General features: G+C 49.4%; 115 protein-coding genes, 1 tRNA gene and 1 other RNA gene (2 of these 117 running past the window's edge). 68 read left to right on the forward strand and 49 right to left on the reverse strand.

What is annotated here, in order from left to right:
• From OIR97_RS15995 to OIR97_RS16015, 5 genes are all read left to right on the forward strand, one after another.
• On the forward strand, positions 1-867 hold the 3' portion of the coding sequence (locus tag OIR97_RS15995) for an MFS transporter (RefSeq protein ID WP_169543225.1). The gene continues 390 nt to the left of window position 1, outside the view; the window shows 867 of its 1257 coding nt (coding positions 391-1257); its start codon lies beyond the left edge, outside the window; the stop codon is at positions 865-867.
• 74 nt (positions 868-941) lie between these two features.
• A complete protein-coding gene (locus OIR97_RS16000) occupies positions 942-2129 on the forward strand; it encodes a pyridoxal-phosphate-dependent aminotransferase family protein (protein ID WP_169543226.1) in 1188 nt (395 codons plus the stop codon).
• An 11-nt stretch (positions 2130-2140) separates the two neighbouring features.
• Positions 2141-2626, forward strand: a complete 486-nt coding sequence (locus tag OIR97_RS16005; protein WP_169543227.1) for a methyltransferase family protein — start codon at positions 2141-2143, stop codon at positions 2624-2626.
• A gap of 50 nt (positions 2627-2676) precedes the next feature.
• Positions 2677-3024 carry a DUF4389 domain-containing protein gene (locus OIR97_RS16010; RefSeq protein ID WP_169543228.1) on the forward strand — a complete coding sequence of 116 codons (348 nt, stop codon included), beginning with the start codon at positions 2677-2679 and terminating at the stop codon, positions 3022-3024.
• A gap of 15 nt (positions 3025-3039) precedes the next feature.
• Positions 3040-3534, forward strand: a complete 495-nt coding sequence (locus OIR97_RS16015; RefSeq protein WP_169543229.1) for a DinB family protein — start codon at positions 3040-3042, stop codon at positions 3532-3534.
• A 10-nt stretch (positions 3535-3544) separates the two neighbouring features.
• Here the strand turns inward: OIR97_RS16015 and OIR97_RS16020 are convergent, their stop codons facing one another.
• From OIR97_RS16020 to OIR97_RS16030, 3 genes are all read right to left on the reverse strand, one after another.
• A complete protein-coding gene (locus OIR97_RS16020; protein WP_169543230.1) occupies positions 3545-4174 on the reverse strand; it encodes a glutathione S-transferase family protein in 630 nt (209 codons plus the stop codon).
• Positions 4175-4260: 86 nt separating this feature from the next.
• The gene (locus OIR97_RS16025) at positions 4261-4872 is read right to left on the reverse strand and encodes a hypothetical protein (RefSeq protein WP_169543231.1); all 612 of its coding nucleotides are present in this window, start codon (positions 4870-4872) and stop codon (positions 4261-4263) included.
• A gap of 88 nt (positions 4873-4960) precedes the next feature.
• Complete coding sequence (locus OIR97_RS16030; protein WP_169543232.1) at positions 4961-5812, reverse strand: MBL fold metallo-hydrolase; 852 nt, start codon at positions 5810-5812, stop codon at positions 4961-4963.
• A 157-nt stretch (positions 5813-5969) separates the two neighbouring features.
• Here OIR97_RS16030 and OIR97_RS16035 point away from each other — a divergent pair, with 157 nt between their 5' ends.
• The 6 genes from OIR97_RS16035 to OIR97_RS16060 all read left to right on the forward strand — a co-directional run bounded on the left by OIR97_RS16035 (position 5970) and on the right by OIR97_RS16060 (position 9892).
• The gene (locus tag OIR97_RS16035) at positions 5970-6656 is read left to right on the forward strand and encodes a fumarylacetoacetate hydrolase family protein (RefSeq protein ID WP_169543233.1); all 687 of its coding nucleotides are present in this window, start codon (positions 5970-5972) and stop codon (positions 6654-6656) included.
• 81 nt (positions 6657-6737) lie between these two features.
• A complete protein-coding gene (locus OIR97_RS16040) occupies positions 6738-7094 on the forward strand; it encodes a hypothetical protein (protein ID WP_169543234.1) in 357 nt (118 codons plus the stop codon).
• Positions 7095-7250: 156 nt separating this feature from the next.
• Positions 7251-8042 carry a hypothetical protein gene (locus OIR97_RS16045; protein WP_169543235.1) on the forward strand — a complete coding sequence of 264 codons (792 nt, stop codon included), beginning with the start codon at positions 7251-7253 and terminating at the stop codon, positions 8040-8042.
• Positions 8043-8186: 144 nt separating this feature from the next.
• Positions 8187-8810: a glutathione S-transferase gene (locus tag OIR97_RS16050; RefSeq protein WP_219821564.1), complete on the forward strand. Its 624-nt coding sequence runs from the start codon at positions 8187-8189 to the stop codon at positions 8808-8810.
• Positions 8810-9307: a DUF1643 domain-containing protein gene (locus OIR97_RS16055; protein ID WP_219821565.1), complete on the forward strand. Its 498-nt coding sequence runs from the start codon at positions 8810-8812 to the stop codon at positions 9305-9307. The genes OIR97_RS16050 and OIR97_RS16055 overlap by 1 nt, the downstream gene beginning before the upstream one ends.
• A gap of 3 nt (positions 9308-9310) precedes the next feature.
• On the forward strand, positions 9311-9892 hold the full coding sequence (locus OIR97_RS16060) for a thymidine kinase (protein WP_169543238.1): 582 nt from the start codon (positions 9311-9313) through the stop codon (positions 9890-9892).
• On the opposite strand, the gene OIR97_RS16065 is transcribed toward OIR97_RS16060, so the two are convergent.
• The 5 genes from OIR97_RS16065 to OIR97_RS16085 all read right to left on the reverse strand — a co-directional run bounded on the left by OIR97_RS16065 (position 9889) and on the right by OIR97_RS16085 (position 14984).
• Positions 9889-10272 carry a DUF423 domain-containing protein gene (locus OIR97_RS16065; protein WP_169543239.1) on the reverse strand — a complete coding sequence of 128 codons (384 nt, stop codon included), beginning with the start codon at positions 10270-10272 and terminating at the stop codon, positions 9889-9891. The two genes, OIR97_RS16060 and OIR97_RS16065, sit on opposite strands and share 4 nt — an antisense overlap.
• 59 nt (positions 10273-10331) lie before the next feature.
• Entirely contained in the window at positions 10332-11459 is a 1128-nt protein-coding gene (locus OIR97_RS16070) for an acyl-CoA dehydrogenase family protein (RefSeq protein ID WP_169543240.1), read from the reverse strand.
• A 12-nt stretch (positions 11460-11471) separates the two neighbouring features.
• Complete coding sequence (locus tag OIR97_RS16075; RefSeq protein ID WP_169543241.1) at positions 11472-12668, reverse strand: acyl-CoA dehydrogenase family protein; 1197 nt, start codon at positions 12666-12668, stop codon at positions 11472-11474.
• A gap of 151 nt (positions 12669-12819) precedes the next feature.
• Positions 12820-14406, reverse strand: coding sequence for a rhodanese-like domain-containing protein (locus OIR97_RS16080; protein WP_169543242.1), 1587 nt, complete (start codon positions 14404-14406; stop codon positions 12820-12822).
• Positions 14406-14984, reverse strand: coding sequence for a cysteine dioxygenase family protein (locus tag OIR97_RS16085; RefSeq protein WP_169543243.1), 579 nt, complete (start codon positions 14982-14984; stop codon positions 14406-14408). Before OIR97_RS16085 ends, OIR97_RS16080 begins: the two co-directional genes overlap by 1 nt.
• 210 nt (positions 14985-15194) lie before the next feature.
• Here OIR97_RS16085 and OIR97_RS16090 point away from each other — a divergent pair, with 210 nt between their 5' ends.
• The 3 genes from OIR97_RS16090 to OIR97_RS16100 all read left to right on the forward strand — a co-directional run bounded on the left by OIR97_RS16090 (position 15195) and on the right by OIR97_RS16100 (position 18869).
• Positions 15195-15812, forward strand: a complete 618-nt coding sequence (locus tag OIR97_RS16090) for a hypothetical protein (RefSeq protein ID WP_169543244.1) — start codon at positions 15195-15197, stop codon at positions 15810-15812.
• A 123-nt stretch (positions 15813-15935) separates the two neighbouring features.
• Positions 15936-17363 (forward strand): NAD-dependent succinate-semialdehyde dehydrogenase, encoded by a 1428-nt coding sequence (locus OIR97_RS16095; RefSeq protein WP_169543245.1) that lies wholly within the window; start codon positions 15936-15938, stop codon positions 17361-17363.
• Between the two features lie 45 nt (positions 17364-17408).
• On the forward strand, positions 17409-18869 hold the full coding sequence (locus tag OIR97_RS16100) for a M20 family peptidase (protein ID WP_169543246.1): 1461 nt from the start codon (positions 17409-17411) through the stop codon (positions 18867-18869).
• A gap of 7 nt (positions 18870-18876) precedes the next feature.
• Here OIR97_RS16100 and OIR97_RS16105 read toward each other — a convergent pair whose 3' ends face one another.
• Positions 18877-19296 (reverse strand): secondary thiamine-phosphate synthase enzyme YjbQ, encoded by a 420-nt coding sequence (locus OIR97_RS16105; protein ID WP_169543247.1) that lies wholly within the window; start codon positions 19294-19296, stop codon positions 18877-18879.
• Between the two features lie 104 nt (positions 19297-19400).
• Between OIR97_RS16105 and OIR97_RS16110 the strand changes: the two genes are divergently transcribed.
• Together OIR97_RS16110 and OIR97_RS16115 are read left to right on the forward strand one after the other, a co-directional pair.
• A complete protein-coding gene (locus tag OIR97_RS16110; RefSeq protein ID WP_169543248.1) occupies positions 19401-19577 on the forward strand; it encodes a YegP family protein in 177 nt (58 codons plus the stop codon).
• A gap of 98 nt (positions 19578-19675) precedes the next feature.
• Positions 19676-20089, forward strand: coding sequence for a PaaI family thioesterase (locus OIR97_RS16115; RefSeq protein ID WP_169543249.1), 414 nt, complete (start codon positions 19676-19678; stop codon positions 20087-20089).
• Between the two features lies 1 nt (position 20090).
• On the opposite strand, the gene OIR97_RS16120 is transcribed toward OIR97_RS16115, so the two are convergent.
• A complete protein-coding gene (locus tag OIR97_RS16120) occupies positions 20091-20942 on the reverse strand; it encodes a crotonase/enoyl-CoA hydratase family protein (protein WP_219821567.1) in 852 nt (283 codons plus the stop codon).
• Positions 20943-21070: 128 nt separating this feature from the next.
• On the opposite strand from OIR97_RS16120, the gene OIR97_RS16125 reads away from it, so the two are divergent.
• Positions 21071-22012 (forward strand): threonine ammonia-lyase, encoded by a 942-nt coding sequence (locus OIR97_RS16125; protein WP_169543250.1) that lies wholly within the window; start codon positions 21071-21073, stop codon positions 22010-22012.
• Between the two features lie 8 nt (positions 22013-22020).
• On the opposite strand, the gene OIR97_RS16130 is transcribed toward OIR97_RS16125, so the two are convergent.
• Complete coding sequence (locus tag OIR97_RS16130; protein ID WP_169542755.1) at positions 22021-22239, reverse strand: hypothetical protein; 219 nt, start codon at positions 22237-22239, stop codon at positions 22021-22023.
• A gap of 167 nt (positions 22240-22406) precedes the next feature.
• Here OIR97_RS16130 and OIR97_RS16135 point away from each other — a divergent pair, with 167 nt between their 5' ends.
• Together OIR97_RS16135 and OIR97_RS16140 are read left to right on the forward strand one after the other, a co-directional pair.
• Positions 22407-24128 carry a long-chain-fatty-acid--CoA ligase gene (locus OIR97_RS16135; protein WP_169543251.1) on the forward strand — a complete coding sequence of 574 codons (1722 nt, stop codon included), beginning with the start codon at positions 22407-22409 and terminating at the stop codon, positions 24126-24128.
• A 53-nt stretch (positions 24129-24181) separates the two neighbouring features.
• A complete protein-coding gene (locus OIR97_RS16140; RefSeq protein ID WP_169543252.1) occupies positions 24182-24730 on the forward strand; it encodes a 3'-5' exonuclease in 549 nt (182 codons plus the stop codon).
• A gap of 334 nt (positions 24731-25064) precedes the next feature.
• On the opposite strand, the gene OIR97_RS16145 is transcribed toward OIR97_RS16140, so the two are convergent.
• The gene (locus OIR97_RS16145) at positions 25065-25268 is read right to left on the reverse strand and encodes a hypothetical protein (RefSeq protein WP_169543253.1); all 204 of its coding nucleotides are present in this window, start codon (positions 25266-25268) and stop codon (positions 25065-25067) included.
• A 243-nt stretch (positions 25269-25511) separates the two neighbouring features.
• Positions 25512-25814, reverse strand: coding sequence for an SCP2 sterol-binding domain-containing protein (locus OIR97_RS16150; protein WP_169543254.1), 303 nt, complete (start codon positions 25812-25814; stop codon positions 25512-25514).
• Between the two features lie 197 nt (positions 25815-26011).
• On the opposite strand from OIR97_RS16150, the gene OIR97_RS16155 reads away from it, so the two are divergent.
• Genes OIR97_RS16155 through OIR97_RS16175 form a run of 5 tightly spaced genes read left to right on the forward strand, consistent with a single transcriptional unit; the run spans position 26012 to position 32843 of the window.
• Positions 26012-26878: an SDR family oxidoreductase gene (locus OIR97_RS16155; RefSeq protein WP_169543255.1), complete on the forward strand. Its 867-nt coding sequence runs from the start codon at positions 26012-26014 to the stop codon at positions 26876-26878.
• Positions 26879-26907: 29 nt separating this feature from the next.
• Positions 26908-28533, forward strand: a complete 1626-nt coding sequence (locus OIR97_RS16160; protein ID WP_169543256.1) for an acyl-CoA carboxylase subunit beta — start codon at positions 26908-26910, stop codon at positions 28531-28533.
• 17 nt (positions 28534-28550) lie between these two features.
• A complete protein-coding gene (locus tag OIR97_RS16165; RefSeq protein ID WP_169543257.1) occupies positions 28551-29711 on the forward strand; it encodes an acyl-CoA dehydrogenase family protein in 1161 nt (386 codons plus the stop codon).
• Between the two features lie 6 nt (positions 29712-29717).
• Complete coding sequence (locus OIR97_RS16170) at positions 29718-31688, forward strand: acetyl/propionyl/methylcrotonyl-CoA carboxylase subunit alpha (RefSeq protein WP_169543258.1); 1971 nt, start codon at positions 29718-29720, stop codon at positions 31686-31688.
• Positions 31689-32843, forward strand: coding sequence for an acyl-CoA dehydrogenase family protein (locus OIR97_RS16175; protein WP_169543259.1), 1155 nt, complete (start codon positions 31689-31691; stop codon positions 32841-32843).
• 48 nt (positions 32844-32891) lie between these two features.
• Here OIR97_RS16175 and OIR97_RS16180 read toward each other — a convergent pair whose 3' ends face one another.
• Complete coding sequence (locus OIR97_RS16180; protein ID WP_169543260.1) at positions 32892-33359, reverse strand: EF-hand domain-containing protein; 468 nt, start codon at positions 33357-33359, stop codon at positions 32892-32894.
• Positions 33360-33491: 132 nt separating this feature from the next.
• On the opposite strand from OIR97_RS16180, the gene OIR97_RS16185 reads away from it, so the two are divergent.
• From OIR97_RS16185 to OIR97_RS16210, 6 genes are all read left to right on the forward strand, one after another.
• Positions 33492-34328, forward strand: a complete 837-nt coding sequence (locus tag OIR97_RS16185) for a crotonase/enoyl-CoA hydratase family protein (RefSeq protein ID WP_169543261.1) — start codon at positions 33492-33494, stop codon at positions 34326-34328.
• Positions 34325-34969 carry a TetR/AcrR family transcriptional regulator gene (locus OIR97_RS16190; RefSeq protein ID WP_169543262.1) on the forward strand — a complete coding sequence of 215 codons (645 nt, stop codon included), beginning with the start codon at positions 34325-34327 and terminating at the stop codon, positions 34967-34969. The genes OIR97_RS16185 and OIR97_RS16190 overlap by 4 nt, the downstream gene beginning before the upstream one ends.
• 23 nt (positions 34970-34992) lie before the next feature.
• A complete protein-coding gene (locus tag OIR97_RS16195) occupies positions 34993-35427 on the forward strand; it encodes an acyl-CoA thioesterase (RefSeq protein WP_169543263.1) in 435 nt (144 codons plus the stop codon).
• Positions 35424-36341: an acyl-CoA thioesterase gene (locus OIR97_RS16200; protein WP_169543264.1), complete on the forward strand. Its 918-nt coding sequence runs from the start codon at positions 35424-35426 to the stop codon at positions 36339-36341. The genes OIR97_RS16195 and OIR97_RS16200 overlap by 4 nt, the downstream gene beginning before the upstream one ends.
• A 20-nt stretch (positions 36342-36361) precedes the next feature.
• The gene (fbaA, locus tag OIR97_RS16205) at positions 36362-37438 is read left to right on the forward strand and encodes a class II fructose-bisphosphate aldolase (protein WP_169543265.1); all 1077 of its coding nucleotides are present in this window, start codon (positions 36362-36364) and stop codon (positions 37436-37438) included.
• A gap of 70 nt (positions 37439-37508) precedes the next feature.
• Positions 37509-37814 carry a hypothetical protein gene (locus OIR97_RS16210; protein ID WP_169543266.1) on the forward strand — a complete coding sequence of 102 codons (306 nt, stop codon included), beginning with the start codon at positions 37509-37511 and terminating at the stop codon, positions 37812-37814.
• A gap of 9 nt (positions 37815-37823) precedes the next feature.
• On the opposite strand, the gene OIR97_RS16215 is transcribed toward OIR97_RS16210, so the two are convergent.
• The 8 genes from OIR97_RS16215 to OIR97_RS16250 all read right to left on the reverse strand — a co-directional run bounded on the left by OIR97_RS16215 (position 37824) and on the right by OIR97_RS16250 (position 48951).
• Positions 37824-38357 carry a GNAT family N-acetyltransferase gene (locus tag OIR97_RS16215; RefSeq protein ID WP_169543267.1) on the reverse strand — a complete coding sequence of 178 codons (534 nt, stop codon included), beginning with the start codon at positions 38355-38357 and terminating at the stop codon, positions 37824-37826.
• Positions 38358-38448: 91 nt separating this feature from the next.
• Positions 38449-40584: a 3-hydroxyacyl-CoA dehydrogenase NAD-binding domain-containing protein gene (locus OIR97_RS16220; RefSeq protein ID WP_169543268.1), complete on the reverse strand. Its 2136-nt coding sequence runs from the start codon at positions 40582-40584 to the stop codon at positions 38449-38451.
• Positions 40585-40599: 15 nt separating this feature from the next.
• Positions 40600-41808, reverse strand: a complete 1209-nt coding sequence (locus tag OIR97_RS16225) for an acetyl-CoA C-acetyltransferase (RefSeq protein ID WP_219821568.1) — start codon at positions 41806-41808, stop codon at positions 40600-40602.
• Positions 41809-41829: 21 nt separating this feature from the next.
• Positions 41830-42966 (reverse strand): acyl-CoA dehydrogenase family protein, encoded by a 1137-nt coding sequence (locus OIR97_RS16230; protein ID WP_219821569.1) that lies wholly within the window; start codon positions 42964-42966, stop codon positions 41830-41832.
• A gap of 146 nt (positions 42967-43112) precedes the next feature.
• Positions 43113-44903, reverse strand: a complete 1791-nt coding sequence (locus OIR97_RS16235) for an acyl-CoA dehydrogenase C-terminal domain-containing protein (RefSeq protein WP_169543269.1) — start codon at positions 44901-44903, stop codon at positions 43113-43115.
• 12 nt (positions 44904-44915) lie between these two features.
• A complete protein-coding gene (locus OIR97_RS16240) occupies positions 44916-47249 on the reverse strand; it encodes a 3-hydroxyacyl-CoA dehydrogenase/enoyl-CoA hydratase family protein (RefSeq protein ID WP_169543270.1) in 2334 nt (777 codons plus the stop codon).
• Positions 47250-47251: 2 nt separating this feature from the next.
• Complete coding sequence (locus OIR97_RS16245; RefSeq protein WP_169543271.1) at positions 47252-48388, reverse strand: thiolase family protein; 1137 nt, start codon at positions 48386-48388, stop codon at positions 47252-47254.
• A 149-nt stretch (positions 48389-48537) separates the two neighbouring features.
• Positions 48538-48951 carry a MerR family transcriptional regulator gene (locus OIR97_RS16250; protein WP_169543272.1) on the reverse strand — a complete coding sequence of 138 codons (414 nt, stop codon included), beginning with the start codon at positions 48949-48951 and terminating at the stop codon, positions 48538-48540.
• Positions 48952-49343: 392 nt separating this feature from the next.
• On the opposite strand from OIR97_RS16250, the gene OIR97_RS16255 reads away from it, so the two are divergent.
• From OIR97_RS16255 to OIR97_RS16300, 10 genes are all read left to right on the forward strand, one after another.
• Entirely contained in the window at positions 49344-49664 is a 321-nt protein-coding gene (locus OIR97_RS16255; protein ID WP_169543273.1) for an ArsR/SmtB family transcription factor, read from the forward strand.
• 112 nt (positions 49665-49776) lie between these two features.
• Entirely contained in the window at positions 49777-50700 is a 924-nt protein-coding gene (locus OIR97_RS16260) for a sulfite exporter TauE/SafE family protein (RefSeq protein WP_169543274.1), read from the forward strand.
• Entirely contained in the window at positions 50697-51482 is a 786-nt protein-coding gene (locus OIR97_RS16265) for a TIGR02186 family protein (RefSeq protein ID WP_169543275.1), read from the forward strand. Before OIR97_RS16260 ends, OIR97_RS16265 begins: the two co-directional genes overlap by 4 nt.
• Before the next feature lie 112 nt (positions 51483-51594).
• Positions 51595-52833, forward strand: a complete 1239-nt coding sequence (locus tag OIR97_RS16270) for an MFS transporter (RefSeq protein ID WP_169543276.1) — start codon at positions 51595-51597, stop codon at positions 52831-52833.
• Between the two features lie 23 nt (positions 52834-52856).
• Positions 52857-53669, forward strand: a complete 813-nt coding sequence (locus tag OIR97_RS16275; protein ID WP_169543277.1) for a CoA transferase subunit A — start codon at positions 52857-52859, stop codon at positions 53667-53669.
• Entirely contained in the window at positions 53666-54403 is a 738-nt protein-coding gene (locus OIR97_RS16280) for a CoA-transferase (RefSeq protein ID WP_169543278.1), read from the forward strand. The genes OIR97_RS16275 and OIR97_RS16280 overlap by 4 nt, the downstream gene beginning before the upstream one ends.
• Before the next feature lie 49 nt (positions 54404-54452).
• On the forward strand, positions 54453-55649 hold the full coding sequence (locus tag OIR97_RS16285; RefSeq protein ID WP_169543279.1) for a CaiB/BaiF CoA transferase family protein: 1197 nt from the start codon (positions 54453-54455) through the stop codon (positions 55647-55649).
• Positions 55650-55745: 96 nt separating this feature from the next.
• Positions 55746-58076, forward strand: a complete 2331-nt coding sequence (locus tag OIR97_RS16290; protein ID WP_267177737.1) for a xanthine dehydrogenase family protein molybdopterin-binding subunit — start codon at positions 55746-55748, stop codon at positions 58074-58076.
• Positions 58077-58232: 156 nt separating this feature from the next.
• Positions 58233-58679 carry a nuclear transport factor 2 family protein gene (locus OIR97_RS16295; RefSeq protein WP_169543280.1) on the forward strand — a complete coding sequence of 149 codons (447 nt, stop codon included), beginning with the start codon at positions 58233-58235 and terminating at the stop codon, positions 58677-58679.
• Positions 58680-58885: 206 nt separating this feature from the next.
• Entirely contained in the window at positions 58886-59644 is a 759-nt protein-coding gene (locus tag OIR97_RS16300; RefSeq protein WP_169543281.1) for an SDR family NAD(P)-dependent oxidoreductase, read from the forward strand.
• A 93-nt stretch (positions 59645-59737) separates the two neighbouring features.
• Here OIR97_RS16300 and OIR97_RS16305 read toward each other — a convergent pair.
• Positions 59738-59814 (reverse strand) — tRNA-Arg (locus OIR97_RS16305).
• A 271-nt stretch (positions 59815-60085) separates the two neighbouring features.
• Here OIR97_RS16305 and OIR97_RS16310 point away from each other — a divergent pair.
• Positions 60086-61267, forward strand: a complete 1182-nt coding sequence (locus tag OIR97_RS16310) for a hypothetical protein (protein WP_169543282.1) — start codon at positions 60086-60088, stop codon at positions 61265-61267.
• A gap of 347 nt (positions 61268-61614) precedes the next feature.
• Here OIR97_RS16310 and OIR97_RS16315 read toward each other — a convergent pair whose 3' ends face one another.
• The 3 genes from OIR97_RS16315 to OIR97_RS16325 form a co-directional block, all read right to left on the reverse strand.
• Positions 61615-63141 (reverse strand): TRAP transporter large permease, encoded by a 1527-nt coding sequence (locus OIR97_RS16315; RefSeq protein ID WP_169544313.1) that lies wholly within the window; start codon positions 63139-63141, stop codon positions 61615-61617.
• Positions 63142-63161: 20 nt separating this feature from the next.
• The gene (locus OIR97_RS16320; RefSeq protein WP_169543283.1) at positions 63162-63665 is read right to left on the reverse strand and encodes a TRAP transporter small permease subunit; all 504 of its coding nucleotides are present in this window, start codon (positions 63663-63665) and stop codon (positions 63162-63164) included.
• 65 nt (positions 63666-63730) lie between these two features.
• On the reverse strand, positions 63731-64816 hold the full coding sequence (locus tag OIR97_RS16325; protein ID WP_169544314.1) for a twin-arginine translocation signal domain-containing protein: 1086 nt from the start codon (positions 64814-64816) through the stop codon (positions 63731-63733).
• A gap of 178 nt (positions 64817-64994) precedes the next feature.
• On the opposite strand from OIR97_RS16325, the gene OIR97_RS16330 reads away from it, so the two are divergent.
• On the forward strand, positions 64995-65687 hold the full coding sequence (locus tag OIR97_RS16330) for a UTRA domain-containing protein (RefSeq protein WP_169543284.1): 693 nt from the start codon (positions 64995-64997) through the stop codon (positions 65685-65687).
• 146 nt (positions 65688-65833) lie between these two features.
• On the forward strand, positions 65834-66565 hold the full coding sequence (locus OIR97_RS16335) for a glutathione peroxidase (RefSeq protein WP_169543285.1): 732 nt from the start codon (positions 65834-65836) through the stop codon (positions 66563-66565).
• A 97-nt stretch (positions 66566-66662) separates the two neighbouring features.
• Here the strand turns inward: OIR97_RS16335 and OIR97_RS16340 are convergent, their stop codons facing one another.
• The 8 genes from OIR97_RS16340 to OIR97_RS16375 all read right to left on the reverse strand — a co-directional run bounded on the left by OIR97_RS16340 (position 66663) and on the right by OIR97_RS16375 (position 75204).
• Positions 66663-68141 carry an ABC transporter substrate-binding protein gene (locus OIR97_RS16340; RefSeq protein ID WP_169543286.1) on the reverse strand — a complete coding sequence of 493 codons (1479 nt, stop codon included), beginning with the start codon at positions 68139-68141 and terminating at the stop codon, positions 66663-66665.
• Positions 68142-68156: 15 nt separating this feature from the next.
• The gene (locus OIR97_RS16345) at positions 68157-69164 is read right to left on the reverse strand and encodes a P1 family peptidase (protein WP_169543287.1); all 1008 of its coding nucleotides are present in this window, start codon (positions 69162-69164) and stop codon (positions 68157-68159) included.
• Positions 69165-69394: 230 nt separating this feature from the next.
• Positions 69395-70123, reverse strand: coding sequence for an SAM hydrolase/SAM-dependent halogenase family protein (locus tag OIR97_RS16350; protein WP_169543288.1), 729 nt, complete (start codon positions 70121-70123; stop codon positions 69395-69397).
• 6 nt (positions 70124-70129) lie between these two features.
• Complete coding sequence (locus OIR97_RS16355; RefSeq protein WP_169543289.1) at positions 70130-70903, reverse strand: methyltransferase domain-containing protein; 774 nt, start codon at positions 70901-70903, stop codon at positions 70130-70132.
• A 119-nt stretch (positions 70904-71022) separates the two neighbouring features.
• Complete coding sequence (locus OIR97_RS16360; protein WP_169543290.1) at positions 71023-71421, reverse strand: hypothetical protein; 399 nt, start codon at positions 71419-71421, stop codon at positions 71023-71025.
• Between the two features lie 70 nt (positions 71422-71491).
• On the reverse strand, positions 71492-72937 hold the full coding sequence (locus OIR97_RS16365) for a sensor histidine kinase (RefSeq protein ID WP_169543291.1): 1446 nt from the start codon (positions 72935-72937) through the stop codon (positions 71492-71494).
• 39 nt (positions 72938-72976) lie between these two features.
• Complete coding sequence (locus tag OIR97_RS16370; RefSeq protein WP_169543292.1) at positions 72977-74407, reverse strand: dihydrolipoyl dehydrogenase family protein; 1431 nt, start codon at positions 74405-74407, stop codon at positions 72977-72979.
• Between the two features lie 23 nt (positions 74408-74430).
• On the reverse strand, positions 74431-75204 hold the full coding sequence (locus OIR97_RS16375; protein WP_219821572.1) for a TVP38/TMEM64 family protein: 774 nt from the start codon (positions 75202-75204) through the stop codon (positions 74431-74433).
• A gap of 430 nt (positions 75205-75634) precedes the next feature.
• On the opposite strand from OIR97_RS16375, the gene rpmH reads away from it, so the two are divergent.
• From rpmH to argB, 6 genes are read left to right on the forward strand one after another with little or no spacing between them, the layout of a single operon-like run.
• Entirely contained in the window at positions 75635-75769 is a 135-nt protein-coding gene (gene rpmH, locus OIR97_RS16380) for a 50S ribosomal protein L34 (RefSeq protein ID WP_169543294.1), read from the forward strand.
• 25 nt (positions 75770-75794) lie between these two features.
• Positions 75795-76145: a ribonuclease P protein component gene (rnpA, locus tag OIR97_RS16385; RefSeq protein WP_219821573.1), complete on the forward strand. Its 351-nt coding sequence runs from the start codon at positions 75795-75797 to the stop codon at positions 76143-76145.
• Complete coding sequence (gene yidD, locus OIR97_RS16390) at positions 76138-76419, forward strand: membrane protein insertion efficiency factor YidD (protein WP_169543296.1); 282 nt, start codon at positions 76138-76140, stop codon at positions 76417-76419. Before rnpA ends, yidD begins: the two co-directional genes overlap by 8 nt.
• An 18-nt stretch (positions 76420-76437) precedes the next feature.
• Positions 76438-78186: a membrane protein insertase YidC gene (gene yidC / locus OIR97_RS16395; protein ID WP_169543297.1), complete on the forward strand. Its 1749-nt coding sequence runs from the start codon at positions 76438-76440 to the stop codon at positions 78184-78186.
• Between the two features lie 6 nt (positions 78187-78192).
• The gene (yihA, locus tag OIR97_RS16400; RefSeq protein ID WP_219821574.1) at positions 78193-78843 is read left to right on the forward strand and encodes a ribosome biogenesis GTP-binding protein YihA/YsxC; all 651 of its coding nucleotides are present in this window, start codon (positions 78193-78195) and stop codon (positions 78841-78843) included.
• Positions 78844-78858: 15 nt separating this feature from the next.
• Positions 78859-79764, forward strand: coding sequence for an acetylglutamate kinase (gene argB, locus OIR97_RS16405; protein WP_181017834.1), 906 nt, complete (start codon positions 78859-78861; stop codon positions 79762-79764).
• Between the two features lie 36 nt (positions 79765-79800).
• Here argB and OIR97_RS16410 read toward each other — a convergent pair whose 3' ends face one another.
• Both OIR97_RS16410 and OIR97_RS16415 read right to left on the reverse strand, forming a co-directional pair.
• Positions 79801-81051 (reverse strand): DUF2336 domain-containing protein, encoded by a 1251-nt coding sequence (locus tag OIR97_RS16410; protein ID WP_169543298.1) that lies wholly within the window; start codon positions 81049-81051, stop codon positions 79801-79803.
• A complete protein-coding gene (locus OIR97_RS16415; protein WP_169543299.1) occupies positions 81044-82780 on the reverse strand; it encodes a sensor domain-containing diguanylate cyclase in 1737 nt (578 codons plus the stop codon). Before OIR97_RS16415 ends, OIR97_RS16410 begins: the two co-directional genes overlap by 8 nt.
• A 144-nt stretch (positions 82781-82924) precedes the next feature.
• Between OIR97_RS16415 and OIR97_RS16420 the strand changes: the two genes are divergently transcribed.
• Positions 82925-83611 carry a pyrimidine 5'-nucleotidase gene (locus OIR97_RS16420; protein ID WP_169543300.1) on the forward strand — a complete coding sequence of 229 codons (687 nt, stop codon included), beginning with the start codon at positions 82925-82927 and terminating at the stop codon, positions 83609-83611.
• Between the two features lie 71 nt (positions 83612-83682).
• Complete coding sequence (dapD, locus tag OIR97_RS16425) at positions 83683-84528, forward strand: 2,3,4,5-tetrahydropyridine-2,6-dicarboxylate N-succinyltransferase (protein WP_169543301.1); 846 nt, start codon at positions 83683-83685, stop codon at positions 84526-84528.
• A gap of 31 nt (positions 84529-84559) precedes the next feature.
• Here dapD and OIR97_RS16430 read toward each other — a convergent pair whose 3' ends face one another.
• A complete protein-coding gene (locus OIR97_RS16430; protein WP_169543302.1) occupies positions 84560-85447 on the reverse strand; it encodes a DMT family transporter in 888 nt (295 codons plus the stop codon).
• 109 nt (positions 85448-85556) lie between these two features.
• On the opposite strand from OIR97_RS16430, the gene dapE reads away from it, so the two are divergent.
• The gene (gene dapE / locus OIR97_RS16435; protein ID WP_219821575.1) at positions 85557-86726 is read left to right on the forward strand and encodes a succinyl-diaminopimelate desuccinylase; all 1170 of its coding nucleotides are present in this window, start codon (positions 85557-85559) and stop codon (positions 86724-86726) included.
• A 5-nt stretch (positions 86727-86731) separates the two neighbouring features.
• Positions 86732-87301 carry a hypothetical protein gene (locus OIR97_RS16440; protein ID WP_169543303.1) on the forward strand — a complete coding sequence of 190 codons (570 nt, stop codon included), beginning with the start codon at positions 86732-86734 and terminating at the stop codon, positions 87299-87301.
• Between the two features lie 3 nt (positions 87302-87304).
• On the opposite strand, the gene OIR97_RS16445 is transcribed toward OIR97_RS16440, so the two are convergent.
• Positions 87305-87799, reverse strand: coding sequence for an Lrp/AsnC family transcriptional regulator (locus OIR97_RS16445; RefSeq protein ID WP_181017835.1), 495 nt, complete (start codon positions 87797-87799; stop codon positions 87305-87307).
• 260 nt (positions 87800-88059) lie between these two features.
• On the opposite strand from OIR97_RS16445, the gene OIR97_RS16450 reads away from it, so the two are divergent.
• The 5 genes from OIR97_RS16450 to astB are packed head-to-tail and all read left to right on the forward strand — an operon-like array spanning position 88060 to position 94319.
• Positions 88060-89232 carry an aspartate aminotransferase family protein gene (locus tag OIR97_RS16450; protein WP_169543304.1) on the forward strand — a complete coding sequence of 391 codons (1173 nt, stop codon included), beginning with the start codon at positions 88060-88062 and terminating at the stop codon, positions 89230-89232.
• Between the two features lie 9 nt (positions 89233-89241).
• Positions 89242-90471 (forward strand): hydrolase, encoded by a 1230-nt coding sequence (locus OIR97_RS16455; protein ID WP_169543305.1) that lies wholly within the window; start codon positions 89242-89244, stop codon positions 90469-90471.
• Positions 90468-91487 (forward strand): arginine N-succinyltransferase, encoded by a 1020-nt coding sequence (locus OIR97_RS16460; RefSeq protein WP_169543306.1) that lies wholly within the window; start codon positions 90468-90470, stop codon positions 91485-91487. The genes OIR97_RS16455 and OIR97_RS16460 overlap by 4 nt, the downstream gene beginning before the upstream one ends.
• Before the next feature lie 16 nt (positions 91488-91503).
• Positions 91504-92973, forward strand: a complete 1470-nt coding sequence (astD, locus tag OIR97_RS16465) for a succinylglutamate-semialdehyde dehydrogenase (protein WP_169543307.1) — start codon at positions 91504-91506, stop codon at positions 92971-92973.
• Positions 92970-94319: an N-succinylarginine dihydrolase gene (astB, locus tag OIR97_RS16470; protein ID WP_169543308.1), complete on the forward strand. Its 1350-nt coding sequence runs from the start codon at positions 92970-92972 to the stop codon at positions 94317-94319. Before astD ends, astB begins: the two co-directional genes overlap by 4 nt.
• Here astB and truA read toward each other — a convergent pair.
• Genes truA through def form a run of 3 tightly spaced genes read right to left on the reverse strand, consistent with a single transcriptional unit; the run spans position 94307 to position 96505 of the window.
• Positions 94307-95050 (reverse strand): tRNA pseudouridine(38-40) synthase TruA, encoded by a 744-nt coding sequence (gene truA, locus OIR97_RS16475; protein ID WP_169543309.1) that lies wholly within the window; start codon positions 95048-95050, stop codon positions 94307-94309. The genes astB and truA overlap by 13 nt on opposite strands.
• Positions 95050-95964, reverse strand: a complete 915-nt coding sequence (gene fmt / locus OIR97_RS16480) for a methionyl-tRNA formyltransferase (protein WP_169544319.1) — start codon at positions 95962-95964, stop codon at positions 95050-95052. The genes truA and fmt overlap by 1 nt, the downstream gene beginning before the upstream one ends.
• A 19-nt stretch (positions 95965-95983) precedes the next feature.
• On the reverse strand, positions 95984-96505 hold the full coding sequence (gene def, locus OIR97_RS16485; RefSeq protein WP_169543310.1) for a peptide deformylase: 522 nt from the start codon (positions 96503-96505) through the stop codon (positions 95984-95986).
• A 122-nt stretch (positions 96506-96627) separates the two neighbouring features.
• Between def and OIR97_RS16490 the strand changes: the two genes are divergently transcribed.
• Positions 96628-97749 carry a DNA recombination protein RmuC gene (locus OIR97_RS16490; protein WP_219821577.1) on the forward strand — a complete coding sequence of 374 codons (1122 nt, stop codon included), beginning with the start codon at positions 96628-96630 and terminating at the stop codon, positions 97747-97749.
• Here the strand turns inward: OIR97_RS16490 and recR are convergent.
• The 4 genes from recR to ffs form a co-directional block, all read right to left on the reverse strand.
• Entirely contained in the window at positions 97746-98348 is a 603-nt protein-coding gene (gene recR / locus OIR97_RS16495; RefSeq protein ID WP_169543311.1) for a recombination mediator RecR, read from the reverse strand. The genes OIR97_RS16490 and recR overlap by 4 nt on opposite strands.
• A gap of 15 nt (positions 98349-98363) precedes the next feature.
• Positions 98364-98687: a YbaB/EbfC family nucleoid-associated protein gene (locus OIR97_RS16500; protein ID WP_169543312.1), complete on the reverse strand. Its 324-nt coding sequence runs from the start codon at positions 98685-98687 to the stop codon at positions 98364-98366.
• A gap of 12 nt (positions 98688-98699) precedes the next feature.
• Positions 98700-100538 (reverse strand): DNA polymerase III subunit gamma/tau, encoded by a 1839-nt coding sequence (locus OIR97_RS16505; protein ID WP_169543313.1) that lies wholly within the window; start codon positions 100536-100538, stop codon positions 98700-98702.
• A gap of 74 nt (positions 100539-100612) precedes the next feature.
• Positions 100613-100708, reverse strand: an RNA gene (gene ffs, locus OIR97_RS16510) — signal recognition particle sRNA small type.
• A 149-nt stretch (positions 100709-100857) separates the two neighbouring features.
• On the opposite strand from ffs, the gene nudC reads away from it, so the two are divergent.
• Complete coding sequence (nudC, locus tag OIR97_RS16515; RefSeq protein WP_169543314.1) at positions 100858-101781, forward strand: NAD(+) diphosphatase; 924 nt, start codon at positions 100858-100860, stop codon at positions 101779-101781.
• 402 nt (positions 101782-102183) lie between these two features.
• Here nudC and OIR97_RS16520 read toward each other — a convergent pair whose 3' ends face one another.
• The 3 genes from OIR97_RS16520 to OIR97_RS16530 form a co-directional block, all read right to left on the reverse strand.
• A complete protein-coding gene (locus OIR97_RS16520; protein WP_219821578.1) occupies positions 102184-102744 on the reverse strand; it encodes a queuosine precursor transporter in 561 nt (186 codons plus the stop codon).
• 101 nt (positions 102745-102845) lie between these two features.
• The gene (locus OIR97_RS16525) at positions 102846-103712 is read right to left on the reverse strand and encodes a prephenate dehydratase (protein WP_169543315.1); all 867 of its coding nucleotides are present in this window, start codon (positions 103710-103712) and stop codon (positions 102846-102848) included.
• A gap of 53 nt (positions 103713-103765) precedes the next feature.
• The gene (locus OIR97_RS16530; RefSeq protein ID WP_169543316.1) at positions 103766-104521 is read right to left on the reverse strand and encodes a 3-deoxy-manno-octulosonate cytidylyltransferase; all 756 of its coding nucleotides are present in this window, start codon (positions 104519-104521) and stop codon (positions 103766-103768) included.
• 184 nt (positions 104522-104705) lie between these two features.
• Between OIR97_RS16530 and OIR97_RS16535 the strand changes: the two genes are divergently transcribed.
• From OIR97_RS16535 to OIR97_RS16570, 8 genes are all read left to right on the forward strand, one after another.
• Entirely contained in the window at positions 104706-105254 is a 549-nt protein-coding gene (locus OIR97_RS16535; RefSeq protein ID WP_169543317.1) for a c-type cytochrome, read from the forward strand.
• 23 nt (positions 105255-105277) lie between these two features.
• Positions 105278-106060, forward strand: a complete 783-nt coding sequence (locus OIR97_RS16540) for an inositol monophosphatase family protein (RefSeq protein WP_169543318.1) — start codon at positions 105278-105280, stop codon at positions 106058-106060.
• Positions 106061-106148: 88 nt separating this feature from the next.
• Positions 106149-108005: an extracellular solute-binding protein gene (locus OIR97_RS16545; RefSeq protein WP_169543319.1), complete on the forward strand. Its 1857-nt coding sequence runs from the start codon at positions 106149-106151 to the stop codon at positions 108003-108005.
• Entirely contained in the window at positions 107992-109875 is a 1884-nt protein-coding gene (locus tag OIR97_RS16550) for an extracellular solute-binding protein (RefSeq protein ID WP_169543320.1), read from the forward strand. The genes OIR97_RS16545 and OIR97_RS16550 overlap by 14 nt, the downstream gene beginning before the upstream one ends.
• A gap of 9 nt (positions 109876-109884) precedes the next feature.
• The gene (locus OIR97_RS16555; RefSeq protein ID WP_169543321.1) at positions 109885-110994 is read left to right on the forward strand and encodes a microcin C ABC transporter permease YejB; all 1110 of its coding nucleotides are present in this window, start codon (positions 109885-109887) and stop codon (positions 110992-110994) included.
• Positions 110994-112025 (forward strand): ABC transporter permease, encoded by a 1032-nt coding sequence (locus OIR97_RS16560; RefSeq protein ID WP_169543322.1) that lies wholly within the window; start codon positions 110994-110996, stop codon positions 112023-112025. Before OIR97_RS16555 ends, OIR97_RS16560 begins: the two co-directional genes overlap by 1 nt.
• Positions 112025-113626 carry an ABC transporter ATP-binding protein gene (locus OIR97_RS16565; protein ID WP_169543323.1) on the forward strand — a complete coding sequence of 534 codons (1602 nt, stop codon included), beginning with the start codon at positions 112025-112027 and terminating at the stop codon, positions 113624-113626. The genes OIR97_RS16560 and OIR97_RS16565 overlap by 1 nt, the downstream gene beginning before the upstream one ends.
• 36 nt (positions 113627-113662) lie before the next feature.
• Positions 113663-114592, forward strand: a complete 930-nt coding sequence (locus OIR97_RS16570; RefSeq protein ID WP_169543324.1) for a 2-hydroxyacid dehydrogenase — start codon at positions 113663-113665, stop codon at positions 114590-114592.
• On the opposite strand, the gene chrA is transcribed toward OIR97_RS16570, so the two are convergent.
• Positions 114589-115343, reverse strand: the 3' portion of a protein-coding gene (chrA, locus tag OIR97_RS16575) for a chromate efflux transporter (RefSeq protein ID WP_169543325.1). 613 nt of this gene lie beyond the right edge of the window; the window shows 755 of its 1368 coding nt (coding positions 614-1368); its start codon lies off the right edge, out of view; it ends in the stop codon at positions 114589-114591. The two genes, OIR97_RS16570 and chrA, sit on opposite strands and share 4 nt — an antisense overlap.

The following is a 115343-nucleotide window of genomic DNA, read 5'->3' on the forward strand; positions in this document are numbered from 1 at the left end:
GTTTTATCCCTTTACATGATGACCAGTTATCTGGGCGGCGGATTGGGTCAGCTTATACTGCCTCTGGCGGATCCCGCTTCGTTTGAATTATTCTCCGTAGCCTCGATTATCTTTTCGATCGCCCTGGTGCCAATTCTGCTAACGCGATCCGCAGCTCCCAAACCCACAAAACCGGAACGTATGAGCCTAAAGGCCCTGTACAGCATTTCCCCGGTTGGTGTTATTGGAACCTTTACAGCCGGCCTTTCAAACAGTTCAATCAACAGTATGGGTCCGGTTTTTGCGAAATCGATCGATATGACGATTGCAGAAATCTCGTTTTTCATGGCCTCCATCCTGCTTGGCGGAATGCTCCTGCAATTTCCTGTCGGCCGTCTTTCAGATCTCTTCGATCGACGCACGGTCATGATTGTTGTCTCAATCCTGACAACAGTAGCAAGCCTTGCTATTGTTTGGGCAAGTGGTGAACAGAATATCACATTCCTCTACTTGACGGCTTTAATTTATGGGGGCGTTGCCTACACAATTTATCCCATGTCATCGGCACAAGCAAACGATCTGGTCGATAAAGAACGGCTTGTTCAGGTATCGGGCAGCCTTCTGTTCGCCTATGGCCTGGGGGCCAGCAGCGGTCCGATTATCACTTCTCAGTTTATGGCCTATTTCGGTCCAGAAACCCTGTTTCTCTGCATTGCAGGCGGCACTTCTTTCCTGACATTATTTGTCATGTTGCGTATCGTTCAACGTCCTGCCGGGACAAAGAAATCCCGGTTTCTACCGCTCGCTGGACTTGGCGCATCTAGTAAACAGCTTTACACAAGCGTGCAAAAAACATTTGTTAAAAAACGACCAAAAAAGAGTGAATAGCTTCACAAAAGTTGCCAATCAGGAAATGTTCAGTAAACTTACTTTTTAAATCATTCAAAATAAGGAAAACCCTTATGAGCGTGCGTACTGGTCGCGAATTCCTAAGCATCCCTGGACCAACAAATATTCCAGATTCCGTGCTCAGTGCAATGCACCAACCCGCCATTGATATTTACGAAAAAGACTTCCCTCCGCTTACAGACAGCCTTCTTACTGACTTGAAGCGACTGTTCAAAACAGCTGGAAAGACCTTTATTTATATCGCCAATGGTCATGGCGCATGGGAAGCAGCCCTAAGCAATGTTCTTAGTCGAGGCGACAAAGTGCTCGTTCTTGAAAGCGGGCAATTTGCGAACGGATGGGGCGCGACGGGGGGAACGCTTGGGCTGGATGTTGAGATCCTGCCCGGCTCCTGGAGGGAGGCGGTAAAACCAGACGCCGTTGCAGAACGCCTCAAGCAGGATACCCGCCATGAAATAAAGGCGATACTAATGGTGCAGGTTGATACGGCATCCAGTGTGGTCAATGATGTAGAAGCCGTTGGCAAAGCCATTCGTTCAACCGGGCATCCTGCCCTGTTTATGGTGGATACAATTGCCTCTCTTGGAACCATGGAATTCTCGATGGATGACTGGGGGGTCGATGTCGCGGTCGCAGCGGCCCAAAAAGGCCTGATGTCACCACCAGGGCTCAGTTTCAACGCCGCAAGTCCAAGGGCGATGGAACTTCACCAGAAAGCCAATCTCAGGACCGCTTACTGGGACTGGACGGCTCGGATGGGCAAAGTTCACTATCAGAAATATGCAGGCACACCGCCGGAACACCTTTTATTTGCCCTTCGCCAATCGATGAATCTGCTTTTTGAAGAAACACTGGAAGCCGCCATTCACCGACATTCCCTTCTCGCAGGAGCAACGGCCGCGGCTGTTTCCAAATGGTCTGAGCCCGGTGTTCTACAGTTTAATATTACCAATGCAGAAGAGCGCGCTTCCGCTGTCACAACGGTTTTATTCGAAAAAGGGTATTCGCCTGATCCCCTGCGCGAATATTGCGATAAAAAATGCGGTGTGGTTGTTGGTATCACCATCGGTGCGCTTGAGGGTCAGGGTATTCGTATTGCCCATATGGGATATGCCAATGCCCCGATGGTATTGGGCACCTTATCGGTTATAGAAATGGGACTGAAGGCCCTGAATATCCCTCACGGCGCAGGGGGTACGCAGGCCGCGATTGAATATCTTGCCTCAAATGTCCTCCCTTAGGGAACACTGGTTTGAACCAAATTAATGAAAACAAAGAGCAGAAAGATAATGCGGGTGTAAAAATTCCACCCCCCCTTTGTTTTTTGTTTTTTTTGGTCTTTGGCATCCTTTTCAACTCATACTGGATCAACGGAACCTTGGGGCCAGCACGACAGATCTTTATTGGATTTGGAATTGTAATAGTGGCTCTTGTTTTTGTGTTCATAATTGCACGTTCCCACCAAAAATCCGGCTCTAATGTAGAACCTTGGAAACCAACGACCGTTGTTTTAAAAAAAGGCTTTTACAGATTTTCCAGAAACCCGATTTATGTATTTATGACAGTTGGTTACGTCGGGTTTTCCATCGCTGCCGGATCATGGCTGGCCTTAGCTTTACTGCCCGGTGCCCTGCTGATAATTCGGTACCATGTGATTGCTCGTGAAGAAAGATATCTTGAAGAAAAGTTCGGGGATGAATATCTGTCGTACAAGGCTACTGTCAGGCGCTGGTTATAACCGGCGAGACTCACCCTGCTGAGCTCATCCTTATACCCGGGGAGGTAAAGATGGACGACAAGACTGAAAACAACCTGAAATCCAAAAAAACCTGGAAGAGGTTGATCTATATCATTCTCTATGCAATCTGTTTTAACGTTGCCGAAATTGTGCTCGCGGCCATTGCCGTTGTTCAATTTTTCAGCACTCTGTTCACAGGCGCGCCTCTCAACCAGCTACAACGATTTGGAACAGCGTTGGGTCAGTATATCCATGAGCTTGTTGATTTTCTCACTCAGGCGTCTGATGATAAACCCTTTCCGATTGGAAACTGGCCTGAAGAAAAAGTGGTACCCTCCACAAACGAGGACTCTGATGACGACAGTACGATCGTTGTCACGCCCGCCCCTCCCAAATAAGGCACGGAGCCGATTATGATTGGACATTACCGGGATTTATCCGGATATAATACATGGGCGAACCAACGCCTGTTTAATGCAATTCAGGCCCTGTCGGACGCCCAGCAAAACATGGATGTTGGTGGTTTCTTTGGGTCCCTCAATGGCACCTTAAATCATATTCTTGTGGGCGATCTTTTGTGGCTCGAACGCCTGGAAGGAAAGGGAGAAAAACCAGCCTCTCTGGATGCTGTCCTGCATGGACGGCTGGATGATCTGTGGCGCCATAGACGAAACGTCGATCATAGGCTAGAGCATTATTGTTCAGTCCTGACAGATGATAAACTGAACAGCTTTCTAGATTACAAGACGTCTGCAGGCATTCCCTGTCACGACAATGTTGCAAAGATATTGACCCATATCTTTAACCATCAGACCCATCACCGGGGGCAATGCCATCACATGCTTGGGCAGCTTGATATCGCACCGCCCCCTTTGGATATAATTTACTATTTCAGGGAAAATCCCTGAAGAGCGGTGGTCAGGCCTTGGCGCTTGGCCGGGCTGAGACGGATGCATACCACCGGAGCAGATCCTGATATTCTTCCGGCACTTCCTTACCCGCCATTTTTGCAAAATCAATAGCGATCATTGCGCTAATATCCGCAACAGTGAAAGTTGATCCTGCAATAAAATCGCGCCCCTTCAAGTGGGCATTCAAATCTTCAAAATAAAAGTCGATCCGTTTTTTGCCCCGCTCTGCCAATTCGGCTATTTGAGCGACATTTCGGGAACCGGTTATCGCCCGGTTTTCAAATCTTGGCACAGAATTCCGGACCACTTCAGCAACGGCACTAAAGCCGTCCAGATCAGTTATATGGAGCCAATTATTAACAACCGCCCGCTCTTCCGGAGACTGACCAAATAAAGGTTTTTCAGGAAATTTTTCTTCAAGATACCGGAGGATCGCATCCCCCTCCGTCAAAACCACGCCGTTATCCATCTCTAAAGCCGGAATTGTACAGCGAGGATTAATAGCTTGATATTCTGGTTTCAGATGCTCTCCCTCGCGCGTATCAATTGTCACGGTGTCAATCTCAACGCCTTTTTCAGCAAGAAAAATGCGAATGCGCCGCGGGCTCGGTGGGCCCACTAAATCGTAGAGTTTCATTATAGCCTCTCAAACAGGTTTTGCGCGCCTTGCCCTCGTATAACATACTAATAACAGGCCTGCGATACGAATAATATCGCTAACGGTTATTTGAAATCAGGCGGGTTCCAGCCAGCTTTCCATTGGCTCAAAGGGATAATATCCGCCCGTTGGCCGCTGTCCCTAAACCACGAGTCGACCGCATAGGTCATGTCTGTTTTCCTCTCGCGGATTGTCGATGAAAAATGCGGCCAGTCAAAGGCGCCGCCCCGACCCGCGGTTCCCTCCAGGTCATGAAAATCAAGCAGGCCTTCTGCCGATATCATCATAAGAAAAACAGTAGTGTTCAGGCTCTCATCAATACAGTCCAACTGTTGGCTATTGCGCATACCGGTTCTCGCGCGATCTGCAGAAGTGCCGGCCCGTTTTGCAACAACTCTTTCAAAATTGCCGACGCTGACCGCAAGCGCCTCTCTTTCCTTTGCAGCTGTCCCCGCCCCGCCCTTAAGGGGTGAAATAATGCCCTGCCATTCACGGCCGGATAAGGAAATGGATGTTTTGTTCAGGCAATCATGATCACTGCAATAAATAAATGCATCCGGAGCTGGAGGCGTAAGACCATATTGAGCAATGAAGGATCCGGGGTTTATTACCGGTTGGTTTCCTGCGCATCCCGACAGGGCCAACAGAAAAACCCCATATAGTCCAAACCAGCGCATAAAAGTTCCTTTAGACCTAAAGACCGGACGTAAAATACACGATGACGCCCCTGGATAGCAACCAAAGGAAACAAGCCAGCGCTACATTTTACACATCAAATCGGAAACGATCTTCACCATCCGCTTTAATATGTCCGGCGGTTGGCGTTGCAAAATGGGTTCCAATGACCAGCACATCCCTTTCAGACAACGCCTTCAACATTGCCAAGCGTGTTGAGCGCGCTTCCTCCGGATCGACATCAGCTGCACTCGACCAATCTGTTCTGGCCATTTGACAGGGATGATGAATGGAATCGCCTGTAATCCACGCTTCTTGGCCTTTCGACGTGATCTGCACACTTACATGCCCGGGGGTGTGCCCCGGCGTTGGTACCAGCGCAACGCCTTCGCAGACCTGTTCGTCCATATCCACGAACCGCGCCAATCCCGCTGCAATGATCGGCTCAACAGAATCTTCGATCACCGAGCCATAATGATCCTGATCTTCCTGCTGCCAATGTTCCCATTCACGACGCCCGAATAAATATTCAGCGTTCGGGAAAGTAGGAACCCACTGATCACCTTGAAGCATGGTGTTCCACCCCACATGATCAACATGCAAATGGGTACATAAAACCATGTCGATACTGTCGCGCGGATATCCAGCCAGTTCCAAATCTTCCAGAAACCGCGTCTGCAATTTGTTCCAGCTAGGCACGACCCTTTCTTTATCATTTCCAATACAGGTATCGACAATTATGCGGGTCGTTCCTGTATCAACAACCAACGCATGGATACTCATCGTCAGCTTGCCGTCTTCCGTCATGAAATGGGGGGCCAGCCAAGTGATCGGAAGGACATTTTCAGGTGTTGCATCCGGGAGAATAAAACGGGTTCCGCCAGAGGTTTCAATTTCCACAATCCGGGAGATCTTGATATCTCCAATTTGCCAAACATTCATATTGCACCTTTGTTTTTTCTTCTTATTGTGCCCGCAGACCAGAAAGGACCCACTATCTTAGGGATCTTTTCCACAAGAATGCAACTAAGCTGTTTGAAAGATCAATGGTCTGGGATTACTCTACCGGAAACTTCCTCCATCTTCTGGAATATCAATAATGCCCTATTTGTTTGAACCGGCCGCTGTCCCTGCTCTTCCCATCCTTGGTCAGGATACTCTTTTTCCTGTTCACAGAATTTATTGTGTGGGACGTAATTATGCGGAACACACGAAAGAAATGGGCGGGGACCCGACGCGGGAAGCTCCCTTTTTCTTTTCGAAACCGGCCGATGCGATTGTGCAAAACCGGTCAACAATTGACTATCCGGCCGCCACAGAAAATCTGCATTTCGAAATGGAACTTGTGCTGGCCATCGGAAAAAAGGGCCGGAATATCTCGGTGGACGCGGCGCCCGGTTTTATTCTCGGGTATGCCTGCGGTATAGATCTGACCCGCCGTGATCTTCAGGCAGCCGCCAAGCAAAAGGGGCGCCCATGGGATTGTGCCAAAGGGTTTGACCAATCCGCGCCCTGTAGCGCCATCCGCCTGAAATCGGAAACCAGCAATCTGGCATCTTCCAGAATATGGCTGGACGTCAATCAAAGCCGAAAGCAGGAAGCCCTTATCTCTGACATGATCTGGTCCCCCGCAGAAGTAACGGCTCATCTTTCCTGTTTCTACGAACTGGTGCCAGGCGACCTGATTTTTACGGGAACCCCTGCGGGTGTAGGAGCTATCAAATCTGGGGATCATATTGTTGGCGGCATCGAAGGGCTGGAAACCGTAGAGCTGAACATTCGATAACAGAAAATTCACGCGCCTGATTGACCAATTGAAACGCCGACATATCTAATAAGAATAGGCTGTTATAGTGAAAATCAGACCATGAACCGATATATCCGCCCTCTTTTTTTTGGTTATTTAGCCATTGCCAACCTTAATCTGGCAATGGCCGCATCCCTGCAATCAGAAATCGCTGCCTACACAGCAGAAGATTGCGCTCCAGTCGTGCAACAACACATGACCGAGGTCGGGATTGATCCCAAACATGTTGAAAAAATCGACTATCTTACGATCCATAAGAATCCAGGCGATAACGCAGGAGAGGATTATGAGTTCCAAAGCTGGATCAACTTTTCCAGTTGTCAGGGGAACTATGTGATCATGCTCGATCGAAGCTGCTTTATCCAGCAAAGCTACTTCTACGGCCGATGCACGCCAAAGCAGACAATGAAGCAATAAAAACGTTATAAAGGTTAATGAATAAGGTTAACGAAAAATAAATTCAATAAATCTTCATCCCAGTGTTTTCAACAAGATTAATCTGATTTACACTGCCCGCGACTTGCACCCAAAAAGGGTTAAGTCAGGGTTTTTGGGGGACACGTTACGCGACATATGAATTTCGTCAGCAAAAAATTGAAAAATCAATATTCTAACGTATCGGAACTGTCCGACCGCGAACGGAAGTTGCTTGCCGAAAATAAAAAGCTGAAGCGTAAAAACAAGCGATTAAGTACGGCTATGTTGTATTTGGTTGATCAGATTGAAACGCGCCTCCCCCTGTTTACTGCACAAAAACCACCAAAGGTGCTGCCAAAAAAAGAGCCAGATCCTATCCCTAGCCCCGCGAAGACCCGGCTTAAAAGAAATGTTTCTTCCATAACGTGGACACCTGAAAAACTGGACGACAGCCAGCGGCCTCAACGGCGGAGAACGCCACTAAGCATGCAACAGATCTTTGCATCAAAAAATAGTGAAAAATCGCTAACGCCTCCTGAACGCGCTGACGATCGGAAAACCGCTGAAAGCCCTCTAGCCAAAAAGACCCCTCTGGCAGAAAAACAGGCATCACTTGCTGCCAAGCTGAAACCAGAAGTGCCGGCAGAAACCATTCAAACGCCAGACCTTGCGCCCGAAGAAATGAGTTTGTTAGCCTCTCCAACCAAAGAACGGCCAAAGGATCTCACCAAAATACAACCCACTGAAGTATTTGTGAAATTGGAACAGAAAACAGTTAGTGCCCTTGAAGCCTCGCAATCCTACAGGGCCGTTTCAATTGCTTCTGCGCCTGTGCCGGATGTAAAAACGGCAGAAGATGAAGAGGACGAAGCTGAAAAGAAACTTCTCCGTCAGAACAATATGATGCGCGAGGCAATGTTAAGACGGGTCAATCGCCTTCGTTGGTAACCTGACAGGTCTTTACAGGCTCAGGGATTTGAATTAGGTGATACTTATCCCAAGTAACGAACTGATCAAATGGCTTCTTTGAAAAACAGCGAAAATACCTCAGAAATTCCTGTTTTATACAGTTTCCGGCGGTGTCCGTACGCCATGCGTGCGCGCATGGCAATTTTCTTTTCAGGCCAGACGGTCGAACTCCGGGATATCCTGCTGAAAAACAAACCACAGGAAATGCTGGATGCCAGTCCAAAAGCAACCGTCCCGGTTCTGATTCTGCAGGATGGAACGGTCCTTGAAGAAAGCAGAGACATTCTTTACTGGGCGCTTGAAACGTCTGATCCAAAAAATATTCATCCAGATGCCCCTGAACAGCAAGCAGAACTGGCGCAGTTGATTGACGAAACTGACGGGCCGTTCAAGTCTGCACTGGACAAGTACAAATACCATGTCCGTTTCCCTGAAAACAGCCGCGAGGCCTATCGAGAAGAAGGGGAGCGTTTCCTGCAAAAACTTGAAAATCGACTTTGTTCGCATTCTTTTTTGATGTCGGATCAGCCGTCATCTGCGGATATTGCAGTTTTCCCGTTCGTCCGGCAGTTTGCGAATAGTGACCGCAGCTGGTTTGATAATGCCCCGTACCCTGCCGTTCAGAAATGGCTGGAATACTGGGTCACATCGGCCCCGTTTAAAACCATTATGGCGAAACGCGCTGAATGGGTTCCAGGGGAACCCGGCCCGGTTTTTCCAGATTTTACTCAAAGGACATGCCTGTAATGGACGCCCGGTTTTTTAAAGAGAGTGGCGCGGATTTTAGCGACTGTGATACCTATCGTTATCGGCTCTGGCGGCGATGGGATGATGGACCAGCTGTTTCCTTTTTAATGCTGAACCCGTCAACCGCGGATGCATCGCGAAATGATCCAACGGTTGAGCGATGTCACCGCCGTGCCATATCCATGGGCTTTGGTGCGTTGGAAGTGATTAATATATTTGGCTTTCGCGCCACGGATCCTAAAGATCTGAAACGGGCGTCAGATCCTGTCGGCCCGGCAAATGATGACGTCCTCATTGAGAGCATTTCACGGGCGGACATGACCATCTGTGCGTGGGGCAGCCATGGGGATCATCAGGATCGGCATCTGGCGGTTCGTAAGATGCTCAGAGACAATGCCTTAAATGTACATGTCCTCGCGTTGACATCAAAGGGACAACCAAAACACCCCTTATACATACCGTATTCCGAAACACCGAAACCCTGGAACGACATCTAGATCATGGCGAAACTATATTTCTATTATTCAACAATGAACGCCGGAAAATCCACGACGTTGCTGCAATCCAGCTTCAACTATGAAGAGCGCGGAATGCAAACGCTGCTGCTGACCGCAGCATTTGACGACCGGTACGGCCAAGGAAAAATCACATCTCGTATTGGACTTGAAGCAGAAGCCAGCCTTTTTTCTGACGACACTGACTTGCTGGAACTGGTCACGAACACCCTCAAAGACAGGCAAATAGACTGTGTTATGGTGGACGAAAGCCAGTTTCTGTCCCGTGATCAGGTATTTCAACTCTCAGAGGTCGCTGACCAGCTCAAGATCCCGGTCCTCTGCTATGGACTTCGAACTGATTTTCAGGGCAATCTTTTTGAAGGCAGCCGCCATTTACTGGCCTGGGCCGACGAATTAAAGGAACTTAAAACCATCTGTTTTTGTGGCAGCAAGGCGACGATGGTGATCCGCGTCGACGAAAATGGCGACCCTATTCGGGAAGGGGCCCAAAAAGAAGTGGGCGGCAATGATCGTTACGTTGCCTTATGCCGCAAGCATTTCAAACAATATACCTACGGCGATTAATCTTTCCTGACGTTCAGAAAGCCGCCGATTGCAAGGAAAAGCCATCCCGCAATCATGAGGATACCGCCGGTTGGTGTTATATAAAAGCCAATGGCTTCCCCGGTGAAGGAACGCACATACAAGGAACCGGAGAAGAAAAGAACTCCAAGTGTCAGAAGGCTTGCGGACAGGTGAAAGTATCTGTGCCCTTTTGACACTTTTCCGGTCAGCAAACCGATTACCAATATTGGCGATATTGTCACCATATGAAACAGTAATGCCGTGTTGTGAAACCGCCCGACAACAACCTCTTCTGCGGGAAGATGGGCACCAAGCGCGCCCAGAATAATGGCAGCGGCGCCTAATATTGCGCCAACAGAAATCCAAGGGAAAGTCATCATTTCCTCACAAAAAAGCTGGAGAAAATCTCCAGCTTTATAATATGGGTGCCTTTAATCGTCTAAGACAAGTCTGAATAACGGCTCAGATGATAATCTGTGTTCCCGAAAAGCATTTCCAGTGTCGATAAACGCTTGAAGTAATGCCCGATAGAATATTCATCAGTCATCCCCATGCCACCATGAAGCTGCACAGATTGCTGACCAATAAACTTGGCCGCCTTACCGATTTGAGCTTTTGTCGCAGAAACAGCCTTCTTCGTATCCAGATCATATCCCAGATCCAGCTTCATCGCGACCATGTCTGACATGGACTTGGATTGCTCAGCTTCCATATACATATCCACCATGCGATGTTGAAGAACCTGAAACTTTCCAATTGGTGTTCCAAACTGCTTGCGTGTCTTCAAATACTCATTTGTAATCTCATTAGCTGCCGCCATGGCGCCAACAGCTTCGGCACATAAGGCACCGATTGCGCGATCTACAATCTTTTCAATTACCGGAAAGGCCTTGCCTTCTTCGCCCAAAAGCGCTTCGGCTTTCACGCCATCAAAGTGAACATCTGCCGCTCGAAGGCCATCTACGGTGCGATATCCCTGTATGTCCAGCCCTGCAGCTGCTTTATCTACAACAAACAGAGAAATACCGTCAGCGTCTCGTGAATCTCCGCTGGTTCGCGCCGAAACGATCAACTTATCGGCCGTCGCACCATGATAAACAACGGCTTTATGACCGTTCAGAACATATTCATTTCCGGATTTCGTCGCGGTTGTTTCAACATCATTGAGATTAAAACGGGATTGTTTTTCAGCATAGGCGAAGGCCAGCATCAACTCACCCTCGATTACCGATGGAATGATTGCCTCAATCTGTTCATTGCTTCCAGCTTCAACGACTAAGCCACCGCCCAAAATTACGGTTGAGAAGAAGGGCTCCAAAACCAGTCCGCTGCCCATGCTTTCCATCATGATCATGGTTTCAACGGCATTGCCACCAAATCCACCAACATCCTCAGAGAAAGGCATTCCCAACCAGCCGAGTTCCGCCATTGTCTTCCAGTGTTCGAGGCTGTACCCCAAATCCGTTTCTGCCAACTTCATTCTGGCTTCAGGAGAATAGTTATCCTGCACAAACCGATCGACGCTGTCTTTCAACAGGGATTGTTCGTCTGAAAGTTCAAAATCCATTTTTATTATTCCTTATAATCCCAGAACCATTTTAGAGATGATATTTCGTTGAATTTCGTTACTGCCACCGTAAATGGAAGCGGCTTTGAGGTAAAGATGTTCTGCCATCGGTCCGGTCGCATAATCCGGACCAATGGGCGCTTCATTAATACCAGCGTAATCGCGCTGCGCTTCGTAAGGCGCGCCATACATGCCCAAAGACTCGACCAGCAAGTCGGTCAGACGTTGCTGAATTTCAGTGCCTTTGATTTTCAGTAAGGACGGTTCTGCTGAGAGCTTTTTGCCACTTTCCAGCATGGAGATCATTCGAAGTTCCGTATATTCCAATGCCATCAGATCTATTTCGATCTGATTGAGCTTACGCATAAAGTCCCGGTCTTCTTCCAGATAACCGCCATTCACACGCTCATTTTTTGCAATTTGGCGTAACCGCGCAATTTTCCGTTTTGATTGGGCGACCCGGGCGATTGTTGTCCGTTCGTTGCCCAGCAGGAATTTAGCATAGGTCCAGCCCTTGTTTTCTTCTCCGATCCGGTTTTTCACAGGCACACGAACATCATCAAAAAAGACTTCGTTCAATGTATGCTCTTTATCCAGACCGATAATTGGCTTGAGCGTTATACCCGGCGTTTTCATGTCGATTAATAAAAAGGAAATACCTTCCTGTGCTTTTGCCGAGCTGTCGGTACGCACGAGACAGAAAATCATGTCTGCATATTGCGCGTGCGATGTCCATATTTTCTGGCCGTTGACAATATAGTCATCCCCGTCCCGAACAGCTTTCGTTTGCAACGAGGCCAGATCAGAACCCGATCCCGGCTCCGAATATCCCTGACACCACCAGTCATCAGAGTTCAAAATACGTGGGAGATAAAAATCTTTTTGCTCTTGATTACCAAAAGTGTAAATCACCGGACCGACCATACTGACACCAAATGGCATTGGCGCCGGGGCAGAAGCCGCCCCCATTTCCTGTGCGAATATATATTTCTGGGTCGTCGTCCAACCGGTGCCCCCATATTCAACCGGCCAATTTGGTGCCATCCAGCCCTTTTTATGCAGGATTTTCTGCCAACGTTGCTGCCCTTCTTTGGTAAAATGAAGTCCGCGATCACATCGATCTTTAACGTCCTCAGGTAGCTGGGTTGCAAAAAATTCTCTGACTTCCGCCTGAAAGGCTAAATCTTCATCACTGAACGACAAATCCATTGGGGTTCCTCCATTATAAAACAGGGCATCTCACGTGCCCATTTCAGCCTATGCTAGGCCGAGACGAAACTGAATGCAAGCCCACCTTAACTGCGGGAAACAAGAAAATTAAAAATACGATTTTCCGAACGAAATCAAACGACGCCTGCCCTTATTCCAGAACCGAAAATCTTGTATTTCCGTCCCGTTCGACCTGCGGGACCAACGCGACTTCCCAATCCAGATATTCCTGCATTCTTTGGCGAATCTTTTCCCGGTTGTCATAGGGCTTATACCACAGATCATCCTGTTTACTCAGCAGCCGCGTATCCCCTTCTTCCGTTGGCAGCCCCGCTTGCCGCCACCCTTCATTACCGCCCGTCAACACATGAACAATGGCAAGCGGCCTTGCCGCCTTCACATCTCTAACAGCCAAATGTGCCAACCGTTCATCGTCAGCGGTAATCACAATATATCCAACGAGAGGCAGGAAATTCAGATCCTCTGCAATCCGGGACCGAATAATCCAATAAGACCCCGGTATATGGGATTTTCGATAGGCAAGAGAATTCGCAAGGTCAAGAACCGCGGCGGCCTCACCAGATGCGTTGACAGCATCTAATTCCAACGGTGTTATATCCCCGCGCTGTGCCGTCTGGTCATCCCTGCCTGAGGCCAGTTCAAACCCCCTTAAATCGGTTAGAACAAAAACGTTCGACCATCCGATTTGTTTAAGCCAGGAAGCACTCATCCAGGCGCGTACTTCCCTGTCATCCACCAAGACCAAATGAGCGTTTTTAACGGCCACATATTCATCGGTCGCCTGAACAAGCTGACCGCCCGGCGAAAAGTGACTGCCAGGAATATGCCCCGCCGCAAAGTCCTCAATCGTCCGCACATCCAGCACAAACAGACTGATTTCCTCTGCTTGCCTTTGCAACGCTAAAAGGCCATCTTTTTCCAACAATTCAACGCCTGCCTTCACCCCGACGGTACGGGCGGCCCGCACGCTGCGGTCCAGATTTTCACGGGATGGTTCAGGGGCAATGGTGTTTGCATGATTGGCAAGGTTGTGGCCTGCCAGGTACCACCCCATTGTACCGTCTTTAAGCGCCATAACCGGATTTTTAATCCCGGCGTTAATCAAAGACTGCGCCCCAATAATACTGCGTGTCCTGCCCGCGCAATTAACAACAATAGTCGTCTTTTCGTCCGTTACCGTTTCAAAAACCCGGTGAACCAGTTCGGCGCCGGGCATATCAATCGCACCCGGAATGCTCATCCGGTGATATTCATCAAACGGACGACTATCAAACACGACGATATTTTCGTCCGCCTCCAATCGCTGTTTCAACTCATCGGCTGTAATATGCGGCGTTCCGCAGTGATGTTCGACAAATTCACCAAAGGCTTTGCTGGGAACATTCACACCCGAAAAAATTTCAAACCCTGCGCCATGCCAACCAAGAATGCCACCGTCCAGAATTGACAAACTGGTGAATCCCATTTCTGCCAACGTCTGGGCTGCCCGGACGGAAAGCCCGTCCCCATCCCCCTGATCAATCAAACAGATGTCTACAGATTTGCGAGGCAGCTTTCGTTCAGCCTCCAATTCAAGCCGGCTAAGCGGCATTGAGGTTGCCCATAAAGGGTGCCCCTGTGCATAAACGCCTTGTTCCCGGACATCCAAAAAAGCAACTTCCGCATCGGAGGCAAGCTTTTGCTGCATCTGGGCGGGGGAGATTGTCTCAAATGACACTATCGCGCCTCTCTTATGTCAGTATGTGCGGGAAAGACACGCCATTCAGCCGCGGGCTCACTCCAATAATTACGGTTCGGCAATTGCTCCAGCGCCAAACCGTACATATGAAAATTGAGAACAGGGTCACCGTCGGCAATATGAATGCTGTGCACATCCTCTGCATGAAACGTAACACCTGTTCCGGCTTCGACGATCTGGCGGTCTTTCAATTCAACACCATCTTCTCTTTTAAGGTAAAACCGGTTTTCCTCCTGACCAGTTATACCGACGATAACGGCCCAGGTCGTATGATCATGCGGTGGCGCGTTCACCTCTCCATTTGCAACATTCGCATATAGGGCAAAGCGATGATCCGGGTCTTCTGACAAACGATACAAACAGCTTCGTCTTTTACTGTCTGGTTCCGGTGGCGGAAAGGCCTCCAGATTGAAAAGGTCTGTTTCCGAGGCCAGTTCAATCAGTTCGTTTCGTATGAAATCCAGCTTTGCCTGATCCGGTATTGTGGTTCCGATCTTGTCTCTGATCGCGTCAACGCTGCGTTTTATTCTCGTTCTTCGTTGCTCTGTAGTTGCCACAGTCACCTCCCTTTTTTCTTCATTGTATCAAGCGTCTCGCCGAAGGAAAAGCGAGAACACTGGATCCGCAACATCACCCTGAAACCCTACGCTGAACATTAAAGCGATTTTGCAAATTAGATATTTTTAATGTATAGTGACGCCAATAAGAAAATAAGTGGATTGTCGCGTTTTTGATTGAGGGGAACAACCTGCAAAGGAGGATCCTTTATGGAAAATGCGCAAAAACACCCATCTCCCGCCGTCAGAGAAGCCGTTGGTGTTTTCGACGATATCGGCGCCATACATGATTGTGTCGACGAACTGCAAAGTCAGGGGTTTGATCGCTCTGACATTACAATGCTGGCGCGGGATCAGGTTGTCGGCAGCAAATCTTTGCTTCCCATTGAAGACACCCTTCAAACTGAAGACAGCCCCAGCGCATTGCGCGGTCCGGTTATCGAGCCTGAATCCGTTGGTGATGCCAAAGGCGCGCTGTTGGGAGCTCCCATTTATATCCTGACATTGGCCTGTGCAGGGGTTTCGGCCGCGTTTGGTTTGTCAACCGTTATGCTTCTTATCGTTTCGGCAATTGGCGGGTTGATAGGAGCTGGTATTGGCTTAATTCTTATGAACATTGTCGATAAACGGCAAACCGGATATTACGACCGGCAGCTGGAACACGGTGGCATCCCATTGTGGATTCACACCCGCGATCCGGATCACGAGCAGAGAGCGATTGACATTCTCATGCATAATCGGGCGCGGGATGTTCATATCCATGACCTTGATGGCTTACCCTATGAAGTACAGGATGGCAGGACAACCGTTTATAAGATAATCCATTAAAATCCACACCACCATTGTGGTCGGTTTTCACACACTCACGGCGTAAAATCAGACTTTACACGGCCGCAAAGGCACGCTATGGCCCATGCAATGAAAATCAAAAACTAAAGGATGCGTGCTAAAATGTATATTAACGGGCAATGGCAGGACGCTGAAGATGGATCAAAATTTGTTGTCACCAATCCAGCAAATGGTGACATTATTGATCACGTGCCAAATGGCGGTGAAACCGAGGTAAAGACTGCGATTGATGCCGCGGCTGAGGCCTTTAAATCCTGGTCGAAAACCAGTGCATATCAACGCTCGTCTTTTCTCTATCGTGCGCATGGGCTAATGCTGGAGAGAAAAGAAGAGCTTGCTCGTCTCATGACAACAGAGCAGGGAAAACCCTTGAAAGCTGCCCGCAACGAAGTGCAATATGGCGCGGATTTTCTGCTTTGGTATGCAGAAGAAGCCAAACGTATTTACGGAGAAACCATCCCCGCACCGCGCGGTGATCAGCGCTTTATTGTTCAGCAACATCCAGTGGGCGTCGTCGCGGCAGTCACCCCGTGGAACTATCCGATCTCCATGCTTACACGAAAGATAGCCCCCGCCCTTGCGGCTGGGTGCACAATTGTTCTGAAACCCGCAGAATCAACGCCGCTCTGCGCCATTGCCATGTTCAAAATTTTTGAAGAGGCCGGCATCCCTGCAGGCGTGGTCAATCTCGTTACAGCCGAAAAACCTGCAGTTATCGGCGAAGAATTTGTCAGCAACCCGAAAGTTGCCAAATTGACATTCACAGGCTCGACCAATGTCGGGAAAATGCTGGCCCAGGGGGCTGCGGCCAATATGAAGCGTGTGTCAATGGAATTGGGCGGACACGCCCCGTTTATTGTCTTTGACGACGCAGATCCGGAACATGCGGCGAAAGGTGTTTCTTTGGTCAAATTCCTGAATACAGGACAAGCCTGCATCAGTCCAAATCGTATTTTCGTCCACAAATCAATCGTCGAGCCGTTCATTGAAACGCTGGAATCCCGTGTTCGTAAAATGCGCGGTGGGAATGGCCTTGAAGACGGCATCAGTATTGGACCGCTTGTCGGCCCCGGCGCGGTTGATAAAGTAGAGCGACAGGTCAAAGATGCATTGGATAAAGGGGCCCGCCTTGTTTGTGGTGGCCATCGCCTCATTGAAAACGGTCTCGAAAAAGGGTTCTTCTATGCCCCCACCGTTCTGGCCGATGTAACCGAAGAGATGCTGATTTACCGCGAAGAAACATTTGGTCCGGTTGCCCCTATTCTGACCTTTGAAAGTGAAGACGAGGTACTGGAAAAAGCCAATGATACCAACTACGGATTGGCCGCTTACGTTTACACCCCAAATATCGGCCGGGCTTTCAGAATGTATGAAGGTCTGAAATTTGGCATTATCGGTATAAATGATATCAATCCGACCGCTGCTGCGGCCCCATTTGGCGGGATGAAGGAAAGTGGTCTTGGCCGAGAAGGCGGTCACGAAGGAATTTCAGAATATCTGGAAACAAAATTGGGTGGTTTCTCTATTTAATTTTCTAAGCTAGAGTTCCTCTACAAACTTGATAGGGGAACTCTTGTGATTAAGAAAATCATTATTGGTGTTGTTGGGGTTGTCTTGATTTTGGTCGCGGTCATCGCGTTCAAAACAATCACCAACACACCGAAAACAATCCAGGCGGAACAAATAAACAAAGCAAATATTGATGCGGATGCTGTCGCGCAGCGACTCAGCCAGGCGGTCCAGATCAAAACAATTTCGGTTTCGCATAGTGCCCCTGTCGCTCAGGCTGAGTTTGAAAAGCTGCATGCCCTGATTGACGCCTCTTTTCCACTTGTTGCCCAAAAACTAAAGAAGGAAGTGTTTGGCAATCACAGCCTCCTCTATACGTGGCAAGGCAGCGATGCCTCTTTACAGCCCGGCATCCTGATGGGCCATATGGATGTGGTCCCCGTCGAAGCGGGAACCGAGCAAAACTGGGAGCATCCTCCTTTCTCGGGAAAGATCATCGACGGCGCAATCTGGGGCCGCGGAACACTGGATGATAAACTCTCGGTCTTTGCTATACTGGAAGCTGCGGAATACCAACTCGCACAAGGTTTTTCTCCAAAACGGACACTTTACTTAGCCTTTGGTCACGACGAAGAAATCGGGGGTGAGAATGGCGCCGGTAAAATCGCGGAACATTTGAAAAACCAAGGCGTAAAACCAGCCTTCACGCTGGATGAAGGCATGGTTGTCGTAAAGGACATTATGCCAGGCATAAGCCAGCCAATTGCCTTCATTGCGTTGGCAGAAAAAGGATATTTAACACTTGAATTAACTGCAAGTGCAGAAGGCGGTCATTCCTCTATCCCGCCAAAAGCAACAGCTGTTGGCAAGATTTCACGGGCTATTGCACGACTTGAAGATAACCGCCTGTCCGCCTCCCTGCAAAGCCCGGTTTCCGATATGCTGGAAACACTGGCGCCTCATATGCCAATAAGTCTGAAAGCCGTAATTTCTAACCGCTGGCTTCTTGATCCTGTCCTTGTCGATCAGCTGGCAAAGGGGAAAACGACAAATGCAATGGTGCGAACCACAACGGCGGCAACCATTATTAACGGCGGCACTAAAGACAATGTTTTACCCAGTACAGCACGGGCTACCGTCAATTTCAGGTTATTGCCCGGGGATACCATTGAGGACATCGTCGACCACGTAAACAATGTTGTTGATGATCCAGATGTCACAGCAAAAATCATGCAGGGCAATAATCCGTCAAAGGTTTCCAGCAGCGACAGCAATAGCTTTAGAATGATCGAAAAAACCGTTCGTGAAGTTTTGCCCGATGTTCTGGTTTCACCCGGATTGATGCTGGCCGGCTCTGATACAAAACATTATGAGCCATTTTCGGAAAATAGTTACCGCTTCATCCCCATGCGCTTCGGCCCCGAAGATATTGCCCGGGTTCACGGAACAAACGAACGGATCCATATCGACAATTATACAGAGATTATTCAATTCTATATCCGTTTGATGGAAAATTCCGGCACTTGATGCCGGGTTAATCTCCGATCAAATGAAGCGCCAGGTTACGAACATGTGCACGGGTTCTGTGTTCAAAAATATAGACCCCTTGCCATGTTCCAAGGCGTAACCGGCCATCGCGAACGGGAATGGTCAAGGAGACATCCGTCAAACTGGACCGAATATGGGCTGGCATATCATCCGGCCCCTCGGCGGTGTGCCGATATAGGGCCGGGTTATCAGGGGCAAGCTGATCATAGTAGGTCACCAAGTCCAGCAGAACGTCCGGATCCGCATTTTCCTGTATCGTCAACGATGCGGATGTATGCAGAATGAACACGGTCAATACGCCTTCTGAATAACCTATCTCCCTCACCCAGGACTGAAGATGCCGGGTAATATCAAAAAGCCCCCGGCCCGAAGTTTGAAAATTCAGATCTCCACTGACTTGCCGCATCTTCCCGTCCTTATTTCACTTTTATAGCCCGGCCTGTGTTTTCCTGATCACAGATCGTAATCCCGCGCGTTAATTGAATGACATTCACACATGGAGCTTACCAGATGAAAACAAATGGCGATAACGACAAGTGGGAAATTTATAAAGATAAGGGCGATGAATGGCGCTGGCGCAGAACAGCGCCAAACGGACGCATTGTCGGAGCTTCAACCGAAGGGTACATCAAAAAACAGGATTGCGTTGATAATGCCATCCGAAACGGATTTCCAGAAACAGACTGATCCAAGACACCCGGATTGTTCGCACGCTTAATTGCAAACGGTCTCTCTTTGCATTCTACTCGGGATCGGTCATACTGGTTTCAAAAAGCGAGATCCGTATGACCCTTTCCAGTATTCCCGACGGCTTTAAAGTCTCTAAAGGCCGCGGCCCGTTCGCCGATAAAATCGGTCCCCTCTACTACAAAAAAGAAGACGATGGTCAATATCGTTACGGTTTTTTGGTGGATGAAAGCCTGACCAATTACAATGGCATTCTTCACGGCGGGATGATGATGAGCTTTCTCGACGAAATGATGGGCCAGACAATCTGGCAGGCGGTCGGCCGAAAAAGAACCGCAACCATCAGCCTGAATTTTGATTTCATTGCCAGTGCCAGAATTGGCGACTGGCTTGAAATGCGATGTGAGATTATCCGTCAGGGTGTCTCTGTGGTTTTTGTCCGCGGGGAACTGGTCAACGGCGAAAAGATCATCATCACCGCTGATGGTGTCTGGAAAGTAATCGGCGCCTAAGTCAGGGTTGCCGGCGGACAAGCTTCCTTGGTGGCAACAAATCATCAAAGACAGGTTTTCGTTTTTCCGCGTTCGCTTTCGCCGCTTCAAACAGATCGTTGGAAAAGAACATCCCGGATTGCCAGACACTCATGTAATTCAAAGCATCGTCCACGGAATGGTCGCGAGTGTAGTTTAACATTTCCTTGGTTCCGTGAACCGCAAGCGGTGACTTGGAGGCAATCGTTTCGGCGATTTCCAGAACGCCCGATATCATGGCGTCAGCATCCTTATATACGTGATTGACCAGCCCAACTTCTTTGGATTCTGCCGACATCATCCGGCGGCCCGTATATGCCAGCTCGCGCACGATGCCAGATGGTATAAGATGCGGCAACCGCTGCAACGTTCCTACATCTGCCGTCATCCCGATGTTAATTTCCTGAATGGTAAAAAAAGCATCCTCTGTGCAGTATCGCATGTCACAGGCAGAAACCAGATCAACGCCCCCACCAATACAGCCTCCCTGAACAGCGACAAGTACAGGTAAGCGGCATTTTTCGATAACCGTGAAGCTTTCCTGCATTTCCCGGACATTATTACGCATTTGCTCCCGAATGCGGGCAGGATCAGTTGCCGATTGCATATCACTTGCAATATTGCCAAATGCGTTCAGGTCCAGCCCTGCTGTAAAATGCTTTCCCGTTGATGATATGACAACAACACGGGCAGACGCTGTTTTCTCAATTTCGGCGAAGGCATCCACCATTTCCTGCCAGAATTCCATAATCAGCGTGTTTAACTTTGCAGGTCGGTTTAACTGAATATGCGCGATATGATTTTCGATATTCAGCGCCAGCGTTGTGTAAGACATCCCTGTCATTCCTTTTTCATTTTTCATTTTCGTTTTTTACGGACACCAGTTCCGCATTAGAGTTGCACTCATTTCTGTAGAGGGTATAGACTCAGGTTTGTAATTGTTTTTTTATCAGGCTTTCCATCATGAGTAACACCATTTCAATCGACGCCTTTACAGCGGCCCGAAAACGACTGTCTCCGTTTATCCGAAAAACTCCCATTATGGATGTTGAACTGGATACAAAGCAGAACGTTACTCTCAAACTGGAAAATCTGCAATTGTCTGGCTCGTTCAAGATACGCGGGGCTTTAAACACTGTTTTAAACCTAGACAAAGAGGCCCTTGACCGGGGCTTGGTAACAGCGTCTGGTGGCAATCACGGGATGGGGGTCGCCGTCGCAGGCGCCCTTACCGGAACGCCTGCGACCATTTATCTTCCAACGAACACTCCCCAAAGCAAAATCGAAAAATTACGGGCAATTGCATCAGACGTTATCGTCCAAGGGGATGTTTGGGATGATGCCAATGAACTTGCCTTGAACGCCGTTGCAAAAGAAGGCAAAACCTATATCCATCCGTTTGCTGATCAATCTGTTATCGAAGGACAGGGCACACTGGCTCTGGAAATCCTTGAAGCGGCTCCCGCTCTCGATATCCTACTGGTCGCGATCGGCGGCGGTGGTTTGATTTCAGGGATCTCAGCCGCGGCAAAACTCCTGAACCCGAACATTCAAATTATTGGTGTTGAGGCCACTGGCGCCCCGACCCTGTTTGAAAGCTGCCGCAAAGGTGAGCTGGTTACTCTTGAAAAAATCGCGACCCGGGCCAGCACTCTGGCACCGCGCCGGTCCGCGCAATCAAATCTGGACATCATTTCCAAAAACGTGGATCAAATTGTCCTTGTTGAGGACCAGGAAATGCAAGAAGCTGCCCAATGGTTATGGAACGCTTGTGGCATTGCAACCGAACTTGCCGCGGCGGCGGCGGTTGCTGCTTTAAGAACAGGGAAATTTGTCCCTGACAGCGCCGAAAAAGTAGGCGTTGTTATTTGCGGATCCGGCTATGACGGATTTCCAGAGATGTAAACAACCGACTACGGTCGCATAAAATTATAATCCTCTTCTTCACTGAGATTTTCAGCGAAAAAAACCAGCTCACTGGCAATATCATCAAAAGATCGCGTTTTTTTGAACACGGCAATCGCTTCGGCGATCAAGGCGCGCGCAAGCGCATCTTCTGAAATATTGTTGGTTTTTGCCTGCGCCAAAGCGTCATTAACGCAACTGCGGGCTGTCTCTGTGGCTGTTGGCACTCTTATTCTCCTTTTTGAACACCGTACCGTTGCCGCTGACCGTCGGTCATTGATTTTGCGCAATAGCGCTGTTTTATGATATTTTTCTTTGACCAGACTTGGTTAGTCAACGTAACCTACTAAGAAAAAATACCACAGGGAACCGCCAGTCGAATAAGGGGAATAAAATGTCAGACTTTTCATGGGAAAAATCGTACCCACGAGGAGTAAACTGGGAAATCGAAATAGAGAACAAACCCGTTTACGCTTTTCTTGATGAAGCCGTTGCTAAATGGCCGAACAATAATGCCATCGATTTCATGTCCAAAAAAATCACATATCGTGAGTTGGATAACCTTGTTAATCGTGCTGCGAAGGGTTTTCAGGCGATGGGCGTCAAAAAGGGCGTTCATGTTGGACTATACCTGCCGAATTGCCCCCAATTCATCGTGTGTTTTTTCGGCATCTTGAAAGCGGGCGGAACCGTCGTTAATTATTCGCCATTGGATGCAGAACGCGAGCTGGTTCATAAAATCGAAGACAGTGAAACCGATTTTATGGTGACCCTGGATTTGCAGGTGTTGTACCCGAATATTAAAGCACTTCTTGGCAAAACCCGACTGAAAAAGATCATCGTCGGCAACCTTAAAGAAGTATTGCCCTTTCCAAAGAATTTCCTGTATCCGATTGTAAAATCAAAGGAAATTGCGACATTCCCGCATAACGATCAGCATATCAGCTATAAAAGTCTTCTGGATAATGACGGCGTGTTCGAGGCTGTGCCAGTCCTCAACCCGGCGGAGCGGGTGGCGGTATTGCAATATACAGGCGGAACAACAGGTTTGCCAAAAGGCGCTATGTTAAGCCATAAAAATCTTGTCGCCGCATGCCAGCAACTCAGGGCGATGCAGGACGGCGAAGACGGCGTCCTGAAAGATGGCGTCGAACGGGTCCTTGCCGTTCTCCCTCTCTTTCACATCTATGCGCTAACCGTAAACATGAATTTCGGTATTGCCGGAGGTGCTGAAATAATCCTGCATCCAAAATTCGAACTTGATGATGTAATGAAGGATATCGACAAGAAAAAGCCAACCATGATGCCGGGCGTACCGACCATGTATATGGCGATCGCTAACCATCCGGAAGTTGATAAATTTGACCTAACGTCGCTTAAATTCTGTGCCTCCGGTGGCGCACCTCTTCCTGTTGAAGTTCAGAATCTTTTCCAGAAAGTAACCGGTTGCCGCCTCCTGGAAGGCTGGGGTATGACCGAGACCTCTCCATCCGGCACATCGACCCCAATGACCGAGAAACGGGTTGCAGGCTCTGCTGGCGTTCCGGTGCCCGGCACAGAAATCAGAATCTTTGACGTGGCGGATCGCTCGAAAACAATGCCAGTCGGCGAAATTGGCGAGATCGGCATTAAGGGTCCGAACATCATGCTGGGATACTGGAAAAAACCAGAAGCTACAGCAGAAGCCTTTGTCGGCGATTTCTTCATGACCGGTGATACAGGGTATCTGGACGAAGATGGCTATATGCATATTGTCGACCGGACAAAAGACATGATCACGTCTGGTGGTTTTAACGTTTATCCAAGAATTATCGAAGAGCAGATTTTCGAACACCCCTCCGTTGAGGAAGTTACCGTCGTTGGTATTCCTGACGATTATCGCGGGGAAGCGGCCAAAGCGTTCATCAAACTTCGCAGCGGCGCGGAGGAGTTTTCACTCGAAGAACTGCGAGAGTATCTTAAAGACAAGCTTGGTAAACATGAATTACCAGCGGCCGTTGAGTTCAGGCCGGAACTTCCAAAAACACTGGTTGGAAAACTGTCCAAAAAAGAACTGGTTGAAGAAGAAAAACAAAAATACGAAGCCCGAAAGAAGGCGCAAACCGCAGCCAGCTAAAATAATCAAAACTCCCGGATGACCGTCCGGGAGTTTTTTGTTATGTAAAGAACATGAGTACTTTTTTAGCGATTGATTTTGAAACGGCGAATTATGGCTCAGATAGTGCCTGCGCTATCGGCCTTGTGCGGGTCGAAGACAAGACAATTGTCTCAGAAGAAGTCCGCCTGATTTGCCCCCCTACACCTGACTTCAACTTCACGCATATCCATGGGATCCGCTGGGAAGATGTTGAGTTCGAACCCACCTTCGATCATGTCTGGCCCGAGGTGGAACCGCTTTTTGAAGGCATCGACTTTTTAGCCGCCCATAATTCTGCTTTTGATCGCAAAGTCCTGAATAGTTGCTGCAAGACCTATGACCTCCCCATGCCCGAGCCGGAATTCATCTGTACCGTTCAGCTGGCGCGTAAAATGTGGGAAGTACGGCCAACGAAACTTCCAAATGTGGCCCATTTTCTTGGTCTGGATCTTGATCACCATGACGCCTTATCCGATAGCCGTGCCTGCGCAAATATTGTAATCGCTGCAGAACGGGACGGTTGGGATTTTGTCACGGGCTATGAAAATGTCGGCGAGCGGTATATCGCCTTCGACGGCTGACATTCCCTTTCAGAATATTCCAGTGCTAAAAGTATTTGCTTTTCTTCTTCATGTGTTTTTTAATAATGATTATCAATTGCATAAAAAGAATGAACTATGGTCATACTGCGCAACCTAAACCCATCAATTCTCGCCAACCTCCTGGTTCTCTCGTCAAAGGAGCGTCAACAACCGTTGAGCCATGATCACCAGGGACAGAGTGTTTCATACCGGTCGCCGGCAGCGCCATTGCCGCGCAAAAAAGAAAAGGGTGACCATTAGGTGCTTCCCGGGCCCAACGTAAAAAAGCCGCACCAGATCACTCTGGCACGGCTTTTTTGAATACATTAAAAAGTTAGGCAGCAGCTTTCGTTGCAGCCTGTACTTTTTTCAGCTGACGACGAGCCGCGTGGCGACCCATTTTAGCTGTAATTTTACGGGCAGCGCGCTGTGCGTTTGAGCGGGTGTTTTTTTCACCGCCGTTACCGCGACCACCGCCACCTGATTTCCGGCTTTTACCACCCTGATTGCGGCCGTGCCGTGCTGATCTCGCTGTCATGTGACTAGCTCCGTTCGGTTTTAACTTAAATTCGAAGCGCTTTTCTTAATCAATTGATCCGCAAAGGTACAGAGAAAATTTCATCTTTAGACAGAAAATCGTGAATTTGATGTTTTTTTCCAGTTTCCCTGTACACGAAGCGCCTCTTTTACGCAGATCAATGAGAGGAAGACCTAGAATCTACCTTCTGAACAGAAAAGGCGGCCCTCAAGACCGCCTTCCTGTGATGGGATCAAGAATCAATCAACCAAACACGCTCTGCAACTTCATTGCAATGCCCATATTTCCTTCGATTTTCAACTTACCCATCATAAAAGCAGTTGTCGGATCCAGATCACCAGCCGCAAGGGCCTCAAAATTTTCCTTTGTTATTTTGATGGTGCAATCTGCTTCTTTATCTTCATTGGTCACAACATTTGGAACAGTGTCCGCATCAACATGCACGATGCCGTCTCCTTTGAAGTCAAACTTCAATGTCGCGTCCAGACCACAGTCCTCGCCAATCCGCTCGCGCATTCCTTCTGTGATTTCTTCAAGTGTCGCCATTTTTTCAGCCCTTTCCCGGTCACTGGATATCATTCACCTTGAAGCAAATTTTGCATAGAAAATCTGCTCTCTTTCACTCCTTGACGTTAACGTAAACGTCACCTACCATGAAGTCAATTAAAGTTGTCAGGCTTCAAAATGAATAAGTAGAATAATCTGACACTGGGGACCCAATCACCTATCCAACGGAGCATTACATGTCTTATAATTCGATTTTTCGGCCTGACTTGTTCAAAGGTCAAAAAATTGTTGTCACCGGCGGCGGGAGCGGAATCGGCCGATGTACCGCCCACGAACTTGTTTCTTTGGGTGCTGAAGTTGCTCTGGTGGGCCGAAATGAAGAAAAACTCGCCACAGTAAAGTCGGAAATAGAAGAAGTGGGCGGCGTTTGCACCGTTCATAGCTGCGACATCCGGGATGAAGCTGCTGTCACGGAAATGGTCACAGACATCATCGACCAGCATGGCGCTATTCATGGGCTCGTCAATAATGCAGGCGGTCAATTTCCTGCGCTGCTTGAAGATACGACCTTAAAAGGCTGGGAAGCCGTTGTTCGAACCAATCTAACGGGTGGATTTCTTGTCGCCCGTGAATGTTACACCCAGTGGATGAAAGAAAATGGCGGCGGGTCGATCGTCAATATCATCGCAGATATGTGGATGTCCATGCCCGGCATGGGCCATTCGGGTGCTGCCCGAAAAGGAATGCTAAGCTTTACGGAAACAGCCGCTTTGGAATGGGCAGGGTCCGGTACACGCGTGAATGCAGTTGCCCCCGGCTGGATCATGTCTTCGGGTATGGATACCTATCCTGATTGGTATCAGGAGAAAATTCTGGGTCTGGCGCAAGCCAATCCGGCAAAAAGAATGGGAACAGAATCTGAAACCTCATCGGCAATTGTCTATCTGTTATCGGAAGCGGCCAGCTTTATTTCCGGAAGCTGTATCCGCGTGGATGGAGCCGCCCCGAATGCCAAGGGCAATTGGCCGATGGAAGATCACGACAACAATAAACCCTTTAACGGTTTTCACCTTGCCGTCACGCCAAAGATTTTTCAAAAATAAAGCCATCGCCGAACAGGGAACGCAAACACATGCCGGTCATTCAGTCTACAATCGACACGAATAGCGAAACTTTTAAGAATAATCGCGCTGCCATGCTTGAAAAAATCGAAGAGTTTCGCGGGTTGGAACAAAGAGTTCGTGAGACATCGAATTCCAAAAAAGAGAAATTTGAAAAACGGGGTCAGCTTCTCCCCCGCGAACGGATCGCTCTTCTGCTCGATAAAGGGGCCCCTTTTCTACAGTTGTCGACGTTAGCTGGTCTCGGCATGCATGATGATGACGGCAAAAAGGATGTATTGGGCGGCGGAATGATCATCGGAATTGGATATGTCTCAGGTGTCCGTTGCATGATCAAGGCCTCTGACAGTGCGATCAAGGGCGGAACGATCGCCCCAATGGGGCTGGAGAAAAACCTGAGAGCCCAGGAGATTGTCCTTAAAAATAAACTCCCCGTCATTAATCTGGTAGAATCTGGTGGTGCGAACCTACTGTATCAAGCAGAAATCTTCATCAAGGGAGGGCAGGGTTTTGCCAATCAGGCGCGCATGTCTGCTGCCGGCATTCCGCAAATAACCGTTGTCCATGGATCCAGTACCGCCGGGGGGGCCTATCAGCCGGGCTTATCAGACTATGTCATCATGGTCCGCGGCGGTGCAAAAGTTTTTCTGGCAGGGCCGCCTCTTTTAAAGGCAGCGACCGGCGAAATTGCCACGGACGAAGAGCTTGGGGGCGCTGAAATGCACTCCACTATTTCCGGCGTTTCAGAATACCTGGCTGAGAATGATGCAGATGGTATTCGTCTGGCGCGGGAAGTTATGGGTCACCTGCCCTGGAATGGCTCAAACGACGCAAATGCGCCGTCAGTCACAAATCATGATCAGCCTATATATGACATAGAAGAACTGCTCGGCATTGTCCCGACCGATTACCGCAAGCCCTATGATGTTCATGAAGTCATTGCCCGCATTGTCGATGGTTCAGATTTCCTTGATTTCAAAGAGCTCTATGGCATTCAAACCGTTTGCGGACACGCTAAAATTGATGGGCAGGCCGTAGGGATCATTGGAAATAATGGTCCAATTGACGCGGACGGCGCTACCAAGGCGGCCCAGTTTATCCAGCTTTGTTGCCAATCGGGTACCCCGCTTTTGTTTTTGCAGAACACGACCGGATTTATGGTGGGTACCGATGCGGAACAATCGGGCATCATCAAACACGGATCTAAGATGATCCAGGCTGTAACAAACGCAACGGTCCCAAAAATCACGCTGCATATCGGGGCCAGCTTTGGTGCCGGAAATTATGGAATGTGTGGCCGCGCGTTTGATCCACGTTTTATTTTCGCCTGGCCGAACAACCGCGTTGCGGTCATGGGCGGCGAACAGGCTGCGAAAGTCATGTCGATTGTCACAGAAGAAAAATTAAAACGCATGGGACAAGAGCCAGATCGGGAAGCCCTCGGCAAGATGGAAGATCATATCATCAAGCGCATGGATAAAGAATCCGAGAGTTTATATGCAACAGCCCGTCTTTGGGATGACGGGATCATTGATCCCAGAGACAGTCGCAAAATCCTGAGCTATTGCCTCTCCATTGCAAAAGAAGGCGATGTCAGAAAAACCAACAAAAACACATTTGGCATCGGCCGTATGTAATAAAAGGGAAAAGAAAAATGATTTACGGACCAGAACACAAAGAATTCATGAATTCCCTGTCCAAATTCATCGATCAGGAAATCAATCCCTATGTTGACCAATGGGAAGAGGAGGGCATCTTTCCAGCCCATGATCTGTTTAAGAAGATGGGTGATCAGGGATTTCTTGGGGTCTGCAAACCTGAAGAATATGGAGGCGCCGGTCTCGATTACTCCTTCAGTCTCGCAATGTCAGAAACGCTGGGCAAAATAAATTGCGGTGCGGTCCCCATGGCAATCGGCGTTCAAACGGATATGGCAACCCCGGCGCTCGCCCGATTTGGTTCGGACTATGTAAAAGAAAATTATCTTCGCCACGCAATCTCCGGCGAGTATGTAGCCTGCATTGGGGTCTCTGAACCCGGCGCAGGATCAGATGTTGCGGGCATCAAATCCAACGCCCGGAAAGATGGCGACGATTACTTAATCAATGGTCAGAAAATGTGGATCACAAACGGCACACAGGCCGATTTTATGTGCATGCTGGTCAATACAAGTGACGGGCCGATCCATTCCAGCAAATCGCTTATCGTTGTCCCGATGGACACACCGGGCATCACCGTTGAACGCAAACTGGATAAGCTTGGCATGCGTTCATCTGACACCGCACAGTTATATTTTGACAATGTCCGTGTGCCTCAACGAAATATTATAGGCGAAGAAGGCATGGGCTTTACGTACCAGATGCTCCAATTTCAGGAGGAACGTCTTTGGGCCGCTGGCGCCGCTCTTCAGTCATTGGATAAGGTCATTGATGACACCATTGATTATACCCGTCAAAGAGAAGCCTTCGGAAAACCGCTTCTGGACAATCAGGTCATTCATTTCAGGTTGGCAGAACTAAAAACCGAAGTTGAACTTTTACGCGCTCTCACCTATCGCGCGGTTGAGGAATATGTGGCCGGTGAAAATGTCACCATGCTTGCCTCAATGGCGAAGTTGAAAACCGGTCGCCTGACGCGAGAGGTCAATGACGCCTGCCTTCAATATTATGGTGGAATGGGCTTTATGAACGAAACTCATATCAGCCGGGCGTATCGGGATGGTCGATTGACGTCGATCGGCGGCGGGGCGGACGAGGTGATGTTGGGCATCATCTGTAAGTTAATGGATACCTTGCCCAGCAAAAAAAGAGGGTAAGCATCAATGGTTGCTTTCTCAAAAATCCTCATCGCCAATCGCGGCGAAATAGCCTGCCGGATCATTCGCACAGCCCACGACATGGGGTTTGAAACGGTGGCAGTTTTTTCGGATGCTGATAGGGACGCCCCACATGTACAACAGGCGTCCGAGGCCGTCGCAATTGGCCCCGCAGCCGCCAGTGACAGCTATCTGAAGATTGACACAATCATTGCCGCGGCAAAAACAAGTGGTGCCGATGCCATTCATCCGGGCTACGGGTTTCTTTCAGAAAATGCCAATTTTGCAGCTGCCTGCCAAAAAGAGAACATTACATTTATCGGACCTTCTCCTTCCGCAATCTCACTTATGGGAAATAAGGCCGAGGCCAAACGCCGGATGATTGAGGCCGGTGTACCTTGTGTGCCGGGATATGAAGGCGAAGATCAGTCAGATGCGTTATTTATTCAGGCTGCGGACGCCATCGAATATCCGGTCATGGTCAAGGCCGCAGCGGGTGGCGGCGGCCGGGGAATGCGCCTTGTCAATAAAGCAGAGAAACTTGAAAAAGCGCTCTCAGCGGCGCGATCCGAAGCACAAAATGCCTTTGGCTCGGATGAGTTAATTCTTGAAAAGGCCGTAATTGAACCCCGCCATATCGAGATCCAGATCTTCGCAGATATGCACGGGAATGTTGTTCATTTAGGGGAAAGGGACTGCTCCATCCAACGCCGCCATCAAAAGGTTATTGAAGAAGCCCCGTCTCCCGCAGTGTCTGCCAGTTTACGCTCGCAAATGGGAGCAGCGGCCGTGGCGGCGGCTAAGGCCATTCAGTATTCCGGCGCCGGGACCGTAGAATTTCTGTTGTCCCAGGATGGCTCTTTTTACTTTCTGGAAATGAATACCCGACTTCAGGTCGAGCATCCGGTTACCGAATGTATAACCGGGTTTGATCTGGTGGAGTGGCAGTTAAGGGTCGCCCGGCAGGAAAAATTGCCCGTGGACCAAAACGAAATTCACTTGTCCGGACATGCCATCGAAGCCCGGCTCTATGCTGAAGATCCCTATAAAAGCTTCCTGCCCAAGGTTGGGACATTGTTAAAATGGGAGGCGGCTTCTGGCCCTGATCGACGAACAGACCATGGATTGAAGAACGGCTATGAAGTCACTCCCCATTATGACGCAATGATTGCCAAGGTGATTGCCTGGGGCCAAACCCGTGAAGACGCACGTCAGAAACTGATCCACGCCCTTCAAAATACTGTGGATCTTGGTCTCGTTACCAACCGACAGTTTTTAATTAACTGCTTGAAGCATGAAAATTTTGCTGCTGGGGCCGCAACAACTGCCTTTATCGACACCTATTTCCCTAAAAAGGTACTTAAGCGCCCGGAACCCACCTCAAGAGACCTTTTGCTTGCCGCCTGTCTTCACTTTGATTGCCGAAAGCACCAGCAGGGGCTTTCAACAGATGGTTGGGATAGCAGTGATGCGTTATGGGCGCCTGTCCGGTTGAATATTGCAGACAAAATACAGGACTTTGAAATCAAGCAAATCGATGAATGTGCTTTGCTCATCAAAAGCGAAAATCAGGAATATTCGGCTCAGTTTTCAACCTCCGCGGACGGTCACGCTACCCTTGCCTGCGAAGGACATCAGACCTCCGCGCGGTTTGCCTTTTCGCAAGGGACACTGTTTTTACAAACGCCAAACTGTCAGTTTTCAAGTAACGAGATAACTTTGGCGACCGGCGAATCCGAGGCTGGCGCAGGTGACGGGCGCATCCTTGCCCCCATGAACGGCCGGCTCCTTCATATGCTGGCCGAGCCCGGCCAATCCGTTACCAAAGGTCAAACCGTTGCCATCCTGGAAGCGATGAAAATGGAACATGAAATTACTTCAAAAATTGATGGGACCGTTAAAAGTATCGCCGCCAAGGCGGACGAGCAGGTCGCAACGCGGGCACTCCTGCTGGAAATTGAACCGGTGGAGGCCTGAATGGAATTACTGGAACGTGCTCATAATCCAAACTTTACACCGGAACATCTTGCTTTTCGCGAAACATTACGGCGATTTGTGGAAACAGAAATCGAACCGTTTGCCAGCCAATGGGATGAAGAGGAAACGTTTCCCCGCGCCCTCTACAAAAAGGCGGCGGATATTGGATTATTAGGCATAGGATATCCAGAGGAATTTGGCGGCATTGACGCTGATATATATTACCTGTTGGCAGGCGCAGAGGAACTGGGACGAGCTGGGGCTGGTGGCGTCACCGCGAGCCTGTTAAGCCACACAATCGGTGCCCCGCCCATCAAAAATGTAGGTAACCAGCAACAAAAAGAAAAATACCTGCCCAGAATCCTATCGGGTGAATGGATAAGCGCTCTTGCCATAACAGAACCGTCCGGCGGCTCGGACGTTGCCAATTTGCAAACCACCGCCCGGAAAGACGGAGATCATTATATTGTAAATGGCTCCAAAACCTTTATTACCTCCGGCATGCGCGCTGATATTTATACGGTTGCCGTTCGGACAGGCGGTCCGGGCATGGGGGGCATCTCGCTCTTGCTTATTGATCGGGACACGCCCGGCTTCTCACGTACACCGCTTAAAAAAATGGGGTGGTGGGCGTCGGATACCGCGACCCTTTACTTTGACAACTGCAAAGTGCCCGCCGAAAACCTTTTAGGGACCGAAAATGCGGGCTTTCAAGCGATCATGTTGAACTTCAACTATGAACGTCTCTGGCTCGCCGCGGGGTGTATTTCTGCTGCAAGAGCCTGTTTCAATGAAGTGGCCGCGTATGCGCAAGAACGTATCGTTTTTGGCAAACCCCTTTCAGAAAAACAAGTGGTTCGCCATAAGCTGGTTCAAATGGCACAGGCCGTAAACGCATCGCAAGCGTATCTGGATCAGGTTGCCTGGCGTGTGGAGCATGGGGAGCAACCGATCGCCGACATCTGTATGCTTAAAAACCAGGCGACAGAAACGATGGAATTTTGTGCCCGTGAAGGGGTACAAACCATGGGCGGCGCCGGTTATTTAAGAGGCCCGAAAGTCGAGAGGATCTATCGTGACGTCAGAGTAAATGCAATTGGCGGCGGGGCCGAGGAAATCATGCGCGACCTGGCCTCCCGCCAACTTGGCATTTAACGGAAGGGCCGTAACAAAAAACGGCCCTCCTTCACGAAACGCGGCTTCTTAGCCTTTTTTATCGTCACCAGAATGACGTTTATGATGGCGACCCTGCTTTGCATTCGCCAACTCAGCTGCTGAAATTCGGCCATCCCCATCTGTGTCCATTTTTTTGAATTTTTTCTCGTACCTGGCCGCATATTCTTCCTTGCTGAGAAACCCATCACTGTTTGTGTCATATTTCATCATGCGTTTTGTGATGGCTCTTTCCCGCATTTTGTCATGCAAAGCCCGAGCTTCTTCTTTGGTAACCGCGCCATCCTTATCTGCGTCAAGCAGATCAAACATTTCTTCGCGAGACTTCAGCATTTCTTCTCTTGTTACCTTGCCGTCTTTATCAAGGTCATGGTTCTCCATCATCTTGGATGCCATGGCAGAGTGATGCATTCCCACCGTTTTCGTCGCAGCGATAACGGCCATGGGAAGCCCGACAACAGCAGCAGCTGCAAGCGCGATCGCGAGTTTCTTTTTCATATTCAAATCCTTTCTGGTGACTATTTGTCCGTTTAACGAAACCGGCCCCAATAATCCGTCGCATTTTCTAAGAATAAATTTTCTTGAACAATGTTCATTTTTATGAACAAATGTAAAAAAAAGGAGGAAAACATGACCGAAGAGTGTGTTCTATATGAACGAGATGATCGTATTGCGCGGATTACTCTGAACCGTCCCCATGCCCTGAACGCAATTAATGAAGAACTGCCGGGGGCCATCCGACGCGCTGTTGAGAAAGCAAATAATGACGATGCGGTTCATGTTATTATTCTGCAAGGCGCAGGACGGGCTTTTTGTTCTGGCTATGATTTGAAAATTTACGCCGAAACCCCCGGCAGCAATCCGGGTTTTCAGGAAATGCCCTGGGATCCCACCATCGATTACAAAATGATGATGGGGAATACTCAGGATTTCATGAGTATTTTTCGATCCTACAAACCTGTTATTGCCAAGGTGCACGGATACGCCGTTGCTGGCGGTAGCGATATTGCTCTTTGCGCTGACATGGTCATCATGGAAGAAAACGCTCAAATCGGGTACCCACCAGCCCGTTTATGGGGATGCCCAACCACGGCGATGTGGGTCTATAGATTGGGGGTCGAACGGGCCAAGCGAATGCTTCTGACAGGCGATTTAATTGACGGCAGGGAAGCCAAGAAAATCGGACTTGTTCTGGATGCGGTTCCAGAAGACAAGCTGGAGGAACGCGTACTAGAGCTGGCAACGCGAATGGCGGGCATCCCTAAAAATCAGCTTATGATGCAAAAACTCATGATTAACCAGGCGCTGGATAATATGGGGCTCGCTTCAACACAAATGACAGCCACCCTTTTCGATGGCATCACAAGGCACAGCCCTGAAGGCGTCCATTTCAAAAAAAGATCCGAAGAAGTTGGCTTTCAGCAGGCTGTCAAGGAGCGGGACAGTAACGAGCCGATTTCCAGATGAGCGATACAGCTTCCAAAACGGCACGAAAAAAAGAAATTGCTGCTTACAAACGACAGAAGATATTGACCGCCGCGTCGTCGCTTTTCAGGGAAAAAGGTCTTGAAGGCACCACGATGCGTGCGATCGCAACGAAGGCCGGTTATTCCACCGGTGCGCCCTATGCGTATTTTCAGTCCAAAGAAGAAATTTATGCTGACCTTCTGAGTACGTCTTTGATGCATTTGACGCGGGCCATCAAATTGGCGCCAAATCAAGCCGAAACGAACGAGCAAAAAATTCGCCAGGTTTTTACAGCCTATTATCAGTATTACCAATCCCATGGCGAAGAACTACAGCTGGGTTTGTATCTGTTTTCCAGCGGTGAAATTAAAAAACGCGGCTTTTCAAAAGAGACCAACGACCAGTTAAATGGACGGTTATTGAGTTTGATGGGCTTTATGGCCAATTACCTGCATCAGTTAGCGGGTGCGCCCCCTGATGTTGCGCAGTCCGAGACGCTTGATGCTATCACATATTTCACAGGAACCCTGATGCTTCATACAACCGGGCGGCTTGATATTATGCAGGTAAAAGATCAAGAAATGATCGACCGATACCTCACTCAAATGCTAAAAAGAATCACCAAAGAAAAAGAAAAATAACAGGTTCAGGAGTTTTCCCGTACATGAGTGGATATATCGAGAGTTATAGAGGGCATGTCCTTGCCAGTGAATGCGACGTCATGGGCCATATGAACGTTCAATTTTATAACGCCTGCGTCAGTCAGGCGATGGGTACAATGTTTGGGGCGCTTGGCGTTACGCCTCAAATCATGAATGAAACGCAGCGCGGATTTGCCGCCGTGGAACAGACCAATCGTTACCATGCCGAGTTACTGGCAGGCGATATCGTGCACATAAATTCTGGCGTTCTTAAAACCTCATCGCGGACCATCACTTTTCAACACAAACTTTTCAACAGCAGCACGGAAACGCTCTCCTACGAGGCGACCGTCACCGCGGTGTACATGAACCTGGAAGCCCGGAAATCCGAGTTATTACCGGACGCACTTACTCGGAAAGCCGAGACACTTCTGTTAAAAGAAGGAGTGGGCGCATGACAAACAACAATCTTGCAAAAGTAATCCCTGTATATAGGGGCGGCGTTGAAGCATGGGAATGCGATCAGATGCTGCATATGAACGTTCAGTTTTATTCCGCAAAAGCGATGGCTGGCTTTTCTCACTTACAGAACCGCATCGGACTGTCACCCGCCCGCATTCGCACCGAAAAGCACGGCCTTCGCTTTAAAACCCTGCGCATACAGTATAAATCTGAAATGAGAATGGGGGCGTTAATGCATGGCGTTGCAGGCATTCGGTCCTTGGAAGAAGACGTTGTCTCCGGTTTCATACATTTATACGACACCGCAAAAGATACCATATCCGGGGTATTTGAATTTACCGCTGATTACCGCCAACTGGAAACCGGAGAACCTGCCCCGTTACCACAGGATGTAAAGTCCGCACTGGCCTCACTAGCGGACGCGCACCCGGATCAATACTGCCCGGCACCCATGAAGCATATTCTTCTTCCCGCAAAACCGATGGATCACATGTTCGAAACCAACCGTTCTGCAGTTGATGTATGGGAATGCGATGGGTTTGGGCAAATTGAAATGCGCCATATCATCGGACGCTTTTCGGACGCCGCCAGCCACATCATGCAGTCCGTTGGCATAACACGGGAAATACAGATGCAGCGCAATTTAGGGTCTGCGGCATTGGAATATTTTGCAGAATTTCACCAGCCTATTCGAAAAGCGGCCTCTTTGGTTGTGAAAAGTGGTCTGCTGGATCGGATGGACAAAACATTTGCTTTTGGACACCACATGATCAATTCAGACAACGGTGAAATTGTGAATAATACGACGATCCTTGGATGTTACTTTGACATGACCGCCCGTAAAGCCGTAAAACTGCCCCAGGAATATCACGATGTTTCAGAAGAACGGCTTCTGAAGCATCAGATTTAAGCAAACCAGGGGAAAACGAAATGACTTTGCAACTTCCAGCCGGTGTCGTTTTTGGTGAAGAATATCAGAAGCTGGTCAAAAACTGCAAAACGCACCGTTTTGCATTGCCGGCCGTCAATGTTGTTGGAACAAACTCAATCAATGCTGTCATGGAAGCCGCCGCACGGAATGGCTCTGACGTCATCATTCAGCTGTCCAATGGCGGCGCTGCTTATTACGCAGGCCAGGGCCTTGAAGATGGCGAGGCGGCGAAAGTAATGGGGGCAGTCTCAGCGGCGCAGCACGTCCATCTTCTCGCCAAATATTACGGCATTTGTGCGGTTCTACATACAGACCATGCGAACCGGAAGCTGGTCCCCTGGATCGATGCGCTCATCGACTATGGCCACGACTACAAAAAACAGAACGGGGTGCCGCTTTTTTCTTCCCACATGCTCGACCTTTCAGAAGAATCGCTTGAGGATAATCTTGCGGAAAGTGAACGCATGCTGAAGCGGGCAGTTGAATTGGATATGAGCATTGAAATCGAATTGGGCATTACTGGCGGCGAAGAAGACGGCGTTGGCTCGGACCTTGATACAATTGACAATAGCCGCCTTTACACGCAACCCGAAGACGTGCTTGCCGCCTATGACAGGTTGAACGGTATTGGTCATTTTTCTGTTGCCGCGTCTTTTGGCAATGTTCACGGTGTTTACAAACCAGGCAATGTTCAGCTTCGCCCTGAAATTCTTCGCGAGTCTCAGGCGCATGTGAAGCAGGTCCGCGGTTTGGCCGACGAAAACCCGCTCGATTTTGTTTTCCATGGTGGATCAGGCTCAGAAGTCTCATCGATTGAACAAGCCATTGACTACGGTGTTTTCAAAATGAACATCGATACGGACACGCAGTTTGCATTCGCACAGGGTGTCGGGAGCTATGTCGATGCTAATCCAGCCGCCTTCAAACACCAAATTCACCCGGAAACGGACGAGCCGCTGAAGAAAAAATACGATCCCCGGAAATGGCTGCGTGAAGGGGAGAAAAGCATTGTTGCACGGTTGGATCAGGCGTTTTCAGAACTACGCGCGAACGGAAAATCGGTCGCCAAACGCTAATCGTCAAAGGCTTGCCTAATTTGTCCTCCTGTCCGTATTCTACTTGTTTGAAACGGGCAGGAGGAAAATAATGACAGAGTTCTTTATTGGTATCGCCGGCGTCCTGGTGGGTGCCCTGATCACGTTGGCCGTGGATCTGCTAAAATATCGGCTTCAAACGTCCAAGACCAGAGATCTGGACAATCGGCGAAAAGCCCTTCTGGAGAGAATGCTGACACACCCGCCGAAGGGGACAGAGTGGCGCAGCCTAGCCTCATTATCCAGGGTCATTGGGGCCGACTATCCAACCACGACCCGCTTGCTCATTGAACTTGGCGCCCGGGGAAACGAAAAAGAAAACGAGGTCTGGGCTTTATTGCGCGAAAAGCCGCTTTGATCTCCAAGGCTATTCGGGTTCAAAAATAAGCGTTTCTTCCGGCTTTCCCGGAAGCCGCTCAGACCGTGTATGAAACAGCCCCAAACGTTCCAGCAAGCGCTGCGACTCTGTATTATTCTGACTGGTAATCGCGATAATCGTGCCGAGCTTCAGAACATCATACCCATAGCTCAACAACGCTTGAGCCCCTTCAAAGGCATATCCCTTTCGCCAATGATCAGGCAGATAAGCAAAACCAACATCCGGAAATGGCAATTCTCTGCGTTTGATCAATCCTGACAGACCAATGGCCTCTCCGCTCCGCTTAAGAACAACAACGAAAGAGCCATATCCAATGGTCCGGTATTGCAAATGCAAATCCCGTATATAGTTACAAGCATCCTCCAGCTCATGGATTTCACGGTCACCGATATATTTTATAAAAGACGGCTGGTTCAGAAGTTCAAAAATAAAGGCAGCATCGGACAGGCGGGCTTTTCGAAACACCAAGCGTTCTGTTTCAAAGATCAGGTCATTATTTCTGTCAGGTCTGCCCGCGGACATTTGGCCCCCTCTTTAGGCTGGCGAATAATGCCCTCTTAGCAGATTTGAACGGTGCGATACAAATATATGTTCCGCACCGTTCCTGATTGCATCAGGCCGCGTAAAAGACCTCGCCTTTTTCGGCCATATTTCTCAGCAATTTAGGCGGCGTAAATCGCGCGCCATATGCTTGTGCCAAACGGTCACATTCTGAAACAAACGTCTCAATCCCGGTTGTGTGGATCTGACTGATCGCTCCACCGCGTGACGGCGCAAAGCCCCACCCCAGAATAGAGCCGACATCTGCATCTTCTGGCGTTGTCACAACATTTTCTTCCAGACAGCGCGCCGTTTCAACAGACTGAATAAAGATCAAACGCTTGATCACTTCATCAACGCTTGGCTGTTCCTCTTCCGGCACTTGCGGGAAATGCTCTGACAGTTCTTTCCAAAGATGTTTCTTACCCCCTTCAGGATAATCATAAAACCCGTTGCCTTCGCGCTTTCCAACCCGGCCCAATTCTTCAACCATCTTTGTCACAGCATCATCACTGGGGGCCGCGATATACTTATCGCCGAGGTCTTGTTTTGTCTGGTTACGGATCTTGTAGATCAAATCCAGAGCAACCTCATCTGCAAGGGCAAGCGGACCAACCGGCATGCCAGCCATTTTACCAGCGTTGTCGATCAACGCCGGGGACACCCCCTCGGCCAGCATTGCTATGCCTTCGCTGACATAGGTTCCAAAAACCCGACTGGTGTAAAAACCGCGGCTGTCATTTACAACGATCGGTGTTTTACGAATGGCTTTTACATAATCCATAGAGCGCGCCAACGTTTCCTGAGACGTTTCTTTACCGCAAATGATTTCAACCAATGGCATTTTATCGACCGGAGAGAAGAAATGCAGGCCAATGAAATTGGAGGGGCGCTCACTCGCTTCGGCCAAACCTGAAATTGGCAAAGTCGATGTGTTGGAGGCAAAAATCGCACTATTCGCAAGGACTGCCTCTGCTTTCGCGGTGACATCTGCTTTGATCTCGCGTTTTTCGAACACCGCCTCGATGACAAGATCGGCCTCCCTCAACTCACCATAATCGGTGGTTGCGGTAATGCGCGACAGGATGCCTTCGGCTTTTTCTGCACCCATTTTCTTCCGCTTCACCGCTTTCGCCAGCAGCGTTTCTGAATAGGCTTTGCCTTTTTCAGCCGCCGCAAGGTCTTGATCAATCAAAACAACATCCATACCAGCCTTCGCGCTGACATAGGCAATACCAGCGCCCATCATGCCGGCCCCAAGAACGCCCACTTTTGTGAATTTCTGGGTTGGAATGTCTTTTGGACGGGACGCCAGTTTATTTGCATTTCCAATACCGAAGAACAAACTGCGGATCATGTTTTTGGCTTCCGGCGTGCTGCAGGTTTTGACAAAATAACGGGTCTCGATTTTCAGACCATTGTCAATATTAACGCAACATCCTTCATAAACGCAGGACATGATATTCAGCGCCGCTGGATAATTTCCGTGTGTTTTCTCCCGCAGCATCGCATTGCCTGCTGTGAACGTCATCATGCCGGATGGGCTCATCGGCGCACCGCCGGGAATGCGGAAGCCTTTTTTGTCCCACGGCTGTACCGCGTCTTCTGGTTTTGCTGATAAAATCCATTTTTTCGCGGCAGAAACCAAATCATCCGATGAAACAATTTCATCAATAATACCAATTTTAAGCGCCTTCTCCGGGCTTAAATGTGTGCCTTCCAGCAATAAAGGCAAGGCCGCCTGAATGCCAATCATACGCGGCAAGCGCTGAGTTCCCCCGCCGCCTGGCAACAGTCCGACTTTTACTTCCGGCAGTCCGATTTTGGCTTTCGGGTTATCAGCGGCCATACGCCGATGACACGCAAGACAGATTTCCAGCCCACCGCCTAGCGCGGTTCCATTGATCGCAGCAACGAACGGTTTTTTGGAAACCTCCATAGATCGGAACATCGTCTGAAGCTCCATTCCATTGGCAAACATTTCTTCCGCGCCGTTCCAGCCCTGAAGCATCTCAAGATCCGCGCCCGCAATAAAGTCCGGTTTTCCTGAGGAAATAACAACACCTTTGACAGCCTCGTCGCCGATTGCTTTTTCGATTGCATCGGCAAAGGCTGGAATGCTGTCATTATTAAGCACGTTCATACTGCGGCCGGGCATATCCCATTCGATTGTCGCAATACCATCGGCATCAACTGAGTAATTAATCATTGTTTCCGACGCCCCTTATACACGTTCAATAATGGTTGCAGTGCCCATACCAGCACCTACACAGAGCGTAATCAGCGCTGTATTCTGATCCCGACGTTCAAGCTCGTCCAGAACCGTTCCCAAAATCATCGCTCCTGTCGCACCAAGTGGATGTCCCATCGCAATGGCACCGCCGTTCACGTTTATTTCGCTATGGTCCACATTCATGACATCCATAAAGCGCAGAACCACGCCAGCGAAGGCTTCGTTCAGTTCCCAAAGATCAATGTCCGCCGCCGTCATACCGGCACGCTTCAACGCTTTTTCTGCCGCATAGCTGGGGCCGGTCAGCATGATGGAAGGTTCACTGCCGATAGAGGCAAAGGATTTAAAACGGGCCCGTGCTTTCGCATTGATTTTCTGGCCCGCTTCCTGATTGCCGATCAAAACCGCCGCAGATCCATCAACAATACCGGACGAGTTTCCGGCATGATGCACATGGTTCAATTCTTCTACTTCCGGGTAGCGTTGCTTGATCACCGCATCAAACCCATATTGTGCGCCTTGAGCCGCAAAGGCCGGATCCAGCGCCCCCAGCGACTGCATGGTTGTTTCCGGGCGCATATGCTCATCATGATCTAGAATAGTCAAACCGTTCATATCTTTAACCGGAATGACAGACTTGCTGAAATAGCCCTTATCCCACGAATTTTTTGCCCGTTTCTGACTCTCGACAGCATAACTATCCACATCATCCCGGGAGTATCCCCATTTCGTGCAGATCATATCCGCGCCAATTCCCTGAGGCGCAAAATAAGTACCAAACGCCACTTGTGGATCTGCCGACCAGGCACCACCTGACGAACCCATTGGTACGCGCGACATACTTTCAACACCGCCGCCAACAGTCAGGTCGCTTTGTCCAGACATGACCTGTGCCGCTGCCATATTGACAGCTTCCAGGCCAGACGCGCAAAAACGATTAATCTGTACGCCAGATGCTTTTTCGTCATAGCCCGCATGAAGCGGGGCCACGCGTCCAATAACCGCGCCTTGTTCGCCCACTGGCTCAACGCATCCTAAAATAACGTCATCCACCAAAGACGTGTCCAACTCGTTGCGTTCCTGAACCGCTTTCAATGTTGCCGCCGCCAGATTGATCGGTGTTACCTCGTGAAGAGACCCGCTGGCGCGCCCTTTTCCGCGAGGCGTCCTCACGGCATCATAGATAAATGCTTCTGTCATAATTTCCTCCTGTCGCCGCATTTATAGAGAGCGGCTGATTATTTCTTTCATGATCTCATTTGTGCCGCCATAAATGCGCTGCACACGGGCGTCTGCGTAACTTCTCGCCACGCGATATTCCCACATAAATCCATATCCACCATGGAGCTGCAGACATTCGTCAATCAGCTTGTTCTCAAGGTCAGAGCACCAGTATTTTGCCATCGCCGCAGTTGGCACATCCAGCTCACCCTTCAGCAACTCCTCGATACATTTGTCAACAAAAACCCGAGCGATCTGAAGTTCTGTCTTCATTTCGGCAAGTTTGAATTTTGAATTCTGAAACTGAATGATGTTCTTGCCAAACGCAGACCGGCTTTTTGTATATTCGATGGTGTCTTCCAGAACCGCTTCCATCGTGGCGGTTGCCCCAATCGCAATTTGCAAACGCTCCCACGCCAGTTCCTGCATCAAGCAGAAGAAACCTTTTCCTTCACCGCCCAGCATGTTGCTTGCGGGGACACGCACATCATCAAAAAACAGCTCTGCTGTATCCTGGGCCTTAAGCCCCAGTTTATCAAGATTGCGGCCTTTTTCGAAACCCGGTGTTCCTGTTTCTACCAAAAACAGAGTTGTCCCTTTGGCCCCCGCTTCTGGATCAGTTTTCGTGACAACAATGACAAGATCACACATAAAGCCATTTGTAATGAACGTCTTTGAGCCATTGATGACATAATCGTCGCCATCTTTAACCGCCCGCGTTTTCACACCCTGCAAATCAGAACCGGCCCCCGGTTCCGTCATGGCAATAGCACCGATCATCTCGCCGCTGGCCAGCTTTGGCAAATATTTCTTTTTCTGTTCTTCGGTACCGTAATTAAGAATATAGGGCGCTACAATTTCTGAATGCAGGCCAAAACCGGGGCCTGATGCCCCCGCCCGAGCCTGTTCTTCCATCATGATAATGCTGTAGAGTTTGTCCGCACCCGCGCCGCCATACTCTTCAGGGATTGGCATACAAAGCAGGCCTTGTTTTCCGGCTTCTGTCCAGGCCTCCCGGCTGATCTGACCATCCTTTTCCCATTGGGCGTGATACGGCATAATATGCTCTTCGTAAAACCGGCGAACGGATTCGCGAAAGATATTATGTTCCTCTTGGAAAAGTGTCCTCTCCATCATTATAGTAATTCCCTTAGTTAATTGTTTTTATTTACTTATTTGTTCATTAATGACAATTTGTCAATTTTTCGGCATAAAAAATTCCGGAACATCAATAAAGGCGGCAATAGTGTTCACCATTACCGCCCCTATTTCAACACCAGATCTTAAAACGCTTCAGCGTCCAGCGCCATCATGGTTTCAGAGCCTGCGCTCATCTTGACCAACAGGGATGAAACATCCGGAATCATGCGTTCGAAAAAGAATTTGGCAGTCACAAGCTTGGTTTCGAAGAATTGTTTATCTTCGGCCCCTTCTGCTAATTTCTCTTTAGAAATCTTGGCCATCTGTGCCCACATAAAGCCCAGTGCAACCAAGCCGAACATCTTAAGATATTCGGTTGAAGCCGCTCCTGCTTCATCCGGATTTTTCATTCCCTTTTCGCCCAACATGGCCGTCCCCTGCTGAAGCTTTGCAAAGGCTTTGGCCAAAGGCATCACATAGTCTTTCATCTCAGGGTTCATCATGTTTTCCTGAATGAACGCATCCACGGGATGGAAGAACTGACGAAGCGAGCGCCCAAGATTAGCTGGAATTTTACGTCCAACCAGATCGAGAGCCTGAATACCGTTCGCACCTTCATAAATCTGGGTAATCCGGGCATCCCGGACAAATTGTTCCATACCCCATTCATGGATATAACCATGCCCGCCGTAGCACTGCATTGCGGTCGCGCTCAGTTCAAACCCCATATCCGTGAAATAAGCCTTGATCACAGGTGTGAGCAAGCCAAGTGCTTCATCCGCCGCGGCACGTTCCTCCGCATCAGGATGTTTTTCCACCATATCGACTTTCAAGCCGGCCCAAAGACCCAACGCGCGGGCCCCTTCCGTGAACGCCCGGCACATCAGCAGATTTCTACGAATATCCGGGTGAACGATAATCGGATCGGCTGCCTTTTCAGGAGCCTTAACACCAGAAATCGAACGTCCCTGAAGACGGTCTTTGGAATATTCAACGGCATTCTGATAGGCGACCTCAGCCTGTGACAACCCTTGAACGCCTACACCCAACCGGGCGGCATTCATCATCGTGAACATGGCACGCATACCTTTATGGGCTTCGCCCAACAGATAGCCAGTGGCATCCTCATAGTTCATGACACAGGTAGAATTTCCATGGATCCCCATTTTATGTTCGATCGATCCACAGGCAACACCGTTCCGGTCCGCCGGGTTTTCATTACTGTCCAAATTGAATTTTGGAACAATAAACAATGAAACGCCCTTAATACCATCGGGCCCGCCGGGTATCTTGGCCAAGACCAAGTGAACGATATTCTCCGCCATATCGTGCTCACCAGCAGAAATGAAAATCTTCGTACCAGTGATTTTGTAGGTGCCATCGTCCTGCGGAACTGCTTTTGTCCGCATCAAGCCCAGATCCGTTCCGCAATGCGGTTCGGTCAGGTTCATGGTTCCTGTCCATTCACCAGACACCATTTTCGGCAGCCACATCCGTTTCTGCTCGTCCGTACCATGCTTGTATATCGCAGCATAGGCACCATGCGTGAGCCCCGGATACATGCCAAACGCCATATTGGCAGAGCTCATCATTTCGGCCAAGGCAATCCCAATCACGTGGGGCAAACCTTGTCCGCCATATTCTGGGTCGGCATCAATGCCCATCCAGCCGCCTTCGCGATAATGGTCGTAGGCTTCTTTAAAGCCTGTTGGTGTTGTGACTTCTCCGTCCTTCCACGTACAACCTTCTTTATCTCCTACCTGATTGAGAGGTTGAACAACCTCTTCCATCATCTTGGCACCTTCGCTCAAAATCGCATCAACCATATCTGGTGTCGCATCTTCGAAGCCTGGCAGGTTTGTCATACTGTCCAGACCCAACAGGTCGTTCAGTACAAACTTGATATCTTTAACAGGGGCGTTGTAAATCGGCATTATCGAACTCCCTTAATTACGCAATGGCTTGCCGGTGGTCAGCATATGCTCAATCCGGTCAAGTGTTTTATGGTTCCTGATAAGGGTCATGAACCCTTCCTGTTCCAGTTCCAGCAGCCTCTTCTCTGTGACAGGCTCTGTAATGTCAGTGTCACCACCAGACAGAACTTTAGCCACCTGCTCGCTAACAACGGCGTCATACGCGGTTGCCCGGCCCATGGTCACAAAACCTGAAACCGCCATATCAAAAGCAGCCGCGGCAGAAGGACCTGGCAGATAGGCTTCCTGACGTTCAGGGGCTTCGTACCCTTCAGCAAGTTGCAGCGCCTTCTTCTTGGCATCCGCAAGAACCCGTTTACGGTTCATGGTAATCTCATCCCCTTCACGGAGAATAAGCTGATCACGGGCTTCCGCCGCACTGGTTGAGACTTTTGCGGTTGAGATTGCTTCGAACACGCCGGACAAGGCTGGCATCGCGCCGCCGGGACGGCGTTTATTGTGCATGGCCCGCATGACAAGCTCTTTACAACCGCCAAATCCAGGGATAACACCAACGCCAACTTCCACAAGTCCCATATAACTCTCGGCATGGGCCTGCACAGCGTCTGCGGCAAGAACGATCTCACAACCACCGCCCAGTGCCATACCAGCAGGAGCCGCAACAACAGGGAACGGTGCGTATTTCAACTTCATCAAGGCATTCTGGCCTTCAGAAATTGAGTTTTCGATCACAGGCCACATTGCAGCGTTTGCTGCAAACAGGGCGAGACCGACATTGGCACCGACGGAGAAATTATCTGCATCATGGCCAATGACAAGTGCCTTGAAACCTTTCTTGTTCAGTTTGGACGCCTGACCAAGCATGGTGACAATATCCTGATCGATCGAGTTCATTTTCGTATGAAGCTCTAGACAGGCCACGCCATCGCCAAGATCCCAGATACTGGCTCCTCTATTCGACATGACCGGCTCGTTACCGCGCTTGATGTCAGCGAGTGTCCACGCACCTTCGGCCACTGGCACAACGGCATATTCACCGTCCACTGTCATATAAAGGGCATCTGTTCCTTCTTCTTTATAAAGCGGGCGATCACCCACTTTCTTCAGGAAGGCAGGAACCGGCATACCGTCCGCTTCCAAGCGGTCGATAAAATACTGTACGCCCATTTGGTTCAACTGCTCAAACGGACCGTATTTCCACGCATAACCTGTTTTCATTGCACTATCGATTGCAATGATATCATCCGCAATTTCGCCGACCAGCGACGCCGAATAGGAAATGACTTTTGACAGGATAGACCAAGCATATCGGCCCCCGACATCATCTGTTTCAACCAGCGCCCGCAGACCTTTGCGCGCCGCTTTCACAGATTTCAGGTTCGGCTTCTCTGCTTTTGCATATTCACCGGTTTTAAGATTGCGGGCTTCTTTGGTTTTCTTCCCGCCTTCTTTGTTCATCCGGTAAAAGCCACCCTTACCTTTACGGCCGGTATACCCTTCATCGATCATCTTGGCGATGGTCGCAACCATCGGGTGATCGGCATCATATTCCTGACAGAACGGGTCACTTTCAGGCAGTTCGTTCAACATGCTTTCGTTGACTTTCGGCCCAAGATCAATACCGGTGAGATCGCCTAGACCGAAGATACCGGTACTCGGAATACCCATAGGCTTTCCGCAAACCGCATCAGCCTCTTCTACACTCATATCAAGATCGAACGCTGATTTGATCGCAACAAATGACCAGTAAATCCCGATCCGGTTTCCAATGAAACCGGGCGTATCGTAGCAGTCGACAACCTCTTTACCGAGGGACACATCGGCAAATTGACGCAACTCTTCAATAGCATCCTCGCGGGTCTGCTCACCCTTTACCAACTCGAACAACCGCATGTAGCGCGGAGGGTTGAAGAAATGGGTGATTGCAAAGTCACGCTGCAGACTGTCTGGCATTCCGGCCATGAGCGTTTTCAACGGGATGGTTGACGTGTTAGACGTAACAATGGAGCCTTTTTTGCGAACCCCATCAAGCTTTGTGTAAAGATCCTGCTTCAGGTCTGGACGCTCAATAATCGCTTCAACAATCCAGTCACAATCAGCAACAAGATCAAGATTGTCTTCCAGATTTCCAGTTGTGACCAGCTTGGCGTTCCGTTTATGCATGAACGGCGCAGGCTTCGTCTTCAACATCTTGGCGACAGCGCCCTCCGCCAGCGTATTACGGTTATCCGCCCCCTCTGGCACGATATCCAGCAACACAGCGGGAATACCCGCATTGGCGACATGGGCGGCAATCGCAGCACCCATCACGCCAGCACCTATTACAGCTACTTTTTCAATAGCCATGATTAGCAAGCCTCCAGAACAGTCGCGATCCCCTGACCACCACCGATACATTGTGTTGCAAGACCCAGGGATTTATCTTCACGCTGCAGCAGGCTTGCAACCTTACCCGTGATCCGGGCGCCGGTTGCCCCCATTGGATGGCCCAACGCAATGGCACCACCGTCAAGGTTTGTGTTGTCGTATTTCATACCGGATTCTTTAAGTACCGCCAAAGACTGAGCCGCGAACGCTTCGTTCAGTTCGATAATATCGATGTCCTGCAAAGTAAGACCTGCCCGTTTAAGCGCTTTTTCAGTTGCCGGAACCGGGCCAATCCCCATAATTTCAGGAGCACATCCTGCAACGGCGATGGATTTAATCCGTGCCATTTTAACAAGGCCGTTTGCGTCCGCATATTCTTCTGAACAAACAAGCGTCGCAGACGCGCCGTCCGTCAATGGAGAAGATGTTGCCGCTGTGACAGTGCCCGCTTCGTCAAAAGCAGGCTTCAGGCCAGCAAGTGTTTCCAAAGTGGTTTCCGGACGGATACAGCCATCCTGTTCAACCCGAATATTTCCCTGAACGATTGGAATAATTTCGTCATCGAATTTCCCAGCAGCCCGGGCTGCCGCCGCACGGGCGTGGCTTTCCACTGCCATTTCTTCCTGCTCCTGGCGAGAAATGGAATATTGCTTGGCAAGATTTTCGGCCGTAATCCCCATGGAAACATACGCTTCTGGATATTCTTTATACAGAGCCGGATGAGGCGCAGGATTAAAGCCGCCCATTGGAACCCGTGTCATGCTCTCGATGCCGCCACAAATAAACACGTCGCCCGCGCCCATCTGAATTGATCCAGCGGCCATGTGAATAGCCTGCATTGAAGAGCCACAGAACCGGTTCACGGTTGTTGCTGCAGCCGATTTTGGAATGCCTGCAAGAAAGCTGATGATACGAGCGACATTGAGGCCCTGCTCACCTTCCGGGAAAGCACTACCAATGATGACATCTTCAATATCCTGAACATTTACGCCGCTTTTCTCGATCAGCCCCTTAACAACCTGACCGGTCATTTCATCGGGTCTGATTCTAACCATTTCCCCTTTATTCGCGAGGGTAAATGGAGAACGAGCGTATCCTGCGATGACCACGTTTTTCATGATCTAAATTTCCTTTCAGACATTTCATATTCCGCCTACCCTGTCTGGAGACGGATTTAAAGGTGACAATTTTCTTATCTTTTATGCCCCCGACAGACCCTCTCTATGGAGGGACGTATGGCAGCTGTCGGGAAAATCTAATTTGTTGGCTAAGCGAGCTTTTTCTTAACTTCCGTTTCTCCAGCCTCTTGCAAGACCAGATGATCTTTTAAATCTGAAATTCCCTGTTCCAGTTCACCGATCGCTTCATTAATATCTTGGCGCTGCACCATAAGCTTTTCAAGCTGCTCTTCGCATTTTTGCAAAGTATATTTTAACTGCTCTGTTAATTCGCCCTCAGGATTATAAAGATCGATCATCTTTTTAATCTCTTGAAGACTGAACCCAAGACGCCGCCCTCTCAGGATCAATTTCAAACGAGCCCTGTCGCCACGGGAATAAACGCGGGTTAGCCCTTCGCGGCCAGGCTCAACCAATCCTTTATCTTCATAAAAGCGGATTGTTCGGGATGTTACGCCAAATTCTTCCGCCAGATCCGTAATGGAATAACGTGCTTCACTCATGGTTTTCCATCCAAAATACTGAATTAACAATAATGCGACTATAGTTGACGTTTACGTAAACGTCAATTAGCCTTTACGTAAACGTCAAAAAAAACGTGACAAACCTTCACATTTCCGTGCATATTCACGTTGTATTTGCTAATTTAGCGGTACAAATGTAACATTTCTCGACCCATATTTTTCAAAAACAAAGTAAAACCAATACTTTACCGATTATTTGAAAATTGGGTCGGTAGTACTAATTTTTAAAACAACGCTTACCAACCCGTAGTTCCAAAACAAAATCTACAGGACTGGGACTGTATTTTTTGTTTCTCGCGCATACGCAAGAGAGCGGGGTGGCATACGTAAAAGAGCGTTTTTTGTAACCGTGCAAAAGGGGGAGCACAAACATGGAGGCATCAACCGCGAGCGATCGCAGTTATACCGAACTTGCTGACGTCTTACCGAGAGCAAGCAAGATATTGAAATCAATCGGCAACCAACGACGGCTTGAAATCCTAACCTGCCTTTCAAAAGAAGAGCTGTCCGTTGGAGAACTCGAAAGAAAAATTCAGATAAGTCAATCCGCACTTTCTCAACATTTGGGCAGACTGCGCAGAGACGACATTGTTACGACCCGAAGAGAAGCACAGACAATTTATTACTCTTTGTATAATGACAATATTCTTAAGCTTCTGAATTCGATTCATATCACAGCAGCCCAAGCCTAATTCGACATTTTTTATTCCTTTTCAAAAGGAAATATTACAATTTGTCCGTAATTATTGTATAGGCAGGGATAGTTTGATTATCAATTACCTGAAAAAAGGGTAAAATCGGAATATGCCTGTCTACCTACCCATAGCGGAAATTTCAGTAAATCTGTTTCTGATCTTGGGTATGGGCGGCGCTGTCGGATTGCTCTCAGGGATGTTTGGTGTCGGTGGGGGCTTTTTGATGACACCGCTCCTTATCCTGACCGGAATACCGCCTGCTGTTGCTGTTGCGACAGGCGCCAATCAGCTCGTCGCTGCCAGTGTTTCTGGTGTCCTGGCCCATTGGCGCCGCGGAAATGTCGACTTCAAGATGGGCTTTGTCCTGCTCATTGGCGGTGTCGTTGGCTCGTCCCTCGGCACCTGGATTTTTGCACTGCTAAAGTCCGCAGGCCAAATTGACCTCCTCATTTCGCTTTCCTATGTAGTGTTTCTGGGCATTATCGGTGGCCTGATGCTTTTTGAAAGCCTTGGCGCCTTACTTCGCAACCGCAAAGGCGGCGTCAGACGCAAGAAACTCCACCAGCATTACTGGATCCACGGCCTTCCGTTCAAGATGCGCTTTAGAAAGTCCAAACTTTATATCAGTGCGTTAATGCCCCTGGGCCTTGGCTTCCTGGTTGGCATTCTGTCCGCGATCATGGGTGTTGGCGGCGGTTTTGTCATGGTCCCCGCCATGATCTACCTGCTGGGAATGCCGACCTCAGTCGTTATCGGCACCTCGCTCTTTCAAATCATATTTGTTACTGCCAACGTCACCTTTTTGCAGTCGGTCGCCACCCAAACAGTTGATGTGATGCTTGCCCTTCTGTTAATGAGCAGCGCAGTTATTGGCGCGCAATTTGGCACCCGAATTGGCGCAAAAATGAAAGGCGAGCAGGTTCGTTCCCTTCTTGCGGCACTTGTTCTGGCTGTTTGTATCAAACTGGCTTTCGATTTGGTCCTGACGCCTGATGATCTTTACAGCTTTGGATTTATAGGAGGAAAAGGATGAAACATCTTTCCTTCCTGCATTCTATGCTTTGCCTCAATCTTATTGTCGGCTTTTTCTGCGGCACTTCTTTGAAAACGGCGAATGCTGATGGCTCGCTGGTAACGGACATTTCTTCCCATCTGATTTCTGTAACCTCCGACTTTACCGGCACTGATCTCCTTCTTTTTGGAACAATCAGGACAGATACACAGGACCTTGAAGACGAAAATGGCGACATCATTATTGTCGTTCGCGGCCCTGAAAAAGAAGTTGTTGTCCGAAAAAAAGAAAGGGTACTGGGCGTATGGGCGAATACGCAGTCGGTGAAATTGGCAAAAATACCCAGTTTCTATGCGTCTGCCAGCAGTCGGCCTGTGGAAGAAATCGCTTCTGAATCAACCCTTGCCCGCCTCAGAATTGGCTCGCAACGGCTTGTCTTTCAATCAAGCAGCACCAAGACGGAAACAAAAGAATTTCGCAAAGCCGTTATTCGTCAGCAACAGCAAGCACAGCTCTATATCGATAGCCAGTCAACTGTTCAGTTCTTAGGCCCTTCCCTGTTCCGAACCACTATTGATTTTCCAGCCAATGTTTCCGTCGGCACCTATGTCGCAGAATTCTATCTGTTTCGAGGCGGCGAATTGGTCAGCGCACAATCATCGCCACTCTTCATCGAAAAAGTGGGATTAGGACGACGCATTTTTGATTTCGCCCAGAACTACCCGGTCCTGCACGGTCTGGCGGCGATCTTGCTTGCCCTCCTTGCCGGGTGGATTGCCTCAGCCGTCTTCCGTAAAGACTAAGACGCACAAGAACATTCCCACACCTCGAACATTCTGCTAATGATAATATAAAATCAAGCAGGGCCGCAAAACCAAAAACATTCGGTCTTCTGCACCCGTCTGGAGCCAAAACTTGCCGAACCGACAAACATCAGAATTTTCAGGAATGGCGCTCGCTGTCGTTTTTCTTTGTTTTTGTATTGGCGTTATTGGCCGGATGGTCCCCGAACATTTTCCGAATCTGGTTGGTCCTCTGTTTCAAGAATTCGGCTGGGTTCGTAGTCAAATCGCCTCTATTTTTTCAGTTTGCGCACTGGCAACCGGTCTATCTGGCCCGGTTGCAGGATTTTTGTACGACAGAATGGGGCCGCGAAAGCTTTATTCAATTGGCCTTTGCTTTGCCGGCGGCGGTCTGATCATCGCTGGGAATGCGAGCGGAATTTGGCATTTTTATCTGGGTTTGGGGGTTGCCGTGGGGTTTGCGGCGGCATGCTGCGGCAATGTTGTCAATTCCGCATTGGTGAGCCGCTGGTATCATGCAAAACTACCGCTCGCCATCGCCATTGTTTTTTCCTCTCTGGGGGCAGGCAGCTTTTTAGGCCTTTCTCTTTCGCAGATCCTGATCACCAATCTAGGGTGGCGTTCAACCGAGATTGTCATGGGCTTTGGAATATTGGCCATCATACCGATTATTCTCCTGCTGCCCTGGAAAAAACTTAACAGTGGGCGCCCTATTCCATCCTCCCCAAATGCCGTAACACCGACAGTCATGACAATACAGAACATGTCGTTGAAGCAAGCCATGAAAACACCAAGTTTTTGGGGATTTGCCACTGTTTTCTTTGTCACGGCAAACGGCATGTATTCCATTGTCATCCAAAGCGTGACCTATCTGATTGAAAAAGGCATGACGCCCGTTGAAAGCTCGTTCAACATTGGATTGACCGGCTTATTCATTCCCGTTGGTATGATTTCCTGCGGCTATTTCCTCACGCGCTTCAACAATATCGTGGTGGCGTTGGGAACTTACGCCTTCACAATGATCGGCATTAGCTTTTTGTGGATGTTTGACGGCCCCTCACACTATTGGGCGGTCATCGGGTTTATTCTCTTTTTTGGGCTGACCATGGGAACTCGCGGACCGGTCGTCGGCTCTTTTGCTGCAAAAATTTTCAGAGGGAAAAATTTCGGTGTCATATATGGCAGTATAACAACGGGCGGTGGCTTGGGGGCCGCTTCTGGCTCTTTTATTAGCGGGTGGATCTATGATATAAGTCAAAGTTACGAAGCTGTTTTCTCATTTTCTTTGATTTGCCTGGTTGTTGGGGCTCTACCCTTCCTGGTTATTCCCACCATCAGAAATCAAGCCTAAAAAATAATAAAAAAGAGACAAGAATGACACTTTCAATCGAACAACTGGTCGACAAAATACCAAACGGCGCCAAGATCGCTGTCCCTGCCGATTACGCAGGCATTGCCATGGAAGCCACCCGTGCACTCATTCGCCGTAACGCCCACGACCTTCATATTGTTGGCGTCCCCACAAGCGGTTTGCAAAGTGAATTGCTGATTGGCGCAGGTTGCGTTTCGGTTTTTGAAAGCTCGGCTCTTACGTTGGGGGAATATAATCCTCCACCGCGCTTCAGCAAAGCGGTTAAGGACGGAAGCATCAGGCTGGTGGATGCGACCTGCCCTGCCATCCATGCAGCTCTGCAAGCCTCTCAGAAAGGCGCTCCCTTTATGCCTCTACGCGGCATCATCGGCAGTGACATTCTTCAGCACCACCCGGACTGGAAAGTGATAAACAACCCGTTCAACCAAGACGAAGACCCGGTCGTTATCATTCCTGCAATTCAGCCCGATGTCGCCTTGTTTCACGCCCCAATGGCCGACAAAGACGGGAATGTGTGGGTCGGCCGGCGTCGCGAACTGGTAAACATGGCGCAGGCTTCCAAAACGGCACTTGTGACTGTTGAAAAAATTGTAGAGACCAATTTACTGGAAGACGAAAAAATAGCCGCAGGCACTCTGCCTGCGCTCTATGTCGGTGGAATTTCCGTCTGCAAAAACGGCAGTTGGCCATTGGGCTTCTGGCAAGGTGCCAAAGAAGATACCGCCCATCTTTCTGATTACCGGGAAAGGGCAAAAACGGACGAAGGCTTTAAAAGTTACCTGCAAGAGTTCGTTTTTAGAGGAGAAGACAAATGAGCCTGTCTGATGACCGCAAAGCGTTGATCTGTTTTATTGCGGGCTTGCTCAAAGACTGCAATCACGTCGCCGTTGGCGCCTCCTCGCCTATTCCGGGCGCAGCCGCCCTTCTGGCGCGACAGTTTTGGGGGCAGCCGGTCCATGTCAATATTCTGGGCTCCGTGAAAAACAATTTTTTCACGAACGGCGCTCAGGAACTTTTTGATTGCGCCGCTCAGGGCCGTATTGACGCCTTTTTTCTGGGCGGTGGACAAATAGACGGGCAAGCCAATATTAACCTCATGGGGCGCGGCGACTACCCTCTGCAAACCCCCAGATGGCCGGGTACATTTGGCTCTGCCTATTTGTATTTCCTGATCCCCAAGGTGATACTTTTTCGAGAAGAACACACGCGTCGGGTCCTCGTGGATAATGTGGATTTTGTCAGTGCTCCGGGGAGCTCTGACGATACTATTTACCGAAAAGGCGGGCCCTATGGTCTGCTGACCAACAAGGCATTTTTTCGCTTCAACAAAGAGAAAAGAAAATTTCATCTTCAAAGCATCCACCCGACAAGCTCTCTTGAAGATATTCTGGATAATACGGGCTTCTCTTTTGATTACGATGCGACGATACCATCAACACCCGCGCCAGATGCCGCCCTGCTTTCAGCGCTGGACACTGATGTCGCCAAAGTCGTGAAAGAAGTTTATCCCCAATTTGCCTCACGCCTTTTTGGTGATAACGTAGCGTAAACATCCGCTTGGCCGGATACCAACAGTCGATAAAGGAATATAATAAAAAATGTCCAAAAGTGCTCTTAGCGGACTAAAAGTCATCGATTTATCACGCGTTCTGGGAGGTCCTTTTTGCACCCAGATCCTAGCAGACCATGGTGCAGAAGTCATTAAAGTCGAACCCCCTCAGGGCGATGAAACCCGTACTTGGGGCCCTCCTTTCAACGAAAACGGCTTATCTGCCTACTTCTCTGGTGCCAATCGAAATAAACGCTCGATCGCTTTGGACATCCGGGATGACAAGGGTAAGGAAATCTTACTCAAACTACTGGAAGACGCCGATATCCTTGTTGAAAATTTTAAAACAGGGTCACTGGAAAAATGGGGTCTGGGATATGAGGATGTTCTAAGCGAAAAATTCCCGCGCCTTATTCACTGCCGGGTTACCGGATTTGGGGCCGATGGACCGTTTGGCGGGTTCCCAGGGTATGATGCAGTTATTCAGGCCTGGGCGGGACTGATAAGCATTAACGGCTCGCCTGAATCCGGGCAGGTTCGCGTTGGTATCCCCCTCGTTGATCTGGGAACAGGCATGAACGCCGTTATTGGAATTTTGATGGCGGTTAATGAACGCCACACCTCCGGCAAAGGCCAATCTGTAGAAGCCTCTCTATACGACACTGGCATTCAGCTTCAGCATCCGCATGCCCCCAACACCCTGATGAGCGGGAACGCCCCGAAACTGACAGGGAACTCTCACCCCAATATTGCCCCGTATGATTTATATCAAACCGCCAGTGCGCCTGTTTTTCTTGGCATTGGTAATAATGGGCAATTCAGAAAATTATGTGAAGCCTTGGGCCGACCTGAAATACCGTCAGACGCCCGGTTCGTCGACAATAGTGCACGGCTCAGCCATCGGGATGAGCTGAACACCATTTTGGGAGAGTTATTGAAAGACAGGGACGGCGTAGAACTTGCCACTGAGCTGTTAAAAGCAGGCGTTCCCGCGGGTGCCGCCATGTCCGTGCCTGAGGCACTAGCACATCCACATACCAGGCATCGGGAAATGGTTGTTGAAAAAGACGGCTACTCGGGCACAGGGATCGCCATCAAAATGAGCAGAACACCAGGTGCAGTTCGCTCCGTTCCGCCCGGATTTGGTGTGAATGGCCGGGACATCCTCCGTGAAATCGGCTATGATGAAAGTGAGATTTCGTCCCTATCAGAAACAGGTATTTTGTGGGAAAATCCAAAAACCTAAGGGTCTGATATCGACGCTTTTTGTGGGCGCGCAAAAATATTCACTATAAAAAGGTCGGTGACTATCCGCCTTTCAAGCAATGAATGGATACATAGAATGGTCAAATTTGGCGTTAATCAGTCAGTGAACAGGGTTGAAGACGACCGGTTAATTACTGGAAGTGGTCAATACACAGACGACATTACTTTGGACGGTCAGCTTTACGCCTACATGCTACGCTCACCGGTAGCCCATGCGAAGATCCTCTCGGTTGATCTGGAAGAAGCAAAAAATGCCCCAGGCGTGGTGGATATTATCACTGGTGAGGAATTGGCCGCGGATAACGCCAACGAATTACCCTGCATGATCCCTCTGAAAAACCGTGACGGCAGTGATCGGGCTGACCCCGGCCATCCCGTACTGGCGACAGATGAAGTTCGGTATGTTGGAGATAATATCGCTCTGGTTATTGCGCAAAGCCTTTCGCAGGCGAAAGATGCCGCCGAGCTTATTTTCGTTGATTTTGACGAACTGGGCGCTGTCACGGACACGGCAAAAGCCGCAAATTCCGGACAGCCTCTTGTCCATCAGAATGTTCCAGAGAATAAAGCATTTGACTGGGAACATGGCAGCGCGGACGAAGTGGAGAGCATTTTTGATAACGCGGCCCATGTGACATCCGTTGACCTGATCAACAACCGGGTTGTTGTCAATTCCATGGAACCACGCGGACTGATCGCTGATTGGGACCCGGCAGAAGAAAAAATGACCATCCGGATGGGTACGCAGGGTGGCTGGGTTTTAAAAGGATTATTGGCAAAAGCAATTTTGCATGTCCCGGAGGAGCAGGTTCGAGTCATCACACCAGATGTGGGGGGTGCTTTTGGCATGAAGCTCTTCTTTTATTCAGAATTGGCTTCTGTGGTCTGGGCCTCGCGCAAAATTGGTAAACCAATTAAGTGGATCGGCGAACGCAGCGATGCGTTCCTGTCAGACACACAAGGACGCGACCACGTCACCAAAGCCGAGCTGGCGTTTGATGACAATCATAAAATCCTGGGCATGCGCGTTCATACCTATGCAAATCTCGGTGCGTACCTGTCAAGTTTTGGACCAATGATCCCGACAATGGCGGCACTGAAGGTTCTGCCCGGTGTCTATGACATTCCGGCCCTTCACTATCACTGTACAGGCGTCTTTACGAATACGGTTCCTGTCGATGCCTACCGCGGTGCTGGACGACCAGAAGCCATTTATGTGATCGAACGGCTCATGGATACAGCGGCAAACGAGCTTGGGATTGGCCCGGAGGAGCTGCGCCGCAAGAACTTTATCCCTGTTGAAGCCATTCCATACACAACCGCGACCGGCTGTATTTATGATAGTGGCGAATTTGAGCGAGTGATGGATAAAGCGCTTGAAAATGCCGCCTGGAATGACTTTGGCAGTCGAAAGGCGGCCTCAGAGAGTGCTGGTAAAATGCGGGGAATGGGCATGTGCTTCTATATCGAAGCAACGGCTGGCAATCCTACAGAAACCGCGACCATCCGGTTTGAAGAAAATGACATTGTAACCCTCGCAGTAGGAACACAATCCTCCGGGCAGGGGCACTCAACCGCCTATGCGCAGGTTCTGGCCGACCGGATCGGGGTGCCTTTTGAAAATATCCGCATCATACAAGGGGATACCGACAAGATCAAATCAGGAGGGGGCACCGGTGGTTCCCGTTCTCTCACAACGCAAGGCCCGGCTATTCATAAAGCCAGTGACGAAGTGATTGATAAGGGCATGCAGTTGGCAGGGCATTTCCTGGAAGCAGCGGCCGAAGACATTGAGTTTTCAGCGGCTGAGGGTGAATTTTCCATCGCCGGGACAGACAGAAAAATTGGCATTCTGGAGATCGCTCATCGTGCCCGCGGTTTGGGTCAGTTGCCGGAAGGTCTGGCTGAAGGTCTTGACAGTGAGGCCAGCTTTACGGTGGAGGCGTTTACTTATCCAAACGGTTGTCACATCGCAGAAGTGGAAATCGACCCTCAGACCGGAACGACTGAAGTCGTCCGATATATTATCGTGGATGATTTCGGTACCATCGTCAATCCGGCTCTAGTGCGCCATCAGGTCATCGGTGGCATCGGTCAAGGGATCGGTCAGGCGTTGACAGAAAATACCGTCTATGACGACGACGGCCAGCTTCTGACCGGGTCCTTCATGGATTATGGTATGCCCCGCGCTGATGATGTGCCTCTGGATATGCTGTACGAAACCATTGAAATTCCCTGCACAATGAACCCGATGGGTGTGAAAGGATGCGGTGAAGCAGGTTGCATCGCCGCGCCTCCGGCAATCATCAATGCAACTGTTGATGCGCTTAAAGAAAAAGGCATTCAACATATCGACATGCCAGCCACGCCCCTTAAAGTCTGGAACCTGTTACAACAAGCAAGCTAACAGACTGATTTAAAATTATAATCTGGAAAAACCCGAAAATTTTTTTAATTTTCGGGTTTTTTTGCTTTGTTTATTGTTCCAGCGCCATATGGTTAATATTAGAGTATTGTAAAATAAAAATGTTCAGTTGATGTTCGACCAATAGTGGAGCGAGCAATGGAAAATGATCAAAGCAAAGAACTTATTGAAGGAATACTCGGCAATATTATTGAAGGCAAAATCGAGCATGTGCTCCCTTTTCTAGCCGAAGATGTCGAAGTCCATATATGTTTGGGCAATCAACTTTATACGGATAGTTTTACCGCAACATTTATGGGTCATAAAGGCGCCATGAATTTCGTGACGCTTCATCACCATTTTCTTGATCTCTTGAAGGTCATTCCCACTGATTTTCATCAGGAACTGAACAAAGTGATTGTGCGAGGATATCTTGAATGCCGTTTGACGATATCTGGTGAAAAATGGATCTCAAACTGGATGCAGATTTGGACATTTGAAGGCGATCAGATACGAAAAATCAGAATGTTCTCGGATTTCAAGCAACGGGCGACATCAAAAGCCCCTCAGACAACACGCCGTCTTTCATCCCACATTTCCCACTGAGCAACAGGCCCGGAATTCGTCAGATCCTGAATCTCCACATTAAAACCAAATCTAACTTTCAGGTCTAAATACAAGGGGAGCCCCTTTGTTGCGGCCCCATCAAAAAACTAATTTTCTTAACCCCGACATGGTGGACCGCTTTACTGAAACCGATCTTCCCGCTAAGACATTGAAATGGGAAACACATATTGCTCGGGAATTTATAAATGACGCAAAAAATTGCCATTGTTACAGGTGCGGCTCGCGGTATCGGTCTTGCCACCACACGCCTTTTTCTTCGGGAGAACTGGCAAGTCGCCATGGTTGACCGGGACGAAGAAGCCCTGCTGGAAGCCGCTTCTGAATTAACCGGCGTTTTTCCCATTGGCGCCGATGTCGCTAAGCCCGACGCTGTTCGCAATGCGATCCAACAGGTCTCCGATCATTTCGGTCGTCTGGATGCCCTCGTCAACAATGCAGGTGTTGCCGATTTTGGCCCGATCGAGGAAACTGACTTTGCCCGCTGGCGCCGCGTCATGGACACCAATATCGATGGCGTCTTCCTGATGTCTCAAGCCGCAACATCGGCCCTGAAAGAAACGCAGGGGGCAATTGTTAATATAGCGTCCATCTCCGGCCTGAGAGCATCGACTTTGCGCGTCGCCTATGGCACCTCCAAGGCGGCTGTAATCCATCTGACGAAACAACAGGCTGCTGAACTTGGCGAATATGGCATACGGGCCAACTGCGTCTGCCCTGGTCCCGTTAGAACCAAATTGGCGATGGCTGTGCATACCCCGGACATTATTGCAGCTTATCACGATGCCATTCCATTAAACCGCTATGGCACAGAAGAAGAAATCGGCGAGGTCATTGTTTTCCTGTGTTCTGAAAAGGCCAGCTACGTCACCGGGCAAATCGTCGCCTCAGACGGTGGCTTTGAAAGCACAGGTGTCGGCCTTCCCTCTTTGCGCGGAAACGCCTGACAGTCACGAAACATGCACGAACAAGAAGCGCGCGCCACTCGAACGATCCCAAAAGGATTATATTCCGTTCTCGATTTTCAGGTTGGGAAGAAATGGCGCACCGGGGAAGATTCGAACTCCCGACCCCTAGATTCGTAGTCTAGTGCTCTATCCAGCTGAGCTACCGGTGCGCAGGCAGTGATTTTTACCTCACGACAGAAGCGCTAAAACGTTCCTGTCTGCTGCGGATCGGGAAACTACTTAAAAGATCAGACTATTGCAAGGGGAGATTTCAAAAAAACAGTAAAATACTGAAAATAATTCCTTTCTTGTCGCCGCGCGCTTCAACGGCTAGTATTTGGCTCTGTTTTACTGTATTTAGAAGACAGATTGTTCGAACAGGGGGATCCGTAAACCCGGATAAAGGGCTTTACATCCAAAAACGATAGAGTGTTTCACAATATGGTATATCGCATTACCCGACCCATTGTGCTGAGTGCAGCTTTACTCGCAGCAGGTTGTTCATTTGTAGATGAATCGCTGATGCCGGCGCTTACAGGAGAGGAGCCCGCTTCGGCTCAGCAGCCTGTTGCCATTGCCGCATCCGACGCAGAAAAAAATCCTGACCCGACGGTAAGTGGCGCAAATGGTGCGTTGCCGCCTGCCCTTGGTACAACAAATTTTGTGACCCCGGGTGTCACACCAGCGCCGAATACCGGTACATTTGTTGGTCAGAAAGTCGCCGTTCTTCGGAGCGAACTTGGCGCATTGCAGGAACGTCTAAAACTTAGAAACCAGCAATTGCAGCAGATCCGAACAACAACAACTGGTAATTCACAGACTTACCACGGAACAATCGCCGCGATTAATACGCGCTTGCAAGTGGGCACAACACCGGGTAATCCGGTCTTGATTAACCAGTGGAATCAAGCGCAGCTTCAACTGGAACGAATCGGTGCTGATATTTCATCGATGAATAGTCTGGCAAACGCTGTCGCCAGTGATTCCAGCATGTCTGCGTATCTTCTTGAGTCAACCCGCGCCGCTTACGGCCTGTCGGGTGCCATCGAAGAGGACCATCGTCAGCTGGCCATTTTGGAAGACGAAACCAACAGAACCGTTGTTCTGGTTGACCGGCTTTTAAACGAGCTGTCTGAAGATATCAGTCGCCAGACGGCTTATGTTGGCAATGAACGGTCCAACTTAACCACACTCTCTCATTCCATTAAAAACGGTGAGCTTCTGGGGTCTAGCCTTGCAAGCCGGGCATATCTAAGCCCTGCACCTGTGGCGTCTTCGTCACCGGTTCTTGGCACAAACACCCAGAATTTTGCTGCTGGAAATCGTCAACCACTTGTTGTCATTCGCTTTGATCGTGCAGATGTTCCTTATGAACAGGCACTCTACACAGCGGTCAACAGAACGCTTCAGGGACGGCCTCAGTCTGTCTTTGATGTCGTCGCGATTACGCCAATGCAAGGCGGGGCGGCAAATGTTGCGATTAATCAGTCGAAATCAACACGGAACGCTCAGCGGGTTCTACGCTCGCTGACAGATATGGGCTTACCAGCTTCGCGTGTCAGCCTGTCTGCTTCATCCAGCGGACAAGCGGTTACCAATGAAGTTCATATTTATGTTCGGTAATTGATCCTTTTATATTTTAAAAAAGGCGGTGATTTATTTCGCCGCCTTTTTTGTGCATTCTCTTAAGAACGCGTTACACGCACCATCTGTTGGCAGTCTATTGCCCGCCTATTGCCCGCCTATTGGCCATTCCAGCACGTTGAGCAGCTGCGTTCAATGTCGCCCCCTCCCCCACACACGGATCAATATAAGGTCGCCTGTTGGTCTATTATACCGCCTGAAGGCACCCGCGCACCGGGCGACTTTCAAGCCCTGTCAGAGCCGCTTTCCGTTTTGGAACGAGGGAGAAAAGCCTTATACCAAAAAAAGCGGCGCTCTCGCACCGCTTTTAATGACCTCGAATGGCTTTAATAGACAATCCCGGGAAGCCAGGTCGCCACTTTGGGAACCAACCAGATCAAAGACACCCCAACGATCTGCAACACGATGAAGGGAACAACGCCCAGATAAATATGGCCTGTTGTTATTTCCTTGGGTGCAGCCCCTCGCAAGTAAAATAGCGAGAAACCAAAGGGTGGTGTCAGGAAGGACGTTTGAAGATTAATTGCAATCAGGACCGCGAGCCACATCGGATCATGCCCCATCAGGATCAGGGCGGGGGCGATTAATGGCAGCAAAATGACTGTGATTTCAACAAAGTCCAGAAAGAAACCAAGGACAAAAATAATTGCCATACAAAAGATGAGCGCCCCTGTTGGCCCGCCAGGCATCGATTTCAGGATCTCAGTAATGCGTTCTTCTCCGCCCAGACCAACAAAAACGAGACTGAAAATGCTCGCTGTCAGAATAGTTGCAAAGATCATCGCCGTGACTACCATGGTAGACGACAAGGTTGGCTTCAAAATACTGTTCGTAAAGGTCCTTTTAAGAGACACAAACAGGGCCATCCCCCCGATAAAGGTCAGCGTGGCAAACAAAAACGCCATCGACCATTCAAACAATCCAGCATCCGATCGTTGGATCCGTACAGGGAAGAGACCAGCCAGAACCGCCAGTAATAACAAAGACGCTCCGCCTGCCATCATTAATGTTGGGGAAGCTTTCATGCGAACCCCTGCCATCAACAGTGCCCCTACAGCACCAACAGAGGCGGCTTCTCCAGGCGTTGCCACCCCGCCCAAAATAGCGCCCAGAACGGCAACAATCAGCAGAACAGGCGGCACGACCGCGAGGAATATTTCACGAGCGGTGGGTTTCACGACACTTTCGCTCATGGCTGGTGCATCGGTTGGGATCAACCAGGCGCGCATCAGCATATAAAGAATATAAATTCCAACAAGCAACAATCCGGGCATAAGAGCAGCGGCAAATATCTGACCGACAGAAATTGTCTCAATGGTGAATTTGCCCTGCGCAAACTGGGCTTGCTGATAAGCGTTGGACATGACGTCCGACAAAATGATCAACAGGGTCGATGGCGGTATGATCTGGCCCAATGTACCAGACGTACACACAACGCCTGACGCCAGTTTTGGATTGTACCCGTTCCGAAGCATTGTCGGTAAGGCAATCATTCCCATCGCAACGACGGTCGCACCAACAATCCCAGTAGAGGCCGCCAGTAACGCGCCGACCAGAATAACCGAAACACCAAGTCCGCCACGAACACGGCCGAAAAGCCGACCCATGGTTTCCAGAAGATCCTCGGCAATTCTACTTTTCTCGAGAACAACCCCCATAAAGACGAATAACGGAATGGCGATCAGGACATCATTGGTCAAGAGACCAAAGATTCGCTGACCCAGCGCCCCCAGAAGGGACAGGTCGAATGATCCGGTCAACCAACCAAGCAAGGCAAAAATACTGGCGACGCCAGCAATGGAAAAAGAAACCGGGTAACCCAGCAGGATAGCGCCAATCAAGGCGGCAAACATTAATAAATCGAGAGGGAGGGTCACGCCGCTTTCTCCTGAAGGCGAAGAAGATCACGGAACAGGCACGCAATACCCTGGGCCAATATTAAGACACAAAAACCGGGAATAAGTGATTTCAACAGGAAAGACGCTGGAATTCCACCAACAGAAATGGGGCCTTCCCAGATGGACCACGACACCTGCACCGTTGGCCAGGACCAATAGAGAAGCAATATCATGGACGGAAACAGAAAGAACAAATGGCCAAACAGGTCAATGCCTGCTTTTCGGCGGGTTTGCATCTTGGCGTAAAAAATGTCAACGCGGACATGCCCATTTACCAGCAACGTATAGCCCGCGCCCAGCATGAACAACGTGCTATGAAGATAAAGCACCCCTTCATTGAGAAAAATAAAACTGATACCGAACACATATCTGAGCACAACGATGGAAAACTGCAATAGCACCATGACCAGAGCACACCATCTCACCGTATTTCCAACCATGTTGTTAATGCGGTCAAAAAAATTAGCTAAATTTTCCAAAACAAAAAGGTCCACTCAAAGAAAATGCGGGCTCTTGACTGAGCCCGCATCATAACAGCTAAAATTTAGTATTTATAGTTTAGCGCTCGCGCGTTCATCTGACCGTTATCTGCGTATGGCATATATTCAGAGATCAACTTGCGATAGCCCAGGTAGCTTTCAACAATGCGGCGGGTCAGCTCATCTTCATCTTCACGCAGATCTGCGATCACCTCACCGGCGGCGTTACCCATGGCCAGAATAACATCCTCAGGAAGCATCTTGACGTTGACACCCTGCTCCTCAACCATTTTTGGCAGGGCCATTGCATGTTTGGTCGCGTATTCCATCCAGACAGGGTTGTAGAGGCTTTCACAAGCGTAAGAAACAGCCTGTTTCAAATCGTCCTCCAGCTCGTTATAGGCATTTGCGTTCACAGCACATTCTTCTGCTGAAGACGGCTCGCCCACACCTGGATAGTAATAATTTTTCGCAACTTGATAAAAACCCAGAGCGCTATCTGTCCAAGGACCAATAAATTCACCGGCATCCAGCGCGCCAGATTGCAAGGCCTGAAACATTGCGCGTCCACCCATAGCCTGAACAGCCATGCCCAGCTTGGAGCACATTTCAGAAGCAAGACCGGTTGTCCGGTAGCGTAGCCCCTTCAGATCATCAACCGAATTGATTTCTTTCTTGAACCAGCCAGCCCATTGCGGGCCAGAGTTACCACACAGGAATGGCTTCAGATTAAAACGGCCATACATTTCGTCATATAGAGCCTGTCCGCCGCCATGGACCATCCAGCCCACCTGTTCATCAGCGCGCAAACCAAAAGGCTGGGATCCGAACATTAAAATACCTTTTGACTTGGATCCCCAATAGGCGGGAACAGCATGATACAGTTCAGCTGTCCCTTGAGAAACCGCATCGAAAACACCGCGGCCCGGAACCAATTCGCCTGCGGCGTATAGCTTGACTTCAATCCGACCACCGGAAAGAGCGGTAATTCGATCTGCAAGTTTCTGCGCAGCAACACCCGGTCCAGGCAAATTTTTGGGCCATGCGGTTACCATTTTCCATTGCCGCTTACCCGATGCAATTGCGGGTGTCGCGAATGTCGCGGTAGCTGCACCAACAGCAGCTGTTTTCAAAAAATCCCTGCGTTCCATTTCAATCTCCTTGTTTACCCCGTTGGGGTGGTCAGCGCCTTTATCAAGCATCTTGACGTCCGGTATGCCTCGCCTATGGCTTTTCCCAATCTTTTGACTATACTTGGACATCATTGAATATGAGGACGCTTTATGCTGTTATGTATGCACATAAAAGTCAATAGGAAACCGTGAATCTATGCGCCAGAATCAGTCTCATCAGTCCGTTCAGGCAGCTTTGCTTAAAAGAATTCATTCCGGAGAATGGACACCCGGATCCTATATCCCCGGCGAAGTTGATCTTGCCGCAGAATATGGCTGCTCCAGAACGACTGTAAACCGGGCCCTTCGCCAGCTTGCAGAGAATGGTATTGTCGAACGAAAAAGAAAAAGAGGAACTCGGGTAACCCCGATGCCTGTTGCCCGTGCAACTCTTGAAATCCCTGTTATCCGGCAAGAGGTCATGGACCGCGGCGGTCAGTACCAGCATAGTCTGCTCCTCAATAAACTTGGAAAGGCTCCGGCCTCTGTTTATGCCCGCCTGCAACTGCCTGAAAAAAAATTGCTTCATCTTCAATCCCTGCATCTTTGCGATAGCAAACCGTATATGTTTGAAGATCGCTGGGTGAACACGGCTGCCACGCCGAATATTGAAAAGGCCCCTTTTGACAAAATAAGCCCAAATGAATGGCTTATTCAGGAAATCCCTTATTCAGACGGCGATATCAGTTTTTCCGCCTGCGCTGCGACACCAAAAATTGCGGAACATTTAGAAACATCAGTAGGAGCCCCGCTCTTTCTGATCGAGCGGACGACCCGCATGAATGAAACAGCAATTACCACGCTTAAAATGTATTACGGCGAAGGTTTCCGGATGAGCAGCAAGCTATGAAAATAATTATAAAACAACGGCTTAAATTATAGACATCGTAAAAAAGAAAAATAATTAGAATTATTCTAAAAACGACTTGCAATACTTCAGGCAGGCCACTATATCTCACCACAGAGTAATTATTGATAAACTTTTTGGAGAGAAAAATGTTGCAGAATATGGAAGGCCAACCAATCCCGAACTGTTCATTTCCGGTCCGCGATGGTGACGCCTGGAAACAGGTAACAACAGATGACCTGTTTAAAGGGAAAAAAGTGATCGTGTTCGCTTTACCCGGTGCGTTTACGCCCACATGTTCTTCCACCCACCTGCCACGCTATAATGAACTTGCAAACACGTTCAAGGAATGTGGCGTCGATGACATCCTCTGCCTGTCCGTCAATGACACTTTCGTTATGAATGAGTGGAAAAAAGACCAGTCTGCAGAAAATGTTAATTTCATTCCGGACGGTTGCGGCACTTTCTCCGAAGGTATGGGAATGCTTGTCGACAAATCAGACCTGGGCTTTGGTAAACGTTCATGGCGCTATTCAATGCTGGTGAACGATGGTGTTGTTGAAAAAATGTTTATCGAGCCAGAAGTTGACGGCGATCCATTTGAAGTTTCAGATGCCGACACAATGCTCAGCTACATCAACCCACAAGCCAAAAAGCCTTCAGCGATTACTGTCTTTGCAAAGCCTGGCTGCAGCCACTGCACGCGTGCTAAAGCAGCCCTTGAAAAAGCGGGTCTGCAATACGAAGAAATTACGCTGGGTTCTGATGCCACCTTCCGCAGCCTTGCGGCTGTATCCGGTGTTACATCAACACCGCAGATTTTCATCGACGGCAACAAAATCGGCGGTGCTGACGAGCTGGAAGCCTACCTCGCAGCATAGTCCATACCGACCCTGCATGAGAGTGCCCGGCGGGTCACTCTCATAAAAAAACCCGCCGGGAAACCGGCGGGTTTTCTTGTGTCAGAGACTAGAAAAATCAGTCTTCCCAAGACATCCGGGCAATATCTGTCACAAACAGGTGCCAGTTTGGCCAAACGCCGTTCAAGCCTTTACGAACAACCTGAACCGCAGCAAGCTGGAACAAGAAACCATTGACGGCATCTTCTGCAATCATTTTCTGGGCTTCCTGCAATTTTGCAGTTTTAACAGCTGGCGACAAAGCAACCTGCGCCGCGTTGATCACTTTATCCAATTCAGGATTTTCATAGTTGAAATAATATCCCTTACGAGAATAGATGCTGATATCCATTGGCTCAACATGGCTTACAATCGAAAGGTCATAGTTCTTTTTCTTGTAAACTTCGTCCAGCCATTTTGGCCAGTCAACATTTTCAATGTTAATTTTAAACCCGGCTTTATTCAGCTGAGAAGCCACAATCTGACCCCCTTTACGGGCGTAATCATCTACAGGAGGCAATTTTAGTGACAATTCCAAACCATTTGGATACCCGGCTTCCGCCAGCAGCGCTTTAGATTTTTCCGGGTCATACGGATAAGTCCCCGTCAAATCTACATAGTCTGGATGGTGAGGCGCAAAATGCGAACCGATCGGCGTACCATACCCAAACATTGCGCCATCAATAATTTCCTGACGGTTGATCGCATGGGCAATTGCCTGACGAACTTTCAGTTTTGAAAGCGCTTCACTTTTATTGTTTGTACTCAAAATGGTTTCACCATTTGTCGTACCTTCAATAATTCTGAACTGACCGGTCAGCGTAAACTGTTCCAATGTTTCATTTGGAACAGAGGTGAAATCAAGATCCCCTGTCAGCAGTGTTGCCATTCGGGCAGCATCATCATTGATAAACCGGAAAGTCGCGGTTTTAATCTTGAGGTTGGCTTTATCCCGATAGGTGTCTGCCATCGCAAGTTTGACAGAATCGCCTTTAATCCAACGGACAAGTTTATAAGGGCCGGTTCCCACGGGCTTCGTGGCATTGCTACCGTCTGATTCAGGATCAACAATAACAGCAGTTGACTCACCCAACTGCGCAAGGAAATCGCCCCGTGGCTCTTTCAGTGTCAATATAACAGTCGCCGCATCTGGCGTTTCAATAGACGCGATGTTGGTGAAACGACCTTTACGCTTATTCACGCTGTTTTCAGCGGCGTTTTCTTCGAAGGTATATTTGACGTCTGAGGAGTCAAAATCAGAACCATCGTGGAATTTTACACCCTCTTCCAGTTTGAAGGTATAAACCAAACCGTCTGGGCTAACCGTCCAGCTTTTAGCCAGCGCTGGCTGAACATTACCGTCAATATCAATCCGGGTAAGCCCTTCAAAGATATTATAAAGTGTAATCCGGGAAATAGCGGCCGCAGCGCCCGTGCGCGGGTCCAGCCCCGGTGGCTCCAACCTCATACCATAACTTACAGATGTTTTTGCTGCTTCAGCAGTCATCGGTGCGATAACCGCGGATGCGACAGCAGCGGCAATTAGCAACTTCTTCATACCAGTCTCCCTACGTTAAAGTTTTTTTTCGAATAGTGACCGATAGCTTGGTAACGACCCTAAACTATCAGCGTGATATACTGCCCTGGCAACAGCCCGTGCGACGCAATCGGCGGCAATCGCTCCAATCCTTGCGACGGCCAGTGGTTCTGGTTGATCCAGTTTCCTTTTTTCTGTCGACAATGCAAAGATTGTATCCCCATCCAACGGCGTATGTACAGGACGGATCGCGCGGGCATACCCATCCTGTGCCATCATGGCAACGCGTTGAGCCTGAGATTTCGTCAGACTTACGTTGGTTGCCACAACTCCCAATGTTGTATTTTCCCCAAGACGTCCACTTTCTATCGCCTCAAGCGACAGATTCCCACCCAGAACCGGGGCGCCAGCGCCTCCAAATTCCTCATCCTGCTCAAATTCCCATGCCCAAAAACAATTCGTATCCGGAACGAGCGTACTACCAACAGGGTTTACAGCAATAAGCGCCCCCACCTGCACGCCGTCCTCGGAGATTGCCGAGCAACTGCCAAGCCCTCCCTTGATAAGCCCGGCCATGGCACCAAAACCAGCGCCCTGATTACCAAGACTGAAATCTCGGGATATATTTTGCACCGCTTTGCGCCCCAGATCGCGATAAGGCGGGAATTCTCCCCATGACTTATCGCCGCCGTTCACCAAATCAAACAGGATCGCGGACGGTACAATCGGGACATTAAAGCCTCTGACTTCAAAGCCTTTTCCTTGCGCTGCAAGTTCAGCAACGGCACCAGAGGCCGCCTCCAATCCAAAAACCGAGCCACCGCTCAAAACGATAGAATCAACCCGATCGACCAGACAATCAGGTCTCAGCACCTCGGTTTCCCGGGTCCCAGGCCCGCCCCCGCGAACATCAACCCCGGCGACTGCTGGCACATCTGGAACGATAGCCGTAACGCCTGACCAAGCCGTATCGTCATGGGCGTTTCCCACAGAAATACCATCGACGTCAGTAATTAGATTTTTTTCACCCGGTTTGATCATCATTGCTACTGGCTTATTCTTTTGGACCGAGAGTAATGAAAGCGTCCCCCCCGGTCAATGAAGACACACCGAAACTGTAAACCGGAATATGGTTTGAAAACAAACAAAATAAATCAAACAACCTATTCTGCCAGATCGTGCATTGAAAATTGATGCTCATTGAGGGTAGCCGCTAAATATTGAAGGGCCACAGGGCACCGGCACAGATGAAAACCAACAGAAAAAAGCCGAAATCATCCGATCAGTGGCATCACCTGAGATCCGATGGTAAGCCCAAAATACGCATCGGCACGGCCTTGATTGACGGCTATTTCAATAAGACCATTTGCATTTACATAGGCAAGGGGCTCGCCAACAGCGACATCAGAGAAAACACGCACCAGTGGCAAAGAAACTTCCTTGATCCGGATGCGCCGGATGCCGTTCGCCCCCACCAGTCCGGTCATCGCGTTGCCATAATGGTCGATATAGATGATCTGTGAAAGCTCGGCTGCACCGTTCTCTGTCAGTAGATCTTCCGGGGCGATGGGTTTCAGGTCCCGCTCAACGCTGTTCGTTTTAATTCTGGCAGCAATCGGGGCGAACAGGTCCCGCCCATGAAAACTGGCGGATAAGCTATCCGGCCGCCACACAATTTCCCAGGCCGCCGCGTTGGCATCCCTGCGCAACGCTTGTTCTAATAACCCGTTATCGGGACCGACAAACCACCGGTTGTTGCTTTTCACCACAAGCGCACGCCGATCGGTGCCAACACCAGGATCGACAATACTCAGAAATACGCTGCCCTCTGGAAAATCAGCGGCATAGGCAGCCAGCAGATGCCCCGCCGCTGCAGGCGAGAATACGGGAGCTTCAGCGAAGAGGCTTAACACGTCGCCTTGATATCCTGCTTTTCGAATACTCGCGATCATTTGCGCCTGATAGGGTCCTGTCGCGCCAAAATCCGTAAAGAGAAGGATCATGCCCGGTCAGTCCTCTGGCATTTCCGCGACGATAAACAGACGCGAAAAGGGATAGAGTGTGGAACCGTCTTCACTTTGCGGATAGGCCTCATAGAGAAGTTTGGCATATTCCGCCTCGAAGGTTTTTACCTCATCCTCGTTCAAGGCTTCCAGAAAGGGTCTTAACGCCGTTCCCCGGGTCCATTCCAGAACCGCATTTTTGCCCTTTAAAACCTGAAAATATGTGGTCTCCCAAATATTGAGGAGCTGAACTTTAGAAGACAAAAGATCATAATACCAACTGATATCATGAACCGGCGCCGGTCGGACAAGCTTTCCTAATCTGTCAATCCAGGCGTCAGATTGCGCCAGTTCATAAAGTGTCTGATGAGAGGGTGCCAAAAAATTATTGGGCATCTGTACGGCCAGAACTCCGCCGGGGCGCAACTGGTTCAGCAGTCTTGGAAAAATCGTTTCGTGATCATCAAGCCAATGCAGCGCGGCATTACTGAAAATCAGGTTCCCTTTACTGACGGGGGAAAAATCATTAATTTCCTGAAGCTTCCATTCAAGTGAAGGATGGTCACTGGCCGCTTTTCGAAGCATCGCTTCAGAACTATCAATACCAATAACAACCGCTTCTCCCCATCGTTTCGACAGCAAAGAAGTGACATTCCCGGTACCACACCCTAAATCATAAATAACCGAAGGCGAAGCAAGGGTGACTTGCGATAACAGATCGAGTGCCGGGCGTAACCGGTGGTCAGTATACAGATGATAATGATCGGGATTCCAATTCATGGACTTGAATGCCTCCAACAATGATCGAGGACGCAAAAGACGATAGAAACCCGATCACTTGATTACCGGGATGCGCCACTCTTTTCTGAGCGATAATATTGTAAGAGGGGCACTTCAAGTCAATCCAGTTCGGCAGTATCCGTTTTTGCTTCCATGAACGGCCAGGCGAAAATGGATTTTTTCGTATCTGGCTCTTTCCCAAGATACTCCACCTTAGCGCCTTCAGAGCCTAACGCGCTGACAGTGCGAACACGTTCAGACGCTTCCGTATTATACGGATTTTTCGTGGCGTAACAATCAATGCCCCCAAGGGTCTTGTAGCAGTATACAGGCTCTTGCTTGATTTCTTCTCTTTTTTCTTTGCAGTAAGGGTCTCCGAAAACCATGTTGACAGAGGTGCAGTCCATTTCCGTCATTTGAGAGATTTTTTCATCCACAACTGCGATCGCCGCTGACGTACAGCCCGAAACAGAAAACAGAGTAAAAACCGAAAAAACTACTGCCAGAAACCGAACCATCGCCCGACCTTCATCGTAAAGAAAAACAAATGTATAGGGACAGTATGCAAAATAACTAGTTTCTAAACTCTTAATCAGGCAACCGGATAACAAAAATAGTCCCTTTATCATCCGTTTTTTCCACAAACAGGTCACCGCCATGGGCCTCAACAAGTTCCCGCGCAATGGAAAGCCCCAAACCCGTACCTCCATTTTTGACGGATCCAACAAAGGGCTCAAACAAATGTTCCATCGCCATGGACGGAATACCGGGACCATTATCCATTACCTTTATAATAGATATGCCCTGTTCAGACTGTGCAGCCACACAAATCTTCCCGTTGTCCTTTAGCGCCTCCGACGCATTTCTACATAAATTCAGTAGCGCACGATAGATTTGTTCCCGGTCAGCACAGAGAGTGAATTTTTCAGATACGCGAATGTCCCATTGAAGGCTCTTGCTTGCAGGTAGCGCAACCGAATCACACACTTCCTTAATCAGCGGGGCTAACAGAAACCTGCTTTTTTGCGGCAGCCTTTCTCCAGCTTTTCCGTACTTCAGGGTTTCCGTGCATAAATCAATGGCCCTGTCGATACTGGCAACCAGACGCGGGACAACTTTTTGTACTCTTGGATCATCCAACTGGGCCAGTCCATCACTCACAATATGAGACGTGGATAGGATGTTCCGAAGATCATGGCTGATTTTCGTAACTGCCGTTCCCAGCGCGGCCAGATGCTGTTTCTGTTTCAGGGCGAAACGCAACCGTGTTTGCATGATTTCAAGCTCACGTTCCGCTATTCCTATTTCGTCCATCCGGCCTGACGGAGAAATATTAACCTTTGGGTCTTCTGGTTTCCGCCGAAAGGCAATCATGCTGGCACTCAACCGACCCATGGGACGCACCAACAACCAGTGCAGGGACAGAAAAACAAGAACGGCCGTTACAACAGAGATTGCCAGGGATAACCAAAAAATATTCTTGGCATAGTCCAGCATCGCGGCCACCAGCGGCGCTTCATCCAGCACAATCTCCAAAGACGATGTCGGCGCATTCTCGATCGGTGACGTGACACGGATTATCCTGTTCTTCTGAACAAGAAGCGCCGCAGCCGCATCTTCAATAAGCTTTAACGAAGACCGTTCTGAAAGATCAAAACTGGCATCAACAACCGCAGGCATATCCTCGCTCAGCATCAGCATTGCAGAATTAGCGCTTCGAAAAACGACAGATCGTGCGCCAACACGAAACAAAAGTTCCGCTTTCAGTTCCTTTGAAACCATATTGTCCGGGGATGCCAGCAACGCAAGGGATGCCAAATGCGCAAATTCGATTTTTTTATCCAGATAGTTCAGGCGAAAAAAGGCGACAGATGGGACAAAAATCAGCACCTCCGCCAGCATGACAAAAAGGATTGTCAAGAACAAGAGCTGGGCGGACAGGCTTCTAAAAACCCGCGATATTTTCTGAAGATACCCCATAGTCTGTAAGCTATACAAAAAAGAGTTCAGAACCAATCCCTTACGTTCTGACATTCTATTCTGCCCTCAATCTGAATACCCTTTAAGCTAAAATTAGCCGAATAAGGACAATAGTTTAACGATCCACCGCGTTTTAGAACTAAATAACTTGGGTGTATAAAAACTCCCGGCCGCGCGCTTGTTGATTTCGCCAAGTGTCGGATAGGGCGCGATGTAACTCGCCATACTCGAGACCTTTAGCCCGCCTGTAATGGCCAGCGCCCAAGGTTGAATAAGTTCGCCAGCCTGCATCCCAACAATACCCGCGCCCAAAATCTTACCGTTCGTTCCAATGATCGCTTTTACAAAACCTTCTGTCTTGCGTTCCGCACGAGCCCGGTCATTCTCGGCGTAAGGAAAGGTCAAAACCTGAACTTTATCACCTAATTGTTCACGGGCCTGTTTTTCCGTCATGCCGACATTTGCAATTTCAGGATCCGTGTAAGTGACCCAGGGCAACCCGTCATAATTTACTTTGGCAGGCAAGCGGAAAAGCGCATTTCGAATGACAATGCCCGCATGATATCCTGCAACGTGTGTGAATTGAAAGCCGCCGGCAACGTCCCCGATGGCAAAGATTTTCCTGTTCGAACTCCTGAGCCGCTCATCAACCTCGATCCCGGATTTAGAATGCTCGACGCCCGCCGCCTCCAGGTTTAACTTCTCCAAATTCGGCTTACGTCCCGCGGCGACCAGAAGATGGGAGCCCGTCAGCTTTTCTTCCCTCCCCTCCTCTTCGACCACAACATTTATCGCGCCTTCCTCGGTCCGATCGACGCTATGAATTTTGACGTCCTCTCGAATATCAATGCCTTCTGCCCGCAACGCCTTCAGCGCCACAGATGTCAGGTCTGGATCATCTTTTGCAAGGGCTTTAAAGGCTTCTAAAACGGTAACCCGACTGCCCAGGCGCCGGTGCGCCTGCGCCATTTCCATACCAATCGGCCCGCCGCCTATGATAATCAGATGCTCTGGTTTCTCGCGGTTCTCAAAAAGCGTTTCATTCGTCATGTACCCGCATGTTTCAAGACCGGATATTGGAGGGGCGGTCGCCCGGGACCCTGTTGCAATGACAAACCGCCGGGCCTTAATCGTAACGTCATCAACCGTCACTCGATCGGGGCCAGAAAAGGACGCATACCCTTCAATGACCCGGACGCCCAATTGCTCAAACCGTTCCACAGAATCATGCGGCGCAATGCCGGCGATAATCTCCGAGACATGCCCCATCACTTTTTCATAATCAGCAACCAACGGCTGGCCTGTAACACCAAACTCGTCAGCATGTTGCAGACCATTTGCCTTTTTTGCCGCGGCCAGTAACGCTTTAGAAGGAACACATCCATAGTTCAGACAATCCCCGCCCATTTTGCCGCCTTCAATGAGAACCGTATCGGCCCCCATCTGGCTCGCCCCGGCGGCAACACTCAATCCACCCGACCCGCCGCCAATCACACAAAGATCAGCTTTTATAATTTTTGACATTCGGTTTTCTCCGCGTTTTCATTTCAGGCAGGTGTTTTGCGAAATTTTTTAATCAAAATTGGCAGCAAGGCGACAATGCCCAAAGCAGCAAGAGCGATTAATATCTCTTTTGTAACAAGCGATCCGACTTCAAACTCGAGCGTACATCCCGTTTTCCCCGAAGCCTGACAAGCAGAGAACGTCTCCTGCTGTTCGACAATGATGCTATCAAGCCCACTGCCAATGAACGCAAACGCAAACGTACCGGGAATGATGCCAAAAAACGTCCCCACAACATAGGTGCGCAATGTCACGCCCAAGAATGCGGGAGCGATATTCACCAGCCAAAAAGGAAACGCGGGCACAAGACGAAGAAACAACAGGTAATTCATCGCGTCCTGCTTAAATCCATTTTCCAGTCTGGCAAGCCAGGGCCCTGCTTTTGCACGAAGTGGGTTCCCCAGTGAGGTCGCCGCTATCAGAAATAGAAACGTCGCGCCAAAGGTTGCGGAAAATACGGTCAGCAACCCACCAACCAGCCAGCCGAACAGAAAGCCCCCTGAAATAGTCAGCAGCAATCCGCCGGGCAACGAGGCTGTAATTGCAATTGTATATAAAACAAAATACAGAGCCATAGCAGCGATGTAATGATTGGCGACGAAATCCAGCAAACGGTCTCGATTATCACTGAGGGATTTAAAGGTCAGATACTCATCTAGCCCAAAGATAAAAAAGGATGCGAAGATTAGGATTAGCGCCAAAAGAGGCAGTAATTTTTTTAGTTTTCCAGCCGATGACTTTGGCTGTTCCTCCTTCAATTCACTCTCCATATGCGATTCGTCCCTTTTCGTATCAATGCGCAATTCATTTCAATTCAAAAATGCTTTTCTGCGTAGAAGCGTTTATCGCGAATAGGGCGTACCTGTTGATCGGGTGCGCATGATTCTAACACAATAAATTCGCAAACTTCTTTCCAAATCGCCGAACAGGCTGTGAAATTCCTGTATTTCTGCGGGTTAAGGTCTAAAAAAGCGATCCTACATCTGTCTGAACATAACAACGTCTTAGTTTTTAGAAAGCAGCGATCACTAATTTGTGAGGTATTTTGAGCATATGTCCGGAAACAAATTCCCGCGATCGAACAGATAAAACATCTCATCCATTGACTTCATTGTCGCCACCCCTTATACAGCGGGGCTTAATTTTCTCATCGCACAAATCCGTGCGTATGATTGACGGAGAAGTCACGTGAAACGTACATATCAACCAAGTAAGCTTGTGCGCGCTCGTCGCCACGGTTTTCGCGCACGCCGTGCCACAGTAGGCGGTCGTCGCGTTCTTTCAAATCGTCGCACTAAAGGCCGTAAGAGCCTTTCAGCCTAATAAGATGCCGACTGGCGTCGAACGATTGAAAAAACGTGCGGAGTTCCTCCGTGTCGCTGGCGTTCGTCGCAAATGGGCAACTCCCGGAATGGTCCTGCAAGCCGCGCGCAATGATACGCTCGCGGACGCGGGACCTTTGCGCGTGGGCTTTACCGCGACAAAAAAAGTCGGTAACGCCGTCATTCGCAATCGAATAAAGCGTCGCTTGCGCGCACTGGCAGACCAAATCCTGCCTTTGCACGCAAAAAGCGGCTGGGATTTTGTTCTTATCGGCAGACAGTCCACCCCCGACCGCGCTTTTGATGATCTTGAAAAAGACCTCATGAAAGCACTGGAAAAGGTCGGCGCCCTCAAAAAAAGTGAGAATCATGAATAAAATCCTCACTTTTCTGCTTTCCGGGCTGATAAAGGTTTACCGATACGCGCTATCCCCTTATCTTCCTGCGAATTGTCGTTACCATCCAACCTGCTCAGCATATGCCTTGGACGCACTGCATCTGCATGGACCGGTTAAAGGATCATGGCTTACTCTGAAACGTCTAGGACGGTGCCACCCTTGGGGTGGTCAAGGGTATGACCCGGTTCCTGAAGGGGCGAACAAGTGTCATGAGTGCGAAGTAAAATCGTCAGAGCGCGTCAGCATCGAGTAAACTAATTAAGGCCTACAAATGTCAGATCAGAAGAATGTGATCCTTGCGGTCGTCCTGTGCATAGGGATTATTTTTGGGTTTCAGTATTTTTTCCCGTCCCCGGAAATTGAAAATCAAGCCGCGCAGAATAATGAACAGGCCGCAATGAATGCGAACGGTTCAACGGCACCAACCCCGGGTACTGCGGGTACAGCTGCCGTTCCTTCTGGAACATCCGCAGCGCTTCCTGCAATGAGCCGTGAAGAAAGCCTTGCAAAAACGCCGCGCATTAAAATCAATACACCGTCCCTGCATGGCTCAATTGCGCTTAAGGGGGCCCGGATCGACGATTTGACATTGGTCAATTACCGCGAAGAAGTTGATCCATCCAGCCCGGAAATCAAGCTCTTCTCTCCAAGCGGATCTCCCAAGCCTTATTATGCTGAATTTGGCTGGAGCGTTGGACCGGAAACGACTGTAAAGTTACCGAATTCCAACAGCATCTGGACCACAACTGCTTCAGAACTGACAACGGAAAAACCCTTGGTCCTGACGTGGGATAATGGTGAGGGGCTGATCTTTACCCGGACATATGCTGTTGACGATCACTTTCTATTCACCGTCAATCAGAAAGTTCAAAACAATACAGGCAATCCGGTTACCCTGTATCCTTACGGACTGATTTCGCGAACTGGTATGCCCGAGACAACAGGCTTTTACATCCTGCATGAGGGTCCAATCGGTGTCTTCAACGAAACCTTGGAAGAGGTTGACTATGACGATCTGATGGAAGAAGGAACCCGTGCCCAGACCTCTACGGGTGGCTGGATCGGCATGACAGATAAATTCTGGCTTGCGGCTCTTATCCCGGATCAGGCAACGCCTTCGAAAAGCCGTTTTAATCATGTGGCTCAGGGCAACCGCTTTCAGACTGACTATGTCAGTCAAACGGGTGTGACGATACCGGCCGGCAGCTCTTCGGACGCAACAAACCGTTTATTTGCAGGCGCTAAAGAAGTTCATGTTCTGGATAATTATGAAGAAGAATTTGGCATTTCCCGCCTTGAACTAGCGATCGACTGGGGTTGGTTTTACTTCCTTACAAAACCAATTTATTTCGCCCTTGAGTTCCTTGACGCACAAATCGGCAATCTGGGCCTCGCGATCCTTGCTCTAACTGTTATCATCAAACTACTTCTGTTGCCATTGGCTCATAAATCCTATGTGTCGATGACCAAAATGAAGAAGCTGCAGCCAGAAATGGTGAAGTTGCGCGAACAGTTTGGGGACGACAAACAAAAGCTTAATCAGGAAATGATGGCCCTGTACAAACGGGAAAAAGCAAATCCCGCCGCGGGCTGCCTTCCGATCCTGCTTCAGATCCCGATTTTCTTCGCATTGTACAAGGTTCTCTTTGTGACCCTGTTGATGCGCCATCAGCCGTTTTATGGATGGATTACTGATCTGTCGGCACCTGACCCAACGAATTTGTTCGAACTGTTTGGTCTGATCCCATGGTCGCCTCCAGAATTCATGATGATCGGTGCCCTGCCTATCCTGATGGGTCTGAGCATGTACCTACAACAAAAATTTAACCCGCAGCCGGCAGATCCGGTTCAGGCAAAGATCTTCCTGTTCATGCCAATTTTCTTTACCTTCCTGTTGGCAAGCTTCCCTGCTGGACTGGTAATCTATTGGACTTGGAACAACTGTCTGAGCATTGCGCAGCAGTGGTTCATTATGAAAAGGATGGGTGTCAGCGTCAGCGGTCAATCTACGAAAGCATGATCTTGAATGACTAAAATGACAGAACACGAAAAAGTGGAGGCGGCCCGTATTGAAGAGGGCCGCCTCCTTTTTGCAAAGGAATGTACCTTTGTCGCGGGCGCTGCAACTCTTGCGATGCTCCCAGAATTACCGATGAACGAGGTTGCATTTGCCGGCCGGTCAAATGTTGGTAAATCAAGCCTTATCAACGCCCTGACAAATCGCAACACACTTGCGCGAACGTCGAACACTCCCGGCCGCACCCAACAGATCAATTTCTTCGACTTGGGAAGCCGGATGTATCTGGTGGATTTGCCCGGTCATGGTTACGCAAAAGTGTCGAAAGAGAAAGTTGCTGCCTGGACCGGACTGGTCAACACCTACCTTCAGGGCCGCGCCAAATTGCGCCGTGTTTGCCTGCTGGTTGATAGCCGCCATGGCCTTAAAGAAGTGGACCGGGAAATCATGTCCATGCTGGATAAGGCCGCCGTGAATTATCAGATCATCTTGACGAAAGTGGATAAATCGAAAAAATCCGAACTGGATGACGTTATAACAAACACACAGAGCGAGTTGAAAAAAAGACCGGCCGCCCATCCTGAAATCATGCTGACAAGTTCAGCGAAAGGAACAGGCATTGCGGAACTACGGGCAGAGCTTGCCTCTTTGGCTGAATAAAGAAGGATCGTTGGGATGGCAAAAAAGCAGATGACAGTTGAAGAACAACTTAAAAAAGCAAAAATCCTGTCTGAGGCACTGCCGTATATGCATCAGTTTGCCGGGCAAACTTTTGTTATTAAGTATGGCGGACATGCCATGGGCGATTCCGCCCTTGCTGAAGACTTCGCCCGTGATGTTGCCCTGTTAAAACAGGTTGGAATCAATCCTATTATTGTTCATGGGGGCGGCCCGCAAATCGGTGCCATGCTGGACAAGCTGAAAATCCAGAGTTCGTTTATTGACGGTCTTCGGGTCACAGATCAGGCCACAGTGGAAATTGCTGAAATGGTCCTGAGTGGATCTTTGAACAAAAATATTGTTCAAGCCATCAATAAGGCTGGCGGTTTAGCCATTGGACTTTCCGGCAAGGACGGGAACCTGATCGAAGTTCAGAAACTGACACGGACCAAGCGGGATCCTGACAGCAATATCGAACGTATTCTGGATTTAGGATTTGTCGGCGAACCAAGTCGGATCAATCCTGAAATTCTGGAAAGTTTTGAAGATATTGATGTCATTCCGGTGATTGCCCCGATCGGAGTCGGACCGCATGGTGAAACCTTTAACATTAATGCGGACACCGTTGCCGGTCATATTGCGGCCGCCATTGGCGCCAGCAAATTGATCATGCTAACCGATGTTGAAGGTGTTTTGGACAAGCAGAAAAAACTTATCAATCAGTTGTCTCAAAATGACGTCAAAATTCTTCAAAAAGACGGAACTATTTCAGGCGGCATGATACCAAAACTGGAAACCTGCCTATTCTCTCTGGACCGGGGCGTTAGCGCGGCTCACATTCTGGACGGCCGCATCCCGCATGTCCTGCTTCTGGAAACCTTTACCGAACACGGTATCGGAACGATGATCCACGCAGACTAGCAACTGATAAAAAGCCGAAGACCTTCTTCGGCTTTTTTATTCTTCCACATAAAAAGAAAGCTGCCAGTCCATTTCCTTTTCGTCAAAAGGATATTCCACGCCATCTTTTGCGTTTACCAATTTTGTATTGGGGACATGGGCAATTTCTGTCTGGATCCGAATAGCCAGCCGCATGGACAATTTTGCACGCCAGCAAAGAGAGGTTACGACTTTGCCGTTTCGCGAGTTCAGGATCCGGCGGATCACCCCGACGGACAGCCCCGTCATCAGCGCCAGCCCATTATGAACGAAACTCAGATCTTTTGACGTCACGGCTTCGGTCAGCGTCTTTTCATCCAGCCTGCCCGTTGCCCAAAGCTTCTCGGCACGGACCTGCCCATCGTCTTCCCTCGGCTCGTCAAAATTCTCAACTTCTTCGATACGTCCTTTGACAGACTTTTTCAGTTCTTTTTCAATATCCGGCGACAGGTCATTTCTCTCCACCAGCTTATCAACAAGAGACGACGCCACAAAACCGGCAATGCGGCGCATGGCCCGGATGGAAAGATCGACACGCATCACCATAGGCTCATGCAAGTCTTCTACCGTTTCAGCCTGACTGATAATCTGATCCAGTGTGTCTTCACGAACCCGCGCGGACGAGTTGGCGAGCAAAGCTGCCACAGCCGGAATTTCCAGTGAGGCAGCCACTGCGTCTGAAACATCCTCTCCAATATTTGGGCGTCGGGCAATGGCAGGTAATGCCCCGGCCGCAACACCACTGGCGATCACTTCCAACAGGTCTGCTTCGGTCAGTAGCGGTGAATATTCAAGAACCGGGCTCGCCACGATTTCTTCGACATCTTTAGCCAATGCCATGATGACATGTTTGGGCGCCTCCAGCGTATCTTTCAAGGACTCCGAGAGAATTGCCCGTACCGAAGGCAACTGATCGGAGGCAAGCACTTCAAGAATTTCGATGGTTTGTTCGCGAATTGAATCCGCATCTGTGCCGCTGATATCCGGAAGAATTTTACATATTTTTCGGGCAAGTTCAGATCGAACCTGATCATCCGTATCCGTTGCCAAAATGGTGTTGGCCTGAACGGGAGTATTCGTATTCCGCGCAACATTCCGCCGGACTTCTGGCGAGTTATCATCCGTCAGATAATACAAAACCTCTGGCCGAACAGAAGCACTGGATGCCAGTTTTGCCCGTACTTTCGGGTTTTCGTCCCGCGCAAGTCCCTTACTATCTTCATAGCTGACTTCTTGCTTTTTCTTTTTGCCAAATAACTTCTTAAGCATCTTTTTGTTCCACTTTTTCTACAGCATCCGCGATAGAAAAAGCCCCCTTCCCCCGAGCCTTAACCTTATACATTGCCGCATCTGCACGCGCCAATAAACTATCCAGTGTTTCATTATCCTGCCCATCAGTGAGGGCAATGCCAATTGAAAAACTCAAACTGGGATCCAAAACATTGAGGCGGCCAGACATTTCCTGGCAAAGCTTTTGCAAATGTTCTGCTTTTTCAATTGTTTTATCGCGCGGAATGTCTTCCAACCACATGGCAAATTCATCACCGCCCAATCGAGCAACCATATCACCAACCCGGGAATGCTCTGCCAAAAGTTGACTAACACCCTTTAGAACTTCGTCCCCTTTTTCGTGGCCGAAACGGTCATTAACCGGCTTAAAATTATCCAGATCAATATAAAATAGTGCGTTGCCACCCTTGGACCTTTGGCGGGTTTTAAGCCGTTTTTCAACATCCTCATGAAAGGCCCGACGATTAAGCAAGCCACTTAATTCATCTGTACGGGAGAGCTGCTCCAACGTTTCGCGCGCCTTTATTTGAATAAGAGCAACACCCAGATGTTCGCTTAACAGGCGCATCAGACGGTTTTCTCCCTCCTCCAGTTCGGTCGCTTCTTTCCGGCGAACCAAGGCAACGGCACCATCCAGCTGACTGTTCGATTGAATGGGCGCGATAAACAAGCGCCAATCACCGCTTTCCAGTTCCGTCAGCCCGTCGGTTTCAACTGTCGTTTGATGACGCATCCAATTGAGAAACGCTGCCTCCACTTCATCATTTATCCCACTTTTGAACATCATCTCAAGCGAACCAGATGAGTTTTTCCGGGTCAACATCATGCGGGTGCTGTTTAACGCATCACAGGCGCCGCGACCGGCGATTTCGAACAATCGGGCTGGGTCAATTTCGTGGCGAATAGCGTCAATGATCTTTGAGAAAACCTTTTCCTGTGCCGCCATTTTTTCGAATTGAGAGCGTTGCTCCATCTCGAAAGTAATGTCACGCCCCGCGCCCCGGCAACCGATATGACTTCCTGCATCATCAAAAACGGGGATGGATGAAATACGCATGCAGGCCAATGCAGACGAGCGATCCCGCAGCCAGATCACCTCATCTTCCACCGGTACAGCACTTTCAAACGGGTTTGTTAGGGCGTCTGCCTCGTCATCCTCAGAAGGAATGATCAGGTCCCGGGCAAGTCGGCCATCCAGTTCTGCTGCCGTGAAGCCAATCGCGCCTCGTGGAGAGACATATCGAAAACATCCATATTCATCAGTTTCCCAAACGAATTCAGCAGTACAGGTAACAAGATCCTTAAATAATTGCCGGGACGCAACCAGCGCATTTGTCAGGTTTCGCTGCATACTGACATCTTTTCCGGTCACAAGAACCCCCCCGCCCGACAGAGGCAGCAGCGTCAGGTCAAACACTTCAATTACATCGTCAGTACCGTATGTGAAGGTAAAATGTTCAGAACGGTTTCGTGTCAAAACACCTTTTACTGCGCTTCTGAATTTACCGTCCGTTTGCTTTCCCATTTCATTAAGCAAAGGAACAGAAGAGAGGTTGCCTTCAACCAACTGGCAATCCTCGTCCAAAATAAAGGCAGGCCCCGGAAAGTTTTCCAGCAATGTCTCCTGCTCTTCGAGAATGACACCCGGCACCGGCTTGGCACTTAATGCATTATTCCTGCCAAACGACAGGGAACTAAGCAAACCCATAAATTAATCCATGCTAAAATAATTTTTTTTAATCTCGAAAGCCTAATGAAAACAACTTAACAGCGCCTTAAAAACCAAAAGGAATAAGAAAGTTTCTGACAATTTTTGCTTGTTCTTTTGACAGTCAGACACCACACTTGAAGGATGGAACAAAAAAGTAACTGGTCTGATTTTTCAGACATCGATACATGGATTTTCGATCTCGACAACACGCTGTATCCCGCTCATTGCAATCTATTTGCGCAGATTGACCAAAAAATGGGGGACTTTGTCGCTGATTTTTTAAAAGTCGACCATGCAGAAGCAAAAAAAATTCAAAAGCACTACTTTCAGACCTATGGGACAACGTTAAATGGCCTGATGAAATGTCATGACATGCATCCGGATGATTTTTTAGCGTTTGTTCATGATATCGACGTGAGTGAAATGGCCCGTGCTGAAAAGCTGGATGCCGCCCTGCATGAGCTCAGCGGTCGGAAAATCATTTTCACGAACGGTTCTGATGATCATGCGACAAATGTATCCCGGCAACTGGGGATCGATCATCATTTTGATCATATTTTTGATATTCGAAAATGTGACTTTATTCCCAAGCCCGAAATATCTGTTTACCATAAAATGATTGATGAACTGGATATCACACCAAGCCGGGCCGTTTTCTTTGAAGATATGGCAAAGAATCTTAAACCTGCGCATGATCTGGGAATGACAACCGTTTGGGTCCCGAACGAGGAACACTGGTCTTCAGAAACATCGGAGGGGCCTCATATTCATCATATTGCGGAAGATTTGCCCGATTGGCTGCATCGCTTGCTGGCAAGCAGGCCCTAGGCAGTTGACTTGACGCTTCGGCGCGGTATGGTGCGACAACAGAATTCCACTTATGAAATTGAGGTTCAAGAATGAGTCTGACCGAATTGCAACCGGTTATTGAAGCGGCATGGGACAACCGGGATGCCATTTCTCCTGCCACAAAAGGTGAACAACGCGATGCCATCGAGGCAACCCTTCTCGCACTTGATAGCGGTGCTGCCCGTGTTGCAGAAAAAACAACAGATGGCTGGCATGTCAATCAGTGGCTTAAAAAGGCGGTTCTGCTGTCTTTTCGCCTGAACGATATGGAAATGATTGCAGGTGCGCCGGGGACAAACAGCAATTGGTATGACAAAGTTCCCAGTAAATTCGAAGGCTGGACAGAGGACACTTTTAAAGCCGCTGGCTTTCGGGCGGTTCCAGGATGTGTCGTGCGCCGCAGTGCCCATATCGCACCAAACGTGGTCTTGATGCCTAGTTTTGTTAATCTTGGCGCTTTTGTTGATTCTGGAACAATGGTTGATACTTGGGCCACTGTTGGCTCTTGCGCGCAGATCGGCAAAGATGTGCATCTATCTGGCGGTGTTGGCATTGGTGGCGTTCTGGAGCCACTTCAGGCCGGTCCTGTGATCATCGAAGATAACTGTTTTATCGGCGCCCGCTCTGAAGTGGTTGAAGGGGTTGTTGTTGAAACAGGTGCCGTTCTGTCCATGGGTGTGTTTATTGGTGCCTCCACAAAAATTGTGAACCGGGAAACCGGCGAAGTTCATATCGGACGCGTCCCGGCTTACTCCGTCGTTGTCCCAGGAAGCCTTCCCGGAAAGCCATTGCCGGACGGAACACCCGGACCAAGCCTGTATTGTGCTGTGATTGTTAAAACTGTTGACGAGCAAACACGGTCGAAAACATCCATCAACGACTTGCTACGCGACTAAGCAACGTTTTATGCCATCTGAAAAACCCGCCTTAAACGGCGGGTTTTTTTCTGTTCTCGCGATAGACCATATATAATCCGCTCGCGGCAATAACCGCGGATCCGACCCAGACATTAGAGGTTGGAATTTCATCAAATAGAACGATCCCAAGCAGCACTGCCCAGATCAAGGCTGTATATTCAAAGGGGGTAATGACCCCCACTTCACCAATTGTAAACGCCTTGATGATGAAAAAATTTCCGATTAAAGACAAAAACGCAACGATTGCGGCAACGCCAACATCAGCGACTGGCATGGGAACCCAATAAAAAACAGACCCTGTCGCACCGCACAACATAACGACAAAATTCACGTAGAAGACAATCGTAAACGTGGCTTCTGTTGAGCCAAGCCAGCGACTGCTGAGCATCAAAAAACAGTAGGCAAGGCTGCCACCCAGCACGAGAAAAGCCGCAGGATCAAAAACCTCGCTCGTTGGCTGTACAACGTAGAGAACGCCGCAAAATCCAACAAAAATTGCCCCCCATCGATGTATGCCGACCTTCTCTTTAAAAAACGGTACCGACAACGCTGTCATAACAAAGGGTGAAATGAAGAAGATCACCGTGGCCTCCGCCAACCCCATGGAACGCAACGCGCTGAAAAAACAAAAAGGGGCAACAAAGCCCAACACCCCCCGCACGCCATGCGCAAAAACACGATTGGTTTTGATCAGGCGCAGTCCACCCATAAAGGGCAACAATGCCAAAAGAACCACAACGTTCATAAGGCTGCGGACAAACAAAATCTGAAAAACCGAGTAGTCAGCGTGAACCAGCCATTTTGCCGCCGCATCCATTGTCGACATGGTAACGATCGCCGCAACCATATAAAGAATACCGGTTAGATTATTAATGCCGGGGGCGCTGTGTGATGTCATGGGCTAGCCTGCGAAAGAGAGGAAAAACAGACTTATCCCGGATTGCCTTGCGCGTCAATTATCCGTCAAAGACATTGACCCTCCAGAACGGGAACGGTAAAGGACATACATGACTTATATGGATGATCTTGATGTTGTTACGCTCACGCAGGAGCTTATGCGCTGCCCAAGTGTAACCCCCGCCGACGCAGGCGCTCTAAATGTTCTGCAATCTGTCCTTGAAAAAATCGGTTTTGACTGTCACCGGCTGACTTTTTCAGATGACAATACGCCAGATGTTGAAAATCTTTACGCAAGATATGGCACAGGCGCACCTAATTTCTGTTTTGCCGGCCATACTGACGTTGTCCCTCCCGGCGACCTTAACTCGTGGAGTGTTGATCCGTTTGATTCCGTCATCAAAGACGGGATGCTGTACGGTCGCGGCGCGGCCGACATGAAAGCTGCTGTCGCGTGTTTTGCCGTCTCTGCCCAACGCCTGATCAAATCCCGCAAAGGAAAATTTGACGGATCAATTAGCCTGTTGATTACAGGGGATGAAGAAGGGCCCGCCATCAACGGAACCCGCAAAGTACTTGAATGGATGTCAGAACAGGGCGAGCGGATTGATCATTGCCTTGTAGGAGAACCGACAAACCCGAAGGCACTCGGTGACATGGTCAAAATTGGTCGACGCGGTTCATTCACCGGCTTTTTGACCGTCAATGGCACAGAAGGACATGTCGCCTACCCGCATTTGGCGGACAATCCTGTTCCTCACCTGATCGCCATGATGTCTGCGTTGGATCATATGCATCTTGATGATGGCAGCGCCCATTTCCAGCAAAGCAATCTTGAGTTTACCACCGTAGATGTGGGAAACCCTGCGACCAATGTTATCCCGCCGGCTGCCAGAGCGACTTTCAATATCCGCTTTAACACAGAACATACGCTTGACGGTCTGGATCATAAAATACGATCCCTGCTTGATGAAATTGCCAAGGACCGAAATGCCAACTATGATCTGAAAGTCCTTAAAAATTCTGAGCCCTTCCTGACAAGCGAGGGGGATTTCAGCAGCTTGGTTGCGCAGTCCATTGCGGAGCATCTTGGCACAAAACCTGAGCTTTCAACAACGGGGGGCACATCTGATGCCCGCTATATTAAAAATTATTGCCCCGTTGTCGAATTTGGCCTTGTCGGGCAGACGATGCATAAAGTCGATGAACATGTCGCTGTCGACGATATCGAGCAGTTAGCCAATATTTACACGTCAATTTTAGATGGATATTTCAAATAAATCAGATGGCTGGTCTCTACGAAGTTATTTACTCATTATTTGGTAGTTTCCGGCTCGCACTACGCGACCCCGATGCTTTGCGGTATTTCAATCTGTCCCCGGCTGGCTTTTGGGCGTCTTTTACGGCACTTCTGCTTTCCGTCCCGTTGCTTGCCCTGGATTTCTATCTTGATTTTCGTTTGATTGGGGCGGAAATCCCTGCTCTACCGTTTATCTTGAGCAAGCTTGGCATCACCTATGTTTCCTGGCTGCTATATTTGGTGATCGTCGGGGTTGCCGACCAGTATATTTTTGAAACGAAAAAGTTTGGCAACTTTACCATTATCTATAACTGGGCGCAGCTTGCTCTAATCTGTGTCTGGCTCCCATTTTCCATTCTTTCCATGGGTTATCTTGGCCTCGCACTAACGTCCCTGCTTTCCCTGACATTCCTGATCCTCTCTTATGTTTTTCTTTGGTATATCTTAAGACGGACACTCGAAATTTCGGGTACTGCGGCTGTACTGATGGCGTTTATTGAATTTGTTGTCGCACTTTCCCTTCATCAGATCGTGCTGCGCATTTTTTACGGGTAAATTCTATTGCAGAAGTGCGCCTAGTGGATATCCGGTAAATTTTTTGTTCTCTGTCATCACCACATGGGTTTTGATGTTCACCACATTGGCACCCGAATTTAGAAGATTTTCGTTTACTTCGTGATACCGCTCCATATCCGCGCAAACGATGCGCAGGATAAAATCACATCCTCCGCTCACAGTATCGCACTGGACAACCTCTGACACCCCTTCAACAAACTGCTCAAACACACGAAAATCCTGCTGGCGGTGGCTTTCCAATGTCACCATGGCGATGCAGGTAATATACCGGCATAACCGATCCAGATTTACCGTGCCTTGATAGGGGCCTATACACCCGTCTTCTTCAAGTTTGCGAACCCGAGCCAGACAAGAGCTCGGGGACAGCCCCACCTGTTCGGCCAATTGCTGGTTGGTTATTCTCGCCGACGTCTGCAATGACGAAATAATATTCTGATCAATTGCATCAAGCACCCGCTTACCGCTGCTATTACTCAATATGACTCTCCTTTCAGAATATTACACGTTAACGGATTAGGCCTACAGAACCTTAAAATCAAGGAAATTTGACTTGTTTTTATAAAAACCTATCTCACACTATAAGAGACGGAGACACAACCGAATATAATTCGGCCACACCCCAATTATTCACATATTATTCGGTAAGGCACCCTAAATTCGAAACCCTATTCTCCATCAACCTTGCTACGCTACTGAACAATGCCTGACACAAAAGCCTGATATAAACTGGAGGAAAAATGCCCCATCAAACCCTTATGGCAACATATGCCCCACCGGAAATCCTCTTTGAAAGGGGAGAAGGCTCCTATCTGATTACTAAAGAAGGAGAGCGGTATCTTGATTTCATTTCTGGGATCGCGGTAACTGGATTTGGGCACAGCCACCCTCACCTTGTTGGTGCCTTGAAAGACCAAGCCGATAAATACTGGCACACATCCAACATGTTCCGTGTGGAACAGGGAGAGCAGCTTGCTGACAGGCTTTGCAAACATAGCTTTGCTGATCGCGTCTTCTTTGGCAATTCCGGCGCTGAAGCTGTTGAGGCTGGCCTCAAGATAATGCGCCGGTATCATTATGATCGCGGTGATACTAAACGGACCCGTATTATCGGAATGGAAAATGCGTTTCATGGTCGGACGATCGCAACAGTTGCCGCCGCGGGCAACCCCAGCCACATCAAAGGCTTCTTCACTGGCGATCTGGAATGTGATCACGTCCCCTTCGGCGATATTGACGCGCTTCGTGCGGCCATTTCCGATGAAACCGCAGGTGTCATTCTAGAGCCGGTTCAGGGAGAAGGCGGTGTTCTGCCTGCCCCGAAAGGCTATCTTGAAGCTGTCAGGGCCCTGTGCGATGAAACCGGCATTTTAATGATGGTCGATGAAATCCAATGCGGCATGGGCCGGACAGGGAAACTCTTCGCCTATGAATGGTCTGACATTGAACCTGATATTCTTTCGTCTGCAAAAGGGCTCGGCGGCGGTTTTCCAATCGGCGCCTGTCTGGCGACGGAAAAAGCCGCAGCCTGTATGGTCATTGGAACGCACGGATCAACCTTTGGCGGTAACCCACTCGCGACTGCAGTTGGCAACGCAGTGCTTGATCTGTTGCTTGAAGACGGTTTTTTACAGCAGGTTCAGGAAACAGTAGAAACGCTAAGGCAGGGATTGGTCGAACTGACACAGAAACATCCCCATGTCATCAGTGATGTTCAGGGCCTGGGGTTGATGCTGGGTGTCAAATGTGTTGTTCCGAACACTGAATTGCTCGCTCGCCTCAGGGATGCCCGGCTTTTATCTGGCCGTGCTGGGACTGATATCCTCAGGCTTCTGCCACCGCTTAATCTGTCAGAGGAAGACCTTGCAAAGGGCCTCCGCATCATTGACGACGTTTGTACAGATTGGAAATAGGGTTTATCCATGTCATTACCTTCTTTTCTATCCTGGATCGACGACCAGCAGTCCGCAATGGTCGAAACTGTCTGTCAGTGGGCGCAGATCAATTCAGGCAGTGACAACCTGGAAGGTCTGGCCGTTATGGCCGACCACCTTCAGAAGGCGTTCGACCGAACCGGCGGTCAATCCGAACTGCTGGCATCCGACCCGATGCCGTTGGTGACAAAGGACGGATATGAGGACAGTCGGGCCGTTGGTCAGATGCTAAAGGTATCGATAAGACCCGAGGCAAACAGGCGCGTTCTTTTGTGCGGTCACATGGATACCGTGTTTGATAAGGGTAGTCCGTTTCAATCCTGCACGGATCTGGGAGATGGAAAAATCGGCGGTCCGGGAACCGCTGATATGAAAGGCGGTCTGATGGTTATCCTGACCGCCTTGCAAGCATTTGAAAGAAGCCCGGACAAAAGTCAAATTGGTTGGGATGTGTTGATCAATGCTGATGAAGAAATTGGTTCTTTTGGCTCGCGACAAACGATGGCCCATCTTGCAAATAAAGCGGATTTAGGTCTGGTATACGAGCCTTCACTTGCTGATGGCACTTTGGCGGGTGCCCGTAAAGGAAGCGGAAATTTCACTCTCGTTGTGCGCGGAAAAGCCGCTCATGCCGGCCGGGATCACCATTTGGGTCGCAATGCAATCGCCGCCCTGTCAGAAGCGGTTGGCAAGATCCATATGCTCTCGGGGCAGCGCCAGGATTTAACTGTTAATGTTGGGCATATATCAGGTGGAGGCGCACTTAATGTTGTCCCGGACCTTGCAATCTGCCGACTGAATGTCCGAATAAAGGCCTCAGAAGACAAAGACTGGTTTATTCAGGCGCTTGAAAAAATTACGGCAGAAACCAATGGTCAAGACGGTATTTCTGCCCAGCTGCATGGTCAGTTTACCCGCCCACCAAAACCGATGAGCCCTTCCTTCCGGCATCTATTCGATATCCTGCAGCAATGTGGGGAAGATCTGAACCTCCCGATAAACCAAAAACCAACGGGAGGATGTTGTGATGGGAATAACCTTGCCGCAGCGGGATTGCCTAATATCGATACCTTGGGGGTACGCGGCGCCAATATTCATTCAGATCAGGAATACATGATCAGCGAGAGTTTATCCGAGCGAGCCAAACTTACCGCCCTCCTACTCCACAAACTGGCGGTGGGCGACGTTACGTTTCCAAAGCGAGAGGAACCACAATGATTATTATCAGGCGCGCCCGACTTACTGACCTGAATTGCCTGATGGACATCTCAACAGCCACAGGAAGCGGTATGTCTTCCATGCCGACAAGCCTTACCTCTTGGGAAAGTAAACTGCACAAGAGTGAAGAAAGTTTTGCCTTGGAAACAACCCATGGCAACGGCGAAATTTACTTCATGGTTATGGAGGACACCGCATCAGGAAAGCTGGTTGGGACTACGGCCATTTATGCTGGCGTTGGACTGGATCAACCCTTTTACTCCTATCGTGTCTCAACCCTGATTTCGATATCCAAGGAACTGGAAAAGAAAAACAAGCTGGAGGTCCTGCATCTTGTGAATGATTTCACGGGCAGTACCGAGATTGGATCTCTATATCTCGACCCCGATTATCGCAAAGATGGCAATGGGCGTTTTCTATCCAGATGCCGGTTCCTGATGCTTGCTGATTTCCCTGAACGATTTGACGATACAATTATCGCCGAAATGCGTGGATGGCAGGACAAAGAAGGCCACTCCCCCTTTTGGGAGCAGCTTGGCCGAAAATTCTTTGGTTTAGGGTTTGAAAATGCAGACTTCATGAGTGCGGTCAAGGGGAACCAGTTCATTACAGATCTAATGCCCCGCCATCCAATTTATGTAGATCTTTTGCCTGACGAAGCCCGAAATGTCATTGGCATTCCACATGACGCATCGTCTCCCGCGCTGCGTCTACTCGAAAAAGAGGGATTTCGGAAAAGCGGGTATGTCGACATCTTCGATGGCGGCCCAACCGTTCAGTGTCAGATGAGAAATATTTCCACGGTCCAACATTCTGATCGGCGGATCGTCTCTGAAATTCTGGCAAATGATAGCCTGTCTGACGATCCCTATATGATCAGCAATACCAACCTCAAAAATTATCGATTTGTTCGGGCGCCCCTTATCCTTGCAGAGGACAGCACCGTGCATATCACGCAAGAAACCGCCGAAACTTTGCAGGTTGAACCCGGACAGACCATCAGCTTTGCGAAATAAAGCAAAAGGAGACACCATGACACAGGCCACTCTTTTTATCGGCGGGCACTGGCAGTCCGCAAATGGTACGCCTTTTTCGTCTGAAAACCCACAGACAGGAGAACAGATCTGGCGCGGGAAATCAGCAACAGAGCAGGATGTTGACGATGCGGTACAAGCCGCGTCACAGGCTTTTGAAAAATGGGCCCTGATGCCGCTTGCCGATCGCATAGAATTTATTCGCGCCTATCAAATTATTCTTAAAGAAAGAAAAGAAGAGATCGCCTCGCTGATCGCATCTGAAACCGGTAAACCTCTTTGGGAATCCCTGACCGAGGCTGCCACCATGATCGGAAAGGTCGATCTGTCTCTTTCTGCCTACGATGCCCGTACGGGCCAAAAAGAAACACCAATCCCTGGTGCCACCGCACGCCTTCGGCACAAACCCCATGGCGTTATTGCTGTTTTTGGCCCCTATAATTTCCCCGGTCACCTGCCCAATGGTCACATTGTACCTGCGTTACTTGCAGGGAATTGCGTCATTTTTAAACCAAGTGAGCTTACGCCCGCTGTCGCTGAAAAAATGGTTCAATGCTGGGAGGACGCCAAATTACCAAACGGCGTCCTGAACCTTGTACAAGGCGGTGCCGATACGGGAATAGCCCTCAGCAGCCATGAGGGTATCGACGGTCTATTTTTTACCGGGAGTTCACGGACAGGCAGCTTGATCCATTCGGAATTCGGCGGTCGGCCCGGGAAGATTCTAGCCCTTGAAATGGGCGGAAACAATCCGTTGATTGTTAGCAATGTTTCAGACATCAAAGGAGCGGTGTATCACACGGTGCAATCCGCTTTTGTAACCGCCGGACAAAGATGCACCTGTGCCCGGCGGTTGATCTTACCCCAAAGCGACCAACGGAGTGCCTTTCTGGATCAACTGACCCAAACAACCCAGTCCATTCAGGTGGGCCCTGACAAAGCGGACAGCGTGCCCTTTATGGGAAGTGTCATTTCAAACAAAGCTGCAGATGGTATGCTTGCCGCGCAGGAAAACCTTATTCGGCTGGGCGGCAAAACGCTTGTAAAAATGGCCCGCCTGGAAGACGGAAAACCGTTCTTATCCCCCGGTCTTATTGACGTAACCGACATTTCAGAATTACCAGACGAAGAATATTTTGGCCCGCTTTTGCAAGTCATCAAAACTGATGATTTTAAATCAGCAATTCAAATAGCGAACAAAACACGCTTTGGTCTTTCCGCTGGTATTTTTACCGATGACCCCGCTGAATATGAAACCTTCCTTGCTTTATCCAAAGCAGGCATCGTCAATTGGAACAGACCGCTGACCGGTGCAAGCGGGGCGGCACCATTTGGCGGCATCGGGGCCAGCGGCAATCACCGGCCAAGTGCCTTTTACGCCGCAGACTATTGCGCCTATCCTGTTGCCTCTGTAGAGGCAGACAAAGCCGATCTGCCCGAGACACTGACACCTGGGATCTCCTTATGACTTTGAGTGCAGAAATAAATTTTGATGGCTTGGTAGGGCCAACCCATAACTTCGCCGGATTATCGCGTGGTAATGTCGCGTCTACGAAAAACCGTGATGCGTCCTCTCATCCCAAGGCGGCAGCCCTTCAAGGCCTTCAGAAGATGAAGTCCCTTATGGATATGGGGCTGGTGCAAGGGGTATTACCGCCCCTGGAACGCCCCCATACACCAACGCTACGGGCTCTGGGTTTCACTGGAACGGATGAACATATTCTCTCAACTGTACAAAAACAGGCGCCTCATCTGTTAGCATCAGTCTCCTCGGCTTCGTCCATGTGGGTCGCTAATGCTGCAACCGTTAGTCCAGCAGCCGACACGACGGATGGCCGTACCCATTTCACACCGGCAAACCTGTCCGCAATGTTTCACAGATCCATCGAACATCCGGATACAGGGCGCATATTGAAGAAAATTTTCTCGCACCCCGACCATTTTGCCCATCACGACGCCCTTCCACCAGGCTCCTTCTTTTCAGACGAAGGGGCGGCGAACCACACGCGACTGACACCTTCGGCAGAAAGCCCAGGCATTGAAATTTTCACCTATGGGCGCTCGGCCTTTGATCCTTCCACGCCTCGCCCCTCCCGATACCCAGCGCGGCAAACGCGGGAGGCAAGTGAAGCCGTTGCCCGAAATCATGGATTATCCATAAACCGCACCCTTTTCGTTCAACAAAATCCGGCCGTTATTGACGCCGGTGTCTTTCATAACGATGTAATTGCAGTGGGCTCGGCAAACTGCCTCTTTTTCCATCAGGACGCTTTTTTAAACTCTGATGATTTTATTCAAAACTTGAAACGCTGCTTTGCTGGCAACCCCCTGTCTTTGATTGAAGTATCCCGAAAAGACGTGCCTGTAGAAGACGCTGTTGCATCCTATCTGTTTAATACGCAGCTGGTTCAGCTTCCCGGAGCAGAGAACGACCTGCAACTGATCGCTCCAATGGAGTGCAAAAACAATAACCGCGTATACGATTATCTGAACCGTTTATTGGCGCAAAACACACCGATAAAAACAATTCACTATAAAGAACTTCGGGAAAGTATGAACAATGGCGGAGGACCTGCCTGCCTGCGGTTACGGGTCAGCCTGTCCAAAGCAGAAAGAGACAGCCTGCAGACACGTGTTCTTCTTGATAATGCACTTTATGAAGATCTGGTAGCATGGGTCCACAAACATTACCGCGATACCCTCAGCCCGGCGGATTTAGCTGATCCACAGCTGTTGCAGGAAAGCCGCGAAGCGTTGGATGACCTGACCGACATACTGAAATTAGGAAGCGTTTATCCGTTTCAGCTATCGTAATCCACATCCGTCAGATAAAGCCCGTATGCCGGAGCGTTGGGACCTGCTTTTTGCCGGTCCCGCGCATCCAGCGCTTTCTGTACGTCATCCTTGGTCCATTGACCGGTGCCAACAAGCGATAATGTTCCAACCATGGATCGCACCTGATTGTGAAGAAAAGACAGGGCGGACACCCGAACCTGAATTTCATCGTCAAAACGCTGAACATCAAGTTTCGACAATGTCCGAACCGGTGATTTCGCCTGACAGGCGGCGGCCCGAAAGCTGGTAAAGTCATGGCGCCCGATCAATATTTCGGTCGCCGCCTTCATCGCATCACTGTCTAAATCACGCTTTACATGCCATGCCAGTCCATTATCAATCGTCAAAGGGGCCCGGCGATTGATGATACGATAGAGATAATGCCGACCGGTCGCAGAGAAACGCGCGTTAAACTCGGCATCGACACGGCTACAGTCTAAGATAGCAACCCGCGCCGGTTTCAAATGCTGATTAATCGCGTTCATGACCGTTCTGGTCGTATGGTCCCCGGACAGATCAAATGTGGCAACCTGCCCCAGAGCGTGAACCCCGGCATCTGTTCGTCCTGCCCCTTGAATACGGATATCTTCACCGCAGAATTTAAAAATCGCTTCTTCAATATGTTGTTGAACAGACGGGCCATTTTCCTGCCGCTGCCAACCGACCAAGTCGCGGCCATCATATTCAATCGTGATTTTATAGCGAGGCATCAGGCAAGAACCTCACCTTTTGTAAGAGGGTAGCCATTGAGAAAGGTTTTTGTATCCATGGGGGATTTTCCAGCTTTTTGAAGCATGGTTAGCGTCAAGGCCCCTTCACCGCAGGCAACCTTCAGCCCATCATCCAACACTTCACCGGGCTTGCCGGTACCGTCTGCCACTTCAACGTTCAACACCTTGATCCGCTGACCGCCTCGTTCAAAATAACAACCGGGAAATGGGCTTAAGCCCCGAATATGACAACTTAATTCCGTCGCAGGCATCGACCAATTGATCACCGCTTCGGCCTTGTCTATTTTCTTGGCATAAGTGACACCGCCTTCATTTTGCGTGCGCGGAACAAGGCTTCCTGTAGGCAGCTTATCCAGCGTCTCAACCATCAGCCTGGCCCCGACATCGGCCAACGCGTCATGGAGCGTTGCAGCGGTTGTGTCGGGCTGGATGTCAACGGTCGCTTCAGCCAGTACATCTCCCGTATCAAGACCCTCAGCCATTTGCATCACACCGACGCCAGTTTGCCGATCCCCCGCCATAATCGCCCGTTGTATCGGGGCTGCACCGCGCCATCGCGGCAGCAAAGACGCATGCAAATTGAGACAACCATATTCAGGCGCTTCCAATATCGGTTTTGGTAAAATCAACCCATAGGCCACGACAACTGCAACGTCTAAATTCAGGGCAGCGAACTCGGCTTGCGCCTCGTCTGAGCGCAAAGAAACAGGTGTTCTTACTTCTATGCCCGCCTCTTGTGCCAGTTTGTGAACAGGTGTCGGAACAACCTTTTTACCGCGTCCCGCTTTACGAGGCGGCTGTGAATAAACACACACCACATCATGAGGGGACGCCAACAACGCTTTTAGAACTGTGCACGAAAAATCGGGCGTTCCCATGAACGCGATTCTCAGATTATTCATGCCCCGTATCCTAACTTGCCTGCTTTTTAATTTTGAGAAGCTTGCGTAAAATCATATTCCGCTTCAAGGCGGAAATGTGATCAACAAACAGAATGCCATCCAGATGATCCATTTCATGCTGAACGCACGTCGCGAGCAACCCGTCAGCGTGCAGTTCCTGAGTTTTCCCATCCAGATCAAGATATTTGACCTTTACTTCTGCTGGGCGCACAACATCGGCATAATGCTGCGGTACAGAAAGACATCCTTCTTCATAGGAGGCGTCATCATCAGAAACCCAGGTTATTTCAGGATTAATAATAGCGATCGGTTGTGGGTCTCCCTCTTTCGAGCCTTTACCGACGACATCCATGACCAAAACACGTTTTTGAACGCCCACCTGAATGGCGGCAAGGCCAATACCAGGGGCTTCGTACATGGTTTCAAACATGTCATCGACAAGTTTGCGGATTTCATCGTCCACAGTCTCTACAGGAGTGGAAATTGTTTTAAGCCGCGGATCCGGCGCGGTAATAATGGGCAATAGGGCCATAGTCTTCAGACAGTCTTCACGTTACATTAAGCAGGGTGCATTTTCTCCCTTTAGGTATTACTCTGCTGGGCCTACGTCAAGGTTCTTAAGAAAAGCAAAAATTGTGGGCTGGAGGCCCTTCTATGGAATATTTACTGATTGCCGTTATTATTCTCCTCGTTGTTGTCACCGCTTTCATGGCTTTAAAACTGGCAAAATCTGAAAAAATGATCCACGGGGCGATGTCAAACAGTGAGAACCTGACCCGCCTGACAGAAAATCTTCTAAACCAGCAGGCTCAACTGGAAGGCCAGCTAAGACAGATCTCTGCCGACGGGGCAGCGAGCCGCGATGAAATCAACAAAACCCTGTCAGATCGACTGGATACGGTTTCGAAACGACTTGGAGACAGCCTCGAACAATCCAGCGAAAAAACCGGTAAGTCATTGAATGATCTACAAACAAGGCTGGCAATCATTGATAAGGCGCAAAATAATTTGACAGATTTATCCAATCAGGTGGTTGGTCTACAGGACATTCTTGCCAACAAACAGGCGCGTGGCGCTTTTGGCGAAATTCAATTAAATGATCTGGTAAAATCAGCGCTGCCGCCTTCGTCATACGATTTTCAAGTGACCCTGAATAACGGGAAACGGGCAGACTGCCTGATCCGGCTACCCAATCCACCCGGACCGATCGTTGTCGATGCAAAATTTCCACTTGAAAGCTATCACTTGATCCGCAACGCAAAGTCCGAGGCTGAAATCCAAACCGCTAATCGTGCTTTTATTTCGGCAATGACCAAGCATATCAGTGATATCGCGGGCAAATATATCATTGACGAGGAAACGGCCGAATCTGCTTTGTTATTTCTTCCCTCTGAAGCCGTTTATGCCGAACTTCATGCCAATTTTCCGCAGATTCTGGAAAAGTCCTATCAGGCACGGGTCTGGATTGTTTCACCTACCACTTTAATGGCGACGCTGAATACTGTCCGCGCGGTCCTGAAAGACAGTCAAATGCGGGAACAGGCGGGTGTCATTCAAAAAGAAGTGGGCATCCTGATCAAGGATGTCGACCGTCTGGACAAGCGCGTGGACAATCTGTCCAAGCATTTCGCACAAGCCTCAAAAGATATTGGGGAAATTGAAACATCCAGCCGCAAGATTTCAAGCCGGGCTGAAAAAATAGAAGATCTTCAGCTTGGAGAAAATGATCAGGAAGATCTGCTTTCAAGCCCTCCTGACCGTCTTCAACAGAACTAGGCGTGAGATCGCCGGGATTTAAGGGCTGTTGCCAGCGTCCCGTCATCCAGATAATCCAGCTCTCCGCCAACCGGCACACCATGGGCCAAATGACTGACTGTCAGGGTTGGATTGGTATCTTCAATCCTTTCAGTCAAATAATGAGCTGTTGTCTGACCATCGACTGTCGCATTTAACGCAAGAATAACCTCTTCAACTGTCTCGTCGCTCAATCGATTAAGCAGGGGGTCAACTTTCAGGTCTTCTGGTCCAACCCCATCAAGGGCAGACAGCGTTCCGCCAAGAACCTGATATTGGCCGGAAAAAACGCCAGCCCGTTCCAGCGCCCACAGATCCGAAACATCTTCAACCACACAAATGGTTTTCTTGTCCCGTGCCGGGTCTATACAAACCGAGCAGGGATCGAGGGTATCCAGATTTCCACATTGGCCGCATGTTTTCACGTTTTCTGCCGCCGCCGACATTGCATTTGCCAATGGCATCAGCAAACTTTCCCGATGCTTTATTAAAAACAGGGTTGCCCGACGCGCAGAACGGCTGCCAAGCCCCGGCAACTTGGAAAGCAATTGGATCAACTGATCAATTTCGGATGTGCTCATAAAATAACGACCAGCTTAAAAAGGCATTTCCATTCCGGGAGGAAGTTGCAACCCACCGGTCATCTCTTTCATTTTTTCCTGACTATATGCCTCGACCTTGCTGCGGGCATCTGCATGGGCCGCTTTAATAAGGTCTTCCATGACTTCCTTGTCATCAGGATCAACCAAAGATGGGTCAATTTTCAACCCTCTCATATCCCCTTTTCCGTTCAAGGTAACCTCGACCATTCCAGCGCCCGAAACGCCGGTCAGTTCATGGTCCTGCAATGCCTGCTGCATTTCAGCCATTTTGGTTTGCATTTCCTTGGCCTGCTTCATCAGGTTGCCGAGATTTTTCATGGGAATTCTCCGTTACTCACTATCATCATTGGGCGATATGTCACCGTCTGCCATAAATTCAAGACCCGGTCCTAAATCCCGGACATCCCGAATAGACGCACCCTCAAAAATACTTTTAACACTTTGGACAAGCGGATGCTTATCGATCGCGGCGATCATCGCGGCCTTATCCAAGGCCCGCTTTTCAGCGACGGTTGGCGCACCTTCGGCATTTGCCGACAAGGTCACGGACCACTTCTCGCCCGTGATTTCCCGTAATCGGATTCCCAAACGGGCGGCCAGATCGGCAGGCGCGCTAGGCGCAGGGCTAAATTCCAACACACCTTTTTCAAACTTGACCGGACGAACAAAATTGATGAGCTGGCTACGCAGCATCACATCACTTCGATCATGCAGCAGGTTGACCAAATCCTCCATATCAACAAAATCTGCCTCCCTTTTCAGGGGTTCAGCCGGCTGTACTGCCGGCTCAGACACCGGTTCAGGCGCGACAGGTTCAACTAATGATAAATGCGCACGGGGCGCCGCTGCCTGCCGATAGGCCTGTTCGGATTGAGGATTTTCAGACATTGCAGGTGACGCATTTGACACCGCCAAAGTTGCGGCGCCACCGGACCGCATCGACGCACCGGTTCCATGCCCGCCAGAAGGGGAGTTGGGTTTTGCCTGCTGAGAGCTTCCTGCTCCATCCTGAATTTTCTTCGCCAGGTCTTCCGGCGAGGGTAAATCACTCGCATAGGCCAGCCGCACCAGAATCATTTCAGCTGCTGCAAGGGTCATCGGTGCATTACGGACTTCGTCCAATCCTTTCAACAACATCTGCCACGCCCGCGCCAGAGATGGCATACCCAGCGCCTGCGCCATTTCCTGTCCGCGGGAGACATCACCGCCTGACATCGCGACATTATTGGCAGCCTCCGGTGTTACTTTCAACGTTGTCAGCCAATGGGTCAATTCCAACAGGTCCTGAATAACAACCACCGGATCAGCGCCGCTATCATACTGACTGCGTAAAATCGTCAACGCCTCGGCAATCTCGCCTTTAAAAATGGTTTCCAGCAAATCCAGCATCCGGGAGCGGTCGGCTAGTCCCAGCATATCCCGAACCTGCTCGGCAGAGACAGCTCCATCTCCGTGGGCAATAGCCTGATCCAATAAGGACAATCCATCCCGAACTGACCCTTCGGCCGCACGCGCAATCAAAGCCAGTGCATTATCTTCAATTTCAGCATCTTCTTTCGCTGCAATCGTTCCGAAATAATCTGCCAGCCTTTCCGCATCGACCCGCTTCAGGTCAAACCTTTGACACCGGGACAGAACGGTTACGGGAATTTTACGAATCTCAGTGGTCGCAAAAATGAATTTCACATGTTCAGGTGGCTCTTCCAGTGTCTTCAGCAATGCATTAAACGCGTTTTTCGACAGCATATGCACTTCGTCGATAATGTAGATTTTATACCGGCCACTAACCGGCAGATAGCGCACCCCGTCGATCAATTCACGAATGTCGTCCACACCGGTCCGACTGGCCGCGTCCATTTCCAGAACGTCCTGATGCCGATCTTCAGAAATAGCGATACAGTTTTTACAAACACCACACGGATGCACCGTTGGCCCGCCGTCTCCATCGGGTCCGGTACAATTCAGACCACGGGCGATAATTCTGGCCGTTGTCGTTTTTCCGATCCCCCGCGTGCCTGTCAAAACAAAGGCATGCGCCAGCCGCCCCGATTCCAAAGCATTGGACAGGGTTTTGACCATGGCTTCATGGCCGATCAGATCATCAAAATTTGATGGTCTGTATTTACGCGCAAGGACACGATACGCTGAATTGGAGTTTTCTTCTGACATTGGCGCAGCATATCAGACCCCGATCGAATTGATCAAAGAAATATACGCCTGATTCCAATAAAATGTGGGGGTAAATAGAAGACTGACAACGACCCGCGCCGTAACTCGTTACGGCTGCTTCCTTCCGGACCTGACCGGGTTCGCGAGGGGCACGCCCATCGCCAGCCTTCCAACGCTTATATCTGATAAGTTCGTTAAAGAAGCAACCCCCTAAAGCATTTTTTTTGGCGGCTATCCATATTTTTGGGTCTTTTCTGCCTTAAAAGCCCTCATGATCATGATTGCGCGCCCGTAAAAGTTATGCGAGAGTTCCGCCACCATGACAAAACCACTCGTATTTACCGGCAATAGATTTGACCGGGCTGCCCAACATCGCGCTGATGCGAAATGGATGGCAGAAAAACAAAAACAACCATCCACACGGTACCTACCGCTTCACAACCTGAAAGCCCTGATTAATGTACCCGATGGCCCCTCCATCGATTGGCGTGGCTATGCGGATGTCAAAGAATTCATTGAGGCCGGTGCAACATTGATTTTTTTGGGCATCGCCGACTTTGCCTGTCACTTTGCGATTGATGTCTCCGACATTGAGAACCCTAAACAGCCACCCAATTCAGATTGGGGGAAGTTTATTGACGTTCGCTCTATCTCTGCCCAGTTGCGTCCGGGCGAAGCAGGAGCTTTAGCGCAGGCACGCTCCATGATTTCATGGCATGACAATCACCAATTTTGTGCCGTCTGCGGAAATCAGACGGTTTTAAAGGAATCAGGGTATTCCCGAAAATGCAGCAATGACGCTTGCGGCGCTTCTCACTTTCCCCGAACAGACCCTGTCGCCATCATGATGGTTACAAAAGGGGACAAATGCCTGATGGGTCGCGGCCATAATTTCCCGAAAGGACAATATTCCTGCCTTGCCGGATTTATTGAACCGGGCGAGACGATTGAGCAGGGTGTGAGACGGGAAGTCTTTGAAGAGACCGCGATAAAAACGGGAGACGTCACCTATCACTCGTCCCAACCCTGGCCTTATCCATCTTCCCTGATGATTGGCTGCTTCACAGAAGCCCTGAATGAAGAAATTGTCCTGGATCCTGTGGAACTGGAAGATGCCCGCTGGTTCAGCCGCGAGGAAGTCCGTGAATTACTCAGAAAAGCAGGAACGCTGGAATCACCGCGCGCATCCCCTCCTCTTGCCATAGCCCACCAACTTGCTTTGGCGTGGCTGAATGAAGGTTGATGACCAAAATGTTGCATTGCAACATACCAGTTAAAAAGACCGGGATTTTTCTCCGGTCTTTTTTTTGATCTATGCATTTGTCATGAAATGAATCACTTTCAAACGAAAGCAGCTGAAACTGAATTGAAAGTCGAAAATATACATCAGATGATCATCAAGTGCCTAAAACGCACGCTTTTACTGCCCTGAATTTAAGCATCCTGCATATTAACGCAGCACAAATATTGCGAAAACGAATAAAATGAAAAAAGATGGGAAAAAGAGGAATTTGCACTTGCGATATGATTTCGCAAGTGCAATATAAAGTCAGTCAGCACACACACTGACAGCCCTAATTTAGGGCGTTTCCTCCCGACTTGGGCTGCGTTTGCGCGCAGCCCCTTTTTTTGTCTGGCCGTCAGATTAGCGGCCAGTACTGGCCAATGTCAACGGGTCTGTGAATTTTAAAAGGCCACGGAACGGAATAATCAAAATTGCGACCATAGCAAGCTTGACCCCATAGTCGCCTAACGCCCAGGTTTCCCAAGGAAGACCAGTACCCGCAAAAGCCAGACTAAAGAAAATCAGGGTATCCACAAAAGAAGCGACAACGGAGGAGACCAGCGGCGCTTTCCACCACACGGCCTGCCGCAACCGATCGAAAAGAAACACATCCAGCAACTGCGCGATTAAAAACGCACTTCCGGAAGCAAGCGCAATGCGTTCATTAGCCAAAAGCAGCGACATAACAACCGCGGCAACAAATCCAACCGTTACCACAAGGCGCGCCTTGGCGGCGCCCAAGGCTCGGTTCGTAAGATCCGTCACCAAAAACGCAAAAGGATAAGTCAAAGCCCCCCATGTCAGCCAATCATTGATCGGAATCTCGACGACAATATTCGATGTTGTGACAACAACGGTCATCGCAATAACACCCATGATCAGAAAGATGAGTTGCCCCCCGTTCATTTTTGCTGAATTCATAACACTTACCTTCACATATATACGAGTAACAGCCCGTGGCAGGCTGCTCAAATTTGAAAGCGCTTATATTCTCAATATTTTGGGAAAGCAAGTGACTTTCATCAAGCTTTCGAACTATATTCCCGCCTGTAAGAATGAGCTGGATAAACACCAAGCACTTTTAGCTTGGCGCTGAAAAACTGCAGCTCTTCCAATGCCCGCGAGACATGGGCCTCATCCGGGTGCCCTTCAACCTCGATATAAAACTGGGCCGCTTCAAAGCTAGCATCCGTGATATAGCTTTCCAGCTTCGTGACATTCACGCCATTGGTTGCAAACCCACCAAGCGCCTTATAAAGGGCGGCAGGTTGACTACGCACTTGAAAAACAAGGCTCGTCATACAAGGCCCGGAACGCGGATCCGGATCCAGACGTTTACGGGACATAATTAAAAAACGGGTCGTATTGCCCAGCCGGTCTTCAATGCGTTCACGGATTACATCCAGACCGTAGATTTCCCCGGCAAGGCTTGACGCCACAGACGCCTGACTTTTGTCCCCAAGCTCCGCAATCATTTTTGCAGAGCCCGCCGTATCATAATGAATAACCGGTTCGATCCCGAGTTCCCGGGTGAAATTGCGAACCTGCGCCAGCGCCTGTTCGTGACTATGCACTTGCTTGATATCTGTCAGCTTCGCGCCGGGAACCCCCAACAACTGATGCTGAACCGATTGAAAATGCTCGCCTATTGTGAAAAGACCAGACTCGGGAAGCAGATAGTGAATATCGGCCACACGCCCACCCAGTGAATTCTCAATGGGGATCATCGCATATTTGGCTCGCTCTTCACGCACCATTGCAATGGCGTCCGCAAAAGTTTCTGTGGCGATCGCCTCCATATCCGGAAAAACATTCCGGCAGGACAAATGGCTGTAGGCTCCTGGCACACCCTGGAAGGCAATGGCATTTTCTGGTTCAGGCGTCGTCATAATATATTCCGGTCAATCTTGGGCAATCGGTGAAAGTTACAATTTAATCAGGGTCAGCGCGCGATACGAGCCTTGAACATCTCTCGGATACGCGCCAGATCTTCAGGAGTATCAACACCCAAAGGCACGGTGTCAACGAGAGCCGCATCAATTCGCATTCCAGCCTCAAGCGCCCGCAACTGTTCCAGCTTTTCACGCACTTCCAACGGGGATGGTGGCAAAGCGACAAAACGCGCCAAGGCGGCCCGCCGATAGGCATAAATGCCAATGTGATGATAGTGCGGCCCGTCTCCTCCCGGTGCTTTTAACCGACTGAACCACAAGGCGGGTCCTCGTTTCGCGCCTGGAAGCAGGCTGACAACCGCTTTCACGGCACTTTCGTCATCCAGTTCGGCAGGATCACTGATTTTGGCAACCAAAGTCGCCAGATCAGCGGCACTTTCCTCGATACTCTTTAAAGACGCGCGGATGGCGGACGGATCCAACAATGGCAAATCGCCCTGCAAATTGATGATCACATCATGGGTTCCTGCCGGATCGAAAAGCTCTACGGCCTCATGCACCCGGTCCGACCCGGAAGGATGATCCGGCTTGGTAAGAATAGCTTGTCCCCCAGCGCCAGTAACCGCCTCTGCGATCTCCTGTTCAGCGCAGGCAACAAGAACCGGACCGATATTTGCTTCCTTTGCGCGCTCCAACACTTGCACGATCATTGGTTTCCCGGCAATGTCCGCAAGTGGTTTTCCCGGCAAACGTGTTGACGCCATGCGCGCGGGAATAACGATGACAGGCTTTAATGCTTCGGCCATAAAGCTTCGAATCCTTCCTGAAAATCGTGTCGTTTCAGTTCATTGAAACGAATTACGAGTTGTCACAATTTAGCACCGATTATATACGTGTTGTACATTCGAAGCGAAACCCGTTAAATTCCACTCGCTTTTTTTTGTCGCGTTTGCTAGAGCTACGCCCAGAATATTTGAGCTGAGGTAAGCAATGAATTCTTTTGAGCTAAATAAAATAGCCGGTGCAGTCCTTGCAGGTGCCCTCGCTGTTGTTGTTGTCAACGCAGTTGCCGACATTGCCGTTTCCCCTTCCTTTCCGGAAGAAACGGCCTACGCGATCGACACAGGCGAAGCTGACGCCACGGCATCAACAGCCACCGCAGCTGTAGAAGAAGGCCCGTCTCTTGGCGTCCTTCTGGCCTCTGCAGATGTATCCAAGGGTGAGAAAGTCTTCAAAAAATGTGGCGCCTGCCACACGGTTGATGAAGGCGGTGCCAACAAAATTGGTCCGAACCTCTATGGTGTCTTGAATCGCGCGAAAGGTGCAGTCGATGGCTTCTCCTATTCAAGTGCGTTGATAGAAAAGGGCGGAGACTGGAGTTACGAATCTCTGGATGCGTTCCTGAAGAAGCCTAAAGAGTACATCAAAGGGACTAAGATGTCCTTTAATGGTTTGAAAAAGCCAACTGATCGGGCTGATTTGATTGGCTATCTTCGGACGCTTGGTAAGGACGATGTCCCGCTTCCAGCTGCCAACTAATAGCAGGATAAGTAGTCTAGTTTATGACTGAGACATGCCCCCCAGAATTTCTGGAACTTGCTCACCGGCTTGCTGATGCAGCCGGTGATGTAGTGTCCCCTCTGTTCAGAGAAAAGATTGACATCATTTCGAAAGATGATGCCAGCCCGGTTACGATTGCGGATCGCAATGCCGAAATGGTCATGCGCGACATGATCGAAGCCGCTTTTCCAGAGCATGGCATCTACGGCGAGGAGCATGGTCAGGTCAGACTTGATTCTGAATATGTCTGGGTGCTGGACCCGATTGATGGCACCCATTCGTTCATTTCGGGCGTCCCAACCTTTGCAACCTTGATCGGACTTACCCGCAACGGCAAGCCGATCATGGGCGTCATCGATCAACCTATCGCGAAAGAAAGATGGGTTGGTGCCAACGGAAAAACTGAACTCAACGGCACTCAGATTAGCGCCCGCGAGACTATCACCACCTGCTCAGAAGCCTCTTTATTCTCCTGGGGAATTGAGTTGCTTTTCAGCGAACGGGGTGACGATTACAAAAAGCTACTGGACACTGTGGCCCGCACACGGTTTGGCTATGACAGCTACGCATACGGACTTTTGGCGCACGGCTTTATCGATATTGTTGCCGATTTTGACATGAAACCTTTCGACTATTGCGCATTGGTTCCTGTTGTTGAAAATGCGGGCGGTGTTATTTCAGATTGGGATGGCAATCCTCTCACCTTGAATAACCCAGGCTATGTTCTTGCCTCTGCCAATAAAAGCCTTCACGAGCACGCCTTGTCTCTCCTCTCAGGAGTTTGACCCCCACTTTTTGCTTTTGACCTTGATGTCTGGGCCAATTCATCCCATGTTTACAGTCGATTATTAACAATCGACTGACAGGGAAATAATGGGAATTCTTAAAACTTCTGCTTTCGTCTTGATTTCCTTTTTCTGCGCGACGCCTTTTATTGCTGCAGAAACAGTTAAAACAACAAAATCGCATGGACTTTCATTAGCTGGTCCCCTTAAATATGGACCCGACTTCAAGCATTTGGAATATGCCAATCCTGATGCCCCGAAAGGCGGCACGCTCCGTCTTTCCGCCATCGGTGGATTTGATAATCTCAACCCTTTTATTAGCCGCGGTCAATCTGCCAACGGCATTGCGTTGACATTTCAAACGCTGATGACCCAGCCGAACGATGATCCGAGCACGGAATATGCGCTGGTTGCTGAGAGTGTAGAGGTTGCAGAAGATTTAAGCTTTGCGATTTTCAACCTGAACCCTAAAGCGCGCTTTCATGATGGCAGCCCGATTACATCTGAAGATCTGATCTTCAGTTTTAATATGGCCAAAGAAAAAGGGCGGCCGGTTTTTCGGTATTATTATGCCAATGTTGACAAAGCAGAAGCGCTGTCCCCCACTCGGATCAAATTTCATTTTACAGGCCCGCCAAATCGCGAACTTCCACAGATTGTTGGGCAGCTCATGCCAATTCTGTCAAAAAAACATTTTGAAACCCGCGAATTTGATGAAACCACGCTAACACCTATTTTGGGGGCCGGCCCCTACAGAGTTAAGGAATTCGAAGCCAACCGTTATATCGTCTATGAGCGGGTAAAGGACTATTGGGGCGCAGACCTTCCAATCAATAAGGGGCGCTACAATTTTGATGAAATACGCTTTGATTTTTACAGGGACACCACCGTGCTGCTTGAAGCCTTCAAAGCTGGGGAATATGACTACCGCGCTGAAAATAGTGCAAAAAACTGGGCAACCGGATACGATTTCCCTGCCTTGAAAAACGGGCTTGTGATCAAAGAAGAAATCCCGTCAAAAAGCCCCGCAGGCCAGCAGGGATACGCGTTTAACCTGAGAAAAGAAAAATTCAAGGACCCGGTTTTACGAGAAGCCATGACTTACGCCTTTGATTTCGAATGGCTCAACAAGAATATTTTCTATGATCAATATATCAGAACAAACAGCTTCTTTTATAATTCGGTGATGGCGGCAAAAGGCAAGCCGTCAGCAGAAGAATTGAAAATTCTTGAACCCTATCGTGATCAGTTACCTGCCCGCGTTTTTGGCCCTGCCTACACGCCCCCTGTGACGGATGGAAGTGGCCGGGACAGAAAGCCGCTCCGTACGGCCAAACGCCTGCTTAAAGAAGGCGGGTGGACCATAAAAGGCGGAAAATTGATCAATCCGAAAACCGGTAAACCGCTGGAAGTTGAATTTTTGATGTATGATCAGAATAGTCTCAGAATTGTTGGGCCCTTTATCAAAAATCTCCAGAAACTCGGAATCACGTCCACCACCCGGATTGTTGATACCGCCCAATATACCGAACGGTTACGTAATTACGATTTTGACATTGTCACAACCGTTTTTGGACAGTCCGTCAGCCCCGGCAACGAACAGCGTGAATATTGGGGAAGCGCGGCTGCGAAAACACCTGGAGGCCGGAATTTGATCGGCATACAAAATCCCGTTGTGGATGCCTTGATCGAAAATTTGATTGCAGCACCAGATTATGAAAGCCTCATCCCGGCGACCCGCGCGCTTGACCGTGTTTTGACCTGGAATTTCTATTTGATCCCACAATTCACCGCAGCCTATGATCGCCTTGCCTATTGGAACAAGTTTGGTAAAACCAATATCTACCCAAGTGAAGGCAATGATATTATGGCCTGGTGGATTGACCCGGAAAAAGAAAAAGCACTTCGGGAGGGGCTTAAGAAAATCAAGAATGCAGAAAATTAAAAGTAATATGCTTCTTTTACCGCTCAAGAAAACCGCACTTGTCATTTGTCTACTATCCGCTTTCGGATCTGTTTCCGTCGCAAAAGAAAAGATGACGCACGGACTTTCAAGCTTTGGCGATTTGAAATATGCATCTGACTTCAAGCATTTTGATTATGTTAATCCACAAGCCCCGAAAGGTGGCCTTATCAGGCTGCGTAATCTGAACAGTTTTGACAGTGTTAATCCTTTCATTTTGAAAGGAACCAGTGAAATATTGAACGCCGATATTGGCGGGGACGCCAATTTTAATTTTGCAAGTTTGATGACGCCTTCCAACGACGAACCCGATGCCGTCTACGGTCTGGTTGCAAAACACGCGATTTTGGATGATGCCGACAAATGGGTCGAATTTCATCTTCGTCAAGGACCCATTTTTCATGACGGAACACCGATCACCGCATCCGATGTTGCCTTCACCTTTCATACATTGGTAAAGGACGGTCACCCTCGGTATCGCCAACTGTTTCGCGACGTTGAAACAGTGCAGGTTTTGTCGGACGATAAAATACGGTTTTCATTTAAAAAAGAGGCTTTTACCCGGGGACTACCTGTTCTAATTGGCCGCATGCCGATCTTATCGCAAGCCTCATTTGATGAACGCCCATTTAAAAAAACAACACTTGAGCCGCTATTGGGCTCGGGTCCCTACAAAATGGTAGCCGTCGATCCAGGACGATCCGCCACCTACAAACGTATTGAAAACCATTGGGCCGACACGCTGCCTGTTCATGTGGGGCGCTATAATTTTGACGAAATCAAAGTCGATTATTATCGAGACAGAACAATTGCCACCGAGGCTTTCTTTGCTGGCAATTATGACTTCAGGGAAGAATTCACCTCTCGGGTATGGGCGACCGAATATGACGGCAAACCTGCCGTTGAAAAAAACTTGATACAGCGCGATATATTAAAAAGTAAGGCGCTGACCGGATTCCAGGCGTTCTTTTTTAATACCCGACTGGAAAAATTCAAGAACCCACTGGTTCGCAAAGCCCTAACCCGTATGTTCGACTACGAATGGACGAACAAGAACCTGTTTTATGGCAGCTATGCCCGCCTGACCTCGGTCTTTGAAAATTCGTCTCTGAAAGCCACGGGCCTTCCAACCCAAGAAGAACTGGCGCTGCTGGAGCCTTGGCGCGCTCAGTTACCCGAACAGGTCTTCAAAGAGGCCTATATGCCGCCCATCACGGACGGTAGCGGGAAAATAAGGACGCAAATTCGCGCCGCACTCAAAGAACTCAAGCTGGCTGGATGGACCATTCAGGACAAAAAACTTAAAAACGAAAAAGGCGAACAGATGTCCTTCGAGTTTCTTCTGTATGACACGGGTTTTACACGGATCATCAATCCCTTCATCCGCAATCTGGAAAGAATTGGCGTCGAAGCAAAGGTTCGTATACTGGATGTTGCAAGCTGGCAGAACCGCTTGCAGGCTTTTGACTTTGATATCATTACACGGCGGCTCTCTCAATCGGCCTATCCGGGAACCGGTTTGCGGGACTGGTGGGGCTCGAAATCAGCAGATATCCAAGGGGGCTATAACCTCGCAGGTGTGAAAAATGAAGCCATTGATGCCTTGGTCGAAGAGGTTATCAAGGCAAAAGACGTTAAAACCCTGACCATTGCCGCCCGCGCCCTTGATCGCGCGCTGATGTGGGGTCATTATACAATCCCGCAATGGTACAAAGCGAGCCACTTCATTGCTTATTGGGACAAATTTGGACGTCCTGATAAAACACCCCCGGGATATAATCGGTCTGTTTTGGATACCTGGTGGATAGACACAGAAAAGGCAGCCGCCATTGACGCTGCCCTCAATCAGTAGAGGTTTACCGTGTTAGCCTATATACTAAGACGACTTCTCCTGATGATCCCGACACTGTTCGGCATTATGGTTTTGAATTTCGTAGTGATCCAGTTCGCACCCGGCGGACCCATTGAGCAGATTATCGCCGAAATACAGGGCACCGCTGTTGGGGCAACGTCCCGCATTGGGGGAAGCGGCCAGGGAGATGTCTCCTCCGGCCAATCAAGTGCCACCGTGAACAGCGGGGGTGACAGTGCCTATCGAGGCGCGCAAGGCCTTGACCCGGAATTCATTAAAGAACTGGAAGTCCAGTTCGGCTTCGATAAACCGGCGCATGAACGGTTCTTCCTGATGATCAAAAACTATCTGGTCTTTGATTTTGGCAATAGCTATTTCCGAGACGAAAGCGTTTTTAATCTGGTTTTGGAAAAATTGCCGGTGTCTATCTCGCTTGGTCTTTGGACGACCCTGCTGGTGTATCTGATCTCTATTCCGCTGGGCATTAAAAAAGCCGTTCGGGATGGCAGCCGCTTTGATCTTTGGACCAGTAGTCTGGTCATTATCGGAAACGCCATCCCCAGTTTCCTTTTCGCCGTTGCACTCATTGTCTTCTTTGCCGGTGGCTCCTATCTGGACTGGTTCCCTTTACGAGGCCTGACGTCTGAAAATTTTGATGAATTAAGCCTGTTTGGAAAAATCATCGATTATTTCTGGCATATTGCGTTGCCTGTAACAGCCATGGTGATTGGCGGCTTTGCAGCCCTCACACAGCTTACAAAGAATTCGTTTCTGGACCAGATCAGCCAACAATATGTTTTGACGGCAAAAGCCAAAGGCTTATCCGAACAACGGGTCCTTTACGGCCATGTATTTCGTAATGCCATGTTGATTGTGATTGCCGGATTTCCAAGTGCCTTTATTGGCATCCTGTTTACCGGTTCTCTTCTCATTGAAGTGATCTTCAGCCTTGATGGTCTTGGCCTCCTTGGGTTCGAGGCAGCGTTGAACAGGGATTACCCGGTTATTTTTGCAACCGTGTATGTGTTTGCTCTGCTTGGTCTGATCATGAACCTGATTGGCGACATCACCTACACCTTGATTGATCCTAGAATTGATTTTGAAGCGAGGGATGTCTGATGTTCACTCTCTCTCCAATAAACCAGCGACGCCTGGAAAATTTCAAATCAAACCGCCGGGGATACTGGTCGATGATCCTGTTCCTCGGGTTATTTGTTCTGTCCCTGTTTGCCGAAGTCATCGCCAACGACAAGCCACTCCTGATTTCTTACAAAGGCGATTTTTTTACGCCCTTTATCGTCGAATATCCGGAGACAGCTTTCGGTGGTGATTTCGAAACCGAAGCCGACTATCGGGATCCGTTCGTCAGTGAACTGATCGAGGAAGAAGGCGGCTGGATTATATGGCCGCCCCTTCGATACAGCTACACAACAATCAATTATGATTTGAGCTCTCCCGCTCCCAGCCCGCCGGATGGCGAGAACTGGCTGGGCACTGACGATCAAGGACGCGATGTTCTGGCCCGTGTCATTTATGGATATCGGATTTCGGTTGCGTTTGGGCTGATCTTAACAATTTTGAGCTCGATTATTGGTGTCGCTGCCGGAGCCGTTCAAGGATATTTCGGCGGCATGACGGACCTTATCTTCCAGCGTTTTCTGGAAATCTGGGGCGGCATGCCAAGCCTGTATATCCTGATCATTCTGGCCGCGCTGATTGAACCGACATTTCTTATACTTCTGTTTTTGTTACTGCTTTTCAGTTGGCCCAGTCTGGTCGGGGTTGTCCGGGCAGAATTTCTAAGGTCCAGAAATTTTGACTATGTGCGTGCAGCCCGGGCCTTGGGCGTACGGGACAGTGTGATCATGTTCAAGCATTTGCTGCCAAACTCCATGGTTTCCGCTCTTACGTTTCTTCCCTTTATTCTGACCGGATCAATTGTAAGCCTGACATCCCTTGATTTTTTAGGGTTGGGGCTCCCACCCGGGTCTCCGTCTTTAGGGGAATTACTGGCGCAAGGGAAAGCCAATCTTCAGGCTCCCTGGCTAGGGATTACTGCGTTTTTAACTTTGTCGATCATGCTGACCCTCGCCTTTTTTATGCAAGAGGGAATACGGGATGCGTTTGATCCCAGAAAGACATTTGAATAATGGCCTATGTCAGCGTTAAAAATCTGGGGATCTCCTTCAAAGTAAAAGGACAGGATGTTCCGGCCGTTACAAATGTGTCTTTTGACATCAACAAAGGGGAAACTCTTGCTCTTGTCGGGGAAAGCGGGTCCGGAAAATCCATCTCGGCCCTGAGCATCCTGCAATTACTTCCCTACCCGTTGGCCAGCCATCCAACCGGCTCCATTCTGGTGGACGGAGAGGAAGTTGTTGGAAAGCCTCAGAAAGAAATGCAGTCCATTCGTGGCAACAAGATTTCCATGGTCTTTCAGGAGCCCATGACGTCCCTCAACCCCCTGCATAGCATTGAGAAACAGATTAACGAGACCCTGTTGGTGCACAAAGGGATGAGCCAGTCGGAGGCGGGAAAACGCGTACGCGAGTTATTGGATCTGGTTGGCCTGGAGGCCACGGACGAACGGCTGAAAGCCTACCCTCACCAGCTTTCCGGCGGACAACGCCAACGGGTCATGATTGCCATGGCACTGGCCAACGAGCCGGATCTGCTCATTGCTGACGAGCCGACAACGGCGCTGGATGTAACCATTCAGGCTCAGATCCTCGAATTGCTGCTGGACCTTCAGAAACGTCTGGGCATGGCTATTCTCCTCATCACACACGATCTGGGGATCGTTCGGAAAATGGCCAAGGATGTGTGTGTGATGACGAACGGTACAATTGTAGAGGCAGGACCCGTTCAGCAGATATTTGACGCCCCACAGCATGACTACACAAAAATGCTGTTATCGGCGGAACCAAAGGGTCTGCCTGTTATCAAGGATCAGAACGCACCCGAAATCATGCGCGGCAATCATCTAAAAGTCTATTTTCCCATCAAGGCGGGTTTATTGAAACGCACTGTTGATCATGTAAAAGCTGTAGATGATATTTCAGTCTGTGTTCAGGCGGGACACACGGTGGGGGTTGTAGGCGAAAGCGGGTCGGGTAAATCAACCCTGGGCCTCGCATTGCTGCGTCTGATCCGATCTCAGGGAGACATCCTGTATAACGGGAAATCCATTCAGAACGCCGACTGGAAAACCTTGCGCCCGTTGCGGTCAGAAATTCAGGTTGTGTTTCAGGACCCCTATTCCAGTTTGAGCCCCAGATTATCCGTTGGACAAATCATTGAAGAGGGGCTTCTTGTTCATTATGGTCGCGGTGATGCCAAAGAGCGACGGGCGTTGATCGGTGAAACCCTCAATGAAGTTGGGCTAGACCCAGATGCACAGGATCGCTATCCCCATGAATTTTCGGGTGGGCAACGGCAACGGATCTCCATCGCCCGGGCCCTGATCCTGAAACCCAAATTCATCATTCTGGACGAGCCAACGTCAGCGCTTGATATGTCCGTTCAGGCACAGATCGTTGATCTCTTGCGAGACTTGCAGCAAAAACACAACCTTGCGTACCTGTTTATCAGTCACGATTTGAAGGTCGTGCGCGCCCTTGCGGATACGGTTCTTGTCATGAAAGATGGAAAAGTAGTTGAACAAGGCCCTGCGGATCAGATATTTGATAACCCTGAAACACTTTATACCAAAGCCCTTATGAAAGCGGCTTTTGATCTCGCCACCCTATAAGATCACGACCAACAAACCTCACGGAGCAAAGTGACCATGGCGCTACTATTTCACAGTAAAATCAAACGCAACGACTGGTGGCGGGAAGAACTCTCCAAGAAAGTCCCGGGACTGGAAGTGCGTTTTTATCCTGACATCGGAGATCCCGATGACATTGAATTTGCGTTGTGTTTTGCCATGCCTCACGGGGTTCTGGGTAAACTGAAAAACCTCAAGGCTGTATTTTCTCTTGGTGCGGGCGTCGATCATATTTTTGAAGACCCAGACTATCCAAGACATGTTCCGATCGCGCGCGTCGTCGATCCTGAACTAACCGACCGTATGAGCGAGTATGTCTTACAGCATGTTCTTAATCATCACCGTTACCAGCACCTGTATGATGAACAACAAAGAAAGCAAGTCTGGAAAGAAAAACACGCGCCTGCGGCCCGCAACCGAAAGGTTGGTATTCTTGGGCTGGGAGCGCTTGGAACCGGTTCTGCTGAAACCTTGAGAAAAATGAACTTCGATGTTGCCGGTTGGTCCAGAAGCCCTAAATCAATTGATGGCGTCACAACTTTTCATGGTCCGAAACAACTGGACGCCTTTCTCGCGCGCACGGAAATTCTGGTATGCCTGTTGCCCCTGACTGACGAAACCACCGGAATTCTGAACAAGGATCTGTTTCAGAAGTTGCCTGAAGGCGCCGCCCTCATTAATCCCGGTCGCGGACCGCATCTCAATGAGCAAGAACTGATTGACGCGCTGGACAGTGGACATTTGTCTGCGGCGACACTGGATGTCTTTCACACGGAGCCATTGCCAGCGGAAAGCCCTCTCTGGAACCATCCAAGAGTGCGCGTAACCCCACATGTAGCGAGCATAGCGTCCCCCGGACGGGTCACAGAATTGGCCGCAAAGAATATTGAGCTTGCACGGGCTGGAAAACCTTTGCTCAATCAGGTCGATCCGGACAAAGGCTATTAAACAAGTCCCGTTAAATGCAGGACAATACCGGAAAGCGCTGCCACTGCGATCAGTGGTAGCAATCCGATTTTGAAGCGAAAAACAGCGAGAAAAGCCAATCCGCAGAATATCGCGGCCAGACCATTGAACGTCGTAATTTCCGGATAACTCATCGTTAGAATACCGACGCTAAAATCAACGACCCGCCCAAACAGAACATGCAGTAAAAACCAAAATGCAATATTAACAATCACCCCGACAACTGCAGCGGTTATGGCGGACAAAGCGGCGGTCAAAGCCCTGTTTTGCCGGATTTTCTCGACATAGGGAGCTCCTAGAAATATCCAGAGAAAACAAGGCGTGAACGTCACCCATGTCGTGAGCATTCCGCCAAGCAGGCCCGCCATGGCAGGAGACAGGCTGCCAGGCTCCCGATACGCACCAAGATATCCAACAAATTGGGTCACCATGATTAAAGGCCCCGGCGTAGTTTCCGCAAGACCGAGTCCGTCCAGCATTTCGCCAGCCTGCAACCATCCAAAATCAGTGACAGCGGCTTGTGCAACATAGGAAAGAACGGCATACGCACCACCAAAAGTGACAACCGCCATTTTACTGAAAAAGAAAGCAATCTCAGTGAAAACATGATCCGGCCCGGCAAACAGAAAAAGGATCAGCGTTGGCGTAAGCCAAAGGCACAAAATGACGAAGGCTGTCGTTAAATAAGGGCCAAGTCGGTGAGCTGAAAGTGGTATCTCCTTGATCTCGTCCT

The sequence above is a fragment of the Sneathiella aquimaris genome (assembly GCF_026409565.1).
GTDB classification, from domain to species: domain Bacteria; phylum Pseudomonadota; class Alphaproteobacteria; order Sneathiellales; family Sneathiellaceae; genus Sneathiella; species Sneathiella aquimaris.

Coding starts and splice junctions, on each gene's coding strand:
- OIR97_RS16545 (WP_169543319.1), top strand. CDS start 106,149: ATGGGAATTCTTAAAACTTCTGCTTTCGTCTTGATTTCCTTTTTCTGC.
- OIR97_RS16570 (WP_169543324.1), top strand. CDS start 113,663: ATGGCGCTACTATTTCACAGTAAAATCAAACGCAACGACTGGTGGCGG.
- OIR97_RS16000 (WP_169543226.1), top strand. CDS start 942: ATGAGCGTGCGTACTGGTCGCGAATTCCTAAGCATCCCTGGACCAACA.
- OIR97_RS16135 (WP_169543251.1), top strand. CDS start 22,407: ATGTCAGACTTTTCATGGGAAAAATCGTACCCACGAGGAGTAAACTGG.
- OIR97_RS16120 (WP_219821567.1), bottom strand. CDS start 20,942: ATGTCTTACACAACGCTGGCGCTGAATATCGAAAATCATATCGCGCAT.
- OIR97_RS16165 (WP_169543257.1), top strand. CDS start 28,551: ATGATTTACGGACCAGAACACAAAGAATTCATGAATTCCCTGTCCAAA.
- OIR97_RS16490 (WP_219821577.1), top strand. CDS start 96,628: ATGGAATATTTACTGATTGCCGTTATTATTCTCCTCGTTGTTGTCACC.
- OIR97_RS16280 (WP_169543278.1), top strand. CDS start 53,666: ATGAGCCTGTCTGATGACCGCAAAGCGTTGATCTGTTTTATTGCGGGC.
- OIR97_RS16185 (WP_169543261.1), top strand. CDS start 33,492: ATGACCGAAGAGTGTGTTCTATATGAACGAGATGATCGTATTGCGCGG.
- yihA (WP_219821574.1), top strand. CDS start 78,193: ATGACTAAAATGACAGAACACGAAAAAGTGGAGGCGGCCCGTATTGAA.
- OIR97_RS16340 (WP_169543286.1), bottom strand. CDS start 68,141: ATGAAGAAGTTGCTAATTGCCGCTGCTGTCGCATCCGCGGTTATCGCA.
- OIR97_RS16050 (WP_219821564.1), top strand. CDS start 8,187: ATGCGTGCGCGCATGGCAATTTTCTTTTCAGGCCAGACGGTCGAACTC.
- yidD (WP_169543296.1), top strand. CDS start 76,138: ATGAATAAAATCCTCACTTTTCTGCTTTCCGGGCTGATAAAGGTTTAC.
- OIR97_RS16550 (WP_169543320.1), top strand. CDS start 107,992: ATGCAGAAAATTAAAAGTAATATGCTTCTTTTACCGCTCAAGAAAACC.
- OIR97_RS16535 (WP_169543317.1), top strand. CDS start 104,706: ATGAATTCTTTTGAGCTAAATAAAATAGCCGGTGCAGTCCTTGCAGGT.
- OIR97_RS16540 (WP_169543318.1), top strand. CDS start 105,278: ATGACTGAGACATGCCCCCCAGAATTTCTGGAACTTGCTCACCGGCTT.
- yidC (WP_169543297.1), top strand. CDS start 76,438: ATGTCAGATCAGAAGAATGTGATCCTTGCGGTCGTCCTGTGCATAGGG.
- OIR97_RS16145 (WP_169543253.1), bottom strand. CDS start 25,268: ATGACAGCGAGATCAGCACGGCACGGCCGCAATCAGGGTGGTAAAAGC.
- OIR97_RS16235 (WP_169543269.1), bottom strand. CDS start 44,903: ATGCCGATTTACAACGCCCCTGTTAAAGATATCAAGTTTGTACTGAAC.
- OIR97_RS16255 (WP_169543273.1), top strand. CDS start 49,344: ATGGAGGCATCAACCGCGAGCGATCGCAGTTATACCGAACTTGCTGAC.
- OIR97_RS16565 (WP_169543323.1), top strand. CDS start 112,025: ATGGCCTATGTCAGCGTTAAAAATCTGGGGATCTCCTTCAAAGTAAAA.
- OIR97_RS16370 (WP_169543292.1), bottom strand. CDS start 74,407: ATGTCAAAAATTATAAAAGCTGATCTTTGTGTGATTGGCGGCGGGTCG.
- OIR97_RS16030 (WP_169543232.1), bottom strand. CDS start 5,812: ATGAATGTTTGGCAAATTGGAGATATCAAGATCTCCCGGATTGTGGAA.
- OIR97_RS16500 (WP_169543312.1), bottom strand. CDS start 98,687: ATGAAAAATCTCGGCAACCTGATGAAGCAGGCCAAGGAAATGCAAACC.
- OIR97_RS16210 (WP_169543266.1), top strand. CDS start 37,509: ATGACAGAGTTCTTTATTGGTATCGCCGGCGTCCTGGTGGGTGCCCTG.
- OIR97_RS16525 (WP_169543315.1), bottom strand. CDS start 103,712: ATGACGACGCCTGAACCAGAAAATGCCATTGCCTTCCAGGGTGTGCCA.
- OIR97_RS16330 (WP_169543284.1), top strand. CDS start 64,995: ATGCGCCAGAATCAGTCTCATCAGTCCGTTCAGGCAGCTTTGCTTAAA.
- OIR97_RS16010 (WP_169543228.1), top strand. CDS start 2,677: ATGGACGACAAGACTGAAAACAACCTGAAATCCAAAAAAACCTGGAAG.
- OIR97_RS16415 (WP_169543299.1), bottom strand. CDS start 82,780: ATGGGTTTGCTTAGTTCCCTGTCGTTTGGCAGGAATAATGCATTAAGT.
- OIR97_RS16215 (WP_169543267.1), bottom strand. CDS start 38,357: ATGTCCGCGGGCAGACCTGACAGAAATAATGACCTGATCTTTGAAACA.
- OIR97_RS16325 (WP_169544314.1), bottom strand. CDS start 64,816: ATGGAACGCAGGGATTTTTTGAAAACAGCTGCTGTTGGTGCAGCTACC.
- def (WP_169543310.1), bottom strand. CDS start 96,505: ATGGCCCTATTGCCCATTATTACCGCGCCGGATCCGCGGCTTAAAACA.
- OIR97_RS16360 (WP_169543290.1), bottom strand. CDS start 71,421: ATGGTTCGGTTTCTGGCAGTAGTTTTTTCGGTTTTTACTCTGTTTTCT.
- OIR97_RS16220 (WP_169543268.1), bottom strand. CDS start 40,584: ATGATTAATTACTCAGTTGATGCCGATGGTATTGCGACAATCGAATGG.
- OIR97_RS16455 (WP_169543305.1), top strand. CDS start 89,242: ATGTCATTACCTTCTTTTCTATCCTGGATCGACGACCAGCAGTCCGCA.
- OIR97_RS16065 (WP_169543239.1), bottom strand. CDS start 10,272: ATGATGACTTTCCCTTGGATTTCTGTTGGCGCAATATTAGGCGCCGCT.
- OIR97_RS16365 (WP_169543291.1), bottom strand. CDS start 72,937: ATGTCAGAACGTAAGGGATTGGTTCTGAACTCTTTTTTGTATAGCTTA.
- astB (WP_169543308.1), top strand. CDS start 92,970: ATGACTTTGAGTGCAGAAATAAATTTTGATGGCTTGGTAGGGCCAACC.
- OIR97_RS16225 (WP_219821568.1), bottom strand. CDS start 41,808: ATGACAGAAGCATTTATCTATGATGCCGTGAGGACGCCTCGCGGAAAA.
- OIR97_RS16430 (WP_169543302.1), bottom strand. CDS start 85,447: ATGACATCACACAGCGCCCCCGGCATTAATAATCTAACCGGTATTCTT.
- OIR97_RS16055 (WP_219821565.1), top strand. CDS start 8,810: ATGGACGCCCGGTTTTTTAAAGAGAGTGGCGCGGATTTTAGCGACTGT.
- OIR97_RS16160 (WP_169543256.1), top strand. CDS start 26,908: ATGCCGGTCATTCAGTCTACAATCGACACGAATAGCGAAACTTTTAAG.
- OIR97_RS16060 (WP_169543238.1), top strand. CDS start 9,311: ATGGCGAAACTATATTTCTATTATTCAACAATGAACGCCGGAAAATCC.
- OIR97_RS16505 (WP_169543313.1), bottom strand. CDS start 100,538: ATGTCAGAAGAAAACTCCAATTCAGCGTATCGTGTCCTTGCGCGTAAA.
- OIR97_RS16315 (WP_169544313.1), bottom strand. CDS start 63,141: ATGTTTGCCGCCTTGATTGGCGCTATCCTGCTGGGTTACCCGGTTTCT.
- OIR97_RS16040 (WP_169543234.1), top strand. CDS start 6,738: ATGAACCGATATATCCGCCCTCTTTTTTTTGGTTATTTAGCCATTGCC.
- OIR97_RS16350 (WP_169543288.1), bottom strand. CDS start 70,123: ATGATCCTTCTCTTTACGGATTTTGGCGCGACAGGACCCTATCAGGCG.
- OIR97_RS16300 (WP_169543281.1), top strand. CDS start 58,886: ATGACGCAAAAAATTGCCATTGTTACAGGTGCGGCTCGCGGTATCGGT.
- nudC (WP_169543314.1), top strand. CDS start 100,858: ATGACAAAACCACTCGTATTTACCGGCAATAGATTTGACCGGGCTGCC.
- OIR97_RS16285 (WP_169543279.1), top strand. CDS start 54,453: ATGTCCAAAAGTGCTCTTAGCGGACTAAAAGTCATCGATTTATCACGC.
- OIR97_RS16450 (WP_169543304.1), top strand. CDS start 88,060: ATGCCCCATCAAACCCTTATGGCAACATATGCCCCACCGGAAATCCTC.
- OIR97_RS16200 (WP_169543264.1), top strand. CDS start 35,424: ATGACAAACAACAATCTTGCAAAAGTAATCCCTGTATATAGGGGCGGC.
- OIR97_RS16150 (WP_169543254.1), bottom strand. CDS start 25,814: ATGGCGACACTTGAAGAAATCACAGAAGGAATGCGCGAGCGGATTGGC.
- OIR97_RS16025 (WP_169543231.1), bottom strand. CDS start 4,872: ATGCGCTGGTTTGGACTATATGGGGTTTTTCTGTTGGCCCTGTCGGGA.
- OIR97_RS16115 (WP_169543249.1), top strand. CDS start 19,676: ATGACCCTTTCCAGTATTCCCGACGGCTTTAAAGTCTCTAAAGGCCGC.
- OIR97_RS16170 (WP_169543258.1), top strand. CDS start 29,718: ATGGTTGCTTTCTCAAAAATCCTCATCGCCAATCGCGGCGAAATAGCC.
- OIR97_RS16090 (WP_169543244.1), top strand. CDS start 15,195: ATGGAAAATGCGCAAAAACACCCATCTCCCGCCGTCAGAGAAGCCGTT.
- OIR97_RS16190 (WP_169543262.1), top strand. CDS start 34,325: ATGAGCGATACAGCTTCCAAAACGGCACGAAAAAAAGAAATTGCTGCT.
- OIR97_RS16015 (WP_169543229.1), top strand. CDS start 3,040: ATGATTGGACATTACCGGGATTTATCCGGATATAATACATGGGCGAAC.
- OIR97_RS16420 (WP_169543300.1), top strand. CDS start 82,925: ATGGAACAAAAAAGTAACTGGTCTGATTTTTCAGACATCGATACATGG.
- OIR97_RS16345 (WP_169543287.1), bottom strand. CDS start 69,164: ATGATGATCAAACCGGGTGAAAAAAATCTAATTACTGACGTCGATGGT.
- OIR97_RS16290 (WP_267177737.1), top strand. CDS start 55,746: ATGGTCAAATTTGGCGTTAATCAGTCAGTGAACAGGGTTGAAGACGAC.
- OIR97_RS16310 (WP_169543282.1), top strand. CDS start 60,086: ATGGTATATCGCATTACCCGACCCATTGTGCTGAGTGCAGCTTTACTC.
- OIR97_RS16260 (WP_169543274.1), top strand. CDS start 49,777: ATGCCTGTCTACCTACCCATAGCGGAAATTTCAGTAAATCTGTTTCTG.
- OIR97_RS16530 (WP_169543316.1), bottom strand. CDS start 104,521: ATGGCCGAAGCATTAAAGCCTGTCATCGTTATTCCCGCGCGCATGGCG.
- OIR97_RS16075 (WP_169543241.1), bottom strand. CDS start 12,668: ATGGATTTGTCGTTCAGTGATGAAGATTTAGCCTTTCAGGCGGAAGTC.
- argB (WP_181017834.1), top strand. CDS start 78,859: ATGGCAAAAAAGCAGATGACAGTTGAAGAACAACTTAAAAAAGCAAAA.
- OIR97_RS16560 (WP_169543322.1), top strand. CDS start 110,994: ATGTTCACTCTCTCTCCAATAAACCAGCGACGCCTGGAAAATTTCAAA.
- OIR97_RS16020 (WP_169543230.1), bottom strand. CDS start 4,174: ATGAAACTCTACGATTTAGTGGGCCCACCGAGCCCGCGGCGCATTCGC.
- OIR97_RS16195 (WP_169543263.1), top strand. CDS start 34,993: ATGAGTGGATATATCGAGAGTTATAGAGGGCATGTCCTTGCCAGTGAA.
- OIR97_RS16230 (WP_219821569.1), bottom strand. CDS start 42,966: ATGATGGAGAGGACACTTTTCCAAGAGGAACATAATATCTTTCGCGAA.
- OIR97_RS16275 (WP_169543277.1), top strand. CDS start 52,857: ATGACACTTTCAATCGAACAACTGGTCGACAAAATACCAAACGGCGCC.
- OIR97_RS16440 (WP_169543303.1), top strand. CDS start 86,732: ATGGCTGGTCTCTACGAAGTTATTTACTCATTATTTGGTAGTTTCCGG.
- OIR97_RS16410 (WP_169543298.1), bottom strand. CDS start 81,051: ATGCTTAAGAAGTTATTTGGCAAAAAGAAAAAGCAAGAAGTCAGCTAT.
- OIR97_RS16035 (WP_169543233.1), top strand. CDS start 5,970: ATGCCCTATTTGTTTGAACCGGCCGCTGTCCCTGCTCTTCCCATCCTT.
- OIR97_RS16175 (WP_169543259.1), top strand. CDS start 31,689: ATGGAATTACTGGAACGTGCTCATAATCCAAACTTTACACCGGAACAT.
- OIR97_RS16245 (WP_169543271.1), bottom strand. CDS start 48,388: ATGAAAAACGTGGTCATCGCAGGATACGCTCGTTCTCCATTTACCCTC.
- OIR97_RS16105 (WP_169543247.1), bottom strand. CDS start 19,296: ATGCGGCAAGTCAGTGGAGATCTGAATTTTCAAACTTCGGGCCGGGGG.
- OIR97_RS16460 (WP_169543306.1), top strand. CDS start 90,468: ATGATTATTATCAGGCGCGCCCGACTTACTGACCTGAATTGCCTGATG.
- OIR97_RS16240 (WP_169543270.1), bottom strand. CDS start 47,249: ATGGCTATTGAAAAAGTAGCTGTAATAGGTGCTGGCGTGATGGGTGCT.
- OIR97_RS16355 (WP_169543289.1), bottom strand. CDS start 70,903: ATGAATTGGAATCCCGATCATTATCATCTGTATACTGACCACCGGTTA.
- OIR97_RS16295 (WP_169543280.1), top strand. CDS start 58,233: ATGGAAAATGATCAAAGCAAAGAACTTATTGAAGGAATACTCGGCAAT.
- OIR97_RS16250 (WP_169543272.1), bottom strand. CDS start 48,951: ATGAGTGAAGCACGTTATTCCATTACGGATCTGGCGGAAGAATTTGGC.
- OIR97_RS16265 (WP_169543275.1), top strand. CDS start 50,697: ATGAAACATCTTTCCTTCCTGCATTCTATGCTTTGCCTCAATCTTATT.
- OIR97_RS16335 (WP_169543285.1), top strand. CDS start 65,834: ATGTTGCAGAATATGGAAGGCCAACCAATCCCGAACTGTTCATTTCCG.
- OIR97_RS16070 (WP_169543240.1), bottom strand. CDS start 11,459: ATGGATTTTGAACTTTCAGACGAACAATCCCTGTTGAAAGACAGCGTC.
- recR (WP_169543311.1), bottom strand. CDS start 98,348: ATGAGCACATCCGAAATTGATCAGTTGATCCAATTGCTTTCCAAGTTG.
- OIR97_RS16045 (WP_169543235.1), top strand. CDS start 7,251: ATGAATTTCGTCAGCAAAAAATTGAAAAATCAATATTCTAACGTATCG.
- dapE (WP_219821575.1), top strand. CDS start 85,557: ATGACTTATATGGATGATCTTGATGTTGTTACGCTCACGCAGGAGCTT.
- OIR97_RS16125 (WP_169543250.1), top strand. CDS start 21,071: ATGAGTAACACCATTTCAATCGACGCCTTTACAGCGGCCCGAAAACGA.
- dapD (WP_169543301.1), top strand. CDS start 83,683: ATGAGTCTGACCGAATTGCAACCGGTTATTGAAGCGGCATGGGACAAC.
- OIR97_RS16155 (WP_169543255.1), top strand. CDS start 26,012: ATGTCTTATAATTCGATTTTTCGGCCTGACTTGTTCAAAGGTCAAAAA.
- astD (WP_169543307.1), top strand. CDS start 91,504: ATGACACAGGCCACTCTTTTTATCGGCGGGCACTGGCAGTCCGCAAAT.
- OIR97_RS16520 (WP_219821578.1), bottom strand. CDS start 102,744: ATGAATTCAGCAAAAATGAACGGGGGGCAACTCATCTTTCTGATCATG.
- truA (WP_169543309.1), bottom strand. CDS start 95,050: ATGCCTCGCTATAAAATCACGATTGAATATGATGGCCGCGACTTGGTC.
- OIR97_RS16095 (WP_169543245.1), top strand. CDS start 15,936: ATGTATATTAACGGGCAATGGCAGGACGCTGAAGATGGATCAAAATTT.
- OIR97_RS16140 (WP_169543252.1), top strand. CDS start 24,182: ATGAGTACTTTTTTAGCGATTGATTTTGAAACGGCGAATTATGGCTCA.
- OIR97_RS16110 (WP_169543248.1), top strand. CDS start 19,401: ATGAAAACAAATGGCGATAACGACAAGTGGGAAATTTATAAAGATAAG.
- fbaA (WP_169543265.1), top strand. CDS start 36,362: ATGACTTTGCAACTTCCAGCCGGTGTCGTTTTTGGTGAAGAATATCAG.
- OIR97_RS16180 (WP_169543260.1), bottom strand. CDS start 33,359: ATGAAAAAGAAACTCGCGATCGCGCTTGCAGCTGCTGCTGTTGTCGGG.